The sequence below is a fragment of the Picrophilus oshimae DSM 9789 genome, assembly GCF_900176435.1.
Lineage (GTDB): Archaea > Thermoplasmatota > Thermoplasmata > Thermoplasmatales > Thermoplasmataceae > Picrophilus > Picrophilus oshimae.
This window is the reverse complement of record NZ_FWYE01000001.1, coordinates 401638-516980: the sequence shown is the minus strand read 5'-3', so window position 1 is coordinate 516980 and position 115343 is coordinate 401638. Positions and strand designations below refer to the sequence as shown.

Here is a 115343-nt window from a genome sequence, read left to right as displayed (position 1 = left end):
GCCTTCAGCTGTTCAATAACATCCATGGAAAAGCATTGTTATTAATTATAAATAAATTTATAAATTGAAAAGGTTTTTTATATCTTTAGGTTTGAGCTGTGGCCACCAAAGAATGATGCCTGTGGATTTATGTACTTTTTTATATAGTTTATTGCCTGGTATGCCTGCGCACCGCCTATTGCTATTAGTGGGTTTGCCGGCTCACCCTCGACACTTGCAACGTCTCCGGCAGCATAGATTCCTGGTATGTTTGTCTCCAGTTTACTGTTAACAAGAACGCCTCTCTTGTTTGGGCTTAACTGCAGCGGCAGTGATTTGTATATATTTGCCCTTCCAACATGGCCTATGGCAACAACCAGTGCATCAAGGCCAAGCTCAGATATATCATTTGTCAGCTCATTTTTTATCTTTATGCTCTCAAGCTTTGAGCCACCATCTATTGAGATAACAGAGCTGTTTACTATAAATGTTATCTTTTCATTCTTCCTTGCAAGGTCTATTGTCTTTTCTGCGGCCTTGAAGTTCTCACTATGATGTATTATATAAACGTGCCTTGCCGTGTTTGCAAGCTCTGTTGCGTAATCAAGGGCCGAGTCACCACCGCCGACAACGGCAACTGTTAAATCCCTGAACTTCTCTGTGTCCTTTACTGTGTATGTTAAACCTTTATTGAAAAACCTATCCTCGCCCTCGCAGCCTATCTTCCTTGGCGTGAAATCACCTATGCCCGTGCATAAGAGAACGGCCCTGGCATTGTATTTATATACGCCATTGACCTCTATTTTAAATATGTCATTTTCCTTTATAATGTCCGTGACCTTGCTGTTCAATTCTATTCTATTATTGAATGTTTTTGCCTGCTCGTACATTTGATCCCTTAGCTTTATTGCATTTATCTTCGGTATTCCCTGGACATCATATACAGGCTTCTCCGGATAAAGCTCAGGTATCTGACCACCAACATAATCAAGTGCCTCAAGCGTTATGCTCTTTATATCCCTTAAGCCTGCGAGAAACGTCGCAAAAAGGCCGGTGGGCCCGGCACCTATAATGACAAGATCATAATCTTCCATGCGTATGTATATAAATGATGTTAATAAATATTAATAGGTAAACAATAATTTTATTCCATTAAAAATTGTAAAGGGAGCTCCCATGATACTGGGATGCGCATTCTATTGACTTAAATCTTGCATTCCTGTTTTTTAGATAGTTATAAACGGTTTTGTATGCAAGCTCTGGTGTGTTGTTTTTCTCGCTGAGATGCGTTAAAAGGATGTATGAATTATTATTTGAAAGGTATATTGCCTCGGCGCTCTGCTCGTTTGAAAGGTGCCCGTACCTGCCCTTTATCCTTGCCTTTAAATGCTCCGGATATGGCCCGGAGGCAAGCATCTCCGGATCGTGATTTGCCTCCAGGGCTATTAAATTCGAATTCTTTATTTCGTCTATTAATGAATCGCCAACAAATCCAAGATCTGATACAACAGAGATCTTGATGTTTTTATTCTTTATTATATAGCCTACCGGGTCAACGGCATCGTGGCTTATGCTCACAGCATTTATAAAAAAGTTGCCTATTGCGACCTCGTCGTTTATTTTATATCCATTGATTCCAAGTGATTCAAGGGTTGCGGCCCTTGAATAAACATCGGCGTATTTTGACATGGCCCTGGCATTCCTTGAGTGATCACCGTGCTCATGGGTTATAAAAAGTGATCTGTTTCCAGGTATTGAAAATTTATTTTCTATAATTTTATACCTTTTTAAAGATATGCCAAAATCAATTATTATTGCATCGTATTCGTCCCATATAACTGTTGAATTGCCCCTGCTGCCTGATGCTATGTTCAGAAAGTTTAGCATGCATACATAAGTATTTATTCAATTATATTTTTTGTTGATAATTCTTTTATTTTATAATTAATATTTTTTTAAACTAAAAATATTTATATATTCTTTTTAAATACTGATTTAGGTGAATACATGGCAGATGAACTGTCACTCAATGCCAAAAAGGTATACGATGCAATGAAAAAACTGGGTGCAAATTCAGAAGAAAAATTAAAGACGGCAGATGATATAATGAAGGCTGCCGGTGTTGGCAAGGGTATTGTAACATCAGCACTTCAGGAACTTGCAAACAAGGGATATGTCAAGAGAGTGGCAAGGCAGAAGAGTGCCGGTTACTATACATTGAAATAACTCTTTATTTAATATTTTTTCACCTTTTGGTTAAACAATAATTATATACTGAATTTGTTTATTTATATCTGTGAGGAGTTTAATAATCAACATAGATCGTGATAACGATTTTGGCATGAAGGCCGGTGTTGAGGGACCTGTTATTGGCTATGCTGATTGTTATAATGCGGCATTAAGACTTATATCCACGGATCCTGAGGATTCTGACGGAAACGGGCTGTTCGGAGCCCTAAAACATTACGAGGATTTAAAAAGAAGGGGCGAGGATGTTGAGATAGCACTCATAACAGGCGATGATGATGTTGGTGAAAAATCAGATGAAATAATAGCAGCGCAGATAGATGATGTGCTGTCAAATGATAGGTTTGATGATGTTATACTTGTTTCTGATGGGGCCGAGGATGATTACATAATCCCAATAATAGCCTCAAGAATAAAGATAAGGTATGTAAAACATATTATAGTAAGGCACAACCAGAATATAGAATCCATGTACTATTACATCGTCAGGGCTGTAAAGGATAAAAAGATAGCAAGGAAGTTTACGATTCCAGTAGGCCTTGTCTTTCTTACATACGGCATCTCGGCATTAATATTCACATTATACACAATATATGCCTTCCATTCTTATTATATAGACCCAAGCGCCGCTGCAATAATGCTTGTTACAATAGTTCTTGGATCATATTTTATAGAGCGCGGCCTTGAGATAAGGTCATCAATAAGAAATATATTATCAAGAATGATTACAAACGCAAGGGAAACAAAGATATCTTTTCTTTTCTCTGTAATATCAATATTAATAGTCCTTTCAGGCATTGTTTACAGTTACACCGCAACAATAAAGTATGGCCCGGTCATTGACAAGATCTTTGTTTTTATAGCATACTTTGTATGGTGGGCTTTTGCAGCCTTTTTAATACGTGAGATTGGAATATATATAGAGAATATAATAGTAAACAATGAAAACATTAAGCCATGGTTTGGAATACTCTTCATGCTCTCGCTTACATTTATAATATATGGAATGATAAATTACATGATGTATGCCATGTCATTTATATCGTTTTCATCGGCTGTTATCAGCATATCTTTAATAATAATAGGCATAGTAGTTGCGGTCACATCATCATTTATACACAGATATTACAGATCTGATGCAGATGAGGCTTAAACGCTGGATACCATTATACAGGGAAATAGCAGCCGATCTTAATATAAGAACGTTCAACGATTATTATGCATCAAAGATGCTTCAGAATTATGCATTTACCATGAAAGATATAAAATTCAATGAAAGAACTGCCTATATAATAGGCAACTCCCCGGATATGGAAGATTATTTGCCATCGATATCGTCCGGGATTAAGATCGTTGCAGATTCCGCAATAACCAGGTATTTAATGAGGTGTGGTTATCCTGACATAATCGTAACGGATCTTGACGGAAACATAAATGATATTATAAATGCAAATAAAAATGGTGTTTTAACTTTTATACATGCCCATGGAGATAATATTATTAAGATAAACAGTTATATAAAATACTTCAAAAATTTTATAGGCACAACACAACACATACCAATAAAAAATATATACAATTTTGGCGGTTTTACAGATGGTGACAGGGCCGCATATATTGCAGATTATTTCAATTTCAATGAGATAGTTTTAATAGGCTTTGATTTTAATAGGCCGTATATAAAGGACTATTACACGGTTAATGATATAATAATGAAGAGAAAAAAGCTCCAGTGGGCGTTAAAATTAATTAAAATGCTTGCGGAATCACGTGGAAGTAAATTCACGGAATCAGGCATTATAGAGATATAATTTTATTATCCCTGTATACTATTGCCTTATTATATATATCAATCTTTAGTGTATTTTCTATATCATCTTCAAAGCCCATGAGTTTAAGCCTCCTTGAGCCGCTGCATCTTCTTGTTCTATCTATATAATCATTTACATCATAATAATCATTTAAAAGTGCCTTTCTTAAAAGCTCGGCAAAGATTAGATCCTCGTCGCTGGTGCCGTCAGGCCTGTTTGATACTATTATATCAACATCTTTATCCGTTAAAGCTCTTACAGTTGCAGAGAAATTTATATATGATGATATAAAAATGTCACCAGGGAATTTTAACAGCTTAAAGAGCACCTTAATACCATTTGTTGATGTTAATATCATTATTTTGCCGGATAGATCCAGATTTATTATCTCAGATGGGCTGTTTCCATAATCAAAGCCCGGAATCCTCATGCCGTAGCGTTCACCGCTTATAAATGAATTATTAATCCTTTTTCTCAGTGAAAAGGCATCCTTTATGCTCCTTGCCGGTATTATATAGGAAACGCCATTCATTAATGCTATTGATATTGTTGTTGTTGATCTGTATATATCAATAAGAACCTTTGTGTTCTTTGAGAAGTCCCTGGTCCTTCTACCGTCAACTATATTTATCATTTTGCCATTATTATTAATCAATATAATTTACTTTTCACTAAAAAAGGAAAATATTAAAAATGAGATATAAATTGAGGTTTACAGGTGTAAGTATATGGTAGCAGTCAAAACCATGGTTGAGGGTGGTAAGGCAACAACCGGGCCGCCTCTTGGACCTGCCCTTGGTCCCCTTGGCCTTAATCTTGGCCAGGTGGTTAAGGACATAAATGAAAAAACAAAGAACTTCGCCGGGATGCAGGTTCCTGTTACGGTAAATGTTATAGATCCCGCAACAAAGAAGTATGAGATCATTGTTGGTGTTCCACCAACATCAGCACTTCTTAAAAAGGAGCTTGGCATTGAGAAGGGGGCATCCAAGAAGAAGGAAAAGATAGCTGGCAATGCCACGCTTGAGCAGATAAAGAAGGTTGCAGAATCAAAGAGATCGGCCCTGCTTTCATATAATATGAAGGGTGCCGTTCTTGAGGTTCTTGGAAGCGCAGTATCACTTGGAATAACAGTTGATGGCAGGGATCCAAAGGAAGTACAGAAGATGATAAAGAACGGTGAGATAGAGATATAAGGTGGTCTTCATGGTAAGAAATGAGATAAAGGCAGTTAAAGAGGAATCAAAGAAGAGAAACTTTCTTGAGAGCATAGAGATATCCATAAACCTAAAGGATGTCGATCTAAGCGATCCAAAGAAGAGGATAAATGAGGAGATTGTACTGCCCAGCGGCCGTGGTAAGGATCTTAAGGTTGCATTAATATCAAGCGAGGAGATGAAATTAAAGGCCAAGAATGCAGATTACACATTCTCACCAGAGGATGTTTCAAAGTTTGTTGATGACAAAAAGTCATTCAAGAAGCTTGCAAACAAGGTAGATTTCTTCGTCGCAGAATCAACATTAATGTCAAGCATTGGTAAGAACCTTGGAGTAATACTTGGACCAAGGGGAAAGATACCAAGACCGGTGCCGCCTGGTCAGGACCCCACAGCTCTGATAGAAAACCTTAAAAAGAGCGTGAGGGCTAGAAGCAGGGATAGAAGGACATTCCATGTACCAATAGGAACCAGAGAGATGAGCGATGATGACCTTTACAACAACTTTGTTACGGTATACAAGAGAATTGTATCAAGGCTGGACAAGGGCCCTGGAAACATAGATTCAATATATATAAAAACAACGATGGGGAAGGCCATTAAGGTGGAAACAGGTGATTTAAATGACTGAGCCAGCACAGTGGAAGATAGATTTTGTTAAGAACCTTGAGGATGAGATAAATAGCAGAAAGGTTGCGGCCATAGTAAGCATAAAGGGTCTTAGAAATAATGAGTTTCAGAAGATAAGGAACAGCATAAGGGATAAGGCAAGGATAAAGGTCTCAAGGGCAAGGCTTCTGAGGCTTGCCATAGAAAATACTGGAAAAAACAACATAGTAAAGCTTAAGGATTATGCACATGGCCAGGTTGCACTTATAACCACGGATGAATCGCCAAAAAAGATCTACGACATACTTGAAAAAAGCAAGACGAAGGCGCCGGCAAAGGGTGGCGAGATAGCCGAGGAGGATATAGTAATAGAACCAAAGGAGACAAATTTCCCGCCAGGACCAAAGATAAGCGAGTTCCAGAAGGCCGGCCTGCCGGCAGCAATTGAAAAGGGAAAGATAGTTATAAAAAGCGAGGTAACATTTGTAAAGAAGGGCGATGTCATTACAAGGGAGAAGGCCCTTGTTCTTAAGGATCTTGAGATATATCCAATAACAGCAGGTCTTGACCTAATAGCGGCATACGAGGATGGATTAATATTCAATAAGGATGTGCTATCAATAAGCGATGAAAAGATCATGTCAGATCTTGCATCAGCCTTCCTTGGTGCAAAGTCACTTGCAATTGAGGCAAACTTCATAGTACCGGAGATTGTTCCCGACATGATATCAAAGGCCTATCTGGAGGCACAGTCACTTGCAATTGAGGCAAACTTTGTCGACGAGAAGAACATAGACATATTCATAAGAAAGGCATTTATAAATGCAAGCGCAATCGAAGCATTAATAAATAAAGATTTAAATAATGAAGATATAACGGATAAAAAGGAAGAGAAGGCCGAGGAGAAGGAGACATCCAGTGATGAGGATGCAGCCTCCGGACTTGGCGCATTGTTTGGATGAGGTGATATAATGGAGTATATATATGGAGCCTTACTGTTGCATTCAGCAGGAAAGGAAATAGATGAAAACAATCTGAAAAAGATACTTGAGGATGCTGGTGTTAACGCTGATGAGGCCAGGCTTAAGTCCCTGGTTGAGAGCATGAAGAACATAAACATAGAGGATGTTCTTAAAAACGCGGCTGCCGCACCGGTAGCAGCACCGGCACCTGCAAAGGAAGAGAAGAAAGAGGAGAAGAAGGAAGAGAAAAAGGAAGAGAAGAAAGAGGAAAGCGAAGCCGATGCAATGCAGGGCCTCAGCTCACTCTTCGGATAAATTTTTTTGATGCAATATGGATATTTATTCATATTTTTGGCTTGTGATAAAATACATATTTCCGCTTGCACTTTTAATAATATCAATAGTGTTCTTTAATCCATTGCTGATAATGATATCAATAGTATGGATCGTTGCGGCCATGGCCATTGAAATCACAACAGCAGAGGAAAGGGCAAGACTCGCATAAAAATTTTTAATTTATAAGTTTTAATTCCTTTAACTTTTCATAGACCTCCTTTGCATGGCCGTCAGGCTTGACCTTTTCAAAGACATGGGCAATCTTTCCGTTCTGGTCTATTATGTATGTTACACGTTTTGCCGTTGAAACGCCAAGAACGCCGTATTTTTTTACTATTTCCTTGCTCTTGTCTGATAATAAATCAAAGTTTAGATTCAGCTTTTCATGGAATTTCATATGGGATTCCTGTGAATCAACACTAACGCCTATGACCTTTACCCTGGAATCAAATATGTCCATGTTGTCCCTGAAGTTCTTTGCCTCCACGGTGCATCCCGGCGTGTTATCCTTTGGATAGAAATAAAGTACAACGGGCATGCCACGGAAATCACTTAGTTTAACGGTTTTTCCGTTCTGGTCAACGGTCTCAAAATCAGGTGCGGTATCACCAACTTTTAAAAGCTCCATGAGATTATATAATAATTATGTAATTAAAGATAACGATTCTTTATTATATTATCATTTAAATAATGCAGGTTTTCGGCCGCAATGCCCTTTCTTTCCCTCATTATATTTTCTGCATCGTCTGTTAACCTGCACACCGCTATGAACTGGTTTTTTTTGTTTGCTATGTATGTGATATCGCCCTTTTTCATGCTCATGTCCATTGAAACAATGCCAGGAGAGAAGAGGTTGGCACCGTTTGATATCCTTGAAACAGCGCCATCATCGACGATTGTTATATTTTTATTTGGTTTTATGTTGTTTAAAAGGTACAGCGTTGGTATATCATTGTATATAACAGGCATGTTTGAGTAATAATAAATTGTGCTGTTCTTTAACTGCTCCACCTCAAGATCAGAAAGATTTGATATGTCTATACCAAGCGATTCCATCCTTGCCTTTATATATTTAAAATCCTTTTTTGAAATCATATGCCTTGACATGCTATCACATTATTATATTCTTTAATTCATTTATATTCATTTTATTTCCTGAGATTAGATCATCAATGTACGGCCTTATCCTTTTTCCAAGTATTATCTCATTGTCAGAGAACATGAAGAGCCTGTTTTCACCCATGGATTCTGTAAATGCGCAGTAGATGGCCTTTTTAATGTAATTATCCATGTGCCTCTCACCGTATGATAATGCATGCTCCCTTCCATTTAAACGGTATTCCTTTATAATTGAAATTAGATACGATGAGTTTTCAGACCAGGGTTCAGGAAGCTCTCTATCAATATTTATTGATTCAATGAGCTTTTTCAGCTGTTCAATCTGGCTTTTATAATCGCCATGGAGGTTTTTTATATCATTATCATCTACATTGAACATTGACTTTAGAAGGGAATTTTTATCATATTTAAATAATAACTCGTAGAGCTTGTTCACATTTTTATCCTCGAGGTATATACCATGCCTTGATATTAATTCAATTAATCGATTGTTTTCTATGTTAAGCTCATTGCAAAAATCATTGATGGTATAAATTTTATCCCCTATTGCATAAAGATTATTTGATACAACATACCTTTTTTTGTATTCAATTGCACCTTCTATAAAGTCATTTGTGTTTTTATTGTTTTTTACGTAATCATCTGGATCTATATCTATTTCCTTTAGGAAATCAATATTTATTTCTGCTTTCATATCGTTTGTTAATATATGCTTGAAGAGGTAATAGAATAAATTACCCTTAAAGTCCTGGTATATTATAAACGATGTCCCCATGTATTTTACATGCATCTTTTCCCCGGAGCTGCCTATTATTATATTATTGTCTGATACCTTATAGTTTATACCTTCCTCATCAAGTATATCCATGAATATTGATATATCAGGCCCATCCTTGCATTTTGCTGTAAAGTAATGCCTTGTTGAGAAAACACTTATATTTTTTGACACAACGTCCTTAAATGCCAGAAGCCTGAAAACATCATTGTTATAATTCTGGACGCCTGCAAGTACCGTTTCATCGGTATTCCCCCTCTTGCAGTATGGAACCGAACCATAGTTTGTCTTTATAATACCCATCAGCGGCGCCCTGTTATCATCGCATATCATTTTGCATTCATGAAATGCTGATATGAAATTTGATGACTTTTTGAAATTCCCCTGATTTAAAAGCTTCTGGTATTTTTTTATTGGACATAGAATCGATTTATTATCGCAATCAGGTATCATAACCTGCGGATTATCAAGCAAGCTTTTAAGGTTTGAAAGGAATTTTTCCTCGTTTTCCCTTGAATTCGACTTAAGCCTCATTTTGAATCAAGCGGCCTTATGGATTCAGCCTTAACGGTAACAGGTATTGGCACCATTGATTCTGTGAGCTGTACCGTTACCTCCTCCTTTGAGGCATCTATGCTCATAATCTTTGCACGCTCGCCCTTGAAAGGGCCGCCAACGATCTCCACAAGATCGCCAAGTGACAGACCTGATACTGCAGGCTTTGGCGTAAGATAGTGCTCTATTTCATCCATTGAAACGGTGCCGCTTATAATACCCTTAAAGTTTCTTAAGGTTCTGGCAAGGTACTCAACGCGGTCAACATGCATGGTCTCTATAAATATGTATCCCTTTATCTCGTATGGAGACATAATTGATAGTATCTCATTCCTTGCATTTTTGTTTGATATTAATCTTTCCTTAAGATCTGTTTCAGCCTTGGCAGACAGATCTACGGCCGTATCAAGCTCCTTTCCTATTGTGCACTTTGCTATTACTATAACAGGAACAAGCTCTATTGTATATTTATCATGGAATTTATAGACGCCATCCTCAGATGATAAATCGACATCAAGAATGATTTTGTCGTTTTGATACCCGCCCCTGGGCGTTAATATCCTTAATGATATGTTTCTTTCCTCGTTCTGCGATAAATCATAGTTAATATCTATTTCCTTATTATCTGATGGCGATACCTTATAATCATTATCAATTTCTATAAGCCATTCTATCATGCTGTCTGACTGCTCGAAATCTGTATTTAATCTTAATGTGAACTTCCTTTTTGAATTCCCTATGTTCTTTAATTTTAATGATATCATTACGTTTTGATTGCACCCGGATTTTATGGCATGCTCATCGCTGGTCTTTATCCATTCGTAACTCTCCATTAAATCACCTTAGAAATAAACGCTCATCAATAGATATATAACAAAGCCTATAAACCCAAGGAAAACGATGCCAAAGCCTGCTATTAAAAGAACCTTGGTGTACTCATCCCCATTGGGCTTCTTGGCCATCTTCATGATTCTTGAATATTTTCCCTTACCGATGCCCTGAAATTTCCTCTCTATTTTTTCCTGCTGCGCAATTAATTTATCCTGAATATTATTTTGATTCTTTTCCATTATAGAAGATAAGAGAAACATAAAATAAAATCTTTTCCATAAATAAGCAAAAATAGAAAAATACAGAAAAGGAGATAAGGCAGAGTCGCCTTTCGTAGGAGGTGATCCATCTGCAGGTTCCCCTACAGATACCTTGTTATGACTTAACCCTCCTCACTGACATCAGATTTGAGCTAACCCTCTCGAGCTAACCCTCATCCAACACCAGCTCGGATGGTTTGACAGGCGGTGTGTGCAAGGAGCAGGGGCATATTCACCGCGGGTTGTTGACCCGCGATTACTACGGAATCCAGATTCATGAGGGCGAGTTACAGCCCTCAATCCTAACTACGGACAGGTTTGGCGATTAGCTTCCCCTTTCGAGGTTGCAACGCATTGTCCTGCCCTTTGTAATGCGCGTGTAGCCCGGGAGATTCGGGGCGTACTGACCTGCCGTCGACCCCTCCTTCCTCCAGCTTAGCGCTGGCGGTCTCTCCAAAGTGCTTACCTACCCGCGTAGGTAATTGCAATTGGAGATGGGGGTCTCGCTCGTTATCACACTTAAGTGAACGCCCTACGGTACGAGCTGACGACGGCCATGCACCACCTCTCCTGCTATCGAGTAAACTCGTCAGGTTGACTCTCATCCACAGGTCGCTCCCGGTGAGTTTTCCGGCGTTGAATCCAATTAAACCGCACATTCCTCCCGTTGCGGTGCTCCCCCGCCAATTCCTTTAAGTTTCAGTCTTGCGACCATACTCCCCAAGCGGCCCACTTAACACCTTCGCTCCGGCACTGCCTCCCCTCAACGGAAAGGCAACACCAAGTGGGCAGAGTTTACAGCTAGGACTACCCGGGTATCTAATCCGGTTTGCTCCCCTAGCCTTCGTTCCTCACCGTCGGATCCGTTCTAGTTGAACGCCTTCGCTACCGGTCGTCCTTCCAGGATTACAGGATTTTACCCCTACCCTGAAAGTACGTTCAACCCCACCCGGTCCCAAGCTTTGCAGTCTCTCCAGGAGATCTAACGTTAAGCGCTAGAATTTACCTGGAGATTTACAAAGCCGGCTACGAACGCTTTAGGCTCAGTAAAAGTGACCACCACTTGAGCTGCGGGTGTTACCGCGGCGGCTGGCACCCGTCTTACCCAGCCCTTATTCCTTATGCTTTTTAGGCATAAGAAAAGTCTTGGCTTTTGCCAAGACACTCAAGCTCCCCGTGTCGCGCTTGCGCGCATTGCACAGGTTTCGCGCCTGCTGCGCCCCGTAGGGCCTGGACTAGTGTCTCAGAGTCCATCTCCGGGCTACCCCTCCCAGGGCCCGTACCCGTCTTAGGCTAGGTGGTCCGTTACACCACCTACTACCTGATAGGCCGCAGACTCATCCCCGGGCGCCGGAGCTTTCACCATCCAAACATTCCAGTTCTGAATGGCTATAGGGAATTAGCCTCAGTTTCCCGAGGTTATGCCCTTCCCGAGGGTAGATTATCCGCGTGTTACTGAGCGGTACGCCGGTGCCTTACGGCCCCTTGACTCGCATGGCTTAGTCGGAACTTGATAGCAGTGGCCGCCGGCAGGATCAACCGGAGTTAATCCATGTCGACTTGGTCGACTTTTAAAGAAGAATTGGCAGGCTCTGCCTTACCTATCAGAACCTATCACATGGATAGGAACCTCATCTTTACCAGCCTTGGATTATGAATATCATCCTATGCCATAGAAGGCATGTCTATTCATTCGCTAAGGGCTGGTACCCTTTTTTGTATTATCTTAATTACAATTTTCTATATAATGTTTTTCAATTTTGAAAAATATATATTTTATAAAATTATAATAATTACTTTTTTAATAATTAAATTATTTTTAATTCCCAACCTTATTTTTCATATATTTTTGATATACAAGATACATTGACAGGAATCCTATCATTGAAAATAAAAAACTTAGAACAGAGATGTCAAAATAATCTATGATGTGATCATAAAATAGTGGTACAAGAAAATCAATTAGGCCGAGAAGCATTATAATAAAATATGATTTTTTCCTTTTTATAAAGTAGAGTGATGCCATGGCACCCCATGCCCCATGGGCAAACAGCGATGACAAACGATCCAGGGTATGGTAAAAGAGGTATCTTAAAAGCTGGTAATTCCCAAAATAAAGCAGTGTGTTTTTTAAGGATTCGTATATTATTTTTGATCCCGGTGCATTTGAAGCTATTAAATAGTATGAAATTGAAACTTCTGGCAGTGTGATTCCTGATAAAAATCCAAGGAAGATTGCATTTTCCCAGAAGGCAAGGGAAACACCGAATTCAAGTGGTTTATCTATTTTAAACATTATGGCAAATATGAATGAAAAACCCGCCTCCAAAATGGCTGTCTGAATAACATAGTATAAACCCTGAACATAGTATGGATATAAAATAATATAATTCAATGTAAAATTTTGAATAATTATCTTAAGTGCAATTGCAATAAAATATGAAATTGCCGCAACGCCAAAAATCCTGGCCCTTACCCTTAGCATTATGACCGGAACGATTCCTATAATTATGCTTATTACAGGCCATAGAAAGCCAAGCGGGTTTATATCTGGTGACATTATTATTGAATTAAAATATATTTATAAATTTTTTTATTTCCTTGATTTTTTCATTAAATTTTCAAAGAAATCCTCGCCAAGGCCAGAGAATATATCATTTATAATATTGCCTGAAAGCCAGGCCCCGCCGTCTATTGTAATAACCTCACCATTTATAAATGATGCCATATCAGATATTAGATATGCCGCCAGATTTGATACCTCTGATTTTGTAACAAGCCTTTTTAATGGAGTCTTTTCAACGGCTATTTTTTCAATATCCTCTGATATGCCAAAGTTTCTCCATGTGTTTTCACTGTAGAATAGCCCTGGTGCTATTGCGACTATTCTTATACCCTTTGGACCCCATTCAACTGCCATGGATCTTGTAAGTGCAAGCACACCTGCCTTTGCAGCGGCGGATGCTGCAAGGTAAGGGCTTCCTGTCCATGCATATGATGCCACAATATTAAGTATTGTACCCCTTATATTATTTTTCATGATCATTTTCCCAAAGAGCTGTGAAAAGTAAAATGTTCCATGAAGCACAATATTTACTATGGCATCAAAACCGTTCCTTGATATATCATCCGTTTTTGATATAAAATTTCCGGCAGCGTTGTTTACCAGGGTGTCCGGAATGCCAATTGAATTCTCAATATCGCCCAGGGTCTTTGATATTGATTCATAATCACGTATATCACATTTATAATAATATGAATCTATGTTTAAATCTCTAAGATTCTTTTCAGCGTTTTTCAAATTTTCCTCATTTCTGCTGATAATTATTATTGATGCACCAAGTGATCCAAAAGTTTCCGCCATGGAAAAACCAAGGCCTGTTGCACCGCCTGTTATTATAATCCTTCTGTTTTTTAAGAGATTGTTATTAAACATAATATTTAAAAATAATTTATTATAAAATAGTTCCTATTGTAACCTATGTTTTTAATTTAACCGCCTTTTCAGCACGATTTTCCTGGCCCCTTGATATTGAAAGTATAACAGCTATTACCAGTATTATGAATGACATAATAAGTGCTGATCTGATACCTGTCATGAATTTTCCTGCTATTGTTCCAACGATATTATGAAGGCCAAGAAAAACCTCGAAGGCAACGTACCTTGGAACTGTTATCGATGCTATTGTTATTGCAAGAACATAGCTTATTAATGTTCCTATGTTTGCGAATGTTCTAAGTATTCCAGAGGAAACACCGTAAAATCCCCTGGGCGCATTTGCCATAACGGCACTGTTGTTTGCAGGATAGAATAAGGATGTGCCAAGGCCGCCTACAAGTGATGCTATTATTACAAAGTAAAGCGGGGTTGTCACGCTAAAGCTCATGTATATTAGAACGCCAGCCATCATCATCGATAAACCCAATGTTGCCGGTATTCTTGAACCTATCCTGTCGCTTAGCCTGCCGGCAAATGGTGCTATAACAGAGCCAAGAACATAACCTGGAACCAGAAGTAGCGAGGCATTTAATGGTGATAATCCACGTATTCCCTGTAAATACATTATAACTATAAAAACAACCGATAGATAGCCCATGCTCTGGAAGAATGAGGCAAGTATTGAAAACGAAAATATATGATTTTTGAAGATCTTCATGTTTATTATTGGATATTCTGCCCGCCTCTCAATGAATATAAAAAATATTAAAATGGCTATTCCTGTTATTATTAATAATATGTTAAATTTATCAACGCCGTATCCTGTTATATTTGATGCACCGTATGCTATTAGAACCAGGGATGCAAGCAGTGATAAAAATCCCGGTATATCGCTGTGGGACTCCTGTCTTTTATCGTCCTTTATGTTCATTATGCCAAGGACTGCGGCAATGATGCCTATCGGTACATTTATATAAAATATGTACTGCCAGCCAATATACGTTGTTATCAATCCACCAACCAGAATCCCGAGGGTTGCCCCGGTTGTCCACCCTATTGATGTGTATCCATAGGCCCTTCCACGCTCATTCACAGGGAAAATATCTGCAACTATTGCCCCGCTGTTTGCCTGCATGAGTGCGCCACCAAATGCCTGAACAGCCCTGAAAAATATTAATTCATCTGCAAAAATGGACGTGCCAGCAAGGGCAGAGCCAAGAGTAAAAATTATAAATCCGGAATTGTACATTTTTCCACGGCCCAGCGAGTCACCTATCCTGCCAAGCTGGGTTGTCATAACTGCTATGACAAGCAAATACATTATAATAACCCAGATCGTTGTTGATAGTGATGAGTGAAGGTCTGTTGTTATATCCGGCAATGCAAGTATAACTGCTGTTGTATCAACGCCGGTCATCATCAGACCAAGAACTATGACAAATAGAGCGATACGCCTCATAGATATCACTTAATACAATATTTAATGGTTATTAACCTTTATAATAAAGTTCTTTTACAAATATACAATGGTATTCAATGGATTTAAAGGAAAGGGTGGAAAGATACATAAAAATAGAGGCCGAGGCCCTTGATAAAATAAGGATAGCCGTGCCAGAGACTTCGCATCTTATGGTTGTTGCAAGGGATTTTTTGGACATGATAAGAAATTATTACAATGATGCCCTGTATTTCTATGATAAAAACGATCTTATAAATGCATTTGCGGCATTAAATTATTCATACGGCTGGATTGATGCCGGCATAAGGCTTGGAATATTCTATGGCGGCAGTGATTACAGACTGTTCACGCAATACAAATGACTACTTATCAAGATTCCTTTCGAACTCGCGCATTATCGGCTCAAGGCGGCGTTCCAGGGAGCCTTTTGTCCTTTGATATGATTCCAATGCCTTGCCAAGGTTATTTCCTATTTCATCGTAGTCCTTCATAAATGTATCAAGCCTTGACCTGAAATCCTTTATTTTTAGCATCAAATTATTTATATTCGATGATAGTTCCTTCTCGTTCCAGCCCGCATGAACGGTCATTAAAAGCGATATTAACGTTACCGGTGTTGAAACAATAACATGCCTTGAAAAGGCATTTTCCACCGTTTCTCTGGACCTCTCCATGATAATTGATAGAAGCGATTCAAGTGGAAGGAACATTATTACAAAATCTACGGATCCCTCAAGATTCTGCCAGTACCTTTTAGATTCCAGGGTTCTTACATGGTTATTAAAATCATCTATGTACCTTTTTAAATGATCGAGCTTCAACTTTTCATTTGTTTCATCAACGTAATTTAAATAGGAATTCAATGGCACCTTTGAATCTATTATGATTTTTCTTCCATTTGGCAGGTTTATAACCATATCAGGTCTGTACTCATTGTTTATTGTCACCTGCTCGCTAAAATCGCAGTATGGATTCATGCCTGCTATTTCAACGATTCTTCTCAATGTTATCTCCCCCCACTTGCCACGTATTGACGGGTTTTTTAATGCGTTTGCAAGGGCCCTTGTATCGTGGTCTATCTCGTTTAGATACTTTGAAAGGTTCTCTATACTTGCCTTTAGGCTGCCTGAATCAAGCTTTCTTTCATTTTCAACACGCTCTATGTACTCCCTGTATGATTTTAATGATTCATAAACAGGCTCCATGATATTTTTTATCTCAAGCCTGTTCTTCTCATTTATATTTGATATAACCTCCGTGTTTTTTTCTATCAGCTTCTGTGAATTTTCATCAAGAATTTTTTGATAATAGAGCTCTATATCACTTTTTATGCTCTTTGTTATGGATTTTGAAAGTATTTTTGCAATTAAATAAAATATTAATAGGCCAAGAAAAATGCCAAGGATAAGTCCATAAATAAATCCAAGCATGCCTGATTATAATTATCTAATTTAAAAATTATTTGTTTATTGCATAGTATCTTCTCAGTTTATTTTCATGGTCGTATATGTCCCTGTACTTAATCCTGCCTGACCATAGCATCATTGTAATTATAACGTGCAGCTCAATAATGTCTATGCCTGTGCTTTCAGATATCTCCTTTAATGTAAAATATGAATCCCTGTTCTTTTCAAGAAATGATGTTATTAATGACTCTGCATCACCGCCCCTTGATTTTATATCATCGCTTTTAACCGGCATGGTGTTTAATAAAATAACTATATATTATTCTTCCTTTTTTTATAAATTAGTAGGCTTATTAAAAAACCAGAGACCACCACTGCTATAAATATTAATGCCGTGTACAAAATGCCAATGTATTTTGGAAGTATGTAAAGCAATATTAATCCAATGAAATAGAATAATATGCCTATTAATCTTGTAAAATCAAGGCCGTTTTCATAAATGTTCGATGCCAGCATCAGTATCATGCATGGTGATAGATCGTTATCGTCCTCTATTTCCATGTAAATGGTATCATCATAGCTTATTGTCCCTGCATGTTTTCCATTTTTTAATATCTCTATGCCGGCACCAGGATTATTATCAAAAAATGCCTTAAATAATGAATTTTTATAATTAAATGACATGTCATTATTTATCTCTATTTTTTCATCGTCCTCATATGCCATTAGATTTTTTCCGGATCTTTCAATTGTTATGTCCCTTATGCCATTAATTGAAACGATGCTTTTGCCATGTTTATATCTGTATTTTATTGTTGCAACCATTATATTATCCTCAAAGACCTCATTGCCGTCTATGGTATATCTCACGGTATAATATTAAAATATAAATATTAAAATTATGCTGCTTTTTTGTTTATACCCTCATGAACCTTTACGGCCACGCCGCTTTTATAATAATACATTTCAATTCCAGATACAGCTGCCTTGCCAACGGCATAAAGATCATCATCCTCGCTGACAACGAGCGTTTCATTTCCTGGTATGATTCCGGTATCAAATGATTTAATAAATTTAAAAAAGACGTTGTATCCGTTTGCATTGAATCTCCCGCTCTCATCATCGACAACAACCCTCAGCCCCGGCCATGGCTTCATTGATAAAAGCCTGTATGCACCTTTTATTGATAGTGTGAGATATCCATCGTTCCTCATTGTTGCAATGATGTTATTATCCTCAATTATGTTTCTTATATGCCCTGTTGATTTTGATTTTATTATGTTTGATTTATCAAAGAACCTTTCATTAATATTGAATTGAAACATTGCTATTGTATTAATCTTTTCAGTATCATAATCGCGAAGCCTTTTATCATAATGTTCCCCCTCATAAAATTCAATGTCATTGTTTATTGATTTTAACCTTTTTAAATAGTCTTCCTCAAGTTTTTTATCGTTTAAACCGCTTGATACAAGCTGCTGAACAGGATATGAATCCTCAAGAAAAAGTGGTATGTATATTCCATTCCATGAAACTAAAAGATTAAAATCTGTGCATTCCACAATATTTTTTATTACGTTTTCGTTTTTAACGCCGGGCCTCCAGTACTTTGAACTTATAATCAATGTGTGCCTGCTGTTTGATATATAATTCTCTGTGAATTTCATAATTCTTTTTATAATTGGATGGTTCAATGATGTTTTATCATAGTAAAAGAACGGTGATTTATATGATAAAGGTGAGTAATCAGAGGTATCGTAATTTATCATGGACATAAAGGCCTTGAAAAGCGCCGGATGACTCCTGGCCTTTTCCTCAACATAATTATAAAGTGTGTTTTCATAGATTCTCTCCTTTATCTCGTTAATCTCAATGAATATCGATTTAAGATTATGAAGTGCAAGCATTCTTGTTCTTTTTTCACTTTCCTCATGAAGAAGCTCCTGTGGCGTGTATTTACCATGGATTGGACTCCATTCAGGAAACTCCCTTATATCATTTAACGCCCTTGTGCCCTCACTGTATAAAAGCCTGTTGTCCTTTGCGTATTTTATATATGATGCGGAATCGAAGAGATCAACTCCAAGCATCACCGCAAAGGCAAAGAACATGGGATGGCCGCCTCCAAAGAGGTGCACCGGCCTTGAAAAATCAGATGAAACCTTTGAATTAAATATTATTTTTACAAGGTCGCTGTACCTGTATGACTCAAGAAGTGGAACGACCCCGCCTATGGGCAGATATGATGCATCAGACATTAGATATGCGGACAGCCTCCTTAGATCCGGGTATATTGATCCCTGCACCGGCCCGGCTATAATTTTATCCTCAAAATCTATTTCCTTAAGTCTTTTATACGTTTCAATGACCTTTGACCTGGCGGAATTATAACTTTCATCAGGTTCGGTGAAAACATCAAGTATTGTTATTATATCACTGCCTATGGCCTTCTGGAAATCGACTATTTCCTTATTTGAATACTCTATATCGCCGTACACGTGGCTCTGAAATGTTCCCGAGTCTGTCATTATTGGACCGCTGAATTTTATCAATGAGTGCAGACCATGTCTTAATGCATCCTCATTTAACCTTTGATTTCTCTTTATAATATAGCTGTTCGTTATAACGGCCTGAACACCATATGATCTTAATGTTGATTCATCCAGAAAGTTAAGATTTGGATTGATAACCGGCATAACCGTCGGTGTTTCTATCTCACCATGCGGGGTTTTAAACCTGGCTATCCTTGCAAGATTTTCCCTGAAAAGTATCTCCATGGAGTGCGATTTTTATATAATATATAAAATCATGCAATGTTTATACAATAATACCTGCGCCTGGCATCATTTAAACATATACTAATATATACTAAATCCATTGCCTCAAGCTTTTTTATTGCATAGAGAACAGTCCTCTTGGACAGATTTGTGTTTTCAATAATCTCGCATAGTGTTGTTACCTTTCTTTCTCTTATAAAATCGAAGACCTTTTTTAATGAGCCTTTATATGTGTATTCCTCCATTAATAAATAATATTTATAAAATATAAAACAATTGTTTTAGGTGCATTAAAAAATTTATTGATATAAACCGAGATCCTCCACGGATTTCTTCCTTTCGATTATATCGCGGCCCATGCTCTTTGCAAGGTCATTATAGAATTTTATTACGCTTTCGTCAACTGATGGTCTTATCGTCTTTAATGCGTTTAGGAAGTCATTCTGCGTAACCTCTGTTGCATCTGGATTTGACCTGTATGCCATCATGCCAGCCTCCCTGCATAGGTTTTCTATATCAGCACCGACAAAGCCATCGGTCTTCTTTGCAAGTTCGCGAAGATCGACGTCCGGTGCCAGTGGCATGTTCTTTGTGTGCACCTGAAGTATCTTGTATCTTCCCTCTTCATCCGGTGGTGGTATGTACATTATTTTATCGAAACGACCTGCCCTTAGAAGCGCTGGATCTATTATGTCTGGCCTGTTGGTTGCTGCTATAACGACGACACCGTTTAATACCTCTATGCCGTCAAGGGATGTTAAGAGCTGGTTAACTATTCTTTCTGTTACGCCTGAATCCATGGATGCACCGCGTCTTGGGGCTATTGAATCTATTTCATCAAGGAATACTATAGATGGCGCAACCTGCTTTGCCTTTTTGAATATCTCCCTGACGGCCTTTTCACTCTCTCCGACCCACTTGCTTAGCACCTCAGGCCCCTTTATTGATATGAAATTGGCATTGCTCTCGTTTGCAACAGCCTTTGCAAGGAGCGTCTTGCCCGTTCCAGGGGGTCCATATAATAGAAAGCCCTTTGGTGCACGGATGCCAAGCCTCTTAAAGACATCAGGATTTAATAATGGTAATTCAACAGCCTCCCTTAGCTCAGACTTAACGTTCTCGAGACCACCGATATCGTCCCATTTAACGTTTGGAACCTCCACGGTAACCTCCCTTAGACTGCTGGGCTCTATTGTTTTTAGTGCCTCCATGAAGTCCTGCTCTGTTACAACCATCTTTTCAAGAACCTCTGTTGGTATCGGCTTGTCAAGATCTATTTCCGGGAGATACCTTCTTAATGCGTTCATTGCAGATTCCCTTGTTAATGCTGCAAGATCGGCACCAACAAAGCCATATGTGAGATCTGCTATCTTTTCCAGAAAGTTCTCCTTTTCATCATCGGTCATGCCAAGCGGCATACCCCTGGTGTGTATTGCAAGTATCTCCTTTCTGCCCTTCTTGTCAGGAACGCCTATGGTTATCTCCCTGTCGAACCTGCCAGGCCTCCTGAGGGCCGGATCAACGGCATCTATACGGTTTGTGGCACCTATTACTATGACGTGCCCCCTTTCCTTAAGGCCATCCATCAATGTTAATAACTGCGCAACAACCCTTCTCTCGACCTCACCCTGAACATCCTCTCTTTTGGGTGCTATTGAGTCTATCTCATCGATGAATATTATTGATGGCTCAGACTCCTCTGCCTTCTGGAAGATCTCACGGAGCTTCTGCTCGCTCTGGCCGTAGTATTTGCTCATTATCTCTGGACCGTTTATTGCATAGAAGTTTGCACCGCTCTCGTTTGCAACGGCCTTTGCTATCAATGTTTTGCCTGTTCCAGGAGGCCCGCTGAGAAGGACACCCTTTGGCGGCGTTATTCCAAGCCTTTCAAAGAGCTCTGGATGCTTTAATGGCAGCTCTATGATCTCGCGTATCCTTCCAAGCTGGTCCGAGAGACCACCGATATCCTCGTAGCTTACCCTTGTTACCTCCTCAAGAACCTCTGATGCAGGATCCTCTCTTATTTCTATCTGTGTTGATTCAGATACCTCAACAGGAACCTTGCTTGGTATCGTTTTTACAACCTTGAATAAAAGCCCAGTGTGTCCTGCCAGCGTCAACCCTGGAACGCTAATTGAATCCTGCTCTATCATTGGCCTTCTCATTAATGCCTTTTGAACGAAGTCATCAATGCCCTCACCGAAGCGAAGCCTCTGATCCTTTCTTATTATAGGAGCTAAAACGATCTTCTTTGCCTCCTCAACAAAGACCTTTTTGACCTTGACCTTATCACCAATTGAAGCGCCACAGTTGTTCCTCATTACACTGTCTATTCTTACTATACCCTTATTCTCATCCTCGGGGCGAGCCCTGAAAACCCTGCCCACTGTTGGCCTCACCTTTTCTATTGAGACCACATCGCCTATATCAACATCAAGTGCAAGCCTTGATTCCTCATCGAGACGAACCCTGGCCATACCAGGATCAGTGGCGTTAGCCTCGGCAACCCTGAGTATTATACCATCGGATTGCATGGAAGTATATCGCTTAAAAGGTATTTTAAAATTATTATCAGTATTAGTTGATCTGGTATTTATTATTCATAGTAAGTAAGTTTTTACTGACCGTTATTTGTCAAAATTATAATAATTTCTTAATATTTCATCAATCATTGAATAATTTGATCTGTAATAATTAGATAAAACATAGGATCTGCCATAGCCATCACCTATAAATGTTATTATTTTATTATCAAGCATTATTTTTATATGATGCTCTATTGTACGGTAATTCACGTTCATTTCAAGAGATAATTGATGTATATTTTTTGGCTCATCCTTTATCAATGTTATAATCCTGGATCTCGTTTTGCCTCCTCTTGTGCCAACCAGGAGCCACCAGATGAGCCTTGAGTTATCATCATTTAAATCCATTTAATGTATATTTTTACTTAATATTTATTTATTAACATTAAAATAAATTTATCTTCTTATTTCCCTGCTGGTTTTTACCACTGCGGTTGATTCCTTCTGCTTTTCAACACCAAGCCAGTAGCCAAGTATACCAAATAGTATAACAGGTACTGTAAATGAAACAAGACCGCTGTCACCCCAGTCATGGTAGTTTATGCCCCAGAATAAATAAAAGGCCACGCCAATGAATAAAAGGAGGCCACCCAATATTTTGTAACCATTATATGCTGTAAGATACTTTGCCATGCAATACACTAAATAATTTTAAGTATATATACATTTATTATGATAATGGACAAAAATATATTATAAAATAATTTATTAATGAACCATGTCAGGTCTTTCAAGGAACATCACTGGCATAATGGTTCCCTTTTTGTTGTCTGCATACACTGTTTTTTCAATAGCAATGATAATTACAGATATATCAAGGGCTTTTAATGTTTCCATTACCGATGTGCTTGTAACTGTGCCTGTTGACTTTGTGGGCGGGGCCATAGGTGGTTTGGCCATGGGCTATGTTGCAGATAGAATTGGAAGAAAGCCGGTTATTTTAATTGCCGCGATAATGTTCAGCGTTGGAACGATTCTTGGCTCACTGGCAGGAAACATAATTGAGATATACATAATATGGTTTATAATAGGCTTTGGTGTAAACGCAGATAACGGTATGGCATATCCATTAATAGTTGAAACATTAAGGAGATCATCCGGATCAATAGGTGGAATAACGCAAAGCCTTTATTTTTTAGGTTTTTTGCTTGATTCGGTTACCTATATAATTATCCATTTCTGGAGGTATTATCTTCTAGCAATAGGCATAATAAGTTTAATATTTTCAGTTGGCACTGCAATACTAATAAATGAAAATAAAATGAAAACTGTAAGGAAAGGCCTTACAAGGGATATGGTTCCAAAAACGATATCACTATCACTTGTGACAATAGGTGCATTTATGTTTACGGTTCCGTTACTGTCTGTTGTTCCAACGCTTTTAAATGAGATAAATGTCTCGGATTCATTCGTTACATTATATTCAATTGTTGGATTCTCTGGCTTTGTAATTGCAGGGATCTTATCAGACCGCTTTGGAAGAAAATATACAACATTAATGTTTACAGTACCTGGACTTATATCATCATTAATTCTATACTTTATTACATCATCTTTTTACATCATTATAATAATGATTCCTGTTTATATCTTTTCCGGATTCTTTTCATTCCTTGGCGTCTGGGTTGGTGAGAACTATCCATTTGAGATAAGGGCAAGCGCAACAAACATCGTTTTCTTTGCTGGAAGAATTCTTGGTGGCTTTTCACCTTTTATAGTATCATTAATAGGGCCGCTGCGCATGGGCCTCTCACTGATATGCATAATCTCGGCTTTACTTGCAATAATTGGCGCTGCAACATTAAGGATAAAAAAAAGTGATTCCAGTATTATTTACAGCAGATAAAAATGTGATTTTTATATTCACTTAAAATTATTAAGTAAAACATTTTATTTGTGTATATTTTATTATCGTTTTTGGTTGATTTATATAATTAAATGTTCTCTAATCAAATCCAGGAGGTTAAAATTATTTAATCTGTAAATATTTTAACAGATGTGCCATTTTGATAAACTTTTTTTAATTTATACTTTTTATAAAATTGAAATAAGTCAAACAAAATCAATTATTTATCATGCACACCTAAAAATTTTATAAGATTTAAATAAAAGAATATTATAATATAAAATGAAATCTATATTTCATACTTTAAAAGAAATTACATTTTTTGTTGATAATATAATTGATGCATCAAAATATTATAAAAATATTTTTGGAGAACCTATATTCAAGAGTGATCATTTCATATTATATAATGCAGGTTTTATTAACATAGGTTTTCATCAATCAGATGAAAAATCATTAAAAGCAAATATTGTTCCATATTTTTCTGTAGAAGATATAGATCAGGCCATAAAATATTTATTATCACATAATTTTAAAATATACCGTGAAAAAATAAAAGGTGTTGATAGTGCATATTTATGCCAGTTAATTTCACCATTCAATAATTGTTATAGGCCTAATCCAGGAATAATTATTTTAATGACAATGGCCATCATTACTTTTAGTGCATTTAATGTGCCCTACAAAAGAAAGGTAACAAATCGTGGCAAACCTCTACTGTTCTTTTTTAACGGTAAGATTGGGAAAGCTGGCATCTTTCTTAAATTAATATATACAGTATAATATCATGGGCCCGTAACCAGGGCGTTACCATCACAGGCCTCTGGATCTCCGCTATTATAATTAACGCCAATAATTTCCATGCTTCTGATCTAAATAAGGTTTTATGAGCTTTAATTTGTATATAATATTAAAATCAATATTAATATTTACTCTTTGTTGTGCATGTTCTATCATCTATTACCATAGCCCCCGCCACCTGGCGTTTTTATAATAACCTCATCATTTGCTTTTAATTTAAATGAAAATTTTCCGGGCATTCTCTTTTTTCTTCCGGATGATATTATATAAATAATTCCATTTTTTCCCGGAGAACCACCATGAAGACCCCAGGGTTTAACCTTAAATCTATCAGCAATTACAGATATATATGTTTGATTTTTAACATAAAATGATCTTATTATGCCATCACCGCCATTGTAATGGCCTGAACCACCGCTGCCGCGCCTTAATTTATATGCTGTAAAGAATACCGGATACTCCCTTTCGGCTATCTCAATAGGCGTGTTAAGTGTGTTCGTCATGTTTGAATGTATTCCTGATTCACCATTGGAATTGAATCTGGCACCGTTGCCACCGCCTATTGTTTCATAGTATGACCAGTATTTTCCATTGTTCTCACCGCCAAGCATGATGTTCATCATCGTACCGGAAGATGCTGCCGGAATTTCCTTTAAAAATCTGGACATCGCAAGCAAAACCGTATCGGCAACACGCTGTGTTGTTTCCACATTGCCGCCTGAAACAGGATGTGGTCTCTCAGGATTTAACAGCGATCCTTTAGGAACCATTAGGTCAATTATGGAATAAAAACCATCGTTTGTTGGGATTTCCTGATTAATGGCACTTCTAATTGAGAATGAAACAGAGGAAAACGTTACACCAAGAACAGCATTTAATGGATAATTTACCTGTTTATTGGTTCCAGAGAAGTCTGCTTTAATACCATTTTTATTTATAAAAAGTTTTAATTTTAATTTAATTAAATCATCATTGCCCTCAAGAAAGTCCTCGGATTCGTATTCTCCTGATGGCCATTTTGATATTGCATTCAATGATAGTTCCCTTGAGTGATATATTAATTCATCCCATGAGTTTTTTATATCGTTCTCGTTGTATTTATATAGGATCTCCTTAATCCTTTTTATACCAGTTCTATTTGCGGCCATCTGCGCATTAAGATCACCCAGGGCAGTGTCAGGATCCTTGAAATTGGATATAATGAATTTTATAATATCACCTGAACCCCTCACCGGTGGTATTATCATCCCCTCCTGGTATATGTTTACTGCCCCGGGGTTAAGGCTGCCAAATACCGGGCCACCAACATCGACATTATGCGCCTTGTTTATAACATAGCAAAATAATTTATTTTTATTATACACCGGTGCCATGAATGTAACGTCATTTAGATGCGTTCCCGAGATGTATGGATCGTTTGTAACAAGCATCTCATTATCTTTTAAAATAATATTGTTTTCATTCATGTAATCTATTATGTTCTTTGCACCAATCTTAAATGATCCAAGATGCACAGGTATATGCTCTGCCTGGGCCACTATTCTTCCTTCTTCGTCAAGAACTGCACAGCTATGATCCATTCTCTCCCTTATATTAGGCGAGAGTGCAGACCTTTTAAGGGAAATTCCCATCTCCTCGGCTATAAACTGTGTTGCCTTTCCTATTATTTCCCAGTTCATCTAACCACCACAATTTCATTATTTTTTCCAGTATGGGCATTCCAGTTTTCAGGTATAAACGTGCTTGATCCGTCCTCCTCTATTACGCATGGACCTGGAATGTTTTCACCTTCTATTAGACTGTTTCTTGAATATACTTTAATCCAGACCCATGATCCATTTATATATAATTTCCTGTTAACAAAAAACATTTTGCTGCCCTTTTCAATGTTTATCCTGGGTTTTTCACGCTTTTCTACCGCAAAAACACGTATTGTAACGATGTCAACAGGCCTATCAAGCCTGAATCCAAAGGTTTTATAGTGAAGGTTTTCAAAATCATGTATGATTTTATCCCTGTTTATTTCATTTACAGGAACCGTTAATTCTGAGCCCTGACCATGATACCTGCAATCAGCGTACATTATGAACCCGGGATTCTTGAGTTTAACCATAAGTTTATTTTTTAATGCATCAAAATCATGCTCAAGATCCTCGGGATATGATTTGCGCGCCTCATATCTCATATCAGAGTATGCCAGACCAAGGGCACTGAAAACACCTGGAGCTGGTGGTATAATAACCCTTTTTATGCCAAGTTCCTCTGCAATTCTAACCGCAAACTGCGGTCCAGCACCACCAAAGCCAAATAATGTAAAATCTGATGGGTCAAGACCGCGTTCAACAGTAACAAGCCTTATACCGCGGGCCATCTCAAGTATGGCAAGCCTAACAGCATCCTCGGCAATTTCGTATGGATTTCCAAGCTTTGATAATGCCTTTAATGATAGATCTCTTCTTAGCTTAAAATCGGAACCTGACATTTTATCACCTATTATTCCAAGAACCAGATTTGAATCCGTTATGGTCGGATATCTACCGCCGCGATTATAACATACAGGCCCAGGATCTGAGCCTGCACTCCATGGACCAATGTTTAATCCTCCGGCCGAATCCCTCCATATTACTGTTCCACCGCCTGCAGATACCTCGGAAAGGTCTATAAATGGGAATCTAACAGGATATCCGGAGCCCTTTATTATCCTGCCATGATGGGATAATCCCCCAACCTCGTACTCTGATGTGATTTCAAAGTTGCCGTTGAGAACCGTTCCTGCCTTTGCGGTGGTGCCGCCCATATCAAATGATATAACATTATTTATTCCAATGATTTTAGCAAATTCCGATGCTGCTATAACGCCTGCAGCCGGTCCTGATTCTATGATATTAACCGGTTTTTCAGAGGCCTCGTTGCTAAAAATAAGACCCCCGGCATTTGACATGATTTTAATATCAAAATCACCAAAATCTTTAATTGAAAGCTCCAGATTTCTTACATAATTTGATATTACCGGAGACAGTGCAGCATTAACCACGGTTGTTGACATTCTTTCATACTCACGTGGTTCAGGCGATATTTCGGATGATATTGAAACGTTTTTAAATCTTTTTCCAATAATATTCTTTGTTAATATTTCGTTATCAGGATTTTTATATGAATGCAGATAACAAACCGCAACTGATTCCACATTTTTTTCAAGCATCCTTTCAGCAATATTTTTTATTTCAGATTCTTTTACAGATTCTATTATTTCACCATTTACATCTGTCCTTTCATTAACCTCGTACCTTAAATTTCCCGGAACAAGAACCCTGGGCCTGTGGAAATTTAAATTATAAAGTTCTGGCCTGTTCTGCCTGCCTATCTCAATTATATCCTTAAAGCCATATGTTGTTAACAGTGCAACCTTTGGGAGCTCAAGACCGTACTGGCCAAGCAGTGAGTTTGTGGCTATTGTTGTTGCATGCAGGAATTCATCAATCCTTTTACCATTCAAATATTTTTTAAGGCCGTTTATAACGCCGATCTCCGGATTTTTTGGCGTTGTTGGAACCTTGTAATAACCAACATTTTTATTTTCAATGATGACTATATCTGTGAAGGTTCCACCTATATCCACAGAAACCATTAACATAAAAATGTAAATAGGTATAATTTTATTAATTTTCTTATATGATTATAAGAGATTTTAAATAAATATTTAAGCATGAATTGATTATACATAAAAATAAGCATATAATTTTTGCATAAAGGTTTGATGAAATAATAGAATGGCATTAATGCCTTTTTATTCATGCGCATTCTGCATAAAATGTTTTTATCTTTTGTAAATACATCTTTTATATGCAACTCCGGATGCAGAATCGGTGAGATATTATCATTGATGAAGGATGTAATTGTTTCATGAACAATTAATTTTAAATGTGCATGGCAAAACAGGAAACAGAAATGTAAGGATAATATGAGATTCAATAGCATATTTAAAGGATTATTTAAGATCAAGGGATGACAATGATTATTATTTATTTACTGGAATAAATAAGAACAATTTGCATCAGCCAATGAAATACTATGATGCAAGGAAACTATTATTAAATTTAAAGGAAAGAACCGGAATAGAAAAAAGAATATATCCGCATTTGTTCAGGCATACCAGGGCATCAATACTGGCATCAAAGTTAATTGAGAATGTAAGGTTAAAGGGTCCTGAATTGTTAAATAAATTCAGGAATGAAATAAAATAGGCCTTATAAGAATCAGAAAAAATTTTATGGAGGCAGAAATTACATGCAAATGGATAAAAAATTTAGATTAAGGGGCGGTTATAGATATATCAAAAAAACAGATCAGAGAAGAATTATCTCAGGAAATCAGGTAATGGATAGTATAAGCTTAGAAGATCTTTATAATCTATCTTTGAAAGATAATAACATAATTATAATAGTTAAGGAGGAAAAGAAAAAACCGGTTGCGTTTATGGAGATTATTAAAAATAGCCCTTTTCATGTGGAATTAATTTCCGTTGATCAACGATTTCAAAAAAGGGGACTCGGCACATCCATGCTTCACTTGGCAGAGAAAATTGCATTAAAATACGGTTTTACAGAAATTAGGTTGGATTCAGTTGAAGATAAGGTTGAATTTTATAGAGATCTTGGCTATACAGAATATGGAGAGATGTTTTATGATTATGAATGGGGCAACCTACAGCCAATGAAGAAAAAAATAAAAAATTATAAATACTAATACACAATATAAAAGAGGTAATACCATGGTAGTAAAAAAAATATCAATTTCAATAGATGCGGAAGTGGATAAGGCCCTAAGCATACTTGCTGATGGGGAAATGATGAGTAAATCAAGATTAATAGAAAGCATAATATTGCACGACAAAAATATAAAAATGATTATAAATGCACAGAGGCATGATACCGCTTCCGGAGTTTATGCAGTTCCAGATCATAGGGAACACATTAACAAAGAAAAAGATAAAAAACAAATATTTCAATAAATATTTGATAATATTTTAACCAATTGATATTAATGTTTGTCATAGCCAATGCCTAGTATTTCATATAATGCCTTTTTAACATTTTTATCCTTTGTTTTTGAATCATTGAATATGAAGATAATAATTCTTTTGTTGCAGTTGAAACTATAAATAAATATCTATAGATTATATATAAATATTCGCAGTTAATCAGGCAATAAAATAAAAGATATTAGACTGACCATTGTTAAAACTGTAATGGCCTATTTTAATGGATTTTTTCATATAATGGATTAATAATGTATATTCAAAATATTTTAAAATTGATTGCAAAACCATGATATTAAAGGATTTAATAACAATGACATTAAAAATAATTAAATTGAAATGACTGCTATTAAACACAGGGAAATAAAGGATTTCATATGTTGAAAATTTTAAAATTATTTTAATTAATTTAAAACACAGAAAAACAAAGGCTCTATATTTTAAAATATTAATATAAGTATGGCATTAAAAAACTGATATTTTGACATTTTTGCACATATATGGTCCAAGAGAGAAGTATTAGAGATGTTAGTTCCCATGAAAATTTGAGAACAACATAAATATAATAGTATAAAAAATATTAATACAGAAATTATATAGAGAAATATGATAAATAGCATTAAACTTCGTTCTCCATATACAAGAAATATAAAAAGGTACTTAAACAAAGATTTTGGATCCGATGATGATTATATGAATAATATACAACTGGATGAATATATTAAATTTGGGGAATATGATAAATGATGTTTTTGCCCTTATAAGAAATAGTGAAATAAGTGCCATTATGGCCGTTAAAATATCTACATTTAATGAGGTTGTAAACTCATCCGGTATTGTAATTAATAAATATTGCAGCAGGTATGAAAATGAAAAATGCTTATTTATAGAATATTTTAATAGAAATTCAAAAATCAGCCAAAACAAAAATAAGGGCGATGGGGCAATAATGATGGATATGTTAAAAAATCAGTGCAGAAAAATGAATATTAACATAATTTGTTTGGAAGCTGATGGAAAAAATCCTGTAAAATTAGCACAAAATTATTACATGAAAATAGGCTTTATTACATGTTCTGAGAAATACAATGTAAATGATTGGCCAGGAGAGCTTATTTTTATGGTATGTGACCTTAGGGAGCAGCAATCATGATTATTAAAAATTTAGTTTAAAGTTCATTTTTTATTTCATTATTATTTGTTTTCTTTCTTGAACTATTAAATAAAGAAGGATCAACTGCTGTTGGATTTATATTTTCCTCAAGCTCGGAATATTTTTTTGCCTTATCGATAAATTTATGAAAATCTGAAGAGCCCTTAGAAAATTTTCTATGACCCTGGATACACTAATGTTTTTTTCTTCCGCAGCTATTATTATGGCGCTGTGCAGCTCAGGAGTTATACTTATTGTAATTCTATCATTCATTTTTCATCAGTATGATTATTAGTAATACTCATATTAAATCTTTTTGATAGATTTTATTATTTATATAATGGCTTTACAAAACTCACAGAATTGTAAAGCAATTTTAAATACAGGAATTTTAAAAATAACATGGCCTGGAATTATTAGAATCAATGAATATATAAAATAGATTTACAAATAAATGAAATGTAAAGGAATGGAAATTAAAAATCATGGTCCAGGAATTTATGATAAGGTTAAACAATGCACACAATATAGGTTAAAAATTAATGGTATTTAGGATATGTATTCCATACCATTGCATTTTAATTTTTTTATTTTTCATATTAAAATAAATAGATATGGGGTTACATTATAATTTTTTATTGTAACAGAAAATTATAAAATAAATTATAAAAATCGGTGATTCTTAGAAAATGGAAAATTAAAAACATGCCAAGGAATGCGTTCTTTTCAGCATATAAAATATATGAAAAAATTAAAAAATAATATTTCATTTTTAATAAATAAAAAATTTTAATGATAATTATAAAAATATTGAAATAATCTAATACAAAAATTTAAAAATAAATCCATATTAAAGATTATATAATGATAAACCAGTTAGAATATATTTATCCAGATAATTTTGAAAATGAACTTAAAGAATATTTAAAAGTTTTACCCACAAAAAATGGAGAATTAAACAAAAGGGCATACATGGAAAGCAAGTTAATGGTAAATATAATGGGAATAAAGCCAGAGTTCATAGGTTTTGAGGAAAACCGCAATGATATTTATTATGCAGGAATATTAATGGAAACAAAGGATGAGATAAATAAAGATACAAGAGAAGAGGCATTGAGGGAATTAAAAAGGTATAAAAATGCAAGAGAGAAAAACGGATATACAGTTTCTAAATTAATTATAACAGATGGAAATATATTTGAGGTATATAATAGCAATGAACAAAAAGAATATGATTTTATATTAAACAATGAAATAAAAACTCAAAATGATGAATATACATTAAATAATCTATATACAAAGCTCTATTTATTGTTTAATCCAAAAGATATAAAATTAAATCCAAAGGTTGATATTATAATACCAAGGCTTTTGGATTTACAAAATGAAATACTGAAGAATATTCAAAATAAAAAAATAAAAATTGATAACTTAGAATACACAATTAAATTTGATGAATGGAAAAATTATGTGGCCAAGGTTTTAGGCAACAACAAAGAGATATCATTAGAATTTTATTTAAGGCATGTAATAATATATTATTATTCATTGTTTATAGTTGGCAAAGTTTTAGGTGAAAATAATATAGAAAATATATTAAACGGTTCCGCCTTTGAATCCAAGGGAATAATGAATTTTGTTGAACCTGACAACTTTTTTGATATATTTATAGATAAAAACAATAAATTTTTCTCATATATCAATGAGGAAATAGATTTATATGATTTTTCAAATATAAAAGATGATATTTTCAGGGTTTTGTATGAAAGTGTAATATCTCCAAGTGAGAGGCATAATCTAGGTGAGTTTTATACACCTGAATGGCTTGCAAAAATTTTGGTTGATGAATTGGTTACAAAGGATAATGTAATATTAGATCCTGCATGCGGTTCAGGAACATTTTTAAAATTAAGCATTGAAAGAAAAAAGGATCTTGGTTCGCAAAAAATATCAGATGAGGTAATAGGCTTTGATATAAATCCCCTGGCTGTTGTATTCTCAAAGGCAAATTACATATTATCTCTAGGCAAGAATTACATACATCAAAAATTAAATTTAATAATTCCGGTATTTTTGGCAGATTCACTAATGACATATTACAAGAGAAGTTCTTTAAATGCCGATGTACAAAGTGTTACAATAGATTTTAATCCCATTGCAAATATAAAGGCAGATTTTGATTATTCCTATGTTAATGCAGGTGATGAGCCAATAATACAGCTAAATAAATACATAGAGGATATGAAAGATTTTGTTTATAAAAATTTAAATACAAAAAATATAAATGTACCTGATAAGTTTAAGTATAATTCAGATCTAATTAAAAAATTAATACAATTAGTTAAGAATAAAAAGGATGGCATATGGTTCTATGTTTTAAAAAACATATACACACCATATTATTTTAGAAATAAAATAGATGTTGTATTAGGAAATCCACCATGGCTAACTTATAGAGAAACATCATATGAGAGGCAACATGATCTGGATTCCATTTATGATGATTACAAAATGAAGCACGGATCACAAAATAAGGCCAATGTTGATTATGCAGGTTTCTTTATTGCAAGATCATCCGAATATTTAAAACGGAAAAATAAAAAAATTATTGGAAAAATAGGCTTTGTTATAACCAGATCTATTATGAATGCTTCTCAATATCACGGTTTAAGAACGAAAGCATGGATTAATTCAGCAAACATAAGTGAAATAATAGATATAGATAATTCTATTAATCCGTTTAGAAAGCCTTCTTGTATTGTAGTTTTTGATTTTAATTTAAAAGATAAAAAAGAAATATCAGGTTATTTAATAAAAAATTCTACAAATGAAAAAGTTGATGTTTTTAATAATAATATTAACTATGATATAATAAATAAAAAATATTATATTAATACATCAGAAAACGAATCTGCCATTTCAGATAAACCAATGAATTTTACTAAAAATTCTATTTATAAAAGTATATTCAAAAGAGGCGCAACAATATTCCCAAGACCATATTTCTTTGTTGATATATTAAAGGAAGAGCAATATGCATATTTAATAAAAACAATGGATAAATATAATCCATTAACAGCAGATAAGAGGCATAAAAAGGGAGATTATTCATTTATATGGAATAATTTTTATGCTCTTAAAGATTTGATATACAATATTGTTTTAGGAGAATCGATTGAAAATTTTGGAATTCATTTAAATGAAAAGGCAATATTGCCTTTAATAGATTACACGCTTATTATTGACCAGAATAAAGATACAATACCATACACATATTCAATAAAAAATAACATATACGAAACAAAAAATATGAACACAATACAAAATAATCTATTAAAAAATTATTTAGAAAAATTAAATGAAATAGAAAAAGACTGGGAGAATAATAGAGGAAATAAATTCACAAATAATAAAAACAGCGCTAATTCTATGAGTTTTATAGACTGGTTAAACTATGGTAATAAATTATTATCACAGCACAGTTATAATTACATGGTTGTTTATAATACCAGTGGAACAAAAATAAGGTCTGCTGTTGTAGAAAATAAAGATATAATAGTAGATGTTACCTCATATTATGCATATTTTGATGATAAAAATGAGGCATATTATATATGCGGAATATTAAATTCTAATTATTTAATTAAGCAGCTTAAGAATTCAGGAATCTTATCTGAAAGACACATACATAAAAAGCCATTCCAAATAGATATACCAAAATATGATAAAAATAGTAATATTCATAATAAAGTAGCTGAACTATCCATAGAACTACATCAATTAAAGGAAAAAATTAATAACGAATCCAATAAAGATGAAATAAATAAATTAAAAAAAGAATTTAATGATAAATACAATGAATTAAATGATTATGTGAAAGAATGTTTTAATAATTAAATATAAATTTTATATAATATTTAAATTATATAGCACTATTTTTATATTATAAACTCTAAATCATGATTATATAAATAAAATAATTTTTTAATTTTAGAATGGCTAAGACATTGAACTTTTATAATAATGCCGTGAGCCGGGATTGAACCAGCGACCTCCAGATCTTCAGTCTGGCGCTCTCCCAACTGAGCTATCACGGCCCATTTCCTGTATCGATTATTTTTATTAAAAGCTTTTCTTTTATTTTTCTGAAATACTTTTATAATTATATTATATATACTTACAATGTACGATGACAGCTGTGTTTTCTGCAGGGAGATAATAAAGAAGAGGAACGCGGCTTTTGTTTATGAGGATGATGATGTTGTCGCGTTTATGGATAATGCACCTATAGACAACGGCCACATACTTGTTATACCAAGGGAACATTACCAGGATATATTTTCAATTGATAATGATCTGTACATCAAGATTTATAAAACAGTTAAAAAGCTTGCACCGGTTCTTATATCCTCCCTGAATGCCCAGGGGCTTAATATAAGCCAGAACAACGGCAGGGCGGCAAACCAGGTTGTGATGCATTATCATGTTCATATGATACCAAGATATAATAACAGTAAGCTTAATATGGAAAGACATATAACTGATATAAAAGAGCTGGAAAAAACGGCAGTAAAGATAAGGGCAGGTGTTTTAAATGAAGAGTCTTGAGGAGCTCTACAACAGGGCCATAGAGATGAAGAATAAGGGAATGTCGGATAAGGAGATATCAACAGAGCTTCATTTATCGGTTAATACTGTTACATGGCTCCTTAGCAAGGAGTTTGTAAATGAGAGAAGTGCAAAGGATGTTAAAATAGGCTGGCGCAGTGCCGGTGTTTTTGGATCAAGGATAGGAAGTCTTGCAGAGATAATGATAGATATAGCAGAGGAAGAATCAAACAAGATGAATTTGAACATTGACGCATTTTTGGGAATAACAATCAATGGCATTCCATTTGCAACCCTTGCATCCTACATGACCGGGAAGGAGCTAATAGTATACAGGCCACATCCATCAAGAAAGGAGGGGTTTTTCAGCAGCAACTTCGCCTCTGTTGTAAACAAAAACGTTGTGATAATGGATGATGTTGTTAGCACCGGCGAAACCATGAAGAGAACAATAGAGGATGTAAAGAAATCTGGTGGAAAGCCAGTTCTGTGCATTGTAATAGCATCAAAGCTGAACATCGATGAGATAAATGGCGTGAAGATAAGGGCCATAATGAGAACAGTAATGGTGTGATCATGCACTGGAGTGAATCTTTATTAAAGGATGTTTCAGGGGATCAAAGGATATCAACGGGAATATCACCGTCAGGGCCAATACACATAGGAAACATGAGGGAGATACTCACAGGCGATATAATATATAAGGAGGCATTAAAGCTTGGAATTAGGGCATCTTTTATATATCTCTGCGATGACATGGATCCATTAAGAAAGGTTTATCCGTTCCTTCCAGGGAGCTATGAAAGGTACGTTGGCCATCCATTGAGCATGATACCTGCTCCAGATGGCGATAAAACATATTCAGAATACTTTTTAGAGCCTTTTAAGGAGACAATAGACAAAATAGATGTAAGGCCGGAGATAATAAGCACGACATCGCTTTATAAAAACGGCGTGCTGTCAAGGGCCATAGATATTGCAATGAACAACAGGGAGAAAATAAAAAATATATTAAACAGCATAGGAAATTATAAAATAACCGGTGACTGGTATCCATATGAACCTGTATGCAAATCCTGCGGAAGGATAAACACGACCACTGTAATATCATATAATTATCCATATGCCGAGTATAAATGCAAATGCGGCTATACAGGCAAAGCCGATATAAGAACTGATGATGGAAAGATGCCATGGCGTGTTGAATGGCCTGCAAAATGGTTTTCACTGCATGTTACAATAGAGCCATTTGGAAAGGATCACGGCGCGGCCGGTGGCTCATACGATACTGGAAAGGCCATAGCCAGTGATATTTTTAACATAAATCCACCGCTTCCGTTACTTTATGAAAGGATCTTTTTAAAGGGAAAGGGTGTAATGCATTCATCAACGGGTGTTGTAATACCCGCATCAGAGATGATAAAATTCTCACCGCCAGAGATAATAAGATTTTTAATTGCAAAGAACAATCCTGGCAGGCACATAGACTTTGATCCCGGGCCCGGGCTTTTAAATCTAATAGATGAGTATGAAAAGTACGAAAGGGCCTATTTTGGCCTTGACAGTGTAAAGGATGATGACTACAAAGATGTCTATGAGCTATCAAGATTAAAAATACTAAAAGAGCCAGAAAAAATAACATTCAGGCATATAGTAACGCTTGTGCAGATATATAATAATAACGATGCCCTGTTATCAGCGCTTAAGAGAAGCGGCTACGAGAAGGATTACATAGATGATTATATAATGAATGAGATTGATACTGCAAGGTACTGGCTTGAAAAGTATGCACCTCCTGAGATGAAGTTCTCGCTTACAGATGAAAACATAAATTTAAACGATGATGAAAGAAAGATTGTAAATGAATTCCTGGAGAACATAGATAATATAGAATGGTCACCGGATTCAATACACAATTATGTCTATGACATAATAGGAAGATCAAAAATGAGGCCACAGGATGCATTTGCGGTATTTTATAAAATATTAATAGGCAGGAGCCGCGGGCCAAGGCTTGGGTATTTTATTTATAACCTTGGCAGGGAGTATATAATAAAGAGGTTTTCTTCAATACTGGCCGAGACTTTTTAATTATATATTAAATTTTATAATTTTTTTCACTGCACTCTTAAATACAAGTAATGCATATAAAATCATGACTGGAAATATAAAGATCAATCCGCCACCGCCAAGGCCGATGATGACGCCGGAGAAATCTCTTAAATACAGGGTTAAGCACACAATACTTATCATGAGCGGCAAGGGCGGTGTTGGTAAATCAACGGTTGCTGCAAATCTCGCTGTTGCCCTTGCAGGTAAAAATCTAAATGTTGGCTTATTGGATGCTGATATAAACGGCCCGGATGATCCAAAGATGCTCGGCATAGAGAATGAAAAGGTCTACGGCGATGAAAAGGGAATAATACCTGCTAAAACAAAATACAACGTTGATGTAATTTCGATGGGGTTAATAATACCAAGGGAGACCGCAGTTATATGGCGTGGTTCACTGAGGCACAAGGCCATACAGCAGTTCCTTGAGGATGTCATCTGGGATGGAAAGGACATACTTGTAGTGGATCTGCCGCCTGGAACTGGAGACGAGCCATTGAGCATATGCCAGTTAATACCAAATGCCGATGGAATTGTCATAGTGATAACACCACAGGACGTTGCATTAAACGATGCTGTTAAGGCAATTGACTTTGCATCAAAGGTGAAGATACCTGTTATAGGTCTAATAGAAAACATGAGCGGCTTTATATGCCCGCACTGTGGGAAGGAAACAGATATATTTAAATCCGGCGGTGGAAAAAAGCTTGCAGAGCAGTATAATATAAACTTTTTGGGAAAAATTCCTATAATACCTGAAATTGTTGAGGATTCAGATAAGGGTATACCTGCAGCTGCTGAAAATGAATTTGCAAGGAAATTTTTTGATGATGTTGCAGAAAACATAATAAAGAATCTTAAAAATTAATTTTTTTAAAAATAAAAGGAAACACACCGGATAAGAAATTAGCATGGATTGTGCATTCGGTCTTTTAGTAACCGTGGACTTAATGCCTCGCAAAAGCTCAGCACTTACATCCCGGTCCTATCAAGCTCCTCTTTTAGGAGGGACCTGATAACGATGCCTCTTTTCAGGGGCGACTTCAGGCTTAGATGCTTTCAGCCTTTATTCGCGTATGGCGTAGCTACCCGGCAACTGCCCTGTCGGACAACCGGTAAACCAGAGGCCACGAACCCCCGTTCCTCTCGTACTAAAGGCTCCTTCCCTTCAGGCATCGAGCACTCCCACGGAGAAGCAACCCTACTGTCTCGCGACGTAGTGAACCCATCTCAGGATCCCTTTTAATGGGCGAACAGCCCCACCCTTGGCGTCTTATGCAGCGCCAGGATAGGAACAGACGACATCGAAGTAGCAAACCCTCGGGTCGATGTGTACTCTTGCCGAGGACAACTCAGTTATCCCTGGGGTAACTTCTCTCTTATCACCTGCCCTCATGAAGAGGGAGACAAGGTGGTTCGCTAAGCCCTGCTTTCGCATCAGCGTTCCTTATTGTCTGGAACACTGTCAAGCCAGCTTTTGCCTTTATACTCTACGGAGGATTTCTGACCCTCCTGAGCTGACCTTTGGAGGCCTCTGTTGGATTGTTAGAGGCGTGGCGCCCCACCCAAACTGCCCACCAATAGTTGTCCCTTTTGCAAGGTTAGTGACGCAACTCCCAAAGGGAAGTGTTTCATCGTCGCCTCCATTCCGGCCACAACCGGAACTTCGATGGCTCCTTCCTACCCTACGCATTGAGAATCGCGTCACAGCTACAGGCTGCAGTAAAGCTCCACGGGGACTTCGCTTTCACGTGGGAGAGACTGGATTGTGCACCAGTACATTAATTTCACGGGGCTGAACGCGGGGACAGTGGGACTCTCGTTGAACCTTCATGCAAGCCGCCAATTAAGCGGCTAGGTATTACGCTACCTTGAGAGGGTCATAGTTACCCCCGCCGTTTACTGGCCCTTCTTCTCCTTGAGCGGAGCTTTCAGGTACCAGCACTGGGCAGGTTTCGACCACTATACACATCCTTACGGACTAGCAGTGATCTGTGTTTTTGGTAAACAGTCGGGGTCCCCTTGCCACTGCGACCTATCCTCTCTCTGGATAGGCACTCCTTCTACCTAAGATACGGAGCTATTTGGCCGAGTTCCCTCGCGTCCATTATTCCCAAACGCCTTGGACTTCTCATCCAGGGGCACCTGTGTCGGTTCTTGGTACGATCTGAGGCTTGACCCATGCATGCTTTTCATGGGCTCCAGGAATTAGAGAAATCCCCATAAGGGGACAGATACATCTTCGCAGACTTTACGTCATTACAACTCTCCATCTGCTTATATGCACCAACACACTGACGGGTGTGCTCCTCCTATCCCGAAGCTCACATGCATGGCAGAACACCTCAGGCGCTGGAATATTAACCAGCTTCCCTTTCGACCATTTCCTGTTAGGAATGGCCTTAGGATCGGCTAACCCTCGGCTGACGAACATTGCCAAGGAACCTTTGCCCTTTCGGCGGAGTGGATTCTCACCACTCTTGACTGCTACTTTTACCAGGATCCGCGATACTGTACGGTCCACTCCTCCTCTCGAAGAAGCTTCGTCCCATACAGCACGCCCCCCTACCACATCACCTTGCGGTGGTCCTGGATCTCGGCAACTGGCTTTAGCCTCTTCCATCTTCAAGGCATGTAGCCTCGGTGAGTGAGCTGTTACGCACTCTTTAAAGGATGGCTGCTTCTAAGCCAACCTCCCCACTGTCTTCGGCCGCAAACCTTTTTAGATCGCACTTAGCCAGTATTTAGAGGCCTTAATCCAGGTCTAGGTTGTTCCCTTCACGGGCATAAAGCTTATCCCTATGCCCTAGCACCCCATATCTACGATTCGGACAAGTTCGGAGTTTGATAGGCCGGCGCAGTCTTTCGACTACTAACCGGCCAATCGGTCGCTCTACCTCATCCGAAATCTCCATGGAGGTCTACCTGCGGGTAGTTTCGGGGGGAACCCGCTATTGCCGCTCTAGATTAGCCTTTAACCCCTACACCCAAGTCATCCGAACGATTTGCACATCAGAACCGGTTCGGTCCTCCACCTAGCTTTCGCTAAGCTTCAACCTACTCAGGCGTAGATCGAGCGGCTTCGGGTCTGCCACGGCTGACTAAACGCACTTGGGTACGCTACCCCTCCATTGCTGTGCGGGTAATCGCTTTCGCTACGGCTCCTTCTTTAAGAATTAGCCTTGCCAACCGTCGCAACTCCCTGGCCCGTTCTTCAACACGGACTATAGGACACCGGTCACCTTTCGGTTCACCCCTTTAGTGCCCTATAAAGTTTTCACTGTCTGGTTTCAGGCTCTTTTCACAGCCCTTCCGGGTTGCTTTTCAGTTTTCCCTCACGGTACTTGTTCGCTATCGGACTTGAGATGTATTTAGGGTTGGATGTTCATGCCACCCGTATTCCCACGCGAATAACGACGCATGGTACTCAGGATACTTCCCCTCATGGCCTTTTTATCTTCTTCTACGGGGCTATCACCCTCTATGGCTAAGCTTCCCAGCTTATTCGAATCGATAAAAGAGGCGTTGGGGAAAGTCCATACTCCACATCTCCTTGCCCTTTCGGGTAGGATTCGGTTTGCCCTCTACCGCTTTCGATCGCCTTTACTCACGGTATCTCGATTGATTTCTTTTCCTCCCGGTACTAGGATGTTTCGATTCCCGGGGTGCCCTCTCCTTACGGAGTGAATCAGGAAGTCCCATTCGGAGATCTCTGGATCTAAGGCTCCATGCGCCTCCCCAGAGCATTTCGCAGCTTGGCACGTCCTTCTTCGGCTCTCAAGCCAAACCATCCCCCAGACAGTTTAGCAGTACACAATTCATCTTGCTTTACTTATCCGGTGTCACTGGTCTAAAAAGACCTTCACCTCCCCTATTAATAATCATGTATTAATAGGTTCATTTGTGTGTATACTCGATATAACTAACTTCAATATAAACGTTTTGTTAATAGCTATTTTATTATAAAAATTAAAAAAATACATTGTATTTATTTTAATATTGATATTTTTACATGAAACCCGTAATATCATAGATTTTCAATAAATTTTGTATGTTTTTAACAGGCATATATAAAATTTTATCTTATGATGTAATTACATATTATGAAGGAGGGCATAATCAACAGAAAGGAACAGGGTGATTTTGTATCAACACTTATAAGACAGATGAAATTCCGCCGTGATGATTTTAAGCAGATCAACGGTATTGGTGGATTCACATCATTAATAGATTTTGGAAACTTTGCAATAACTTTAAACAACGATGGCGTTGGAACAAAGACGATAATAGCCGAGGAGGTTGGAAAATACGATACTATAGGAATAGATTGCATAGCAATGAATGTTAACGATGCAATAACCATCGGCTCTGAACCAATAGCAATGGTTGATTATATATCATTAAAAAGGGTTGATAATGAAATTGCAAGGCAGCTTGGCATTGGATTCAACATTGGGGCACAGATGGCTAACATAAATATAGTTGGCGGTGAAACTGCCATAGTACCTGACCTTGTAAACAATATAGATGTCTCCGGCACAAGCCTGGGCATAATAAAAAAGGAGCAGATAGTATCAGGTGATTTTGTCAAGGAGGGAGATTTAATATACGCTCTTAAAAGCAGCGGCCTTCACTCAAATGGGTTTACGACCGTGAGAAGAATACTAAAGGATAATAATGTATCATACGATGAGAATTTTCCAAATGAGAACAAAAAGGTTTATGAGGTGTTACTTGAACCAACAAGGATATACGTAAGGGAGGTGCTTGACATGCTTGGCATAGTCAATATAAAGGGCATGGCAAACATAACCGGAGGCGGAATAAAGAATATAACAAGGATAAAGGATCTTAAATATATTATAGATAATCCAATAAAACCGCAGAACGTATTTAACGTTTTAATGGATCTTGGCAGGCTTGAATACAAACAGATGTACGAGATATTCAACATGGGCATGGGATATATAATAATAATAGATGAGGAGAGCAAGCTTGATCTTGTTAATACTTTAAGGGGGCGTGTGGATTTCAAGGAGATAGGCCATGTTGAGAACGGCTCTGGAATATCAATACCTGAATACGGCGTTGAGCTTTCAGGCTATTATTAATCCTTGAAATCCATTTTAATAACGTTGTTTGAATTCAAATCAAACAATGTTGCTATTGAGGGATTTGGTGAAAAGTTCATCATCTTCTGGTACTCTGTCTGTGACTGCCACGTTGATGAATTAACGTATCTAACTCCATGATAGTTGCCAAGCGAATGCGAATGTATATGGCCTGTTATAAAGATATCTGGTATCTTTTCTATAACATGGTAATCAATCTTTGATGGTATTATTGGTGTTTTTCCACCGTAAACAGGTGCAAGATGCCTCCTCTTAAGTAATTCCTCTATTGCTGAGCCGACACTTGCATAATTTGCCCCTGGAACGAGCTCGATCATATCATTTAATGACATGCCATGATATATTAATACATTCTTTCCATTTATTTCAATGTTAAATGGATTTGGTATCAGATGAACATTTTTATTAAAAAAATCAGAGATCTTCTTTGAAAAAACAGGCTGCGGCTCTGCAAGTCTTACATTGTCATGGTTTCCCGGTGTTAAGAAGATATCTATATCATCTGGCAGTTCGTTTAAATACTCTGCCAGTTTTTCGTACTGTTCAAATGGATTTAATATCTCTATGTCGTTTTCCTGGCCTGGATAAACACCAATTCCATCGACAACATCGCCGCTTAGTATTAGATATTTTAGATACTGTGCTTCATTTCTTGATGATTTTATCCATGATATTAATTTTTGAAAATCATTTTTTCTGAATGTCCTGCTGCCAACGTGTATATCAGATATGGATGCAATGTATACTGGTTCTTTTTTATCCTCATAGATCATCTTTCTTGGTATATCGGGCCTTATTATCTCATCAGCAAACATTACCGTGTCCCCGCCGGTTCTGCTGATGGATCCTATAATACCTATCACCTCATCCTCGAGTATTAATTCATTTGAAAGGCCCTTGCTTTTTAATAAAAAGACATCCATATGATCGTCAAGATCCTCGACAAGAAGTTTTTTATGACCGTTCTTTGTTGTGCTTATATCTGAAACGATACCAACGATCTTTACCTTCCCCTGTGAAACCTTTGCACTTTTTATTGTTAATGTACCACGCATCTCCGATGATTGTATTATCATCTTTCTTATCTTTTCATATCTGTCAACGAACATCTCCCTGAAGTCTTCCACGGAACTGTGAGCCCTTATATCCGGTACATAGACTTCAAAATCGTTTTTTTCAACCTTTGGTGATCTAATAAGCCTTAGAACCTCGGATTCGCTTAGATATCCAGAACTTATAACATCATCAGAGAGCATTTTTGGTATTAATTCACCCATGCTTCTTTCAAGTATTATATTAAGTGCACCAGGCGATACAAGTATTCCATGATCCTGGAAGTATTTTAGTATTGATTCCCTGTCCTGGAAAAGTTCCATGGACTTCCAGTGAGATATAAAATAAGGTTTTATTGGTAAAAAACCTGGTAACATTTTATGATTATATATAAAAAAAAATAATAATTAATTTTATTTATAATGATTGTCTTTAGTTACAATGTTTAAGGAAAAGTTTGAAAAGATAATTGAAGGATATACATTTGATGATGTGCTGCTTTTACCATTAAAGTCAGGTGTTGAGCCAAGGGATGCAGATGTATCAAGCATGTTCTCAAGGCATATAAAAATCAAGGTTCCAATAGTAAGCTCACCAATGGATACGGTTACAGAAAGCGAGATGGCAATAGCCATGGCAAGATACGGTGCACTTGGTGTTCTTCACAGAAATATATCAATAAACGAGCAGCTTGAAATGGTAAAGCGGGTCAAAAAGGAGGAGACAATAATAATAAGAGATGTTATAACAGTTGATGAGAATACACCGGTAAATGTTGCAAGAACCATAATGATGACAAGGAATATAGCCGGACTTCCAGTTGTAACAGCCGGAAAATTGTCAGGAATTCTTACAAAACGCGATCTTGAGTTCTCTGACAACAAGGGCCTTGTAAAGGACATAATGACAAAGGACGTTATCTATGCCGATGAGGATATCTCAATAGATGAGGCAAAATATATATTATACAAAAACAGAATAGAAAAGCTGCCCCTTGTTGATAAAAAGGGAAGATTAACAGGTTTAATAACTGCCAAGGACATAAAAACAAGGGAGAGATTCCCGGATGCCTCCAGGGATAATGATGGAAAATTAATGGTTGGCGCGGCAGTTGGTCCATTTGATATAAACAGGGTCCTTGCACTTCAGGATGCCGGTGTTGATTTTATTGTTATTGATACGGCTCATGCCCATAACATGAACGTTGTTAACTCAATTAGGGAGATGAGGAAAAAAATAAATATAGATATAATAGCAGGAAACATAGCAACGGGAGATGCAGCAAATGATTTGATTGATGCCGGTGTTGATGGCCTTAGGGTTGGCATTGGCCCCGGATCAATATGCACAACAAGGATAGTTGCAGGCATCGGTGTACCACAGTTAACTGCAATATCAAATGTGGCCGATGTTGCTGAGAAAAACGATATACCTGTAATAGCCGACGGTGGAATAAGATACTCCGGTGATATTGTTAAGGCACTTGCTGCAGGCGCGTCAACCGTAATGCTTGGTTCCCTGCTTGCCGGAACCGACGAGAGCCCGGGCATGGAAATGATAATAAATGGAAGGAAGTATAAATCATACAGGGGCATGGGGTCAATAGGCGCCATAAAGGCGGGAAAATCTGACAGGTACGGAAAACTTGAAAACAATAGCTTCATAGCCGAGGGTGTTGAGGGAGCCGTCCCATACCGCGGCAGGGTTTCAGAGATACTGTTTCAGCTTGTCGGTGGGATAAAAACAGGCATGGGCTACGTTGGTGCGGCCAATATAAGGGAACTTCATGAAAAATCGATATTCATAAGGATCAGCGAGAACGGCCTTAGGGAGAGCCACCCGCACGATATAAGAATTATATCTGAACCGCCAAATTATCAGAATTACCAGTAATAAAGAATAAATTTTTTGTTGTAATTTTTAATTTATGGATTTAAATGAAATGATATTAAAGGAGCTCGAAAACGGCCCGGTAAAGGAAGAGTATTTAATATCAAAATTAATAGATAAAAATTACAATTACAATAATTTAAAAAGATCTGATTACATAAAAATAGGTGCCGAGATCATACTGGAGAATAAGATAATCTTTGCCATAGATAATCTTGTAAAAACCGGGAGGATAAAAAGGAAAAAATTGAATATTGATGGAATTGAGGATCTCTATTTATTATTGCCCTGAAGTATCGAGATGTATGCCTCCTCAAGCTGCGATCCTACAACATCGTAGTATATTACATTTCCTATTTTTACAAGATCTGATAGTATTCTTGCCCTGGATGCATCAGAGCCGTCAAAATCTATTATAACAGAGTTTTTATCATACGATGATACATTGTAACCTGCGTTTTTTATCTTATCAATCATCATATCATCAACATTTTCAATAAATCTTGCAATGACCTTCTTTATATTAAATGACGATGATATTTCATCTATGTTTCCTGAGGCTTTTATTGAACCGTTGTTTATAAAAACAACATAATCGCAGGTTTCTGAAACCTCGGATAATAAATGTGAGCTCATAAACACGAGCTTTTCCTTCTTTAATTCTAGAATAACATCACGGAATAGCTTCCTTTCGAATGGATCCAGACCGCTGGTTGGTTCATCGAGGATCAAAATCTCAGGATCAACTATCAGCGTGGATGCAAAGACAACCCTCTGCCTCTGACCCTTTGATAAACCGGATATCTTTGCATTCAAATCAGGAAGTGCAAGTTTTTTTGAGTAATATTCTATCCTGTTTTCTATATCCTTTTTGTTTATGCCGCGTAGCTCGGCAACATAGCTAAGAGACTCACTGACCCTTAGATACGGATATGGCAATGGCGTTTCTATTAATGCACCTATTTTTTTAAGTGCCATCACAGGTTCCTTTGTAACATTTATATTATTTATCATTACTGTTCCGCTATCAGGCCTTATTAAATTTACAAGTATCTTAAGGCTTGTCGTTTTGCCGGCACCGTTTGGACCAAGATAGCCTATTGCACCATTGCCATCATAACTAAATGAGATGTTTTTTAATGCCTGGAAATTGCCAAAACGTTTTGAAACGCTGTTAAATGATATATTATTCATGTTCATCCCTTTACCTCTTTATATTTATATAGTATTATTGCAAGAGCTGTAAAAATTACCAGATACAGTGCAAGTATAATTATCCCCTCATAAAATGATGGTAAAAATGAGTACATTTTTATTCCATGTATTGTTGAAACACTCTTTGTCGAATATTTTGATAAAAGGACAAGGTAAACGATCTCGCCACCAAAGGTTATGAACATGTATGGTGCATAGCCAACAAAGTCTGATACAACGTCCTGTATTATCGGGAAGACTATGATTACCAGGAGTATCGTTATTATCATTCCGGTAAGCGGCGTTTTAAAGAGGGCCGAGAAGAAGGTTGCAAAGGCAACAAAGGCTGCCGAAAACAGTAAAAGAATAAGTATAACAAGGTATGATTTTGATGGAATTGATCCGTATAAATAATATGAGCCGCCGAGACCTATTAAAACATACGATAATAATATAATAAAAGTTGATATAACTGCTGCAGTGTACCTGCCAAGAACGATTATTGATCTTGGAACGGGCTGAACCATTGAATAGTATGCTGACTGCGTTCCCGTATCAATGGATATTAGATCACCACCAAAGAATGCGGCGACTATTGATGTTAAAAATATAATAAAAGAAGATAGGTATCCATATAAAAATGATGAATCAGTCCCTGACTTTAACAGTGAATAATCAAAGTGTATATCAAGTACTGTAAATATTAATGATATGGCTATTGCAATGCCAAGCAGTCCAATAAATCTTCTGGATCTTATGTAAAAGAGAAGCTGATATTTAAGTGATGTTAAATACTGTGAAAATGACATGGAAATAAGATAAAATTGAAGTATTTAAATATTATGTATTAAAATAATATCATAGACAATATAAAAAAAGAATTTTGTGTATACTTTAAATATGTGATTTTAATCTTTATATTATGTACAAAAAAATTGCAGTTGCGGTTGTGCTGCTCTTTATGATTGGACTCGTTTTTGTACCTGTTTCCCACGCATCAACTGTAACTGTCTATGTTAACAAGAACACAAACGATGCAAACGTTACATATTCTTCCTATACATATATAAAGGTAACAAAGAATGGTACATCAAACATGGCAAATTTAACATTTAATTTCCTTGCAAGATATTTCGATTATAACATGACGTATTACATGAACACAACGCAGTTCAACAGGATGTTAATGCATTTAAACATGCATAACGTCACGATAAAGTATTCAAATGTAACAATAATGCAGCAGTTCAAAATGCTTACAGACAAATCATTTATAAAATATTACAACAACAGCATAGCATTCAATGTTACAGGCATAATAAAAAATAATACAATAAATATGTCATGGAGGGGCCTAAATGGCATGAAGCTGCCACACACAATCATGGGCTCAAAAACATTTGGATTCCATTACAACACGGCAAACTACAGTGTATTTGATCAATCACTGGTTAAATGGCACAGATACTTTAATGCAGCAAACAATTACACGGTTTTTACATACAATGCAGGTAAGACCGTGAATACATATATAAACACAACGTTTGTAAATATACACATAGTATCAGACCCATCATATAAATTAATAGTGCCTGGAGATGCAAAGGCGGTAAATGCAAATTCAATAGAGATAATAAACAATCATACAGTTTCATACACAATGTACTATATAATAGCGGCAGTCGCAGTAATAGCTGCAATAGCAGGTCTTGTTTATTATAAGAGAAGATAAATCCATTTTCTTCTTTTTAAAAATAGTTTATTAACACATTATTATTTTCTTTTCATGTATGATGCCATTATTGTTGGTGCTGGCATAACAGGTTTAAGTTCTGCATACCATATAAAAATGCGCAATCCGGATGCAAGGATCCTTGTTATCGACAGATACGGAACCTTTTCCCAGGGAAACACGGGTAGAAGTGCTGCTGGCTTTAGGGATTTCTTTTCATCAAGATTGAATTACATTTTATCAGCCTCATCGATTTCCTTTTATAAACATGTACAGGAGGATCTTAAATACGATCTTGGCATGATATTTAATGGATATCTGTTTTTACTCGATAAGGAATATGATAAGAATGATCTTTTAAAATATAAACATGCAAGGATCATAGAAGATGATATAAGCGATATCTTTAACATGAAGAACGATAACGATCTAATGAATGTTGCAAGCATAAAGACGGCAATATTGTCTGAAAATGCAGGTATAATAGAGCCTGATAAATTATCATCGTTTTATTATAAAAAACTCCTTGAAATGAACGTTGACTTTATGTTCAGGACCGAGGTAAAAAGGTTAATATTATCACCAAGAAGGCCTCTAGATTATGCAGGAGAACCGTTTATATGGCAGGATAAATACATATCAGGTATCGAAACAGACCATGGAATAATAAACGGAGATACCATAATATTATGCTCTGATGTCTGGACGCCTTTAATAACGGACCCGCTTGGCATAGATTCATACATTAAACCTAAGAAGAGGCAGGTATTTCAGATTTCAGGCCCTGAAATAGAAAAGATCATAAGAATGGACAGGTTCACGGATACAAACGTTTTCCCGTTCACAGTCTTTCCGTCAGGTTCTTACATAAGGCCGGTACCGGACAATTCATCCTTCTGGGCCGGTGTTGCAGATAATACCGGAAGACCGTTCAAGCTTGATGATGATCCAAGGGCCGAGATAGACTTTTATAATTATAATATAAAGCCAATATTCGATCTATACTTCCCGGCTACAAGAAGCTCAAAGGTTACAACCATGTGGGCAGGCCACTATGCATACAATACAATAGATTACACACCTTACGTTTTTAGGAACATGAATTTAATTATTGTTTCTGGAACCTCCGGCAGTGGCATAATGAAGGGTGATTCAATAGGAAGGTCTGTTGCGGCAATTTACATGCATGATAAATACGTTGACCTCTCCGAGGGCAGAATCGATATAAATGATTTATCGCCATTGAGAACGCCACAGAGGGAGGAAATTGTGCTTTAATTACCATGAGTAATATATCATTAAATAATAAATTTATTAGATAAGATCATTCTAATTTAATGATTGCAATTAGCTACTCATCATCGGCGAATCTCGGGCCGGGATATGATATACTATCCATGGGGCATGACGCCTTTTACGATGAGGTTGAGGTTCTTGAGGATCATTCAAATGAGATAAAGATTTCCGGTGATGGAATACCGCTTGATTACAAAAAGAATACGGCCGGGCTAAGCGCCTCAATGATATTAAATGATTATGGAATAAAAACCGGTATTAAAATAAACATAAAAAAGGGCATACCTGCAGGTTTAGGCCTTGGCAGCAGTGGTGCGTCTGCAGCTGCCGCTGTAAGGGCAATAAACAAACTTTTTAACCTTGGCATGAGCCATGATGAGATGGTTCACTATTCAATGCACGGTGAAATAGCCGCATGCGGGTCGGCACACCCTGACAATGTTTCCTCTGGAATATACGGCGGGATCACACTTGTGCAGTCAAAGAACCCTGTAAAAATAAAAAAATTAAAGATAAATTTGAATTTTTCAATACTTTTGGTCATACCGGAGTTCTTCATGGAAAACAAAACAATGTATGCAAGATCCCTTGTTCCATCAAAAATAACGATGGATGAGCATATAGAATCAACACAGAGGCTATCATCATTGATCTCAGGATTGATCACCGGGGACAGGGATCTTGTATCATATGGAATGAATGATAACATCGTTGAAAGGGCAAGAATAAGAATGTTTCCCTACTATTATGATCTAAAAAGAAGGGTAATTGAAAACAATGCAATATCGGCATGCATCAGCGGTGCTGGACCAACCGTGCTTATACTTTATGATGACAAATCAGATTACAATGGCATTTTAAGATCGGTGGATGATGTTATGAGATCATATAATATAAAATATATTTTAAAAAAATCAAGGATTATGGAGGCATACAATGATTGAAACAGATATTAATGATATTTATGGAAGGCCCCTGGTATTTCCAATATACCAGACTGGATCTTATGAGATTCCAGGCGGTGAAAAATTTAGATACTCAAGGGAGTACAACCCAACGGTTGAGAATTTAAATAATGTAATAAAAAGACTTGAACATGGTGATCTTGCAAATTCCTTCTCTTCAGGCATGGGCGCAATAACAACAACGCTTTTATCAATCTTAAGGCCTGGTGATGAGGCCGTGACGCATATAGATACGTTTGCAAGGAGCTATCATTTCTTCTCTGAATTCTTGAGATCCTTTGGAATAAAAACAAGAATATCAAGACCTGGAACTGAAAATATACTTGAGGAGATAAACAAGAGAACAAAGCTTGTTTTCATAGAAACGCTGAGCAATCCAGTACTAAGGGTATATGATATAGACGAGATCTCAAAGGCATGTTCAGAGAACGGTGCACTGCTAATATGCGATTCCACCTTCGCAACGCCCTATAATTTAAAAACGCTTGATCACGGTGCAGATGTTGTTATACACAGTGCATCAAAATTTTTATCTGGTCATAATGACGTAATCGCAGGTGTTGCTGCGGGATCATATGATTTAATAAAAAGGATAGATGATACCAGGCGCAGTCTTGGAACATCAATGGATCCAAATACAGCGTTCCTTGTGGAGCGCGGTATTAAAACACTGGATTTAAGAATGGAGAAAATTAATGAAAACGCAATGAAGATAGCAAGGTTTCTAAATGAATCTCCCAGGGTATCGGATGTAATATATCCAGGGCTTGAAAGCCACCCGGATCATGGAATAGCATCAAGATTGCTGAGAGGTTACTCCGGCGTTATTTTATTTAAATTAAAAAAGGATTTTAATGATTTTATAGATAAATTATCAAATATAAAGGCTGCGAACACCCTTGGTGGTTTAAATACAATTGTTTCAAATCCATATACGATGTCACACAGATCACTGAACAATGATGAGCTAAAGATTCTTGGTATAGATAAGGATTATGTAAGGTTATCTGCCGGTATAGAAAATCCAGAAAATATAATAGAGGAACTAAACACGGCCATATCATAGTTCCTCTATAATGATCTTCTCTGGAAAATTGCCGCTTATACCATCAAGATCAAGATCGTTAACGAACCTTGAAAGCTCATTCATTGATGTTGACATAACAACAATGCTTGTTCCTGTATCAGATGTGAAATAAACGTTTTTGTAGTTATTTAATGATGATCTTAATTTTCTTATAATGTCTAAATAATGCTTTTCATATATAATATATCCAGAGGATATTAAAAGCGCCTGCAGCCTGTACATATCCTTCATGGAGTATTCAAGCATCATCCTTGTATTGAATTTGTTTTCAATGATGTCTATTATATCAAAAAATTTTGATTTGACCCATGCATTATAAAAAATTGATGAGGATGCATAATCATGTGCATTTAATGTCTCTATTCTTGATCTCATTGGTATGGCATAGAAATGGAATAAATCGTCTTTTCTTATTTCGAAGCCAATTGAAGATAAATCGTCTATTCCAGGATATGAAAGCCACATTGAAAGGTTTCCTGCCGCAGATCTGGTACCGGAGCCAGAGACATGCCTGGCCAGGTATGATACAAAACCCCTGTCTTTTGCAGCATCCATGCCAAAGACTGCTGCGGCAACGGCCCTGGCGGTTGCCGATGCCACGGCTGCCGATTCTCCAAGGCCTTTGGCATCCCTGTATCTTCTATTTATCCTGATGTTAAACTCAAATGCTGCATCTATTCTATATTTTTTCCTGAGAAATGACAGGGCCTTTTCAGCCCTTTTGTAATACTTTTCATTGTTTTTCCCGTTGAATATAATCTTATCATTACCAGATCTCAGTACCTTGCAGGTAACATCACATGATGAAAAGTTCGTTGTGAACGATATCGATGGAAAGTTGGCTATGTTATTGTCTTTATCATAGTATCCAAGGAATTTATAAAGACCTGTTATTGGGTATCCATTTGCGTGGAACGTTTTATTGTATTTAATATCAGGTGAATAATCACCTGATTTATTATAAATGCCGAGTTCAAGAAGCATATTTCTTATTTTTTCACCATAAACATTAAGATCATTCAATTAAATCACCAAGCATTTCCATGGTTTCATCAAAGTTTATGTTATCAATTTTTTTTACATTGTAATCGCCGCATTTTTTTATCGAGTAATCTTCCATAATTTTGTAAACAGGCAGCTGTTCTGCAAGCCTTTCACCTGGATCGTTTTTATGTGTATACATGGTTCTGCTTAAAAGACGGCTTCTGTGAATCTCAATATCCGATATATAAATATAGAAGACCTTTATTTTATTAAAAAGATCATTATCAAAAAGGCCCGGATCAAAGTATAATGATTCAATGACCATTGATTCACCGTTTCTTAATGCCCTTGATATGATTTTATTATAACCATTGTACATTAAACGTGCCTGATAAAGATATCCTTTGATTACATTTTCATTGGACATCGGGCCAAAGAACCTCCAGGCATCATAAACACTTACATTCATTATCTCATCATTTAAATATGATCTTAAAAACTCCCTTAGATAATCACCGGAAAGCACAATGTCTATATTTTTTTTCCTTGCAATATATGCCGAAAGACTGGTCTTACCAACACCCGGTATGCCACCAATGAATACTATCATTGATTGCGTATCGTTTTAAATTTAATTATTTTTTCATTAATTCTTTTTTATTTAATATTTCACTAAATTTTTAAATATCATTTTAACATATTATAAGCATGGCAGAGACATGGGAAGTAAAGGAAAAACTAAAACCGAGGGGACTTGACGGCATATCCGACCAGCAAATAGACTACCATTTTGATTTCCATTATAAGGGCTATGTGACAAAGCTCAACGAGATCTGGTCAAAGCTGCCGGATGTTGATTTAAGCAAGGCAAACCAGAACTACAGCGATCTAAGGGAGATGAAGCTTGAGGAAACATTCAACTATGATGGCTCAATGCTTCATGAGTATTACTTTGAGTCGCTAACAAAGGATCATACAGAGATACCGGCAAGTGTAAAGGAGCAGATAGAGAAGGACTTTGGCAGCTATGAAAAGTTCGTTGCACTTTTCAAGGCAACAGGTACGGCCTTCAGGGGCTGGGCACACCTGATATTCGATTTAAACTATGGAAAGCTGAGAATAGTGGGTGCAGACATACACAGTGCAGGTGCAATATGGAATGCAATAATGATATTGCCACTGGACGTCTATGAGCATGCATATTACACAGATTACGGTGCAAAGAGGGCACCATACCTTGACGCCTTCATGAAGAACGTAAACTGGAAGGTTGTTGAGAAGAGGCTTGAGAAGGCAAAGAAATTATACGAGGTTTTCAAGGAATAAGTTTTTTTATATTTATTTTATTCATGTAAATGATATCCAGCGATTACATTAAAGATAAAATACTTGAGATAGAAAACATTCAAGGAAATCTCATAAGATCAAGGATCTCAGAGTTTAAAAGGCTTAAAAAGAGCGATAAGTACACACTGTTTAAGGAGCTGTCATTCTGCATACTTACCGCAAATACATCTGCCGAGCTTGGATTAAAATGCCAGGCATACATTAATGATGGATTTTACAGGCTTGATTACAACGATTTAAGGGAAGAATTAATAAAAGTTCATTACCGGTTTTACAATAAAAGGGCATCCTATATTATCGGTGCAAGGGATATTATAGACGATCTTGAATATATAGTTAACATGGACGATCATTTTAGGGCCCGGGAGATATTAATAGAAAGGGTCAAGGGCATAGGCTACAAGGAGGCGTCACACTTCCTGAGAAATGTTGGCATCTTTGATTTTGCAATACTCGATAAGCATATAATTAAATTCATGAAGAACAATTATTATATAAAATATGAGAATAACAGCAGCAGAAGGAGATACCTGGAAAATGAGATTGTATTTAATGAGCTTGCAAAAAAATTTAATATGGAGCCCGGGGTTTTTGATCTTTACATATGGTACATTGAAACCGGAAAGATATTAAAGTGATTTAATGAGGGTAATAGCAACATATGAATACACAAAACAGTTTATAAAGCATGATGGTTCTCTTGAAAACAGGATACTTGGCAAGTGCCTTGATGACGTTGTTTCAGGCATGGTTTATTATTCCGGTTATATTAAAAGAGATATATCATTAAAGGCAATCAAAAAGTTCATAGTTGAATTCAAAAGTGAGGCAAAATCAAACGAATTAAAAATAGAGAACATGGATTTTTACATAAATACTGCATGGAGGTTCATACACGCATTCAAAGGCAGCGAGATATATAAAAACAGGTTCATGAAGGAAAAAACCAGGCTTATAGTTATAAACGGCGATGCCGGTGTCTATGCACAGCCTGATTTCATAGATTATAATAACAAAACATTCTATGAGATGAAGAGCTTTTCAGTCAGGCCCGCGCCTTTATATGTAATAAAACAGGTAAGGATTTTCCAGCTTGCCTATCCTGATTTTAAATCCTATATTATAGGAATACCAAGGGATAAAAAATATATAAGAATACAAAGGGTAAGGGTAAATGAATCCTCAGAAAGAACAAAAAAGAGCCTTTTAAGATCTTTGTATAATTACGCCATGGAAAACGGCAGGGACATAGATTATAAGGATGCAATATTCAAAAGGCACTTTACAAGCTATTCGGTTTGAGCCTTTTTACATTGTTTTCCGTTGTATAATATGCATTGATTCCATTTTTTCTTAGAATTGATGCTGCATAGGCGCTGTTAAGGCCCTTCCTGCAGTAGAACACATAGGTTTTATCCTTATCAAAATTCATGTTTTTTAGATTTTTTACATCGATGTTTAATGATCCGTTCAGATGCCATTTTATATAATCGCTGGCAGGCCTTAGATCCATGACAACCGCATCATCAGGTATGTCCCTGATAAAGCTTAATTTCATTGCATTTATATAATTATTTATCTCACTGTATTTTAATACCAGCGAGGTTTTCATTAAATCAATATTATAATATCTCATCTCATTATTTAATTCATCCACGGAGACCCTCACACCCGGCCTTTTTGAAACAATGGAGCAGAACTCACCAAGGTGGTTATACTCGAAGATCTCCAGCTCCCTGGATTTTGATACAATTTCATCCTTGTCAAAGCCTATTAATGGCCTTAGTATTGGATGGTCAATTCCATGTGATAATGACCTTAGATTTTCAAGCGTCTGTGAAGAGACCTGTCCTATGGACTCACCTGTTACCATTGCATTGTAATTCTTTAATGAGCATAGATTGTCCGCATAAAGATATAAAAGCTTTTTAAATATTAAATTCCCGTATTTTTGATTTCTCTCCATTATTCTCGATGCAAGCTCTGTTCCATCTATTATGTATATTAAAGGATCGTAGCCATAACTGTATTTATCAAATAATCTCCTTGCAGATAAGAGCATGTTGTATGTATCCTCTGGATGTGCAAATGAGCAGAACAGCAGGTCGCATGGTGATCCGCGCTTCATAACCATGTAAGTTGCCAGTGGTGAATCGTTTCCACCGGAGAACAGCGATAATGCGGATCCCTCGGAGCGCAGCGGCAGCCCACCGGTCCCTGGAATTATTCTATCAAAAACATAGAATTTATCGTCCCTTATCTCTATGTAAATGGGAACCTCCGGATTCTCGAGATCCACACCGTTTGAATTTTTATATAATGCATCGCCTACTATTCTCTCAACGTCCTTTGATGTGAATTTATGATTTCCAGCACGCTTTGCAAAGATGCCGAATGTTTTTTTATATACCTTTTCATTGTAAAGCCTGTATACGATGTTTTTTATATCATCGATTGAAGAGAATTTAAACATTAATGCGCTTGAAAATGATTTTATGCCAAAGATCCTCTTTAATAAATCTGAAATGTCATTATCTGACATGACATATATCCTGCCCCTTGTTCTTATTACATCGGCATTGATGTTTAACGATTCAAGGGCCGCCTTTATATTGTATGATAGTATACCCTCCATCTTTCTTCTGGCCCTTTCCCCCTTTATGCCGATCTCAGAATATCTTACAATGTACATTGTATGAATATTACCAATGAATATATTATCTTTTTAAAATTACCATATATTAATTATGTTAATGTAAATCAACTTTTATTATTATATAATAATAAGCAATAACGTAGCATGATAAATATAGTTGGCATAGGCGGTAGCCTTAGAAAGAACTCATATAACAGGTATTTAATGCTTGAGGCTGCAAAATTAATGCCCGATGGCTCCAAACTAAAGATTCTTGACATCTCCGGACTGCCATTTTACAACCAGGATATTGAAAACAACTACCCTGAGAACGTTAAGAATTTTAAAAACGAGATAAAAAATTCTGATGGAATACTCTTTGTAACGCCAGAGTACAATTATTCGGTTCCTGGATATCTAAAAAATGCAATAGATCTTGCATCAAGGCCATACGGTGATAATTCCTTCAATGGAAAGCCTGCGGCAATAATGAGCGCATCGATAGGTATGCTTGGTGGTTCCAGGGCACAGTACCATCTAAGGCAGAGTTTTGTATTTTTAAATATAATTCCAATAAATACACCTGAGGTCTTTGTTACAATGGCATCCCAGAAATTTGACGAGAATGGGAACCTAAGGGATGAGGATGCAAAGAAATTTATGAGACAGCTTCTAGAGAACCTTGTTAATACTGCAAGGAAATTAAAAAATGATTAATTTATTTGTATGTTCCAGAGACAACCCATGATGGCTCGTTTTTATTGAATTCCTCCATGCCATCATAAATTAATTTTTCCATTAATTTTTCATCTGCTGTTATGCCAAGCCCAGGCTTCCCTGAAAGTTTGAAATGCCCGTTTTCTATCCTGTATCCTGAGAAAAGATTTCTCTTCCAGTCAGGCCATGAGTCCTCAAAGCTTTCCTGTATTAAAAAATTGGTCAGTGTGTAATCAACGTTTAACGTTGCGGCAGTCTGAACCGGTCCAAAGGCATTATGAAATGCCATGAGGCCTCCAAAGGATTCAACTATTGCAGAGATCTTCTTTGCCTCAAGTATTCCCTTTGAATTTGTTAGATCTGCCTGTACTATGTCGACCATGCCCTGTGATATGTACCTTGCAAAATCCTCCTTGTTTAAAAGCCTCTCACCAAGTGCAACCGGTGTATTTACATACCTTTTAAAATCAAAGAGGCCCAGCTCCATCTCAGGATGTATTGGCTCCTCTATAAATAACGGATTAAACTCATCAAGTGCCTGGCCAACCTTTATTGCATACTTTGTTGAGAACCTTCCATGGCATTCTATTAAAAGATCTATATTTTCACCAAGCTCTGACCTCATTGCCGAGACTATATCAACGGCCTTTTTTATACCATCGTTGCCTATCCTGTCAAAGTTGTTTCTAAACGGATCGAACTTAAATGCAGTATATCCCTTTTTTATGTATTCCTTTGCCCTTGAAACAAAGTCATCAGGTTCCAAACAGTCAGAGTACCAGCCATTGGCATAGGCCCTGAGCTCAGAATTGTATTCACCACCAAGCAGATTATACACGGGCGTACCAAGATCCTTGCCTATTAAATCCCATGAGGCTATTTCAAATGCACTTAGGGCTGATGTTGCCTCCATGGATCTTGATAGGTAAAATGAATGCTTATAAAACTCGCGCATGTTCTTTTCTATATTAAAATAGTTCTGATCCTTAAAGACACGCTCAACCTCGCGCATGCTTTCCTTAACAGGAAGCGTCATGAACGTTGTTGGTGCCTCTCCATAACCAACGTTACCATTGGACGATGTCAGCTTAACTATCAGGATTGTTGAGCTCCATGGAGATGATTTTTCCCCGGGAGATCCAAGCTCGTATATATCTACGCTTTTTATTGTCTCCATGGAGTAAGATATAATATAAAAATATTAATATTATGATGGTTACCTTTCATTGTCCTTTTCTGTGTATTTTCTGTTTGCAGCGAATGGCCTGAATGGTTTTCCGTTGCCAAAATAGAACTTTGAGAAGAATTCAACGTATATAAGCCTGGCCCCCTGTATTCCAGGCTCGAACACAGATATTATTAAATTAAATATCTGGCCTATTGCAAGTATTATAACACCAAGTATTATAAAATAGAAGGGCATGCTAAGCGTTGAAACAAAGACCCTGTTTATAACCAGTGCAAGGACAACAGTGGCAAGAAGAATTCCCACAAGCCTTGTATATGATAGTATATGGCTTATTATGGATGGTATCTCCATTAGGCTCTGCCTGCCCTCGAAGATTAATATAAGTATAAAGCCAAGGACGATCATTATATAGCCTATTAAAGATGATAAAACATCAGGGCTTAGCGAGATCCTGTGCAGCAAATTAAGGCCTATATCTGCTATGCCAAGCGCGAGAAGTATCCAGCCGAACTTTGCAACGGCCTCCCTTCTCTTGTTTATATAAACGTTGTTTATTATTCCAAGTATAAAACCAAAGATCACCATCGCAAGGCCTATGTATCCTGATATTAAAAGAAGCTTTCCTATGTAAACAATTGGAAATGGTCTTGGATTGGCAACAAACGGTCTTGGGTATATTGTAAATCCAAAGAACTCGTTGAATATTATTCCAACTATTATACCTATTATTGATCCGGGTATTAATGCCTTTGCAAGCGTTTTTAGCGAGTTTTTACTCATTATTGTAAGGACAAACCTTGATAAAAACTTCGGTATATGGCTCCTTTGAACTGGATGATCTACTCTGTGTATTATAAAAAGTGATATTAGTAATATAACAAGGCTGTAGCCGGCATCACCAACCATTAAACCAAAGAATACTGGAAAGACTATTGCAAAGATTATTGTAGGATCTATCTCATACTCCCTTGGCAGGGAGTAAAACCTCACAAAGAACTCAAAGATCTTTAGTCTTTTTGTGTTCTTTAACAGCGTCGGCGGCTCCTCGTCCGTTTCAATTCTTTTTATGTAAATTTCGTTGTTTGAGTCCCTGCTTAAAACCTCATTTATGGTTTTTTCCATGGCCACTGGTATCCAGCCTGTTATTGCAAAAGCGGAATCACTTGACGCGAGCTCTGATTCTACATCGTATTCGTTTGCATATATTTCAAGCTCCTCTGATACCTGTGCTATTGTTTCATACCATTTATCTGATATCTCATTTAATCTTTTATTTAAATCGTTTAGTTTATTATTTACATTTAAAAGCTCATTTTTCCATGATGCAAGAACGTCGCCAATCTTACCTGAACCCTCAGGAACAGGCATTATAATGTAATTCTGCGGCAGCCTTGATATTAAATTATCATATGCGTTTTTTTCAACGATTATTAAATAAAAATTGTTTAATTTTATCTTTGATACGCATCTATTACAGTCGCCAATAAATGGCAGCGCTGGCTCCTCAATTACAACACTTTTAACGTGATCGTTATTAAATATTGAAAGATCATAATCAAGGTTATGCATTATTTCAAGCGGTTTAATATTATTCTCAAGATCCCTTTTTAATGCTATTAATTTATCCTCATTATCCTTTATTTCATTTAGATCGTTTTCTATTTTTATACTTTCTATTTTTGATATTAAATCATCTATGCCTTTGAACCTGGCCCTGCTCCTTATCTCCCTTTTTGGAAGCATTGATAGATATCCCCGGAATTTCTGTAAATAATTGTATACATCCTTGTACATGCTATTTTCATACCTTTTATTGAATACCGATGAGATCTTCTCACCGCTGTCCTCCACCTGCATTGCACCAAGCTCGTGCAGATCCCTTACTATAACATCGCGGTATTTATTTAACGATATTATAATTATCTTCTCCATTTTTTCAGGCTTTAACATTGAATCACTCTTTTAAATATTCAATAACCCTGTTTATAACAAACTCACGTATTTCATCCTCTGAGAGCTTTAATTTCATCAGATCTGCCTCTGCCTTGGCCTTGTTTATTAACTCAACGTACCTCTTTTCCTCCTCGGCCCTGGCCTCCATGATTGCAGCATTGTACATGTTTAATGATTCCTCCTCTGTACTCTTTGCCTTCTCCTCGTACTCCGATTTTATTTCCTTAATCTCGTTTTCCTTTTCCTTTATAATGTTCTCGATCTCCTTTTTTATGCTCTCTTCCTTATCTTTTATAACCTTCAATTCATCAAGCTCAGTCATAGAAAAACCTCCATAAATATGAATAGAATAAGTCCTATGGATAACGATACATTAACAGCGAATATTATTATTTTAATCAGCCTGAACTTATCAACGCTGCGGTTCATCGAGCACGTGCTCCTTTACGAACTTCAGGGAGGAGAAGCTCTCCCTCTCAAGCTCATCAAGATGATCCTTAATAAACTTTAGGTTTGACTCCATTCTTGGTATCATAATATTCTCTATTGCGTTTGACCTCCTGTTCGTTTTGTCTATTTCATATAAAAGCTTGCGCATGGCAACCTCTTTTTGTGATATTTCCATTAACTCATTGAATACCCTTTCAAAGAGCTTTATTGAATCATAAACGGATACCGGAACTGAAGATACAAGATAATCCTCTGTTAGTCCTGTTTTTCCATATTTTGTATCGAGCTCTGGTATCTTTACACCCATGATGTTGCGCATGTTCATTGATATATCCGGATTCGATGATAGATATGATAGCCTCTCTATTTCCATCTGCCCCTCGATGATCTCTGCCATCTTTATTTCATTTATGGCAGCCGCTATATCATTTCTAAGGGCCTCCCTCTTGCCCTTTATTTCATTTGCGATCTTCATGAATTCCATGACAAGGGCCTGCCTCTTCATCTTTAGAAGATCGAGGCCCCTCCTTGCCACCTTTATTCTCTTCTTTGTGTTTATTAATTCAATTCTTGTTGCCTTAACATTATTTGCCATTGTTCCACTTCCCATATTTTGGTATATGGGCGGATTTAACCTTCTTCATCTCATCCACAGGCAGTACAGATAGAAGATCCCAGCCAAGGTTTAATGTGTCCTCTATGCTCCTTTCAATGTTGCCCTGGTTTACATATTTGTTCTCAAAATCCTCTGCAAACTTAAGATATAATTTGTCTGTTTCTGTTAATGATTCCTCACCAACGATCTCACTCATTGACCTTGCATCCTTTCCCTTTGCATATGATGCATATAGCTGATCTGCCAGACCCCTGTGATCCTCCCTTGTATGATCCGAACCAATACCCTGGTTCATTAACCTTGACAGTGATAAAAGGACGTCCACCTCTGGGTATATGTTTCTTTTGTTTAGATCTCTAGACAGTGTTATCTGGCCCTCGGTTATATAGCCTGTTAGATCCGGAACCGGATTTGTTATATCGTCACCGGGCATTGTGAGTATTGGTATCTGTGTTATCGAACCATTTCTGCCGCGGATCTTGCCGGCGCGCTCGTATATTGTGCTTAGATCCGTGTACATGTAGCCAGGATACCCGCGGCGGCCCGGTATTTCATTCCTTGCAGATGAGATCTCACGCAATGCCTCGCAGTAGTTTGTCATGTCCGTTAGTATAACCAGCATATTCATTTCCTTTTCATATGCAAGGTACTCAGCTGTTGTTAGCGCTATCCTTGGCAGGACAATTCTGTCCATTGATGGGTCTGATGCAAGATTTAAAAATATTACTGAATTTGAAAGGGAACCTGAGCTCTGGAATTCATTTATAAAATAATTTGCCTCCTCGCTTGTAATGCCTATTGCACCAAAGACAACACCGAAGTTCTCGGTCCCCTTCAATGTTTTTGCCTGCCTGGCTATCTGCGCTGCAAGCCTGTTGTGTGATAAACCTGCACCTGAGAAGATCGGAAGCTTCTGTCCCATAACAAGCGTGTTCATACCGTCTATTGTTGATATTCCGGTTTGAACGAACTCGCTTGGTTCCTCTCTTGAATATGGATTTATTGCACTGCCGTTTATATCAAGTTTGTCCTTTGAATATATCTTTGGACCGTTATCTATTGGCTCACCAAAACCATTGAAGATTCTCCCAAGCATATCGTCTGATACAGGCAGCCTGAATGTTGAGCCTGTAAATTTCACACTTGCATTTGATGTGCTTATACCCGTTGTTGATCCATATATCTGAACTATTGAAAGGCCGTTTCTTGTCTCAAGAACCTGGCCACGGCGTTTCTCACCGTTATCAAGAATAATATCAACGATCTCATTATACGATGTGTCCTTTACATCCTCAACAAAAAGTAACGGACCACTGATCTGTGAAACTGATCTGTATAAAACATCACGCATTTACACCACCGACCTCAATCATGCTGTTATACTCATCATTTATCTCCTTTATGATATTTTTATAGAAAGCCGGAAAGTCCTGTTCTGATACCTCCTTCATCCTTGAAATCTTTGATCTTGCGGGTATTGACGTTATCTGGCTTATCTTCATTCCATGATTCAATGCGTTCATCTGCATTTCATAAACTGTTTTTATAATCTTTAACATCATGTACTGCTTCTTTATTGAGCAGTAGGTATCTATATCATCAAAGGCGTTTTGCTGGAGAAAATCCTCCCTTATCATCTTTGCTATGTCAAGAACGTTCTTCTCCTTCTCAGGCAGTGCATCATAGCCCACGAGCTGAACGATTTCCTGGAGCTCTGACTCCTTCTCAAGCAGATCCATCATTGTTTTATATATCTCTGGCCAGTCAGGTCCAACATTTTCTATATACCATTTTGATAGATTGTTTGTATACAATGAATATGATGTTAACCAGTTTATTGATGGGAAGTGCCTCCTTGATGCCAGTGATGCATCCAGGGCCCAGAATACACGTGTTACCCTTAAAGTGTTCTGAACAACCGGATCAGATAGGTCACCGCCTGGAGGTGATACAGCACCGATAAGCGTAACAGAGCCTGTTCTCTGATCCTCCGCAATAATCTGGGCATTTCCAGATCTTTCATAGAATTCAGAGATCCTCCTGCCAAGGTATGCAGGATAACCTTCCTCTCCTGGCATCTCCTCAAGCCTGCCGGATATTTCACGCAGTGCCTCGGCCCACCTGCTGGTTGAGTCTGCCATTAATGCCACGTTGTATCCCATATCACGGTAGTACTCGGCTATTGTAACGCCAGTGTATATGCTTGCCTCCCTTGCCGCAACAGGCATGTTTGATGTGTTTGCTATAAGAACTGTTCTCTGCATTATTGGCTTTCCTGTCTTTGGGTCCATAAGCTCAGGGAATGTGCTTAGTATCTCTGTCATTTCGTTTCCGCGCTCTCCGCAGCCGACATAAACAACAATATCGCTGTCTGACCACTTTGATAGCTGGTGCTGTATTACAGTGTTGTGCAATAGTATTGCGCCGTAGCCGCCGACAAAGTTGCTTCCAAAGTCCGGTGTGGTTACATCGTAAACATCGAATGGCCCTGGCAATATTTCTATTGATTCAATCTCATCAGGATATAGATCAAAATCATCATCTGCATTATTTGATATTAACAATGTTTCATTATTATCTATTAATTCATTTTCCATTGAATTAAGAATTTTCATGTTTTCTGCTTTTATTTCGATTAAATTTTTCCTTATTGAATGGATTATTCCAAGACCTGTTAGCATGTATGATATCTTTAAAATGTTTTGCTCATTATCATGTAATTTAATAACATCATCGTGATATAACTTACCATAAAGATATCCATTTATAAATGAGGTGGCGCATGTCCTTGACCTCATTATCTCTGATGGTATACCACTGGAGATCATCCTGGCTATAAAATCCTTGAGACCATCGTTCTTTATTAAAACCCTGCCATTTTTGTATTCAATGTTAATTGTCTTTAATTTAAAAATGTTCATTGCAAGATTTATAAATCTGTCCTTTATGGATGCATCAATTAAAATGCCATCCTCTATGCTGCCGTATGATGCGTACAAACCGAGAAGTTCTGATTCATCGCCGGATAGATAATTTTCATCCTTATTATTGAATCTTTTTATTGATGCTATGAAATCGCCTGTGTTTAGATATCTTGCCTCGGTTTCAATGATTTTATCATCAACAAATCTGAATAGTTTATGCACTGGTGTTACCTTAACCTCCCTGCCAGATGCCGTTCTTATTTTAATTATTGAATCGCTCTTGCCCTTGTATATATAATTCGAGGTGCTTTCGTTTACATGGCCGTTGTAAAATGAATAAAGCCTGAGGGGCTCATCAAGCCTGATAAGTGTTTCGTTTTCATTTTTATATTCCACAGTTCCACTTGATTTATTGTATATATCCTCTATGCTCATTACAGTTCCATCTGCCAGAAGCACTGGCGTATCACCTGTAACACACTTTCCTGATCCAAAAGGCCCTGGAACTGCAACGGTACCTCCCTTTGCAACCGGGAAGAATGCATCTATAACCCTTTGACCTGTTATTAATGGAATCTCAGGCGGAAACTTATGGAAAACACGCCTGGCTTCCCTTACAGGCCAGATCTGCTTCAATTTTATTTCATAATCACCGTTCCTGGTTTCTATGATTGCAACGGTATCTGAAACCTTAAATTTACCAGATTTTATTGATTTAACGGTACCCTCAACACCATATGGAACCATGATTTTATTCTTTATTATCTCTGTTTCATCAACCTCGCCTATGATAAAATTCGATTTTACCTGCTGCCCCTCATTGACAAGTGGTTTAAAGTCCCAGAGCTTTTCCTCGTTCAGTGGCGGTATGTTTACACCCTTTGCAATAAAATCACCGGTTTTTGCCCTTATAACGTCCAGGGGCCTTTGAATGCCGTCGTAAATTGAGGATAAAAGACCGGGGCCAAGCTCAACTGATAATGGTTTCCCTGTTGAGTAAACCTTTTCACCCGGCCTTAACCCGCTTGTGTCCTCATAAACCTGTATTGTCGCCTTGTTGCCTGAAATTCTAATAATCTCGCCAATAAGGCCCAGCTCGCCAACCCTGACGACATCAAACATCTGGGCATTTTCAATATCCTGTGCAATAACAACCGGACCTGAAACGCTGTATATTGATCCTGACATGCTTAATCACCTATATCGATACCTAAAATCCTTTTTGCAAGCTCAAAAACGGATTCCTCCTCGGAGATGCCTGGCATTGGCACGAATATAACCAGAGGATCTATTGAGCTCTTTAAGATATTTAATTCATTCTCATTAAAATATCTTTCCGTTGACTGCGATAAAAATATATACTTGTATTTTTTAGCGTTAAAAATCCTCAAAACCTCATTTTTATCCTTAAATTCGAAGGCATCGCCTATGCCTATTAATTTAAAACCTGTTATTAGCTCCCTTTCACCAATAACACATATATTGTTCATATTAAAAGACCCTTTATGGTATTCTTATCAAGATTGTAAACCTTTCCAGAAACTATCGTTCTTAAATTCTCGCGCTCACGGTCTGCTGTTAAAAGATATGCCATTATGAATGCACCGAATGTATCAACAAGCATCTTTTCTATGTAGCTATTTATAATATTCCTCTTTAATATAAGCTCATACTGTGACAGCGTTCCGTTTGATTCGTATGCCCTCACGCCGGCCTCTATGTCATATTTATTAAAGGCATCCATGATTTCCTTAATGTTTTTGCTCCTTAATAGATCCATTAAATAATTGCTGTTGAAATTTCCGAGGTCTATTATTGACGATGATATCCTGCTGAATTCCATGTTTGATCTGGCAGCCTTTAATATTATCATTATGTTTCTTGCATCTATTATTTCCCTTATGTAATTTATAATATTTCCCTCGTCACCATTGAAGAATCTGGCACTCTCGATTAGGTTTTTATAATAATTATAATCAAGGGCGTATAATATCTGTGATATATCTCCTGTCTTTTTATAATTTTCAATGTACTTTAAAAGGTAATTGTAACCATAGTTAACAAGGTAATTTATTACCGCCTCAACGTCGCTCTTTGACATTATTGCCTTGAAATCCTCGTTCTTAAGGTTGCCTGCAAAGATGCCAAATGGTATATCCCTAAAGCTTATTAAGAACTCATCCGTGTATTTAACATCGTATTTCATGTACTTTGCAGATAATATAATTTTTATGTTTTCAACGTCCCATTTGGCTGCGTATGATCTTATAAAGGTTTTTATTCCTGGAGGCACGGCAAAAAGGGCATTATTATAGTGCCTCATGGTTCTTCTGTTTATTGCCGAAATCAGCATCGTTTCCATGTCCTTTATATTTGATGATCTTTCTATATCCTCCCTGTACGATGTTAAATAAAGCCTGTTCTTTATCTCGTTTATATCAAGATCTATTAGTGATTCTATAAAGTCCCTGCCCAGGAACTCCGAGTAATTTACCTTTAATCTTCCATATGAACCAGAGTAGACTGTATTCATTGTCACTCCTCTATGTTTTCATAGAAGTATGATGCAAGATCATCCTTTATGTTTTCAAAAATTGAGTTTAATCTAAAATCAAGCATGCGCTTTTTATCCTTTGAATAGGCAATGATTCCACCGTTGATTTTATGATCTGCCTTTGCATTGTTTATCTTCTTTGCATCGGACTCGCTGGCAAAAATTTCACAGTCCTCACCGAGTGTTTTTATTGCCGTTGAGACCATTGAGTTCAGTATTGAATCGTATCTCTTTGATTTTGTGATGTTCATTAAATGGTAATATGATATATCAAGTGCGTCCTTAACGATCTCGCGCCTCTTTTCCATCTTTATGCTCTTTGAATCTATCTTTATCTTGTCCTCCTGAACCTTTTTTAGTGTCTTTATATCGGCTTCCTTTTTCTTTTCATAGTATTCTTTTATGCTCTGAATCCTTGAATCGCAGGATTTTTTTAACTCCTCGATCCTTTTGCTGTATTCATCGTTTATTTTCGATATCTGTTCTTCTCTGGATTTATCGATATCCTTAATAATATCTGCAAGGGACATCATATCACGTGGAGTAATAATATTATTCCAAGTATGAAACCTATGATCCAGAGCGTTTCAGGAATGACGAAGAAGAACAAAACCTGACCGAACTTCTCGGGCTTTTCTGCTATTATGCCCATACCGGCAGCACCAATGCCCTGCTGGGCCATGCCGGTACCAATAAGTCCACCGGCTATCGCAATTGATGCTGCAACCGCCAATAAAGCATCAGCACTTGTAATAACCATAATAATCAAGACCCAATCATATGTAATTATTTAAAATTGTCTATTTTATTGATCTCCGGCCACTTCCTCTATTTCAACTTTGCTGCTGTTGATTCTGCTTAAACCGGATACATCATCGAGTATCAATGTTACCTCTTCCTCCGGACCATTCAATATTCCGTCTATTCTCTGGTGTAAATAGTTTATCTCCTCGCCGTCACCCATAAGATCCAGATGATCCTTTATCCTGTATATTATACCTTCAACAGTGGTTATGTATCCGGTTGTGTTGCTTGCGTGTGTTATCTCTGCATCTATCTCGGGTATGATTATATCAGCCTTTGATGATCTGTAAACGATTGTTTTTAGATCCTCCCTGTTTCTTATTTTTAATTTCAATCTTTTATGGCCCTTTGGCTCTTCAAGCGTGTTTGTATATGAATTGTGATAACCGCATGACTTGCAAAAGTATGTTTCTATTATAATGTTACCCTCGTATGGTATGTTTACCTGGCTGCCGGTATAATATAGATTTTTACCGCAAACAGGACATATTACCTCCGTTATCTCGTCCATAAAATCACAGACATTTATTTATATACAGGTTAATAAGGTTTTTGTAAAAATATATTTATAATCATATATAAAGTATAATTAATGCAAATAAAATTATTTATAAACTTCAAGCCAGGACCTTAATGGCTCCAGTGTTATATACCTTGCATGTTTTAGCTCATCGATGTTCCTTGATGATGTTAACATCATTGTTATTTTTAGATCGTTTATTATCATCTCCATCTGCCTTTTTACATCATCAAATGATGTGTTTGCGTCCTTTAAGAGCTCCCTGGCAAAACCACCAAGTGTTGCACCAAACATGATTGCCTTTGCTAGATCCAGGCCATTTCTAAGACCGCCGCTGCCTATAACAGGCTCCCCAAGGCTGCAGTATTTTATTGATGCCGGCGACGGTATGCCCCAGTTCCAGAAGGCCTTGCCAGTATGCATCTTTATCTCATCATTTGCCTTCTGTGCCCTGTAATATTCTATTGCAGCAAACGAGGTCCCACCAAGACCGCCAACGTCTATTGCCTTCACACCGGCATCAAGGAGGTTCAGGGCATCCTCCTTTGAAAAGCCGCTGCCGGTCTCCTTTGCTATAACATTGTACGATCCGGCTATATCCTTTAGTCTTTTAATTACACCCTTTGAGTTTCTATCACCCTCGGGCTGTACCATCTCCTGCAGAAAATTGAAATGCACTATAAGAAAATCAGCGTTTATCAAATTATAAATGTATTCTATGTCATTATCTGATAAGGAGTCAGAGTCCTGCCTAACAAGCTGCGGTGCGCCTATATTTGCAAATTTTGCCGGAATCTTGTAATCGTTTATAACAGAGAATGTGTCTGCCGTATTTTTGTTTTTAATGGCAACACGCATGCTGCCAACGCCCATACCTATCTTAAAGTGCTCGGCCGTCATTGCAAGATTTTTATTTATTATTTTTGCAGTTTCGGTTCCGCCGGTCATTGATGATATTAAAATAGGGTAATTAAACTGCTTTCCAAGAAACTTTACACCTGTGTCTATATCATTAAAATCAACCTCTGGAATTGCCCTATGAACTATCCTTATATCATCCCAGAAGTTATGTTCTGATACAACATTTTCATTCTCCGCTATTTTTATATGCTCCTCCTTTCTATTCTCTATCATTCTATCACCGAACCTATAAAATCATCATTATTTAAATCGTAAATTCTCTCTGGATAATTTCCGTTGATTAAATATACCTTTACACCAAGCCTGGCTATCCTCTTCATTACATCAAGCTTTGATTTCATGCCTCCTGTAACGTCATTGTATTTGCTTTCAAAGTTTAATTCAATATCAGGATTTCTTAAAAGCCTTGCGTCCTTATATATCTCAGGGTTTTTATCGAATATGCCATCAACGTTGCTCATGAATACCACGGTATCCGGTTTATATATAAATGAGAGATCATATACTATATTATCCCCTGAGTATATACCAATGGTTCCATTTTTTACGTATATATCGCCAAAGCTTACAGGCGTTATCCCTGCCTTTATGTATTCAATGAATGATGTATAATCAATTCTTCCGTTTCTTGATATCGCGGGTATTGGTATTGATATATTAAAAATACCGTTTTCATTCAATATCCTTGAAACCTTAACATTTAGTTCAAGCATATCGTTATGTACAACGTTCATTCCTGATAAAGTTTTTACAGATATTTTGCCAGGCAGCCCGTATTCCTTTGCCTTTATATGGCCAAAGGAACCACCACCGTGAACAATTATTATATCATTGAAATCGCTTAGAACCTTTGATATCTTTTTAACCGCGCCGGATCTGAATTTTCTGTAATATGATTTATCTGTTATAACGCTGCCGCCAAGCTTTACTATGATCATTTTATAGTATATAATGAAATAAAATAATTATTTTTGCAATTTCATTTTATTTCTTTTTATTCAATATAAACTTTGTTTCTGGTTTCTTTTTAAGTATGATTCCGGCAATTGCTGTTATAAAACCTATAATGCCAAGTATTATGCCGGCGCCTGATAGATAAACTGCAATGCTTAATAATGAAACCTCTGATTGACTTGAAATGGAATATCCAATCACGGGCCTTGAACTTGAGAACTCAACGAACACATAGCGGCCTCCTGGTTTTAGATTATCATAATAAAATGCATCAGGACTCGATTTTTCAGGAATTATTGTGTAATTATGAATGTTTTTTTGTGTTACGTTGTTTATATAAGAGTTGCATATCAATCCAGAGTCATTGTTTACGCCTGTGATTACAACGACGTCCCCGCTGTGATAGGTAAAGCAAGCTGTTGTATACTCATCATTATTAATATGAATTACCGTTGTATAGGTAGGCGCCCTTTCAACGGTTTCAAAGCCGGCTATAAAAAGGGCTATACCCAGCATGAGAATTATTAGACCAACGATTGCGATCTTTTTTCGCATAATAAAAAATTGAAAAGAATTATTTAAAATTTCCATTTAATTTATATAAAATTTATTATGTTTCTATTTTTAGTATTTGATATATAATATTTTGATGATAACTTTAAATATAATAAATTTAGGAATGATAATATTTAAGTTATAAAAACTTTATTAATAATACACATGATTTAACAATTTATTAATTTGAATTTTCCTGCAAAAAATAAAAGATAATGTGAATATAAATTATAAAAAATATAAAATATGATAAAAATGAAAATGTGTTGATATATAAAATTAAATTATTTCGGAAAAAACAAAATTTATATATAATATAATAATAACAATTTTTGATAGCTATGTTAAACCAAAACATGACCGAGGTCGATTTGAAGGGCCTTGAGGGTCAGACAAAAATAATGACGCCAACTCTTTATACCTGGTTTTTGAGATTTGCGGTTGGCTATGACTATTTTGATGGTGGTCTAAGAAAGGCTGTGCTTGCACCACAGAAGCTTGCAGTAGGCACATCAACGTTTGTTCTTAACAAACTTGTATCTTTCCTACCACATGCCGGATTCTTCAAGGGATTTTTGCTGTTTGCACTGGAGCACCCTGGATTTGCAGCACCATTTATAACGTTCTTCTCCTTTGTTGAATTAATTGCAGGCATACTTTTAATACTCGGGCTACTAACAAGGCTTGCAGCCTTTGGCGGTGCAATGATGGCAATAGGCTTCCAGCCTGCATTCTGGCTTGGCGCAACATGTGAGGATGAATGGCAGATTGGCATACTGTTATTCGCAGGATCAATAACATTAATGATGGTGGGTGCCGGCAGGGCAATGGGGCTTGACTACTTTTTATACAAAAAGTTTGGAGACCGCGGAATAGCAAATGTGCCGATACTTAATCTTATAAAGCTCTGGTGATAAAAATGAAATCCCAAAAAAATAAGTACTGGCAGACGTCGAAAAATAAGATACTTGTAGTTACATTAATATTCGCAATAATAGTCGTTTTATTCACTGTTGTAACAGGCCAGATAGCATATGGCAATGCCGTGGGAAAACTGTTCAATGATTCAAAGGTTCCAAAAACAGAATTTGTTGGCATGCCAATGGCATATAATTCAAATGGAAACTCATACCTTGTGTTCAATGTTACTGACGTTGATGGTCCAAACCAGGCTGCGGTAACAGAGATAATACTATCAAATAGCACATCAACAATTATATTAACGTCTCAGAATATAGACAAGGATGTGTACAAAATCGTCGATGCGCCATATCACTATCACGACGATGTAAAGGTAAGCCCATACAATGGAATCTTTATACCGCTGGGTGATGAGGCAGAAATATACATGAACCTGTCAACATCAATGCACATGGAACTGCATGGAACCTATACTGTTAAATTAATAACACCAACACAGAAGGCAGCACCTGCAAGTGCAACTGTAACGTTTTAAATTTTTTTATTTTTGATTATTTATAGCATTCTTTATAATATTTATTGAATCTGGATTTTCAAGACCTGTTATATCCCCTGATACATCACCATGCATTACGATTTCCTTTAAAAGACGCCTCATGATCTTTCCAGACCTTGTTTTAGGCATCTCCGGTATCATTATGATCTTTTCAGGCATTGCGAATCTGCCTATTGATGATTCTATTGCCGATGATATTTTATTCTTTATTTCGTTATCTGTGTTTTTTGATGTAAAAAACACGTACGGAACCGTGCCTTTTATTTCATGGTCTATTCCAATAACTGCAGCCTCTGAAATATCAGGAACAGACATAATTGAGTTTTCCATCTCCATTGTAGATATCCTGTGGCCTGATACATTTATTACATCGTCCGTGCGTCCTATAACCCAGATGTGCCCAAATTTATCCTTTATCGCAGAATCATATGTACAGTAAAAATTTGGGAAAACTGAAAAATATTGATTTATATATTTATTATGATCGTTCCAGATTGACCTTGCCAGTGATGGAAACGGCTTTGTTATAACCAGGGTCCCGGCTTCACCTGTTTTAACCTCTTTACCTGTATCATCAATTATTTTAAATGCATGTCCTGGCAACGGCAGGCCTGCAGATCCAGGTCTCATGTATGTTGCACCAACAATAGATGATGTCCATGCACTGCCCGTTTCTGTCTGGCCGTATGTATTATTAATATCTGCTCCAAATGTATCGTGTGCCCAGTACCATGTCTTTGTATCCAGCGGCTCGCCCACAAGAGATATTAAATCCAGTTTTATATTATATTTAGATGCGGTCTCATTACCATACCTTGCAAGCATTCTAAGGAACGTTGGTGCCGTAAAAAGCTTGTTTATTTTATATTTTTCAAGCGTATTGTAAAAATTATCTATGCCTGGAAAATCAAGAGCACCCTCGTAGGCCACAACTGTTGCGCCGTGAGCCAGACCTCCAACAAGTTCGAATATTGGAAATGTTAGCCAGCCTATATCGGCCGTGCACCAGTAAACATCAGATTTGTTTAAATCAAGTGCATATTTTACATTATGGTATGCACCAACCATAAAACCGATTCCTGAGTGAACTATTCCCTTTGGTCTTGATGTTGTACCAGATGTGTATATTACAAATCCAGGTTCGTTTGCCTCTATATGTACCGGATCAATTAGATCGTTTGTTTCTTTTAATACATCTTCAAAAGATACCTCGTTTTTGTTTAAACTTGTATCAACAAAACGCTTTACAATAATTACCTTTTGAATTGATTTTACATTATTTATTATTGAATCTAATTTTTCCTTTATATTAATGACCTTTCCACGCCTGACTGTTTTATCTGCTGTTATAATGACCTTTGGCATTGTTTCATAGAGCCTATCAAGCAATGCTTTTGTTGAAAAACCGGAGAATATTATATTATATATTGCCCCTATTCTATAGCAGGCATGAACAGCTATAAATGATTCTATCCTGTTTGGCATGAAAATTGCAACAACATCTCCCTTTTTTATGCCAATGCTGCGAAGATAGCTGGCGAACTTTGATGTGTATATCATTAATGACCTGTAATCCATCTTTCTTTCAAGACCGTCTTCGCTTAACCATATTATGGCCGTTTTATCGGGGTTTTTCAATGCATGCCTATCTATGCAGTTAAAGCATACGTTGGAGTAACCGTTTAAAAAGAATTTAAAATCAGGGAAATCGCCGTGCATATTAATATCCCATTTTTTAAACCAGTAAAGCTCTGAAGCAACCCCAGCCCAGTAATCTCCAATGTTTTCAATGGATTTTTTATAAAATTGATAATAATCATCATTGCTTTTTATTTTTATATTATCGTCTGATCTAAATTTTGGGCTAATATAATTATCGCTATCTATAATATCATGGACTGAGAGAACCTCCTTCATAAAAAAAATAAACAGTAAAAATATATAAATATTTTTATCTATACATTAATTATATAATAATTCACTTTTAAATATGGTATCAGTTATATTTATCCACCTTGAATTTGATATATAATGGCTTCTTTGCAGATCAGAATTTATCTTTTATAATATATTTATATTATGTGCTTAAATTAAATATGGAAAAGATGGTTAATTCAATTAATTAAAAAATCTATTTTTAATTATAACATTCAATCAAAAACTGAAATCGCTATTTATATAAAAATTTTTTAATAAAAAATGTTTCTGTTCATTTTTCTTATCTTTCAAATTTTACTTAAAAATATTTACCATTCGATTTATATTTTCTATAAGAGAAGGCAAGAATAACCAGAATTGTATAGATAGGTATAAACATTAGAATATCAATCCCTGTGTTAAGAAGATATTTATAATTACCAGCGTTGAAATAGTATAACAAAATATATGAAGTAAAGCTTACAGCTCCATACGCTAAAAGGCAGTATATACCTGTTCTCAGGATAATCCTCTCATTTTTCATAATGATTTATTTCCTCCCGTATTTCTCCTTTGTATTTTCCAATATTTTGTCCATTTTATTCTGAAATTTGCCACTTCTAACTTCCCTGTACTGAATTACAAGAAAAACCATGAAAAATAGGAAAAATAGCGGTATTACAATGAAGGCAAGAATGTGCGAGTGCAGTATAAATACCGCAATCAATCCAAATATTAGTAGTGCAACGAAAACAATGAATAAACCAATTTTTACTAAATTAACATCCTCACCGAGCCTGTTTTTCAAGTTCTATCGCCTCAACCTTCTGTTATTCCATATATCATTGATCCTTTTATATAACCTTTGCTGCAATGAAGACACCAATAATTATAAAAAATATCCCAAGTACATAAGGAAAAATGAAGGATAAACTGAAGCAGGGTGCTCCAGGTAATGAATAATAGCCCATAATGATATTATTTATTATCATGAACATAAAGATTTCAACAGATCTTGTTTATAGGATGAAATTTAAACATTTTAACCTCCGTTTTGAGTGCTCTCATCGAATTGAAATACTTTTACACTGTTTATTTTCTTGGCTATAATATGATAAGTAAATTAATGGCTACTATTTTCTCAATAAGCGTGGAGATAATCCATTTCTGGAAATATTATGAATATTGCCTGGTAATCGAAGCTCCATAAATAGATTATTTTATGAAAAAACTTATTTATTTTAGGAGATAAATTCTATATTTTTCTAAATAGTGCAAGGAAGAACAAATAAGAAAGAACTAAAAATGAAAATACGAATGTAAATATTTAAATGGACCGATCGGGATTTGAACCCGAGCCCTCCTGCTTGCAAAGCAGGCGATCTACCGCTGATCTATCGGCCCTTTTACCATAATTGATATTACATTAATAAATTTTTATGATGTTTCCACTGGAAGTGCAAAATTTGAAGGGTGTATTTCCAGTGGAAATGCAGAAAAATAAAGAATGAGAATGGAAAAAAATTAAAATATACATACATGGAAAATATACTATAATAAAAAGGGGAGAGAGGGGTATATTTCTACTGGAAGTGGAAAATTGATGCCATGGTAATTTTTGCAGTGTTTCATTTTTTATAATTAATGATAAATAATATTATTATATTATATATTTTTTTAGTAAAATTTAAATTAAAAATTTTACGGCTTACACCTTTCGCATAAATAAAATAAAAATAAAAAAATAAAAATTTTTTATACATAAAATATAGACAATAAAATAAAAATTAAGAAAAAACATCATTTTAGCATTTTTGGCCTTGAAACCTCAGCATCAAAAAGTTTCTCCCTTATTTTTATCTTTACGGTAGTTTTTATTTTTATATCCTTTTTTATATATCCAAGTCCAATACCCCTATTCAATGATGGTGAGTAACTTCCACTGGAAATAATCCCAACAACCTCATTGTTATATATAATATCACAGTTCTGTCTTGGTATGTTTCTCCCGTTCAATATAAAACCCCTAAATATTTCATTGTATTCATTCCTGTTTTTTATAAGGGCCTCTTTTCCTATAAAATCATGGTTATAATTAATTATAAATGATATGGAAGCCTCATATGGTGTTCTATCCTCATTAAAGTCCTGACCTGATAAAAGCATGCCCTTCTCCATTCGCAATGTATCCCTGGATCCAAGGCCACATGGTTTACCATAGTAATCTTTAATCTTTTTTATTAGATCCTCCCATAGGATAGTTGCATCTTTATTTGGTACTATTATTTCAACTCCTATTTCTCCTGTGTATCCTGTACCTGAAACGATTATTGAATTATCCTCTGATACATCATTGTAACTCTCTGTATTATGATAATTGAATTTAAACTCACCAGGGTATTTTATTTTCATCTCATCCAATATTTTCAATGAATCAGGACCCTGAATTGCTATATGCGATATATTATATGAATAATTTTTAATCTCAACGTTATAATCGTTTTTATTTGAATTCACCCAGTTATATATTCTATCTATGTTTGCAGCATTTGGTATAAAAAAGAACCTTTTTTCAGACAATCTATATATTATTGTATCATCAATGATTCTTCCATCCTTATTAAGAAAGGCAGTGTACATACACTGTCCATTTTTCATATCCGATACCTTTCCAGGAAATATGTAATCACAGAAGGCAGCAGCATCATCACCTTTTATAACTATATCGCCCATATGTGATACATCAAAGATGCCAACATGATTTCTTACTGCAAGATGCTCATCTATAATGCCTGTGTATTCAAGAGGCATTTCCCATCCATGAAAGTCTATCATCTTTGCATTCAACTTTATATGCTCATCATAAAGAGCAGTCCGGTTACCATTTTTCGTTTCCACTCGAAATACACCCCTCTCTCCCCTTTTTAAAGGAGGTTATTATCCATGTATATAAATTTTAAAAAATTTTCAAAACAAAAGAGTATTTTCATATGTTTCCACTGGAAATACACCCTGGAGCATCAGTTTCCCATGACCTTCCTTAGGAAGTACTCGTGAACTCTTAAATCACCGGTAAGCTCTGGATGGAAGGTCATTGCAATTGCATTTTCATTCTCAACGATCACCGGTTTACCATTGTATTCTCCAAGGACTGATGTTTTCCCCGGATCATCTATAACCGGGGCCCTGATAAAAACGGCATTGAACGTTCCGATATTTTTTATATTTACAGCATCAATAAAGGAATCTATCTGCCTTCCATAGGCGTTTCTCTGTATTTTTATATCCATTATGCCAGTTCCATGAACCCTTGGGTCTCCGGTATCCTTTGATAAGATTATCGCACCGGCACACGTTCCCATTATCTTCATGCCATTTCTAACGTTCTCGTTTATTATATTTATGTATCTGGATAAAAACCTTGTTATCGTTGTGCTCTCACCGCCAGGTATTATTATACCATCCATTTCGTTTATTTCCTCTGGTGATCTTATTATATATGCTTCAACCTTATATTTGTTTTTTAATGATCTTATCGCTGTGTAATGCTCGTAAACATCCCCCTGAATTCCAAGAACACCGATTTTCATCGTTGAAGATATACTTAATTTATATTAAAAGTATTTTAAAACAATATATTGATGTTTTATATTAATATTGCATACATTTTCATGGATCTTGGCATGTATGGATACATAACAAAAACTGAAAAGTTAAACGGGACGATAAAGAACAATCCAGAAGATTTCATCGTTGAGGAGATCCCGTTTGATATAAAAAAGGATGATAACGGAAAATATTTAATTATAAAGGCAAGGTTATATGATTGGGACACAAATCGCTTTGTTATGTATCTTGCAAGGCACATGAACATAAGCAGAAAGAGAATAACATATGCAGGCACAAAGGATAAAAGGGCCGTAACAACACAGTACTTTTGTATAAACACTGACAGGATGTTTTCAGGCTCCATTAACGGCATTGAGATAATAGAACAGTTTAGATCAAATGATATAATAAAGCTTGGTGATCTTTACGGAAACAGATTTTTAATAAAGGTTGATTATCCTGGTGATTTGGAAAACGATTCATCTGAAACTTTAAAGGAGATCAATGAAAAAGGTGGATTTCCAAATTTTTTTGGTGTTCAGCGTTTTGGATCAATGAGGTCAAACACACATTACATAGGAAAAATGATAATAAAGGGTGAGTATGAAAAGGCCGCGGACAAATATCTCTATGATGATAACTTTGACACCGAGGAATACAGAATAAACTATGGTAAAAACATGGATGCAAAAAACTCATTAAAGGAATACCCTGGAAATTTAACGTTTGAAAGAAGCATACTTGGGGCAATAGCATCAGGGAATAAATCCAGTGCATTTAATGCGCTGCCAAAGAACCTTTCAATAATGTTTGTGCACGCATTTCAATCATATCTTTTTAATAAAATGCTATCTGAAAGGATGAAGCATGTAAAAGATTTAAAAACTGTGATTGAGGGTGATTTATTATATAATATAGATGATTATTTCAATCCTGATAAAAAAAGGCTAATCGAGGCAAACAGATACAACCTTGAAATGCTGAACAATCTATCATCCATGGACAAAATAAGGCCTGTAATACCGCTGCCAGGATTTGATACAAGGATGCCAGACGGTCTGCAAAGAGATATTATGCTAAAGGTTCTTGAAGATGAGAATGTATCATTACAGGATTTTAAAATACCCGGTGAATATTCATATATGAGCTCATCAGGCGATTACCGGATAATTTCAGCAAAACCCATTAATTTAAAATTTCCAGAAAAAAATAAATTGGATTTTATTCTTGGCAGGGGCATATACGCAACATCATTCTTAAGGGAAATAATTAAATAAGGCCGACCTTTTGCAGATCCTTTTTTACCTTTATTACAGCCTGCTCTATCTCGTTCTCCTCCTTTGCACCGGTGCATACAACCTTGCCGGAACCAAACAATAAAAGCACAACCTTTGGCTCCTCAACCCTGTATACAAGCCCTGGGAACTGCTCAGGCTCGTACTCAACATTTTCAAGTCCAAGGGACATTGCTATATCGGTTAAATTCAGATTTGATTCTAAATCGTAGACTGCAACGATGTTCTGCACTATTATATCTGGATTGTCATAAACCTCTATATCAGCCTTTTTTAATTTATCTATTATTATGTCTATTGTCTTTTTAACATCGTCAAGGTTCTTTGCCCCTGTGCAGTTGACCTTGCCACTTCTAAAAATCAAAACCGCGGTCTTTGGCTCCTGAAGCCTGTATATAAGCCCGGGGAACTGCTCAGGCTCGTACTCTGAACCCTCCAAGGCAAGTGCGATCTTGCTAAGGTCCAGGTGCTCTGCCAGTGAAGTTGAGGCAACAATGTTCTCTATTGTTATCTTCTCCATCTCGCTCATTGTCATCCTAAACTTTATATTTAAAGGGTATATAAACATTTTAATTTTATACAAAAAAAATTTATAAAAATATTTAAATCAGAACATGTTTAACTGCTCCTTTGCCTCATCGCTCATCATGCTTGGGTTCCATGGTGGATCCCAGACAAGCTCTATATCAGCAGCCTCGACACCTGGAAGATTTTCAACCTCCTTCTGGGCCTGTGTTAATATCCATGGTGTCACAGGGCATGTCGGGGCCGTCATCGTCATCTTTATGTAAACGCGGTTTCCGTCTATTTTTATATCATAGACAAGTCCAAGGTTAACAACATCCATACCTATCTCTGGATCGGAAACGCCCTTTAATACCTCAAGTATCTCTTCCTTTGTAACCATAATATTAACATACATATTAATTATTTAAACATTCTCAAATGTAAATTGACGGGTTAATCCTTGGTGCAAAGGCCATCTCAATTGAATCATAAATAAGATCAAAGCGCCTTATTTTATTAAATGTGATCTCACCAATTATTCCGTTCTTTTTTCCTATATTCTCTATTCCGGTGTATTTTTCATAGGGTGAACTCACTCCGGATTTTATATAATCTACAATTTTATATGGTATTTCAAAACCCCTGCTGTAGCCAGTGGTTATCCTTCCATATCTATCGATAACCGCGCAGAAATGAACATCATAGTATCTGTCATTTATTTTATTATAATAAAGACCGGATTCAACACCTACTGAATAATCATTATCCTTTAATCCTGAAAGTGCCCTCTTAACAGCAAATCTTTCAGTATCACTGCCAAATGGTTGCTCGGCCTCCAGTTTGTAATCACTGTTTCTTGTTACCCTGAAATTTTTCATGTGATTGCTCAAAAAGACCTTAAGCGCACGCTCCTTGACATCATTTCCTGTGGATATCGATATTTTTATTGTTTTTTTTCTTTTTCCTGTTTTTGTTATCTCATTATTAAGTATTCTTGTTGAACTAACAGGAAATAAATCCTCGGCAAGAACAAATGGTACTCTTACAATATTTATTGGCATAAGCCCAAGCTCTGCACGCCTCTCATTGATCTTTAATGCATTTAAATAGGTCTCAGGCGAAACAACTATTCTTGCAGGTTCATTTACCTCAAGCGTGCTTCCATATGGACTATCAATTGGCCTTATTATAAATCTTTCAGTGTACTTTGAAATAAATCTTTCCAGCTCCATCTTTCTTTTTTCATATGGTATTTTATAGCTCTTGTTTTTCCTTGTGTAATCATCGCTTGTAAGACCTATTATAAGATCGTCTTTAAATGATATTGCAGTCCTTAAAAGCCTCTTATGACCTATATGAATACAGTTAAATGTTCCACCAACGAGCGTTATCATTAAATCATAATGTTGAATACTTATTAATAAATTTATAAATAGAATTATAAATAGAATTTATGCCTCGGCTATCACCTGGCCAAGCCTCTTTATACCATCCTTTATATCATCATCATCTGCGTAGGTGAAATTCAGCCTCATTGTATTTAATTCCGGGTTTTTATGATAAAACGCAGAGCCTGGAACATAAGCAACCTTTTTCTCTATGGCCTTTTCAAGGAGTTTCTCTGAATCCACGTTCTTTTTTATCCTTAGCCAGAGGAACATGCCACCATCTGGTTTTGACCACTCGGCATTGTCAACATGCTCGTCCAGTGCCTCAAGCATAACATTTCTCTTTCTTTTATATAATTCTATGGTTTTTGGTATCTGCTCGTATATTATACCGTTTTTAAGGTATTCATAGGCTATGTACTGTGAGAAAGAATCGCCTGCAAGATCAAGTGCCTGTTTTAAAAGGTTTAACTTCGATGCAACGTCCTCACTTGCTATTACATATCCGGTTCTCAACCCGGGCGCCATGACCTTTGAGAACGTTCCAAGGTATATAACATCATCATCAAGGCTTTTCAGTGTTGGTACCTTGCTTCCAGAGTATCTTAAATCGCCATATGGATTATCCTCTATTACAGGTATCTCGTATTTTTTTGATATCTCTATTAAATGTTTTCTTCTGTCCAGCGGCATTGTATAACCTGCAGGATTCTGAAATGTTGGTATTGTATATATAAACCTGGGCTTTTTACCATCTTTTATCATTGATTTTATCTTTTCCTCGAGGTTCTCAACAATCATTCCGTTTTCGTCCATTCCTATTGATTCTGAATCCACGGCATTGGCATTTAAAGATGATATCATACCAACGTATGTCGGTGCTTCAAGTATTACCTTATCGCCTGGATTTGCAAAGATCTTTGAAAGAGCGTACAGTGCCTGCTGTGATCCTGTTGTTATAAATATGTTCTCAGGGCCACATTTTATATTCTCATCCTTTAATATGAATTTAACAAGCTCATCCCTTAAAAGTTTGAGGCCGTCTGTTGTACCGTACTGCAATGCACTCTTTCCATAATTTTTTAAAACATCATTTGTGATCTCCATTATCTTATCTATTGGAAAGGTCTCCGGGTTTGGCATTCCGCCGCCAAATGAGATCATTCCAGGCTGCTGTATGTATTTTAACAGATTCCTTATTGCGGATGATTTCATATAATTTAAATTGTCCGAGAATTCGTATTTCATGAATAGATAACTTTGAAATGTATATAAATATTAAGAAAAAATACTAATTTTTAAAAACTTTTTCATGGAGCCTTCTTACGAAGTCGTTGACATCCATAAGTATGCCGTAGTCAGAATATTTAAATATATTGGCATCAATGCTGTTGTTAACCGCTATTATCTTACCTGCGTATCTTAATCCAACAACATGGTTATCCGAACCGGAGATGCCCAGTGCTATATATATTCCAGGGGATATCGACCTGCCTGTTAGTCCTATCTGAACCTGCCTTGGCATTAAATTTATGTCAACAACCTTCCTGGTTGCACCAACGCCGGCATTGATTTTATCTGCAATTTCAAGAACCTTTGGTATCATATCCTTATCAAGTCCACGGCCTATGCCAAATATAATATCCCTATCAAGATTTATATATGATTCGCTTATTGTCCTTGACTCAAGCAATTCAAAACTGTTCATCTTTTTGTACTCGATGATTTTTACCTCTGGATTTCCGTAATAGTTGTTAATGAACATGCCTGGCCTTATTGTTGCCATTGCGGGCTCTGTTCTGGATTCTATCTCTGCTATTATGCCGCCGCCGAAGGATGGCTTGTACTGTACAAGTTTTTTACCATTGAATTTTATATCTATGCAATCCGCCGTGAGCCCAAGAGAAAGCCTTGCTGCTATGTTTGCCGCTATATCCCTGCCGTTAAGATTCGATGGTATAAGAACATACAATGGATTCATTTTTTTTATATAGTCTGTAGCATAATCTATGAATCCATAGGTATCTGATTTTAAATAGATATACTCATGGCATGGAATGCCTTTTAATCTCTCCGGCTCTATGTTTCCTATAAAAACTATCCTGGAATTTCCAATGGATGCCATCTTTGATGCTATTTCCATTGATGTTTCAGGATCATCAACTGCCAGGCCAAGTGAGATTGAATCACCAGGTGGTTTTAACATTTTTTTCTCAATAGATTCGTGCCTTCCATGGAAATTATTTATTAATGACAAAAACTCATCAAAACCAATGAATTTATTATTCCTTTTTATAGATGATTGAAACGTGTTTGTTACAACGGTCAGTGAATCAGATCCAGAGATGTTTTTTATGTCATCTGCCGTTATGACCTTTATTCTGTTTTCAACATTTATGTTTCCTGCCTGCCTCGCCTTGTTTATCTTCTCACTTACTGATATTACCAGCGGCATCCTTATCCTGTACCTTGATATGCCGTAGTCCTCATCCCTGTTAACATAAACATCATCGTTTTCTATATCTATCCTTGATACCGATGATATAAAATTGTAACCTGCCATGTATGCCGTCTCAGGTGGAACCTGGGAAGTCTCGCCATCAAGGGAATACTTGCCCATTAATACAATATCAGGCCGGAGCATCTTTATAAACTCTGAAAGCACCTTTGAGGTAACCCAGGTATCAGCACCACCGAACTTTCTATCTGATATTAAATATCCAGAGTTAACACCCATCCTTATTGCCTCCTCAAGAACTGTTATTGCCTGTGGCGGGCCCATCGTTGCAACGGCAGTGTCAAGGTTATATCTTTCAGATAACCTTATTGATTCCTCAACGGCCTTCTTGTCAAAGGAATTCATCAATAATTTAACGTTGTCCCTTACTATTCTCCTTGTTTTCTCATCAAATTTTATCTCATTAACATCAGGAACCTGCTTTATTAAGACCAGTATCATGGTATATCGACCATTACCCTTCCATTCTTCAATATTACCTTATACATCCTTAAATTATTGATATTTTCATCATCGCCCTCAGGTCCGCTTCTTACATTTCCTGATGATATCTCAAATGAAGCAAAATGGTTTGGGCAGACTATGCAACCATCCTCTATAAAACCCTCGGAAAGATCGTACTTTTCGTGTGTGCAGTACGGCTCGTATGCATATACACTGGAACCATCCCTGTATAAAAGAACCTCTATATCATTTAACGAAACCTTTTTTAATTTCCCGTCCTCAAGATCATTTAAATCAATTAAATCATAAATCATAAAAAAACAATACTAATTTAGTTATAATATTTTCCATAAAAATTTATGAATTTATATTATTAATAAAATCATCAACATCTATCTCGGCCTGCTCCTGGGTTCTTAGGTTCTTTATAGTCATCTTTTTTGATGATAATTCCCTATCACCAATGATTATTAAAAAGTCGCATTTAATGCTCTCGGCGTATTTTATTATCGTTTGCATCTTTCTTTTATTCACCTCTGATATTGCAATGTTGCCTGATCCTCTTATTTTGTTTAATATCTCTATATGGGCTTCTGGACTCGATGAGATATTAACAACGTAATATCTCTTTCTTTTATCTTTATAATTCCAGAGGTTGTTCCTTTTTAATAAAAGCTCTATTACAGCATCGCCTATTGCAAAGCCAACAGCAGGTATGCTCTCATTTATAAAAAGGTTCGATAAATTGTCATACCTGCCACCACCAAGTATGGCCCTGAGCTCTCCTGAAATGTCAAAGGCCTCGAAGACTATGCCGGTATAATATGAAAGGCCACGTACAACAGACAAATCTATGTTCAATTTACTCTTTGTATATTTCGAGGTAAGCGCAAAGGTATCCTTTAACCTTTTTACCCTTTCCATAACATCATTTGCATAGCCATTTAATAATCTTTCAACATCATTTATATCAATCTTGTCTTTAAGCAGAGATATTAGTTTTTCTGATGCATCATCATCAAGATCTTTTAGCAGCCTTTTCTTGAAGTCGGTTAAATCCATCTTTTTAAATCTGTCTATAACTGGAAATAAATCAACAGGATTCTTTGAGCCAAGATCCCTGAGAATCAGCTCCATTAAATACCTATCATTTACGTTTATTTCATACTGTCCGGAGAGGCCAAGGTTATCAAGTATCGTTGCCGCCAGACCTATTATCTCGGCATCAGCCTCTGGTGAATCTGCACCAAACATGTCTGCATTGAACTGTATATGCTCCCTGTATCTGCCCTCCTGGGGCTCCTCGTAGCGCCAGACCTTTGGTATTGAGAACCATCTTGCCGGCATTTTAATATCCTTTCTTGATGTGAGCATTCTCATAGTTGATGGTGTTGCCTCTGGAATCATTGTAACCTCCCTGCCGCCCTTATCTGTAAATGAAAACGTCTGCTCAACAAGTTCCGTTCCTGATTTAAGCCTGTAAAGATCCATGGATTCCAGCGATGGAAAGTCTATCATTTTATATCCAAAGGATATTGCAGTATCCATCATCTTTTTAATGAAATCATAGCGTATTTCCATATCATCCGGATAGTGATCCCTGAAGCCCTTCAATCGCTCTATCTTCATAAAAAATCACTGTTCTGTTACAACAGAAAAGATCTTTTTTTCCATATCAGGATCAATCTCATCAATGCGGTGTGCATAATGAAAATGCGTTCTTATCCTTGGTAAAAGATCCTCCTTAACACTGGCATGATGTTCAAACGAGCAGTCCCATCCAAGATCACGGCATTTAAAATAGTACATGATAGCTGATCTTTATTTAATATAAAAGTATTTCATGAAAATGTCTTATAAATAATTTAAACAATACCTATTTATAAAATAGATAAATAAGCAAATATTTTAGGTGATCATATGATAAAACGCTCCAGGGCAATATCCTATCTTGTAATAACCTTAATTAGCGTAATTGTATTATTCGTCCTGCTCCTGGTCCTTCAATTTGTATTTCATAACCAGATAGCAGATGAATATCATCTGGTTTTCTATGGAATATTAATAGCTATTGCCGGAGTATTAATAACAAACTTCTCTGCGGATATTTTATCAAGGACAACAAGGAATCTTGCAGGGCAATCAACCGCCGGTACAATGAATTTTACAATAAAATTAATCGGATATATAATAACAGCAGTTATTTTCTTCTCAATTTTAAAGATTGATATAGGCGCCGCACTTGCAGCCGGTGGCTTTGCAGGCCTTGTTCTTGGTCTTGCATCACAGGATGTCCTTTCAAACATATTTGGTGGTATAGCCGTTGTTGGATCAAGGCCCTTTAAGGTTGGCGACAGGATAACAGTATCAACATGGCAGTACGGTCTTGATGCACCAGCATACCCGCCGAAGTTCTATTCAAACGATTTTTTAATTCCTGGTTATACAGGCGTTGTTACAAACATCTCATTAATGTACACATCCATGCTTACAGATGACAACGTTCCTTTGAAGATACCAAACAGCATAATGATACAGTCCGCAATCTTTGTCCATGGTGTCAATGATTCCAGGCTTGTAAGAACAAAATTCGAGGTTTCAAAGGACATAGATCCAGACATTTTTATACCAAGGGCCTATGATGCATTGAAATCACTGGATTTTATAAAGGGAAGGCTGCAGGTAAGAATCTATGAAACAACATTTACCAGCTATGTAATCGTTGTTGAGGCGCTCTGCAAGGGTGCATATGAGGAGCCGCCAAGAAGCGAGATACTTAAAATACTAATAAAACTCTCAAAAAGCATGCCAAAATCTTAGGTTACTCTTGCAAAGATTTATATTTGTTATAGGATTTTAGCACCAAATGGATACAGCCTTTATATTAATAAGCATAATCCCTGGCAAGGAGTACGAGGTTTACCAAAAGATATCATCATTAAACGGGATAATCGAGGTCCATCCGCTGCTTGGCGAGTACGATATGATAGCCAAGCTAACAGTTAACGGTGACATAGGGAAATACATTATTGATAATATAAGGACGATAGCAGGCGTTATAGACACAAAAACGCTTATGGAGATAAAACTATAAGGGTGTAAACATGTTTCACTGGAACTGGATTGTTTTTGTTTTGGTTTTGCTTGCACTGTTTGCCCTTTCCATGATTATACTTGGAATACTAACATCCTACTTTGGAACCGGCAGGAGCCGTGCCGTTGGCATAATTCTGCTGGTTATAGGCATAATCTTTGGCCTATTCGTAATCTTCGGATCATACGATGTATTCCGTGTCAGCTTTGTTTACTCTGTGCTTGAGCCAACGGTCTTCTATTTGATTGCATCAATAATAGGAATATTAATAGCGCTTCTAATCTTCCTTGGTGCAATCATGAAGACATAAAATAAATATATTATCCATTTATTACTTTTTATGTTGGATCCGGAGAAATTTATAAAAGATTCGGTTTCATTCATAGAAAAAAACGTTAAAAGGGGCATACTTGCATGCTCTGGCGGCCAGGATAGTACACTTCTGGCTGTAATATCATCCATGGCGAAGACCGATATATTAACAGTTTTCATAGACACAGGTTTATTAAGGAACAATGATATTAAAAGAATAAAGGAAATATTCTCAAGTTATAACGTCAACGGAAGGATACTGGACAGATCATCGCTTTTTATATCAAGGTTAAGAAATGTAACAGACCCTGAGGAAAAGAGAAAGATCATTGGAAGGACCTTTATTGAGGTTTTTGAGGAGGAGGCAAAAAACTATGGTGCGGAATCACTGCTCCAGGGAACGATAGCACCGGACTGGATAGAGAGCGGTGGCGGATCCAGGGATACCATCAAGAGCCACCATAATGTTGGCGGTCTTCCTGAAAAGATGAATTTAAGGCTTGTTGAACCTTTGAGGGATCTCTACAAGGACGAGGTACGCGAGGTATCCAGGTACCTGGGCCTGCCTGAGGTACAGCCATTTCCGGGGCCAGGACTTGCAATACGCATCATAGGCGAGGTTACAGAGGAAAAGCTTAACATACTAAGGAGGGCAACGGACATTGTTGAATACGAATCATCAAAACTAAATGATAAACCATGGCAGTACTTTCCAGTTCTTTTACCTGTAAGAACAACCGGAATCCACGGGGATCAGAGAACCTATGGGCTTACCATTGCGATCAGGTTCATAGACACAATTGATGGCATGTCAGGCACATTCTCAAGGCCTGACTGGTCAGTTCTTGAGAACATATCAAACAGGATAACAGATGAAATACCAGAGATAAACCGTGTTGTTTATGATATAACAAGCAAACCGCCTGCAACTATAGAATGGGAATAAGAAATAAAACAATTATATAATAATAAATAATTACATAAAAAGGTTAAAAGTGATATTATGATGGAAGAGGAGCTGTTAATACCAGAGGATGAATACCAGAAATCAGGTATTCATATAGGCACACAGATAAAATCAAAGGATATGGATCCATACATATTCAAGATAAGAAACGATGGACTTTACATACTTGATATAAGAAAGACAAACCACGCACTAATCATTGCCGGCAAGATGCTTGCAAGGTACAGGCCTGAGCAGATACTGGCCGTTGCACAGAGGCAGTACGCATTCAGGCCGGTATCGAAGTTCTCAGAGGTCGTTGGCTCGAAATCAATAATTGGCAGGTTTATACCAGGCACGCTTACAAATCCGGCACTGCCAAATTACTCGGAGGCAAAGATTATACTTGTTACGGATCCACTGGCTGATACCCAGGCAATGAAGGAGGCAATAAAGGTTGGCATACCAATAATTGCAATGTGCGATGCAAACAACAAAACAGACTTTGTAGATCTTATAATACCAACAAACAATAAAGGCAGGAGATCACTCGCAGTTATCTACTGGCTTCTTGCACGCGAGATTTTAAAGAACCGTGGCGATATAAAATCATACGATGAGTTTAAGCAGACAATAGACGACTTTGAGGTCCAGATTTAAAGGATTGTTTTTATATCCTTAATTCTCTCTATTTTTATATAAACCGGATCATTATCAATTATACCTGATATTATAAGCCTTTTTCTTACATTGGATGCCAGGCGAACGGCCCTTGCTATTACATACCAGAGATCGTGATCCATGTAATTAACAAGGTAATCTGAATGCTCATTCATGGAATTTTTATATATTCTGAAATTTGAGCCATACTTAAATCCGCTCTTGACTATAAATCCCCTTTTTATTAAGTCTTTGTATATTACATCAACATTGCTTTTTACATCATTATTCAAAAATCTTATTTCATAGTCATTTAACAGCCTTTTTCCATGGAAATCTATTCCAAACCATTCAGGGCAGTTCATGCCAAAGTACGCACCGGAGGAAACATCAATGGATGCTGCTGAAAAATCATCTTTTCTAGAGCCTTTTATATCAATTCTCTCCATGCTGTAATATACAGATTCGTATTCCTCATCAACGGTTATGTATATATTAGAATCATCGCTGTATAGATCCTTAAATGATAGTAAAATGTCATCTGGCATGAATCTTACCTTTTTATACCTTGAATTCCTGCTTTTCCTGCACATAAAGCAATCATTGAGAATTTTAACGTAAAGGCCGGAGCCGATCAAATTTTCATATGCCATGTAGAATTTAATGTTTCCATTAAAAAATTCATCATCTATGCTTATCTTATTCTTTAAATAAAGGTAAAATGCCTCATATTTATTTAATAAATAGACATTTCCTATAACATGTCCGGTTCTGTATTTATTTATTAAATACGATGGGCTCTTTCCGTTTTTTATATCAAAATGAAAACCATCCTCTATGATGTAATCCATTGCTGCATTATTATTTATTAATATTTATATATTCATTCTTTCTATTGTATTGTTTACAATCCTTTCTATAACAGGTTCTATATCATATTTAAGACTTGTTATATAATAGCCTGAAACCATATTATTTAACTTTTCAAGCTCCCTGTCATAAAACTCTGCCCTGTATTTTTCATCATCCCCAAGGGCTATTATATAAACGTTCTTTCCATTTAAACTCTTTATAATTCTTATTGACTCATCAAGCGTGCTTTTATCCGTTATGTTTGCTGCAACAATGATGAATGCTGCGGTTTTTGCAATGGAATCATTGATCTCACCAGGATCTATATCATTAAGCATTAGATCTATATTATAAACATCGCTGCTGTTGTTTATCCTTATCCTTTTTCTAAGTATTTTTGACGTTGCCGGTACATCTGAATTGTATGCAATCTTTGACATAAGGTACCTCCTATCGCCGGCACCTGTTAATATCACCTTCCAGATGAATTTGTGCATCATTTACTGCTTTATTAAGTTCAATTATAAAAGATTTTTTTGTGATATCAAAGGGAAGACCACATTATTATTTATATAATATAAATCTCTATGAATTTTATATTTGTTGTTAATTAAATTCTAAAAACACCGTCCAGAACAAAACAAAATTCAATGAATATAAACTTACCATTCATTTAAAGATATTTATTTATATGTGAACCTTTTGGTTTTATGGCCGCATACCGGGCAGGTTTCTATGTAATCGTTGTATACCCTGCGGCAGCCTGTGCAGCGATACCTCCATTTCAATTTTTTATCTATCGTTTTTAAATCTGCGCCCTCGTATTTTATGTGCATGTGCCTTGCCACGTTCTGTATTGCATAATCATCGCTTATTATAATCCCGTGAATCTCGTAGGCCATTGCTATGACCTCTATATCAACATTGCTTAGAACATGCAAATCGCCTGTTTCATTTGCGGCCTTTATAACAGCATTAATTGAATCAATCCCCGGCATTTTAATATTTAAAGGCACGGAGTCAAGTATAATCTTCAACTTACCCTTTTTAATCTCTGAGATTACGCCAGGCGTGAATATATAATTATCATCGGCAATGCTTATCCTTCTTGAAAGTATTGCAGATGTATCAATAACAAACATGATTTTAAATATGGCAATTTAATATAAATACAATTCAATCATTAAAGCTTAATAATGAAATTAAAATTAAATATAAATGAGGTATTCAAGACAGGAGATCATAAAATTTATTGGTAAAAACGGCCAGGAAAAAATAAGAAAAACCAGGGCCCTTGTAATAGGTGCCGGTGGAACCGGATCATATACAATTATGAGTCTTGCAATGCTTGGCTTTGGCAGAATACACGTGATCGATGACGATAAAATAGAGATCACAAATTTAAACAGGCAGGCCCTTTACAATGAAGACGATCTTGGAAGCTACAAGGCAGAAACCATATTTAAAAGAATAAAAAAGATAAACAGCTTGGTAAACATATCATATGAAACATCAAGATTCGATTCATCAAATTATGAAATTGTAAGGGATTTTGATATTGTTTTTGACTGCACTGATAATATAACAACAAGAATGATTATAAATGATGCATGTGATAAATTTCGAATCCCATGGGTTTTCATGGCGGTTTCTGAATTTTACGGTCAGGTGAAATTAATAAATCCGGGAATTACTGCATGCTTTGCATGCTATAACAGGGATCCTGGCGAGATACCAAACTGCGATGTTACAGGCATTGTTGCAACAACAGCATCAATTGTTTCATCCCTTGCCGTGAACACTGCCGTTAAGTTCATCCTTGGAAATACCGATGAAGATCTTTTATTAATAGACTCATTAAACATGTCAATTGAAAAAATAAAAATAAACAAAAATGAAAAATGCAGATCATGCTCACTGCATGATTATAAATACCTTGGCAGATACTATTCAAATTTAAAGGGCATTATACCCTAAACTATCTTTATTGATTCTGTTATAATTACTGCCATGAATATAAAAGATAGAGACCTGTATATGTACTTTTCATCTATCCTGTGTGCAAACACTGAAAAATAGTAACCGGAGATCAGCGCTATTCCACCTATTATTATAGAGTATAAAAAATCTATATGCCCTATTCTTATGTATCCACCAACACCGCTCAATGCGGAGAAAAGCATTGCCAGTGTTGCAGTTCCAACCATCTTCTGTGCCGATATGTTAAAAAGCAGCATTGTTATAAAAACAAACATGACCCCGCCGCTTGTGCCTATTGTTCCGGTTAATATGCCTATTGGAATGCTTAAAAGCATGGCCACTGGCAGGGCCTTTTTCCTTTCTATGTTTCTTTTTGCTATATTCGTCTTTTTAAACGAGCGCTTCATGCTGTAATATGACATGTACCCGGTCATGAATATAAATGCCAGCTCCAGTGGAAATGCATCTATCATTGATGCTATGTATGTTCCTATCTGGGCCCCTATTACGGCACCAACACCCATAAAGAGACCTGTGTAAATATCAAGAGTTTTGTCCTTGAAATAAACGTATATTACTATGGTTGTTGTTATCACATCAACCAGAAGGCTTGAGCCAACGGCAGTTTTAAATCCAAGCCCCATTATTGAAAGGGCAGGAACAACTATTAAAACGCCACTGCTTCCGGTTATCCCTGTAAGTGCCCCAACGCCTATGCCTATAAGTGCTATGATTATGTATAGATAAATCATTTATTCAATATCCATAAACAGGATTTATAATTTCATTTTTGCATCAAAAATTAAATACCATATTTTAGGGTTTTTAACAGTTTTTTAATACTAATTATTATTATATAAATTATGAAAATACTTGTTGTTGGTATAAACGGTTTTGGAATGAGACATCTAAGCGCGATTAAAAACATGGACATATATGTAATGGAAAGAAAGGAAAACGTCATAGCTGAGGCAAAATCCAGGTATGATATAAAAAGGGTTTTTAACGATTACAATGAGGCATTGAACTCTGATGCAGACATAGTGGATCTTGTGGTTCCACATAACCTTCACAGGGATCTTGCCATAAAGGCCATGGAGCATAAAAAACACGTGCTTGTGGAAAAGCCAATAGCAACAACGCTTGATGACGGCAAAGCCATGATTGATGTCTCGAGAAAGAACAGGGTGAAATTCATGGTTGCAGAACAGTACTTCTTTGATCCATATGCCACCGAGGCCAGGAGGCTAATACAAAACAATGCCATTGGTGATGTAAAAACCGTGATCGTCAGGGATCAAAGGTTCTTTGATCATGGTGGCTGGAGATTAAACAGGGAATCCATGGGTGGTGGTGCATTGATAGACGGCGGCATACATTTTATAGATACGCTTTTAAATTTCGCCGGTGATTATTCGGACGTGCGCTCAATTATAAACCATGGTGGCACTGATCTTGAGGGCGAGGATAATATAAATGCGCTCTTTAAATTCAAAAATGGTGCAGCCGGCCTTTTCTTTTACTCATGGGCATACAGGTTTTCGCCCAGATTGCCCGCCTTTGAGATTATAGGCGAAAATGGCTCCATGTACGAGGATTCATCCAGTAAAATATCATGGGATTCCGGAATAAGAACAGCCTACGGTGGATTAATAATGAACGGTAAAAAGGTTGATGTAAGGCCATATGATATATTTGAAAAGGAGATATCATCATTTGCAGAGAGCATTGAAAATGATAATGACGTACCATTCAGTCCGGAGCTGGAGCTAAGGGATCTTAAGGCCGTTCTGGACATATATAAAAATGCAAATTTTTAATATATTAATTTTTCCCGTTTTTCCAGGTCTTAATAAAAAAATATATCAAAAAGTATATAAATATGTTTTGAAAAATGAATACTAAATTAAATAATATGCATATTGAATAAAAGAAAAAAACGAACTATATAAATAATTTTATAATTGAAAACATATTAATATAGACATGAAATTCAAAAACCATGTCATTTAATAACAGTTCAAGGTTCATACCGGTCTTTGCATATTCAATATCAACATTCTTTTTGATGAATTTTGCATTCTTTATTCCGGAACTTGTGAAAACATATCATTTCAGCTATATTGAATCATTTATACTTCTTGGCTCGCCGTTTATTGGCAGGGCTTTCACGCCATTTCTTTACTCAAATTTCTCCAAAATTGGCGTTCACAGGCTGGCCATGCTATCAATATCCATTATGTCTTTATTCTCCATATTTGAGGCGTTTACACATGCCTTTTCAATTTTGCTTATATTCAGGCTGCTGACAGGCATATTCTTTGGCCTTGCAACCTCTGCCGCCGTTGAGGTATCTGCAGTCTCAGGCAATAAAATATTAATGGGATTGACCATGGGCGGCTGGGCCATTGGCTGGACACTGGCAGCCGTGCTTTACACCATCCTTGGCTCGGTATTTTATATATCACTTGCGGGCTCGGTTTTCCTTCCATCGGTGTTTTTCTCAAAGAAGTTAAATGTTATATCACCACACGTGAAAAAATATAAAATGGATTTTTCTATAAAGGCCTTTCTGGTCTTCTTTCTTGGCTTTACACCTGCATACATACTTGAAATTGTGCCGACATATCTGCCTGATTCAAGCATTGAATCAATAATAGCATACAGCATTGCCGTCCCGGTCTATGTAATGATACCATTTATGATAAATCGCTTCGGCATAAGGAACGTTGCATATGTATCAATATCAATGGCGGCACTATCTGGAATACTATTATTTTCAACATATAATATATACATTGCAATTCTTTTCACGGCCGTTGGACTTGGAATAAACTCAATATTGCCCGTTGTTTCAAGATCCCTTAACATAGATCCAAAGAAGATAGGCCCAAGCATGAACTTCTCATCAATTATAGGTTTTATGATACCTGTTTTAATAACAATTGGCAATGTATCATTGAACTCCTCATTAATGCTTGGCCTTGCACTGGTTATTTTAATTCTGTTTATAGGCACAAACGGCTTTAAAATCTCATATTCAAAAAATACAATTACAAGACACCATCATAATTAAATTTATTTACCATGAAATTCTATTGAACTGTGGATGATATAGACAAATATCTAAAAAATATTTTCAGTGCATTGCCGACCGAGGAACTTTACATAGAGGCATTTAGGGAGGTGTTAAAGGATCTAATCAAGGAATACATAAAAAAGAGGATAAACAGCAACGATGAGATAAAAAAGGAGATATCAAGCGTTTTAAAGGAATACATGGAGGCAAAGCTCAAGGAATACGATTCCGTTGCCAAGATGACAAAGCTGACCGCAAAGATCGGATTGATAAGTGCGCCATCAGACGTTAAGGAACAGGCCATAAACGATTTTATAAACACGTTTCAAAAGGAGATAGAGGATATAATAAAGAAAACACTTTAAATTAATATTTAAAATTATTGTAACTGCTACTGCATGATTTAGCTTAAATTCACGTTTATATTATTCTCAATTATGAAAATAGCTTGTGTTGTTGATGAGGAAAACGTCCTTGCACCGCTCCAGTTTGGAAGCACGATATTTCTTATAGACAGTGAGACAAAACAGATAGAGGAATACGAGAACCCTGGCTTTGGATCAATGCACGGTGGCAGGGAGATGGCAATGGCCGCAATTCTATCATTAAAGCCGGATATATTTATTGTAACACCAAACTCACTCTGCCCTGGATCATACTCAATGAGCCTTGGCAATGTAAAATATGCAGTTATGGATGAGGTTAACATCAGTGATGTTATAAAAAACATAGATAAAATAGAGAAAAGCGCTGTTTCAGAGCTTGAACCAATAATGTACAGGGAATGAATGTAAAAGATCTATACGATAATAAAGCGTCTGGAACGGCAGTTGCCTTCAAAATTATTGATTTTTTTAGTCATAATGATATAGATGAAAATATTATTAAAGATCTAAAAAAATACTATTTTGGCATAGGCTTAATAAATTACGTTTGCGATAGCATTATTTCCGGCAGGAAAAAGAATTTAAAGGAAGGCATAGAAAAACACGATAAAATGGCCATAGAGCATGCAAAACCATTGTTTAATGATTCTGTTATAGGCACAATAAGTTTTTCATCACAGGTATTAAAGGCATTTATTTCAAACAGGGAAAAAATAAAAAGGGTATATATTCTTGAAAGCATGCCTGAGCGCGAAGGCATTGATTTCGCATCGCTGCTTGTTAAAAATGGCATCGATGTGGTTTTACTCCATGATGCATCAATATATGAATTATCATTAAATGTTGATTTCTGCATTGTTGGCTCTGATACAGTTGCATACAATGGCGGATTAATACATAAAAACGGAACATATCCAATGGCCCTTTCAATGAAATATTTTAAAAAGCCATTTTATTCCATTACAATAAGCGAAAAGATAAACAGAAATTTTCTCGAATCATCATATAAAAATATAAAAAATCATGACTGGAATATAGACATTCCATACATAAACAGATTTTTTGATTACACACCACCGGATCTCATTGATTATTATATAAATGAGAATGGTTTTGTAAAACCTTCTGATGTAAATATTTAGGTTACATTTTAGATAATCACAAAATATTTTTAATAAAAATGTATTTATCATGTGAGGGTGAGCAGATTTGGTTAAGTTAGAATCACTTGATTACAAGCCAAAACCAATAGACCAGAACTTCCTCAGCGATGAGGAGCATTACCCGGTCACTGGTGAGCACAACGGCCACAAGGTAAGGGCCGGTGGAGTGCAGAGGATGGATGCGGAGGGAAAGCCATACCCAACAAAGAACGGCATACACGGCTCAATAGTCGCAGTTGACTGGGAGGCATGCATAGCTGATGGTGGCTGCATGGATGTATGCCCTGTTTCATTATTTGAGTGGGCACTCAATCCGGGCAACTCAGGTACAGGCAACGACAAAAAGATATCACCGGATGATAAGGAAAACTACGACAAGTACAGGACTGACAAGTGCGATCCTGTCAGGGAAAATGAATGTATATTCTGCATGGCATGTGAGAGCGTTTGCCCGACACTTGCAATAAAGATAAATCCGTCCTAAATTTTTAAATTATTTTTATTTTCCGGCAAGGGCCTCATAGGCTTTTATTGCATCATCCCTCCTGACGATTATTATTGTCTCGTTTGAGCATGATATTAGCTGAAGCACGTTTATATCAAAGGCAAAGAGCTTTTCATTGATCTTCATGACAAAGCCCGGGGTATTCACTATCTCCATGGATGAAAATATGTGTATTGCACTAACATCCCTTTCAAGTGAAACTGACGGTTTGAACTTTAGATTCTCATTTTTTGTCTCATCTATTATATAAACTATTGAATCTGTTAGATACGTTGCGGATATAAAATTTATGCCGTCTATCTTTGAATTTGTTGTAACCACCGTGATTTTGTCCTGGAGTGTTATCTTGCTGTTCTTCAAAAGAATATCTATTTTTGATGTATAATCCTGGTTCTTCTTTTGATTTAGCAACTTATTTAAAGAGGATCTGACAGAGATCTCGTTATAGTTAAGCTCCCTTGAGATCCTTCTGGACAGCTTGCTCATGTTAAGTATATCGTATTTCATTGCATTTATTATCTCGGGATGCATCTTTATGTAATCATTTACGGCCTTCTCGACATTACCCCTTATAACCATGTTACTGAAATTACATATTTAATATAAATTTTTACATTTTAACTGATTATTTTAAATAATTAAAATCAAAAATGATAAGAATAATGAAAAAAATAATATATAAACAGATTTTTGTCCATCATGGAAAAGGCATTATTATTATACTCTGGTGGACTGGATACATCCGTTATGGTCAGGTGGATAAAAGAAAAAATGAACATGGACGTTGTAACATTAACACTTGACATAGGTAACTCTGATCTTGAAGAAATAAAAGAGAAGGCCTTAAAGCTGGGGGCCATTGATGCAATAACGCTTGATGTTAAAAAGGAATTCGCTGATAACTATATATCAAGGGAGATACATGCCAACGGCCTTTACGGTGAATACCCGCTATCAACAGCACTTGCAAGGCCGCTTATGGCCGAGAAGGCCGTCTCGGTTGCCAATGAAAACGATATAAAGTTCATAGCCCATGGTTCCACTGGAAAGGGAAATGACCAGGTAAGGTTTGAGGTCTCAATAAACGCACTTGATAATAACATAAAGGTGATTGCGCCTGTAAGGGAATGGAATATGACCAGGGCAGATGAACTTGAATATGCAAAAATGAATAATATATATGTAAAATCTGATGGCAAATACTCCGTTGATGAAAATATATGGGGTAGGTCAATAGAGGGATCATCCATAGAAAATATTAACGAACCCGTTAATGATGATGCCTTTGAATGGGTAACACCGCCCCAATACTGCGGTTCAGGCGAACCGGTTTCAATTGAATTCTATAAAGGGCTGCCATCATCATTAAATGGTAAAAGCATGGATCTTTTGAGCATAATAAAAAATCTTAACATTATTGCAGGCAGGAACGGTATAGGTATAATAAACATGATAGAATCGAGGCTCATAGGTCTCAAGAGCCACGAGGTCTATGAATGCCCTGCCGCATCTGTTATATTAAAAGCACACAAATATCTTGAGAATTTAATACTAAACAAAAACGAACTTTCTGTGAAGAATTACATAGATAATTTCTGGTCAAACATGGTTTACAATGGATTATGGTTTGATCCGTCAATGGAGCACATGAACCAATTCGAGAAAAGCTCAAATCAGTACATAACCGGAAGCGTAAATTTAAGACTTTACAAGGGAAACATGATCCTGGAAGGCATTGAGAGCCCGTACTCTCTATACGATTATAACACAATAAACTATGAGACCGGTGTATTTGATCAGGGCTCATCAAAGGGCTTTATAGATATATACAAAAATGAAACCGTAAGGTCAAACAGGGTTAAAAAGGCATTAACGGTGATACATTGAAGATCTGGTCTGGAAGTGCAGGAGAGGAGCTTGAAAACAAATTCTATGATAATATAATAAGGGATGACATCGATGCGGATAAAAATATGATAAAATACGAGATAATAAACATGCTTGCCTACAACGTTGCAATGAAGGCCCCATGCAGTGTTATAAAGGCCCTTCTGGATATATATAAAAACGGCATTGAGCTTAAATTGGATCTTGAGGATGTCCACGGCAACATAGAGGATTTTATAATAAGAAGGACCGGCTTTAAAAACTTCAGGATGTTCCTTTCAAGAAACGAGCAGGTGCACAGTGATTTAAACCTCTTTATAATTGATAAAATCATTGAAATTGAGAAAATCCTTTATGAAATAATAAAGGTCATTCCAGGCTTTAATGGAAGGATTCCTGGCTATACACATTACAGGCAGGCAATGCCAATGTCAGTAAACACATATATAAATTACATAAAAAGCATATTTTACCATCATTTTAATAATCTGGACAGTTTCCTAATGGATTTAAGGGAGATGCCACTTGGCTATGGCTCTGGCTACGGCTCATTCTCGCCGGTCGATTTCAATCAGGTCTCAAATCTATTAAACATGGAAAAGAACATTAAAAATCCGGTTTACTCATCATTAAGGTACATAAAAAATATTGAAAATATTGTTTATTTAATCTCCAGTCTTGCAGTTGACATTTCAAGGATATGCCAGGATATAATAATATACTCTGAGAATGATATTATAACAATACCTCCAGAATACACAACGGGCAGTTCACTAATGCCAAACAAGATAAACCCGGATTATCTTGAGCTGTTTCAGGGTATTTCTGCTGAATCCATATCAATGCTTTCATTTATTATGCAATCTGAATTAAATAAAACAACCGGATACCACAGGGATTTTCAGATCGTAAAGGATAGAACAATATCCTTTATTAATAACTTTGAAAGGATCATGCTTGGACTGAAGGATCTATTATATAATATTAAATTCAATGAAAAGAACATAAAAAATGATGTTTATGCAACATACAATGCATGGCTTGCGTTTAAAAACGGCATGGACTGGAAGTCAGCGTATTCGTATGCAGGAAACAAAATAAAAAATGGTGAGGTTCTCGATGAGTACCAGCCCGGGGATTTAACAGATTACATAGACGTTAATGAATTAAATAAAAGGTTGAACCATAACATAAAAATTTTTATAGAGCCAAGGGAGAAACTTATAGCTTATGCCGAGAACCTCTGCAAAAATATATAAAACAATTAAATATTTACTCATATCATGCTTGATATAAATGAAATGGAAAATAAATGGAAAGATTACTGGTTCAATAACGATGTTTTTAAATTCAGACCCGGTAACAAAATATTTATAATAGATACACCACCACCAACAGTATCTGGAAAAATGCACATGGGACATGCATATTCATATCCACACCAGGATTTTATGGCCAGGTACATGAGAATGAAGGGCTTTAGCGTATATTACCCATGGGGCTTTGATGATAATGGTCTGCCTACGGAGAGGTACGTTGAAAAGGAGAGGCATGTAACAATAAGGAACACACCACTTGATGAGTATATAAAGATATGCAGGGAGGCAAGCAGGGATGCTGAAAAAATACTGTTAAAAAACTGGTACGATCTTGGCCTGAGCTGCGATTTTAAGAATTATATTGAGACATCATCAGATTTTTCCACAAGGATATCACAGGAGCTTTTTATAGACCTTGTGCTAAATAACAGGGCATATCGCGCCGAGGCTCCGGTTATAAGGTGCCCGACATGCAATACTGCAATATCGCAGATAGACATGAAGGATACAGAGATAGACACGGATCTTGTTTACATAAACTTTTCTGGCATTGAGATAGCAACAACCAGGCCCGAGCTACTGGGTGCATGTGTTGCTTTGGTTGTGAATCCAAACGATCCAAGGTATAAAAAAATAATAAACAGTGAGGTGGTTGTGCCATTATACAATTACACTGTAAGGATCATCTCAGACGATTCCATAGACATGAACTTTGGAACAGGTGCCGAGATGCTGTGTACCTTTGGTGATCAGCATGACCTTGAGCTATGGAGAAAATACAATCCCGGGACAAGGATAATAATAAAGAACGATTTAATTGATGATGGAATTATAATAAAAGGCCTTTCTGTAAAAGAGGCAAGAAAGGAGATAATAAAAAAATTAAAGGAAAATAACTATTTAATAAAAACAGAAAGGATAAAGCATTCAGTGAATACACACGAAAGATGCGGAACGCCAGTTGAAATAATAATAAGCAAGCAGTGGTACATAAAGGATCTTGATATAAAGGATGAGCTATTAGAGCTTGGAAATAGGATAGAATGGATACCTGATTACATGAAAACAAGGTATCAAAACTGGGTTTCAGGTCTTAAATGGGACTGGTGCATATCAAGGCAGAGATACTATGGAATACCATTTCCTGTATGGTACTGCAAGGACTGCGGTGGCATAGTACTGGCTGATAAATCAGAGCTTCCAGTGGATCCAAGGCTCTCAGGTACCAATAAAAGGTGCAGCTGCGGCTCGGGCAATCTCGAGCCTGAAACAGACGTTATGGATACATGGGCAACATCATCAATAAGCGTGACATTATATTTAATGCATATAAACAGCATGAATCTTTATCCTGCCGATGTAAGGTTCCAGGGGCACGATATAATAACCTCATGGGCATTTACAACGATACTTAGATCATACCTGCATTACAGGGATGTTCCATGGAAGAAGATCTTCATAAGTGGTAATGTTTACGATCCATATGGCGAAAAGATGAGCAAGAGCAAGGGAAATATAATAGAGCCGTCAACGATAATAGAAAAGTACGGTGCGGATGCCCTGAGGTTCTGGGCATCAACAACCATGCCAGGAGAGAACATAAAGATAAGGGAGCAGGATCTGGTCCGTGGAAGAAAAACTGTTATAAAATTATACAACTCTGCAAGGCTTGTTTTAATGTTATCGGATAATATTAAGGGCAGCATGGATAATATAATAAGCCAGGTAAATAGATGGATACTAACAAAGTTTGAAAAAACATTAAAAAACGTTACAGAACTAATGGACGGCTATTACTTCTCAAGGGCCAGATCTGAACTTGATAACTTCTTCTGGAATATATTCTGTGACAACTACCTTGAAATCATAAAAAGCGAGATAAAAAGGTATCCTGAGGAAACGGCCGCGGTCTCAAGGTTTCTTATGGAGAATATAATAAAGATGTATTCACCAATAATGCCATTCATAACAGAGGAATTATACCACGAATTCAATAAGGATTCGCTAAGCGTTTCACTTGAAAAATACCCTGAATACAATGAGGATTACATCTTTGACGGTGCCGAGGACTTTGATTATATAATAGATATAATAAATAAAATCAGGGCCATTAAAAGCAACATGAAGATGTCCATGGCGGCACCGATATCAATATCATTAAAGGGCAATGAAAAGATCATAAATGATTCAGCAGAAATAATAAAATCGGTCATGCATGTGGAAAATCTAAAAATATCAAACAGTGATAATATAGAAATTGAGGTTCAGTAAACCTCAAGATATCTATTTATCTCCCAGTCGGTAACGTATGTTGTATAATCCTCCCATTCCATCCTTTTTAATTTTATGTAATTTTCAAAGATATGCTCTCCAAGTATCTCCTTTATTGTCTCGCTTCTCTCCATCTCCTTTATTGCCTCCCCAAGTGATCCGGGCATGGTTTCTATGCCAAGCTCCGCCCTCTCATTTAATGGCATTTCAAAGACATTCCTCTCAACTGGATCTGGTATCTCTGCCTTATTTTCTATACCATCAAGCCCCATGCCAAGCATAACGGCAAACTGCAGGTAGTGGTTTCCTGTTGAATCAGGAAATCTTAACTCTATCCTCTTTGCCTTTCCTGACGGTGCCGGAACCCTTACAAGTGCGCTCCTGTTCCTGTTTGCCCAGCATATGTAAACAGGTGCCTCATATCCAGGAACAAGCCTTTTATATGAATTCACAAGAGGCGCAAGTATAGGCGACGCACCCTTTATGTTCTTTAAAATTCCTGCTATGTACGAAAGTGCATATTTGCTCAGTCCATACCTGTTGTTCTCATCGTAGAAAGCGTTGTTATCGCCATTGAATATGCTTTGATGTACATGCATGCCGGAACCGTTGATACCCTTTATGGGTTTTGGCATAAATGTTGCGTAATAGCCGTGCTTTGCGGCAACATCCTTGACTATGCTCTTTATTACTATTAATCTATCAGCCATTGTTATTGCATCAGCATACTTTACATCTATCTCGTGCTGGCCTGGTGCAACCTCATGATGTGATGCCTCAGGGTAATAATCTATATCCTCAAGCCTCTTTACTATCTCCTCCTTCAAAAGTATCGATGAATCTGTGTTTTTATCAAAGTAAACACCCTGGTCAGATGGAATAACAGTCGGCCTGTTTTTATCATCTCTTTTAAAGATGAAATACTCTATTTCAGGGCCTATGTAAAAATGCTTATTCTCCTTTTTTAATCTATCAATCTGTCTCTCAAGTACGTATCTTGGGTCTCCATCAAACCTTGTTCCATCTGGATTAAATATCTTTGATATGAATCTTGCAGTTTTTCCAAGGGAATTCTGTGATATTATTGTATACGTTGAAAGGTCAGGCATTGCCTTCATATCGGAATTTTCTATTGGTTTAAATCCAGGTATTGAACTGCCATCAAAAGTTATGCCATCATATAAAACATCCTCAAACCTATTCTTTGGGACAGTCAGGGATTTTAAATGACCTGTAATGTCAGTGAACTGGATCTGCAAAAAGTCAATTTTGTCTGCCTTTAATCTCTCAAGGTAAAAACCCTCATCTTCCTGCATAGCAACGTATACATAGATTGGATATATATTTTTATATAAAATTTATAAATTTTTGCCTTAGTACTTAAATATATTCATATCATAATGAAGAATTATGTTTTTTATAAATTAGAATTTATGTTTATCGATAAAAATCAATAAAAATATCAAATCATAATGGTAAAAATTTTATTCAGGTAATACAAAGATAAAAATTAATAAAATAATAATGAATTCATATTGGTATGAATCCAAGAGAGATAAGGCGCATGATGGCGCAGATGGGTATAAAATCGACTGAAATGAGCGATGTAAAACAGGTCATATTCAAGGGAAAGGATAAGGATTACATAATCGACAATGCATCTGTAACAATGATAGAGGCACAGGGCCAGAAAACGTTCCAGGTTCTTGGCAATCTCAGGGAGGTAAAAAAGGAGGTTGAACAGTACAGCGAGGATGATATAAAGCTTGTTATGGAGCAGGCAAAGGTCACAAGGGAAAAGGCAATAGAGGCATTGAAGGCTGCAAACGGTGAGCCTGCACAGGCCATATTAAATTTAACCTCATGATAGATTATAAAAAAATACTTGGCGATTACACCCCTGATTATGAGGAGAGCCTTCGTTTAAAGTGCATAGAGAATGGTATAATCAAAAAATTAAATGATATAATATCATCAAGGAATATAGATGCAGAGCCCGTTTCCGTTGGTTCGTATTCAAAGGGAACAAACCTAAAAAACAGCGATCTTGATATATTTATAGTCTTTTCAAAAAAATACCCAAAAAATGAGATGGAATCAATTGGGCTTTCCCTTGGCCATTACATTCTTGAAAACGGCGTCGAGAAATATGCCGAGCATCCATATGTTTCAGGTTACATTGAAAATGTAAAGATTGATATAGTTCCAGCATATAAAATAGAACCTGGACAGAGAATAGTGAGCACTGTTGACAGGACACCACTGCACACAAAGTACGTTATAGAAAACACGGATGAAAATCTGAGAAATGATATAAGATTATTAAAAATATTCATGAAGGCAAACAACGTTTACGGTTCAGAGGTCTCAAAGGCAGGTTTTTCAGGTTATCTTTGCGAGATTTTGGTTATAAACCTTAAATCCTTTGATGCCGTGATAAAATATTTCTCAAAACTTAAGGGAAGGTTAATAATACCTGAAAATTCCTGGAAAAAATTCCAGGAGCCGGTTGTTATCGTTGATCCTGTCGATCCAACAAGGAATGCCGGGGCTGCTGTAAGCCTGGAAAACCTTTCAAGGATGAAGATTGCATCAAAACTCTTTTTATTGAATAAAAACGAATCGTTTTTTTATCCAAGGGAGATAAGTCCAAGGTACCATAAAAGGGGCACATGCATTTACATAATAACATTGAAAAGGCCAGATATAATAGATGATATTATATATCCGCAGGTCTTTAGATTTGAAAGACAGATATTTAACATAGCGGACCGTTATGGTTTCATGCCTGTTTCATCAGAAATAAATGTTGATAATAACATAGAGATACTTATAGAGTTACAGCGTGATGTGTTACCTGATGTATCAAAGCATGCCGGCCCGCCCGTTGACAGTGATGAATCGATAAACTTTATAAACGTCTGGAAGGACAGGGCCCTGCGCGGGCCATATATAGAAAGGGATAGATTATATGTCGATTCCGAAACAAGGATAAAAAGCTTTTACGATGCATTGAATCTTGAATTAGAAAAAATGGATATAGGAAAAAACCTAAACAAATTAAAGGATGGGATAAAAATAATAAAATACAATAATTCACATTTTAATGTTGTAAAAAAATTCTTTTCAAAAGATATCTTCCATTAAATGATCATTCTAACATCAACAGCGTATGCCCCGGTTTCGTTTACAATCAATGGATTTATATCGAGCTGGCTGATATTCAGATCAACAATCATCCTTGAAACGTTTGAAATTGCCCTTATTATGCTGTTCTTATCGTAGTTTCTCTTCCTTGCAGTTATAATTTTTGATATATTACTCTCGTTCAAAAGGTACTCCGCCTCCTCCTCGGAAACAGGTGAAAGAGCATACGCAAGCCTTTTCAAAACCTCAACGTATATTCCTCCTATGCCTGCAACAACAGTATGGCCGAATACAGGATCCTTTATACCGCCTATAAAGATCTCGGCCCCGTTTAATTGCTCCTCTATTAAAACTCTTTTGTAATTAAGCCTGTTAAAGACGTCCTTAACCATGTCCCTTTCAACGTTTAAATAAACGCCGTTCATCTCGGTTTTATGCAATGGTTCATCTCCAGAGATCTTCATGACAACCGGATAGCCTATGTCGTCCGCAACCTTCTGTGCCGTTTCAGCATCCATGGCTATGCCATACCTCGGTGTTTTTATTCCATATAATTCCATGATCTTTAAAGCCTCGAAGTCCCTTATGTATGACTTTCCTGAAACGATCTTCCAGGCCTCAGATACGGGCTGTGGTATTCTTATCTTCCTGACAGGCTCCATTCTATCGGTCATGTACTTTATTGCCTTAACGGCATCCTCTGGGAATTTAAATGCAGGTATGTATGCTGATTCTAAAATCCTGGAGGCCGCATCCTCATCCAGACCCATTGTAACACCGACAAGGCTCTTGCCGCGGTATCTTATCATGGCCCTGGCAACATCAGTGCAGCTTACCATGGGCAGTGATTGAACTATAACAAGTTTTGTGCAGTCAAGATCCTTTGTAAGCTCTATTGCACCTTTGTATCTCTCAGAGTCCGCATCACCTGACAGATCAAGAGGATTCCTTGGCACACTCTGATCAGGAAGCACCTTCTTTAAATTTTCCTTTATTCTGTCAGGTATCTCGATCTCGTTTAAATTATATGATTCTATTGCATCGCTTGTCAAAACACCATGACCGCCCGAGTTTGTTATTACAAGTATGTCCCTTGAAACACTCTCGCTTGATGAAACAAGTTTTGCTATGTTAAGCATATCCTCAAGCGATTCAACAAAGATACCGCCGCATGCCCTTACAGCGGCCTTAAAAATATCGACAGAGCCTGCAACACTGCCGGTATGTGTTTTTATTGCAGCAGTTCCTGATTTACCGGTACCGCCCTTCAAGAATATCAGCGGCTTCTTCTTTGTAACCTCCGGAACGGTATTTAAAAATGCATCGCCATCTGATACCCCTTCAAGGTATGAAAAAATGGCCTTTGTTTCAACATCATTGGCCAGAAATTCAAAGATGTCAGATTCCTTTATATCTGTCTGGTTTCCAAGGCTTACAAAGTAGCTTATTCCGGTTCTTGTTTTCTGGGCCCAGTTGAGCATGTAAACACCAAGACCACCGCTCTGCGCAACAAGTGCGGCACCGCCTTTTATATTGTCTGAAAATGCGAACGTTCCGTTAAATGATGGTGTTATTATGCCTATTGTGTTTGGCCCAAGGAACCTGAGGCCAGATCCTGATGCCATTGATTTTATCTTTTCCTCAAGCTCTGCACCATGCTGATCCGTTTCCTTAAAACCGGAGGTTATGATTATTGCCGCACCGGTCCCTGAATCTATTGCATCCTGAATAACATCAGGAACAGAATCCCTTGGTACGGCCACTATTGCAAGGTCAACAGTTTCATTTATATCCTTAAGGCTTTTGTATGATTTATAGCCCTCAACGTTGTCTGATTTATTGTTTACAGGATATATTTTACCCGAGAACGTTGATATGATATTTCTTAATATAATATTTCCTATCTTTTCCTTGTTTGTTGATGCGCCAACCACGGCTATGCTTTTTGGTTTAAATAATTTATCAAGCATTTTTTAATATATTTTATAAAAATTTAAATTTTTTTATGTTGGTTAAACTTCGTGAACATAATTATAAGATTACAGGACTTGGCATCTTATTGTATTATTAAGATTGCTGGCTTAATGTATAAAAAAATTTAAAATATGAATTTGGAATAAAGTAATAAAGCTCCGTGGTGTAGTGGACAAGCATTTCGGACTTTGGATCCGACGACGGCAGTTCGAATCTGCCCGGAGCTATATGATTAGAATAAAAGGATCAGAAAATAAAACAATAGAAATGGATCATGAGCTCACAATAAATGACATTATAAAACAATATAAAATAGATGCAGAAAGATATGCAATTATACTTAATGGAAGCCCTGCAACAGAGGATGAAAACGTAAGACCAGAAGATGATTTATTGTTTTTAGAGGTATTTTCAGGTGGATAAAAAAATATTTTTATTTTTTATTTCCTGCATTGCAGTTAAAATCTGAAAAGCATGTTTTGCCGAGGCTTTTGAGTATGGAAAAGACTATTCCAAGTCCCCTCTGTGTATCCTCGTCCTTCATTGCATGCAGCGTTCCCATCATGCCACCAACAGGTGTAACGGTCTCGGTTTTTATTGCATTCTCAATGGCCTTTATGAAGTTTACATAGTGCGGTGCAACGCTTAGATCCAGGGTTCCAAGGGCATTAAGTATTGTTTTATAGTTCATTAAAAAGTTCATTGTAAAATCATTTGATAGTAGTCCCATCAATGTTCCAAGGGCCTCATCGTCGTTTAATATACCCATGACAGGATCAAGCATTCCCTTGTTTTGCAATGTTCCAAGCATTTCAAGGAGATTCGACAGTGCATTTACATTCTTCTTTTCTGATATAATGGAAAGCATGGATAGCAGTGAGTCCTTCTTTGTGAACAGCATTAAGACCTCATCGCTTGTTAGAATGCCCATTATCATTTTTAGGGTTTCCTCGTCGTCAAGGATTCCAGATATTACATCAAGGAATCCCATCTTGTCCAGCTTCTTCACTACTTCCATCAGCCTGTTGATGCTGTTCATTGTGTCAGGCGTCAACAGCTTCTCTATTGCCTCGTCCTCTGTCATCATTTCACATCACCAGCTTGCGAGATATTTGTCAAGTGCCATATCTCCATTCGTCCACATAAAGTATTTGGTAAACAACTCCTTCTTCATGTGGTTTGTTGGTGATGGTACCGCCAGGCCTTTTGTGCCACCGTAGAACGTTGTGTCATTTACTGCTATTGCAAATCCTTCAAGCGGGTTGTCTGCTATGCAAACGACCTCTGGATGGTATTCATCTATCTTTGTTGGAACGCCAAGTCTGTTTGCAAGATCCTGCATGGCTATTCTTGATGTCTGTACTGCAAGATATCCAAGTTTTGGAACCGTCATCTGGTTTGCATCTCCGCATGCGTATATGTTATCGTACTTTATTGACCTCATGTGTGCATCTGTTGGTATGAATCCGCCATCATCAAAGAGATCCGGTGTTGAATTTGTAACAGCATCGTTGTGTTCGTATGGCGGTAATATAATTGCTATATCTGCCTTTATGGTCTTTCCGTCCTCGCTTACTATTTCGTCCTTTCTTACCTCTGCAAGCTTGAAATTCCAGACCATGTCGAAACCCTGGCTTGAATAAAGCGATTTAACAACGCCCCTTGATTCCTTTGATATATCTGTTAGTATCTCCTCTCCTGGTGAGAATATTGTTATATGGGTCTTGTCCAGTATGCCCCTCTTTTTAAGGTATGCAGGAATCATTAATGACATTTCAAATACAGGCCCCTCGCAGGCTGAATCTGCCGGTGCGGCCCAGTTCTTTGGATACGTTCCCCTGGGTGTTAACGTTCCCTGGTAGAATATACCAGAACCTATTGCAATGTTTCCGCCCTGGAATTTCTCGAGTTTCTCATGAAGTGCTGTTGCATAGTCAGGCTCACAGACACTGTTTCCGTACTCATGCCAGCCCTTTATGTGCTCTATGCCAAGCTTTGCACCAAATCCAACAACAAGGTAGTCATAATCCTCTGTTTGCTTGTGCCCTGATGGATCATCGTACTCTACCCTGTTCTTCTTTGCATCTATCTTTGTAACAGTTCCCTGTTTGAACTTTATACCCTTTGCAGGCAATGCAGTTCCAAGATCAACCAAAAGATCCTCTGCCTTGAAAACTCCTATTGATACGTGTGGCATTCCGGGTCTGAATGCCGCATATGGTGTATTGTTTATCAGTGTTACATCAATTTTGTCTCCAAGAAGCCTCTTTGCCGTGTACGCTGCTGTTAATCCAGCAAACCTTCCACCTAATACAAGTAGCTTTGTCATTGTTTATATCTATGCATTAATTGTATATTAAATTTTTCATGTTTTTTGATTTTTTTATTACTATATCAATCAAGGTGCAATTAATATGAGGATTATTCACAAAAAATTCATAAATTCTATAACTTTTTACATTTGATATTAAAATATAAAGTTATTTAATACCTTAATCTTTAATTTTATTTATGTTTTATTTCATATACTGTAATATATCGATTAATAAAAGAATAAAAACAAAAATTTAATATTCTCTATATTTAAAGATTTTTGTTGTATGTATTTATTTCAAAGTTTTAAATAATTAAAATTTTTTTCATAATATATTAAATACAATTATTTATTCAACATCTGTTATAATTAATTACAAATTAATGAATTTTCAATTTATAGATCAATACATATGATATAATTATTACTATATATGACACAATTATTATCATTTTAGATTAATTTATCTATTTTTATTGCATATATTCTTATGGTACTTTACGCAGAGGATATAATGCATAGGGACAACAGGGTATACGATCCGGATACTGACTGCCTCACCGCATCAAAAATAATGTCAGATGAGCGCCACGGCTATATAATAATAGGAAAAAATGGAAAGCCAGAGGGCATAATAACCGAATGGGATCTGATAAACAAGGTGCTTGCAAGGAACATAAATCCAGAAGGCATAAAATTAAAGGAGATAATGAGCACAAATCTAATCTCGGTCTCATCCAAGACGCCAATGGACAAGATAGCAGACATCATGGCAATCAACGGCATAAGGCGTTTACTGGTTATAGAAAATGGCAAATTCCTTGGGGTGATCACATCACGTGATATACTGAGGTTCTTCCATGATTATGTTAAGGATGTTGTCGATATTGCATCAAAATTTGGCATAAGATAAACAACATTTATTTAATGTTTATAATAACATAATCATGAAAGGAAAAAAGATATTAATAACTGGTGGTGCGGGCTTTATAGGATCAAACATGGTTGAAAGGCTTGTAAATGACAATGATGTAACGGTAATAGATTTTACAGACAATATTAAATACATAAAGGATTTCCTTCATAATAAGAACTTCCATTTTATTAATAATGATCTTCTAAAATATGAAATTAAGGATAAATTTGATATTATAATACACCTTGCCGCAAACTCGGATGTAAGATCCGGATCAAATGATCCGATGCTGGATTTCAATGAAAACGTTGTTTTAACCCAAAATTTACTTGAATACATGAGAAGATACGATGTTAATGAAATGATCTTTTCATCATCATCAACGGTTTATGGTGAGGCATCAATAATGCCAACACCAGAAAGCTACGGACCATGCATGCCAATATCATCATACGGCTCATCAAAGCTTGCCAATGAGGCTTTTATATCAGCATATTCGCATTACTATGGTATTAAGGCCTCAATGTTTAGATTTGCAAACGTTGTTGGTAAAAATTCAACACATGGCGTTATCCATGATTTTATAATGAAATTAAAAAACAATCCAAACGAGCTTGAAATACTTGGAGACGGAACGCAGAGGAAATCATACATACACGTTTCAGACTGCATAAATGCAATGCTGCTAATACATGAAAGGATTCAAAAAACTGATGTAATTAATCTTGGAAACCATGGAACAACATCTGTAAAAACCATAGCAGATTATGTTACATCCGCAATGAATCTTGAAAACGTTAGATATAATTACACCGGGGGATACAACGGCCGTGGATGGAAGGGTGATATAAAGTATGCAGAGCTATCCATAGAAAAGATGGAGTCATTAGGCTATAGGAACAAATATGACAGCGATCAAAGCGTTAGACTGGCAGTCTCTGAAATATTAAAACAGTATTAAAACTTTAAATTTATATTTATAATACCTTGCCAATGAGTGAAAGAATACTTGTAAACTGTGCATTGCCCTATGCAAATGGCCCACTCCATCTTGGTCATATTGCTGGTGCATATCTGGCAGCAGATATCTTTGTAAGGTTTAATAGATTAAATGGTAACGAGGTTTTATTTGTTTCAGGCAGTGATGAGTATGGAACCCCGATAACAATAACGGCCGAGAAGAATAAAACATCGCCCCAGAATGTGGCTGATATTTACCACAGAGAACATGAGCAAACCTTTAAAAATCTTGATATAGTATTTGACATATTTACAAGGACAACAGATCCTGAGCATGTAAAGGACGTTGATGAATTCTTCATTAATCTTTTAAACAAAAATTATCTTGAAAAGAGATACATGGTATCTCCATACTGCAAATCAACAGGGAAGTTTATGCCAGATCGCTACATACATGGCACATGCCCATACTGCGGTTTTAACGATGCACGTGGCGATCAGTGCGATGAATGCGGAAGAACACTGGATCCAATAGAGCTTATAAATCCAAGGTGTACATCATCCAATGAGGAGCCACTGTTTATTGCAACAGAACACTTCTTTTTAAGGCTTGATCTGCTATCAGATGAGCTCCTGAATTATTTAAATACAAGGGAGAACTGGAAGCCAAACGTAATAAACTTCACAAGATCAATAATAAATGAGGGGTTAAGGCCCAGGCCAATAACAAGGGATATCGACTGGGGAGTTCCGATACCATTAAATGGCTTTGAAGGCAAAAGGATCTATGTCTGGTTTGAGGCTCTTATAGGATACATAACAGGTGCAAGGGTTTACTCAAAGAATATAAAAGATGATGATTACTGGAAAAAATTCTGGCTTGATAAAAATGTTAAATCTTATTATTTCATAGGCAAGGATAATATCCCGTTTCATACAATTATATGGCCTGCGATGCTCATTGCGCATGGAGATTATAATCTACCATACAACGTGCCTGCAAATGAATATTTAAGATTCGAGGGTGCCCAGTTTTCAAAAAGCCGTGGTATTGGATACACAGTTAACGAGGCCCTTTCATTGGTAAACAAGAATTATTTAAGATACTATATGGCCTCGATAATGCCTGAAACCGGGGATTCAAGCTTTTCATTAAACGAGCTTGTCAGCAGGGTAAACAGCGAACTCATAGATAAATATGGCAATTTTATATACAGGGTTCTGGGTTTTATATCAAACAGGAAGATAAATATAAAAAAATGCGAACCGGATTCAATTATAAACGAATTCAAAAGATTTTTTGATGAATATTCTGAATCAATAAAAAACATAAAAATAAAGAACGGGCTTCAGATCTGGCTTGAGGCAGTCACGCTTGCAAATAACTATTTCAACAGCGAGGCCCCATGGAATATAAATGACCCTGAGAGATTAAATCAGGTGCTTTTTACATCGCTTAAAATCTCTATGTATTTAACGGCAATGCTCTATCCATATGTGCCATCCGCCTCATCTGAAATCCTTTCATCACTTGGTTTTAAAACTGTTAATTATAAATTTGATGATATGTTGGGTTTTGATGATTTCAGACCTTTGAAGGGAGAACCGCCATTTAAGAAGCTGGAAATTGCTGACAAAAAGATAAACATAGATCTCATGGCCGGTACCGTAAAATATGTAAATGACCATCCAAATGCGGATAATCTATACGTTTTGGGCGTTCATGCTGACAGGGATATTACCATTGTTTCGAATATAAAAAAGTATTTAACACCGGAGAATCTCCAGGGCAGGAGAATCCTTTTAATAAGGAATGTAAAACCTGCAACGATACGCGGCATAAAATCAGAGGCAATTATAATAGCAGTACAGCATGGTGAAAGAATAATCATTCCAGAGGTGAATGCAGATGACGGTTCCAGGATGAAAATAGATGGCTTTGACTTCAATGGTGATATAATATCAATGGATGAAATCAAAAGGTACAAATTCATTGTTGATAAAAACGAGCTGGTTCTTGAATACAATAACTCAAGATTTATTATAACAGAAAACGGAAAACCATTAAAAATAAATGCACCGGATGGTTCAAGTATCGTGCTTTAATCTATAAGAAAATTTTATTAACAACCTTTTAATATAGGTTTGTTTGCATGATTTTTATGATATTGACGAAATTTGAAAAGGCGAGGATTATTGGAGCAAGGGCCCTGCAGATTGCAATGGGCGCACCGGTGATTATAGATATTTCCCCGGATATCATAGATCCAATAGATATAGCAATGATAGAATTTGAAAATAATGTTATACCAATAACAATAAAAAGAAATCAATAATTTTTTTCATGCTTTTGCTGTAAAGCATACAAAAGATTAAATCATATTTTACATTAGTTAAATATGTTTACCAGGCGTGGTGATGCCGGAGAGACAGACACCGGTTTAAGGGTAAGAATAGGAAAGGATTCCCCACTTGTTGAGTTTCAGGGTACACTGGATGAATTAAATTCATTCATAGGTCTTGCCATTGTAACATCAAAATGGGATGATATAAAGAATGATCTTGACCTTATACAGAACGATATCTTTTTGATTGGCGAGGATGTAACGGCCATGGGCACACACAGGACAATATCAGAGGATCGTGTTAAATGGCTTGAATCAAGGGTTTTTGATTATCGCAGGGAAATAGGCAAGATAAAACTTTTTGTAATACCAGGCGGAAGCCAGGAGGCAGCAACGCTCCATGTTGCAAGATCAGTCGCAAGGCGTTCCGAGCGTATTGCAGTTTATCTATCAAAGCAGACACAGGTGAATAAATACATATTAATATACCTGAACAGGCTTTCATCGCTGCTTTTCATGCATGCCCTGGTTTCAAATAAAAGGCTTGGTATAGATGAAAGAATCTGGGACATAAGGCGTGAATCATGAGATCAGGCCCTCATATTCTATTTTATTGAATTTACCATATATTTTTTCAATCTCCTTTATTATTAAATCAATGGCATCATCTCTCTTAATATC

Annotated in this window: 122 protein-coding genes, 3 tRNA genes and 2 rRNA genes (2 of these 127 only partly in view); 58 read left to right on the top strand and 69 right to left on the bottom strand. The window is 36.6% G+C overall.

Annotation, left to right across the window (positions count from 1 at the left end; genetic code table 11):
• The 3 genes in view from dph2 to B8780_RS02815 are tightly spaced (at most 58 nt apart) and all read right to left on the bottom strand, a layout consistent with a single transcriptional unit that may run on beyond the window.
• Window positions 1–26: the 5' end (the start) of a diphthamide biosynthesis enzyme Dph2 gene (dph2, locus tag B8780_RS02825; RefSeq protein WP_011177231.1), read on the bottom strand. The gene continues 943 nt to the left of window position 1, outside the view; only the first 26 of its 969 coding nucleotides appear in the window; the start codon lies at window positions 24–26; its stop codon lies off the left edge, out of view.
• A 51-nt stretch (window positions 27–77) separates the two neighbouring features.
• The gene (locus B8780_RS02820; protein ID WP_011177232.1) at window positions 78–1073 is read right to left on the bottom strand and encodes an NAD(P)/FAD-dependent oxidoreductase; all 996 of its coding nucleotides are present in this window, start codon (window positions 1071–1073) and stop codon (window positions 78–80) included.
• 58 nt (window positions 1074–1131) lie between these two features.
• Window positions 1132–1866 carry an MBL fold metallo-hydrolase gene (locus B8780_RS02815; RefSeq protein ID WP_084272576.1) on the bottom strand — a complete coding sequence of 245 codons (735 nt, stop codon included), beginning with the start codon at window positions 1864–1866 and terminating at the stop codon, window positions 1132–1134.
• Window positions 1867–1986: 120 nt separating this feature from the next.
• Between B8780_RS02815 and B8780_RS02810 the strand changes: the two genes are divergently transcribed.
• The 3 genes from B8780_RS02810 to B8780_RS02800 all read left to right on the top strand — a co-directional run bounded on the left by B8780_RS02810 (window position 1987) and on the right by B8780_RS02800 (window position 4037).
• Window positions 1987–2205, top strand: a complete 219-nt coding sequence (locus B8780_RS02810) for a transcriptional regulator (protein ID WP_011177234.1) — start codon at window positions 1987–1989, stop codon at window positions 2203–2205.
• Window positions 2206–2275: 70 nt separating this feature from the next.
• Complete coding sequence (locus tag B8780_RS02805) at window positions 2276–3379, top strand: DUF373 family protein (RefSeq protein WP_084272575.1); 1104 nt, start codon at window positions 2276–2278, stop codon at window positions 3377–3379.
• A complete protein-coding gene (locus tag B8780_RS02800) occupies window positions 3363–4037 on the top strand; it encodes a 6-hydroxymethylpterin diphosphokinase MptE-like protein (RefSeq protein WP_084272574.1) in 675 nt (224 codons plus the stop codon). The genes B8780_RS02805 and B8780_RS02800 overlap by 17 nt, the downstream gene beginning before the upstream one ends.
• Here B8780_RS02800 and B8780_RS02795 read toward each other — a convergent pair.
• Window positions 4024–4671 (bottom strand): 2-phosphosulfolactate phosphatase family protein, encoded by a 648-nt coding sequence (locus B8780_RS02795; RefSeq protein ID WP_011177237.1) that lies wholly within the window; start codon window positions 4669–4671, stop codon window positions 4024–4026. The two genes, B8780_RS02800 and B8780_RS02795, sit on opposite strands and share 14 nt — an antisense overlap.
• Window positions 4672–4765: 94 nt before the next feature.
• On the opposite strand from B8780_RS02795, the gene B8780_RS02790 reads away from it, so the two are divergent.
• Genes B8780_RS02790 through B8780_RS08070 form a run of 5 tightly spaced genes read left to right on the top strand, consistent with a single transcriptional unit; the run spans window position 4766 to window position 7330 of the window.
• Window positions 4766–5233, top strand: a complete 468-nt coding sequence (locus tag B8780_RS02790) for a 50S ribosomal protein L11 (RefSeq protein ID WP_011177238.1) — start codon at window positions 4766–4768, stop codon at window positions 5231–5233.
• 10 nt (window positions 5234–5243) lie between these two features.
• Complete coding sequence (locus B8780_RS02785) at window positions 5244–5885, top strand: 50S ribosomal protein L1 (RefSeq protein ID WP_011177239.1); 642 nt, start codon at window positions 5244–5246, stop codon at window positions 5883–5885.
• Entirely contained in the window at window positions 5878–6825 is a 948-nt protein-coding gene (locus B8780_RS02780; protein ID WP_084272573.1) for a 50S ribosomal protein L10, read from the top strand. The genes B8780_RS02785 and B8780_RS02780 overlap by 8 nt, the downstream gene beginning before the upstream one ends.
• Before the next feature lie 9 nt (window positions 6826–6834).
• Entirely contained in the window at window positions 6835–7140 is a 306-nt protein-coding gene (gene rpl12p, locus B8780_RS02775) for a 50S ribosomal protein P1 (protein ID WP_011177241.1), read from the top strand.
• A 43-nt stretch (window positions 7141–7183) separates the two neighbouring features.
• Window positions 7184–7330: a hypothetical protein gene (locus B8780_RS08070; protein WP_153274200.1), complete on the top strand. Its 147-nt coding sequence runs from the start codon at window positions 7184–7186 to the stop codon at window positions 7328–7330.
• Between the two features lie 6 nt (window positions 7331–7336).
• Here the strand turns inward: B8780_RS08070 and bcp are convergent, their stop codons facing one another.
• From bcp to B8780_RS02730, 9 genes are all read right to left on the bottom strand, one after another.
• The gene (bcp, locus tag B8780_RS02770) at window positions 7337–7789 is read right to left on the bottom strand and encodes a thioredoxin-dependent thiol peroxidase (RefSeq protein WP_011177243.1); all 453 of its coding nucleotides are present in this window, start codon (window positions 7787–7789) and stop codon (window positions 7337–7339) included.
• A gap of 23 nt (window positions 7790–7812) precedes the next feature.
• The gene (locus B8780_RS02765; RefSeq protein WP_084272572.1) at window positions 7813–8268 is read right to left on the bottom strand and encodes a DUF1947 domain-containing protein; all 456 of its coding nucleotides are present in this window, start codon (window positions 8266–8268) and stop codon (window positions 7813–7815) included.
• 4 nt (window positions 8269–8272) lie between these two features.
• Entirely contained in the window at window positions 8273–9589 is a 1317-nt protein-coding gene (locus B8780_RS02760; protein ID WP_084272571.1) for a hypothetical protein, read from the bottom strand.
• The gene (locus B8780_RS02755; protein WP_084272570.1) at window positions 9586–10443 is read right to left on the bottom strand and encodes a transcription elongation factor Spt5; all 858 of its coding nucleotides are present in this window, start codon (window positions 10441–10443) and stop codon (window positions 9586–9588) included. The genes B8780_RS02760 and B8780_RS02755 overlap by 4 nt, the downstream gene beginning before the upstream one ends.
• Window positions 10444–10452: 9 nt before the next feature.
• Complete coding sequence (locus tag B8780_RS02750) at window positions 10453–10701, bottom strand: protein translocase SEC61 complex subunit gamma (protein ID WP_011177247.1); 249 nt, start codon at window positions 10699–10701, stop codon at window positions 10453–10455.
• Window positions 10702–10776: 75 nt separating this feature from the next.
• A 16S ribosomal RNA gene (locus B8780_RS02745) occupies window positions 10777–12247 on the bottom strand.
• 273 nt (window positions 12248–12520) lie between these two features.
• Entirely contained in the window at window positions 12521–13261 is a 741-nt protein-coding gene (locus B8780_RS02740) for a hypothetical protein (protein WP_084272569.1), read from the bottom strand.
• Between the two features lie 33 nt (window positions 13262–13294).
• On the bottom strand, window positions 13295–14137 hold the full coding sequence (locus B8780_RS02735) for an SDR family oxidoreductase (protein WP_084272568.1): 843 nt from the start codon (window positions 14135–14137) through the stop codon (window positions 13295–13297).
• A gap of 43 nt (window positions 14138–14180) precedes the next feature.
• Complete coding sequence (locus tag B8780_RS02730; protein ID WP_084272685.1) at window positions 14181–15605, bottom strand: MFS transporter; 1425 nt, start codon at window positions 15603–15605, stop codon at window positions 14181–14183.
• 71 nt (window positions 15606–15676) lie between these two features.
• On the opposite strand from B8780_RS02730, the gene B8780_RS02725 reads away from it, so the two are divergent.
• A complete protein-coding gene (locus B8780_RS02725; RefSeq protein WP_011177251.1) occupies window positions 15677–15961 on the top strand; it encodes a DUF357 domain-containing protein in 285 nt (94 codons plus the stop codon).
• Here B8780_RS02725 and B8780_RS02720 read toward each other — a convergent pair whose 3' ends face one another.
• From B8780_RS02720 to B8780_RS02685, 8 genes are all read right to left on the bottom strand, one after another.
• Window positions 15962–17029 carry a DNA recombination protein RmuC gene (locus B8780_RS02720; protein WP_011177252.1) on the bottom strand — a complete coding sequence of 356 codons (1068 nt, stop codon included), beginning with the start codon at window positions 17027–17029 and terminating at the stop codon, window positions 15962–15964.
• Between the two features lie 28 nt (window positions 17030–17057).
• On the bottom strand, window positions 17058–17300 hold the full coding sequence (locus B8780_RS02715; protein ID WP_084272567.1) for a hypothetical protein: 243 nt from the start codon (window positions 17298–17300) through the stop codon (window positions 17058–17060).
• 17 nt (window positions 17301–17317) lie between these two features.
• Complete coding sequence (locus tag B8780_RS02710) at window positions 17318–17875, bottom strand: vitamin K epoxide reductase family protein (RefSeq protein ID WP_084272566.1); 558 nt, start codon at window positions 17873–17875, stop codon at window positions 17318–17320.
• A gap of 29 nt (window positions 17876–17904) precedes the next feature.
• Entirely contained in the window at window positions 17905–19782 is a 1878-nt protein-coding gene (gene tgtA, locus B8780_RS02705) for a tRNA guanosine(15) transglycosylase TgtA (RefSeq protein ID WP_084272565.1), read from the bottom strand.
• A gap of 29 nt (window positions 19783–19811) precedes the next feature.
• Window positions 19812–20027, bottom strand: a complete 216-nt coding sequence (locus tag B8780_RS02700) for a helix-turn-helix domain-containing protein (RefSeq protein WP_011177256.1) — start codon at window positions 20025–20027, stop codon at window positions 19812–19814.
• Window positions 20028–20081: 54 nt separating this feature from the next.
• On the bottom strand, window positions 20082–22316 hold the full coding sequence (vat, locus tag B8780_RS02695) for a VCP-like ATPase (protein ID WP_011177257.1): 2235 nt from the start codon (window positions 22314–22316) through the stop codon (window positions 20082–20084).
• 93 nt (window positions 22317–22409) lie between these two features.
• Window positions 22410–22715 (bottom strand): ArsR/SmtB family transcription factor, encoded by a 306-nt coding sequence (locus tag B8780_RS02690; protein WP_084272564.1) that lies wholly within the window; start codon window positions 22713–22715, stop codon window positions 22410–22412.
• A gap of 48 nt (window positions 22716–22763) precedes the next feature.
• The gene (locus B8780_RS02685) at window positions 22764–23000 is read right to left on the bottom strand and encodes a hypothetical protein (protein WP_011177259.1); all 237 of its coding nucleotides are present in this window, start codon (window positions 22998–23000) and stop codon (window positions 22764–22766) included.
• An 85-nt stretch (window positions 23001–23085) separates the two neighbouring features.
• Here B8780_RS02685 and B8780_RS02680 point away from each other — a divergent pair, with 85 nt between their 5' ends.
• Both B8780_RS02680 and B8780_RS02675 read left to right on the top strand, forming a co-directional pair.
• A complete protein-coding gene (locus B8780_RS02680; protein WP_084272563.1) occupies window positions 23086–24213 on the top strand; it encodes an MFS transporter in 1128 nt (375 codons plus the stop codon).
• A gap of 282 nt (window positions 24214–24495) precedes the next feature.
• The gene (locus B8780_RS02675) at window positions 24496–24996 is read left to right on the top strand and encodes a VOC family protein (protein WP_084272562.1); all 501 of its coding nucleotides are present in this window, start codon (window positions 24496–24498) and stop codon (window positions 24994–24996) included.
• Between the two features lie 170 nt (window positions 24997–25166).
• On the opposite strand, the gene B8780_RS02670 is transcribed toward B8780_RS02675, so the two are convergent.
• Both B8780_RS02670 and B8780_RS02665 read right to left on the bottom strand, forming a co-directional pair.
• Window positions 25167–26693 (bottom strand): hydantoinase B/oxoprolinase family protein, encoded by a 1527-nt coding sequence (locus B8780_RS02670; protein WP_084272561.1) that lies wholly within the window; start codon window positions 26691–26693, stop codon window positions 25167–25169.
• Window positions 26690–28648 (bottom strand): hydantoinase/oxoprolinase family protein, encoded by a 1959-nt coding sequence (locus tag B8780_RS02665; RefSeq protein ID WP_084272560.1) that lies wholly within the window; start codon window positions 28646–28648, stop codon window positions 26690–26692. Before B8780_RS02665 ends, B8780_RS02670 begins: the two co-directional genes overlap by 4 nt.
• Before the next feature lie 337 nt (window positions 28649–28985).
• On the opposite strand from B8780_RS02665, the gene B8780_RS08260 reads away from it, so the two are divergent.
• The 4 genes from B8780_RS08260 (at window position 28986) to B8780_RS02645 (ending at window position 31205) form a co-directional block, all read left to right on the top strand.
• Entirely contained in the window at window positions 28986–29258 is a 273-nt protein-coding gene (locus B8780_RS08260; RefSeq protein WP_330831682.1) for a tyrosine-type recombinase/integrase, read from the top strand.
• Window positions 29259–29307: 49 nt separating this feature from the next.
• Window positions 29308–29760 carry a GNAT family N-acetyltransferase gene (locus tag B8780_RS02655; RefSeq protein WP_161939668.1) on the top strand — a complete coding sequence of 151 codons (453 nt, stop codon included), beginning with the start codon at window positions 29308–29310 and terminating at the stop codon, window positions 29758–29760.
• 25 nt (window positions 29761–29785) lie between these two features.
• A complete protein-coding gene (locus B8780_RS02650; protein ID WP_084272558.1) occupies window positions 29786–30025 on the top strand; it encodes a hypothetical protein in 240 nt (79 codons plus the stop codon).
• 763 nt (window positions 30026–30788) lie between these two features.
• Window positions 30789–31205 (top strand): hypothetical protein, encoded by a 417-nt coding sequence (locus tag B8780_RS02645; protein WP_084272557.1) that lies wholly within the window; start codon window positions 30789–30791, stop codon window positions 31203–31205.
• Window positions 31206–31301: 96 nt separating this feature from the next.
• On the opposite strand, the gene B8780_RS08065 is transcribed toward B8780_RS02645, so the two are convergent.
• Window positions 31302–31478 carry a DUF6364 family protein gene (locus tag B8780_RS08065; RefSeq protein WP_153274199.1) on the bottom strand — a complete coding sequence of 59 codons (177 nt, stop codon included), beginning with the start codon at window positions 31476–31478 and terminating at the stop codon, window positions 31302–31304.
• A 591-nt stretch (window positions 31479–32069) separates the two neighbouring features.
• Between B8780_RS08065 and B8780_RS02640 the strand changes: the two genes are divergently transcribed.
• Window positions 32070–35102: an N-6 DNA methylase gene (locus B8780_RS02640; protein WP_084272556.1), complete on the top strand. Its 3033-nt coding sequence runs from the start codon at window positions 32070–32072 to the stop codon at window positions 35100–35102.
• A gap of 127 nt (window positions 35103–35229) precedes the next feature.
• Here the strand turns inward: B8780_RS02640 and B8780_RS02635 are convergent.
• Window positions 35230–35302 (bottom strand) — tRNA-Phe (locus B8780_RS02635).
• Between the two features lie 85 nt (window positions 35303–35387).
• Here B8780_RS02635 and B8780_RS02630 point away from each other — a divergent pair.
• The 4 genes from B8780_RS02630 (at window position 35388) to B8780_RS02615 (ending at window position 38793) form a co-directional block, all read left to right on the top strand.
• Window positions 35388–35813: an HIT family protein gene (locus B8780_RS02630; RefSeq protein WP_011177265.1), complete on the top strand. Its 426-nt coding sequence runs from the start codon at window positions 35388–35390 to the stop codon at window positions 35811–35813.
• Complete coding sequence (locus B8780_RS02625; RefSeq protein WP_011177266.1) at window positions 35800–36387, top strand: orotate phosphoribosyltransferase-like protein; 588 nt, start codon at window positions 35800–35802, stop codon at window positions 36385–36387. The genes B8780_RS02630 and B8780_RS02625 overlap by 14 nt, the downstream gene beginning before the upstream one ends.
• 2 nt (window positions 36388–36389) lie before the next feature.
• Window positions 36390–37904, top strand: coding sequence for a lysine--tRNA ligase (lysS, locus tag B8780_RS02620; protein ID WP_084272555.1), 1515 nt, complete (start codon window positions 36390–36392; stop codon window positions 37902–37904).
• A 64-nt stretch (window positions 37905–37968) separates the two neighbouring features.
• Entirely contained in the window at window positions 37969–38793 is an 825-nt protein-coding gene (locus B8780_RS02615; protein WP_084272554.1) for an Mrp/NBP35 family ATP-binding protein, read from the top strand.
• A gap of 44 nt (window positions 38794–38837) precedes the next feature.
• Here the strand turns inward: B8780_RS02615 and B8780_RS02610 are convergent.
• Window positions 38838–41746: ribosomal RNA gene (locus tag B8780_RS02610) — 23S ribosomal RNA — on the bottom strand.
• A gap of 282 nt (window positions 41747–42028) precedes the next feature.
• Between B8780_RS02610 and purM the strand changes: the two genes are divergently transcribed.
• Window positions 42029–43036 carry a phosphoribosylformylglycinamidine cyclo-ligase gene (purM, locus tag B8780_RS02605; RefSeq protein WP_084272553.1) on the top strand — a complete coding sequence of 336 codons (1008 nt, stop codon included), beginning with the start codon at window positions 42029–42031 and terminating at the stop codon, window positions 43034–43036.
• Here purM and B8780_RS02600 read toward each other — a convergent pair.
• Entirely contained in the window at window positions 43033–44433 is a 1401-nt protein-coding gene (locus B8780_RS02600; protein WP_084272552.1) for a DNA-directed DNA polymerase II small subunit, read from the bottom strand. The two genes, purM and B8780_RS02600, sit on opposite strands and share 4 nt — an antisense overlap.
• Window positions 44434–44551: 118 nt before the next feature.
• On the opposite strand from B8780_RS02600, the gene guaB reads away from it, so the two are divergent.
• Together guaB and B8780_RS02590 are read left to right on the top strand one after the other, a co-directional pair.
• A complete protein-coding gene (gene guaB, locus B8780_RS02595) occupies window positions 44552–46003 on the top strand; it encodes an IMP dehydrogenase (protein WP_084272551.1) in 1452 nt (483 codons plus the stop codon).
• Window positions 46004–46037: 34 nt separating this feature from the next.
• Window positions 46038–46292, top strand: coding sequence for a hypothetical protein (locus B8780_RS02590; protein ID WP_084272550.1), 255 nt, complete (start codon window positions 46038–46040; stop codon window positions 46290–46292).
• Here B8780_RS02590 and B8780_RS02585 read toward each other — a convergent pair.
• Window positions 46274–47200 (bottom strand): ABC transporter ATP-binding protein, encoded by a 927-nt coding sequence (locus B8780_RS02585; RefSeq protein ID WP_084272549.1) that lies wholly within the window; start codon window positions 47198–47200, stop codon window positions 46274–46276. The two genes, B8780_RS02590 and B8780_RS02585, sit on opposite strands and share 19 nt — an antisense overlap.
• Window positions 47197–48003, bottom strand: coding sequence for an ABC transporter permease (locus tag B8780_RS02580; protein WP_084272548.1), 807 nt, complete (start codon window positions 48001–48003; stop codon window positions 47197–47199). The genes B8780_RS02585 and B8780_RS02580 overlap by 4 nt, the downstream gene beginning before the upstream one ends.
• A gap of 113 nt (window positions 48004–48116) precedes the next feature.
• Here B8780_RS02580 and B8780_RS02575 point away from each other — a divergent pair, with 113 nt between their 5' ends.
• From B8780_RS02575 to B8780_RS02560, 4 genes are read left to right on the top strand one after another with little or no spacing between them, the layout of a single operon-like run.
• Entirely contained in the window at window positions 48117–48926 is an 810-nt protein-coding gene (locus B8780_RS02575) for a hypothetical protein (protein WP_084272547.1), read from the top strand.
• Between the two features lie 54 nt (window positions 48927–48980).
• Window positions 48981–50204 carry an NAD(P)/FAD-dependent oxidoreductase gene (locus B8780_RS02570; RefSeq protein WP_084272546.1) on the top strand — a complete coding sequence of 408 codons (1224 nt, stop codon included), beginning with the start codon at window positions 48981–48983 and terminating at the stop codon, window positions 50202–50204.
• 59 nt (window positions 50205–50263) lie between these two features.
• Entirely contained in the window at window positions 50264–51166 is a 903-nt protein-coding gene (locus B8780_RS02565; RefSeq protein WP_084272545.1) for a homoserine kinase, read from the top strand.
• Complete coding sequence (locus B8780_RS02560) at window positions 51159–52253, top strand: aminotransferase class I/II-fold pyridoxal phosphate-dependent enzyme (protein ID WP_084272544.1); 1095 nt, start codon at window positions 51159–51161, stop codon at window positions 52251–52253. The genes B8780_RS02565 and B8780_RS02560 overlap by 8 nt, the downstream gene beginning before the upstream one ends.
• Here B8780_RS02560 and B8780_RS02555 read toward each other — a convergent pair.
• Both B8780_RS02555 and B8780_RS02550 read right to left on the bottom strand, forming a co-directional pair.
• Window positions 52248–53297 (bottom strand): mevalonate 3,5-bisphosphate decarboxylase, encoded by a 1050-nt coding sequence (locus tag B8780_RS02555; protein WP_084272543.1) that lies wholly within the window; start codon window positions 53295–53297, stop codon window positions 52248–52250. The genes B8780_RS02560 and B8780_RS02555 overlap by 6 nt on opposite strands.
• Window positions 53290–53868 carry a mevalonate-3-phosphate 5-kinase gene (locus tag B8780_RS02550; RefSeq protein ID WP_084272542.1) on the bottom strand — a complete coding sequence of 193 codons (579 nt, stop codon included), beginning with the start codon at window positions 53866–53868 and terminating at the stop codon, window positions 53290–53292. The genes B8780_RS02555 and B8780_RS02550 overlap by 8 nt, the downstream gene beginning before the upstream one ends.
• A 98-nt stretch (window positions 53869–53966) precedes the next feature.
• Between B8780_RS02550 and B8780_RS02545 the strand changes: the two genes are divergently transcribed.
• Genes B8780_RS02545 through B8780_RS02535 form a run of 3 tightly spaced genes read left to right on the top strand, consistent with a single transcriptional unit; the run spans window position 53967 to window position 55907 of the window.
• The gene (locus B8780_RS02545; protein WP_011177281.1) at window positions 53967–54584 is read left to right on the top strand and encodes a superoxide dismutase; all 618 of its coding nucleotides are present in this window, start codon (window positions 53967–53969) and stop codon (window positions 54582–54584) included.
• 29 nt (window positions 54585–54613) lie between these two features.
• Window positions 54614–55243 carry an N-glycosylase/DNA lyase gene (locus B8780_RS02540; protein WP_084272541.1) on the top strand — a complete coding sequence of 210 codons (630 nt, stop codon included), beginning with the start codon at window positions 54614–54616 and terminating at the stop codon, window positions 55241–55243.
• A 4-nt stretch (window positions 55244–55247) separates the two neighbouring features.
• Entirely contained in the window at window positions 55248–55907 is a 660-nt protein-coding gene (locus tag B8780_RS02535; RefSeq protein ID WP_084272540.1) for a hypothetical protein, read from the top strand.
• Here B8780_RS02535 and B8780_RS02530 read toward each other — a convergent pair.
• Window positions 55888–57297 carry a THUMP domain-containing protein gene (locus B8780_RS02530; RefSeq protein WP_084272539.1) on the bottom strand — a complete coding sequence of 470 codons (1410 nt, stop codon included), beginning with the start codon at window positions 57295–57297 and terminating at the stop codon, window positions 55888–55890. The two genes, B8780_RS02535 and B8780_RS02530, sit on opposite strands and share 20 nt — an antisense overlap.
• A 108-nt stretch (window positions 57298–57405) precedes the next feature.
• Here B8780_RS02530 and B8780_RS02525 point away from each other — a divergent pair, with 108 nt between their 5' ends.
• A complete protein-coding gene (locus tag B8780_RS02525) occupies window positions 57406–57957 on the top strand; it encodes an NADPH-dependent FMN reductase (protein ID WP_084272538.1) in 552 nt (183 codons plus the stop codon).
• Window position 57958: 1 nt separating this feature from the next.
• Here the strand turns inward: B8780_RS02525 and B8780_RS02520 are convergent, their stop codons facing one another.
• The 14 genes from B8780_RS02520 to B8780_RS02455 all read right to left on the bottom strand — a co-directional run bounded on the left by B8780_RS02520 (window position 57959) and on the right by B8780_RS02455 (window position 71397).
• Window positions 57959–59134, bottom strand: a complete 1176-nt coding sequence (locus B8780_RS02520; RefSeq protein ID WP_084272537.1) for a mandelate racemase/muconate lactonizing enzyme family protein — start codon at window positions 59132–59134, stop codon at window positions 57959–57961.
• Window positions 59135–59173: 39 nt separating this feature from the next.
• The gene (locus B8780_RS02515; RefSeq protein ID WP_084272536.1) at window positions 59174–61096 is read right to left on the bottom strand and encodes a V-type ATP synthase subunit I; all 1923 of its coding nucleotides are present in this window, start codon (window positions 61094–61096) and stop codon (window positions 59174–59176) included.
• 4 nt (window positions 61097–61100) lie between these two features.
• Window positions 61101–61421, bottom strand: a complete 321-nt coding sequence (locus B8780_RS02510) for a hypothetical protein (protein WP_084272535.1) — start codon at window positions 61419–61421, stop codon at window positions 61101–61103.
• Window positions 61422–61511: 90 nt separating this feature from the next.
• On the bottom strand, window positions 61512–62144 hold the full coding sequence (locus B8780_RS02505; RefSeq protein WP_236719358.1) for a V-type ATP synthase subunit D: 633 nt from the start codon (window positions 62142–62144) through the stop codon (window positions 61512–61514).
• The gene (locus tag B8780_RS02500; RefSeq protein ID WP_084272533.1) at window positions 62134–63516 is read right to left on the bottom strand and encodes a V-type ATP synthase subunit B; all 1383 of its coding nucleotides are present in this window, start codon (window positions 63514–63516) and stop codon (window positions 62134–62136) included. The genes B8780_RS02505 and B8780_RS02500 overlap by 11 nt, the downstream gene beginning before the upstream one ends.
• Window positions 63509–66277: a V-type ATP synthase subunit A gene (locus B8780_RS02495; protein ID WP_084272532.1), complete on the bottom strand. Its 2769-nt coding sequence runs from the start codon at window positions 66275–66277 to the stop codon at window positions 63509–63511. Before B8780_RS02495 ends, B8780_RS02500 begins: the two co-directional genes overlap by 8 nt.
• A gap of 2 nt (window positions 66278–66279) precedes the next feature.
• Window positions 66280–66579 (bottom strand): V-type ATP synthase subunit F, encoded by a 300-nt coding sequence (locus B8780_RS02490; RefSeq protein WP_084272531.1) that lies wholly within the window; start codon window positions 66577–66579, stop codon window positions 66280–66282.
• The gene (locus B8780_RS02485; RefSeq protein ID WP_084272530.1) at window positions 66576–67622 is read right to left on the bottom strand and encodes a V-type ATP synthase subunit C; all 1047 of its coding nucleotides are present in this window, start codon (window positions 67620–67622) and stop codon (window positions 66576–66578) included. The genes B8780_RS02490 and B8780_RS02485 overlap by 4 nt, the downstream gene beginning before the upstream one ends.
• A gap of 2 nt (window positions 67623–67624) precedes the next feature.
• On the bottom strand, window positions 67625–68173 hold the full coding sequence (locus B8780_RS02480; RefSeq protein ID WP_011177294.1) for a V-type ATP synthase subunit E: 549 nt from the start codon (window positions 68171–68173) through the stop codon (window positions 67625–67627).
• A complete protein-coding gene (locus B8780_RS02475; protein ID WP_011177295.1) occupies window positions 68173–68403 on the bottom strand; it encodes an ATPase in 231 nt (76 codons plus the stop codon). The genes B8780_RS02480 and B8780_RS02475 overlap by 1 nt, the downstream gene beginning before the upstream one ends.
• Before the next feature lie 45 nt (window positions 68404–68448).
• Complete coding sequence (locus B8780_RS02470) at window positions 68449–68958, bottom strand: ZPR1 zinc finger domain-containing protein (RefSeq protein WP_011177296.1); 510 nt, start codon at window positions 68956–68958, stop codon at window positions 68449–68451.
• Window positions 68959–69051: 93 nt separating this feature from the next.
• The gene (fni, locus tag B8780_RS02465; RefSeq protein WP_084272529.1) at window positions 69052–70101 is read right to left on the bottom strand and encodes a type 2 isopentenyl-diphosphate Delta-isomerase; all 1050 of its coding nucleotides are present in this window, start codon (window positions 70099–70101) and stop codon (window positions 69052–69054) included.
• Window positions 70098–70826: an isopentenyl phosphate kinase gene (locus B8780_RS02460; RefSeq protein WP_084272528.1), complete on the bottom strand. Its 729-nt coding sequence runs from the start codon at window positions 70824–70826 to the stop codon at window positions 70098–70100. Before B8780_RS02460 ends, fni begins: the two co-directional genes overlap by 4 nt.
• A 46-nt stretch (window positions 70827–70872) precedes the next feature.
• Window positions 70873–71397, bottom strand: coding sequence for a hypothetical protein (locus B8780_RS02455; RefSeq protein ID WP_236719357.1), 525 nt, complete (start codon window positions 71395–71397; stop codon window positions 70873–70875).
• A gap of 341 nt (window positions 71398–71738) precedes the next feature.
• Between B8780_RS02455 and doxD the strand changes: the two genes are divergently transcribed.
• Together doxD and B8780_RS02445 are read left to right on the top strand one after the other, a co-directional pair.
• On the top strand, window positions 71739–72311 hold the full coding sequence (gene doxD, locus B8780_RS02450; RefSeq protein WP_084272526.1) for a thiosulfate:quinone oxidoreductase large subunit: 573 nt from the start codon (window positions 71739–71741) through the stop codon (window positions 72309–72311).
• 5 nt (window positions 72312–72316) lie between these two features.
• The gene (locus tag B8780_RS02445; RefSeq protein WP_011177301.1) at window positions 72317–72853 is read left to right on the top strand and encodes a TQO small subunit DoxA domain-containing protein; all 537 of its coding nucleotides are present in this window, start codon (window positions 72317–72319) and stop codon (window positions 72851–72853) included.
• A 6-nt stretch (window positions 72854–72859) separates the two neighbouring features.
• Here the strand turns inward: B8780_RS02445 and B8780_RS02440 are convergent, their stop codons facing one another.
• From B8780_RS02440 to pdxT, 5 genes are all read right to left on the bottom strand, one after another.
• On the bottom strand, window positions 72860–74791 hold the full coding sequence (locus B8780_RS02440) for an acetate--CoA ligase (RefSeq protein WP_084272524.1): 1932 nt from the start codon (window positions 74789–74791) through the stop codon (window positions 72860–72862).
• A gap of 550 nt (window positions 74792–75341) precedes the next feature.
• Window positions 75342–75599, bottom strand: coding sequence for a hypothetical protein (locus B8780_RS02435; RefSeq protein ID WP_084272523.1), 258 nt, complete (start codon window positions 75597–75599; stop codon window positions 75342–75344).
• 524 nt (window positions 75600–76123) lie between these two features.
• Window positions 76124–76195, bottom strand: a tRNA-Ala gene (locus tag B8780_RS02430).
• Between the two features lie 396 nt (window positions 76196–76591).
• Window positions 76592–77689 (bottom strand): glycine cleavage system aminomethyltransferase GcvT, encoded by a 1098-nt coding sequence (gcvT, locus tag B8780_RS02425; protein WP_084272522.1) that lies wholly within the window; start codon window positions 77687–77689, stop codon window positions 76592–76594.
• 122 nt (window positions 77690–77811) lie between these two features.
• Window positions 77812–78381, bottom strand: coding sequence for a pyridoxal 5'-phosphate synthase glutaminase subunit PdxT (gene pdxT, locus B8780_RS02420; RefSeq protein ID WP_084272521.1), 570 nt, complete (start codon window positions 78379–78381; stop codon window positions 77812–77814).
• A gap of 81 nt (window positions 78382–78462) precedes the next feature.
• Here pdxT and truD point away from each other — a divergent pair, with 81 nt between their 5' ends.
• Window positions 78463–79677, top strand: coding sequence for a tRNA pseudouridine(13) synthase TruD (gene truD / locus B8780_RS02415; protein WP_236719356.1), 1215 nt, complete (start codon window positions 78463–78465; stop codon window positions 79675–79677).
• On the opposite strand, the gene B8780_RS02410 is transcribed toward truD, so the two are convergent.
• From B8780_RS02410 to B8780_RS02375, 8 genes are all read right to left on the bottom strand, one after another.
• The gene (locus tag B8780_RS02410; RefSeq protein ID WP_011177307.1) at window positions 79670–80224 is read right to left on the bottom strand and encodes a TATA-box-binding protein; all 555 of its coding nucleotides are present in this window, start codon (window positions 80222–80224) and stop codon (window positions 79670–79672) included. The genes truD and B8780_RS02410 overlap by 8 nt on opposite strands.
• A 78-nt stretch (window positions 80225–80302) precedes the next feature.
• Entirely contained in the window at window positions 80303–80602 is a 300-nt protein-coding gene (locus B8780_RS02405) for a metal-sulfur cluster assembly factor (RefSeq protein ID WP_048059446.1), read from the bottom strand.
• A 34-nt stretch (window positions 80603–80636) separates the two neighbouring features.
• Window positions 80637–81596 (bottom strand): bifunctional pantetheine-phosphate adenylyltransferase/NTP phosphatase, encoded by a 960-nt coding sequence (locus tag B8780_RS02400; protein WP_084272519.1) that lies wholly within the window; start codon window positions 81594–81596, stop codon window positions 80637–80639.
• Between the two features lie 57 nt (window positions 81597–81653).
• Complete coding sequence (locus B8780_RS02395; protein WP_084272518.1) at window positions 81654–82838, bottom strand: aminotransferase-like domain-containing protein; 1185 nt, start codon at window positions 82836–82838, stop codon at window positions 81654–81656.
• 43 nt (window positions 82839–82881) lie between these two features.
• The gene (locus B8780_RS02390; protein WP_084272517.1) at window positions 82882–84549 is read right to left on the bottom strand and encodes an FAD-binding protein; all 1668 of its coding nucleotides are present in this window, start codon (window positions 84547–84549) and stop codon (window positions 82882–82884) included.
• On the bottom strand, window positions 84546–84866 hold the full coding sequence (locus B8780_RS02385) for a Rieske (2Fe-2S) protein (RefSeq protein ID WP_084272516.1): 321 nt from the start codon (window positions 84864–84866) through the stop codon (window positions 84546–84548). Before B8780_RS02385 ends, B8780_RS02390 begins: the two co-directional genes overlap by 4 nt.
• Before the next feature lie 43 nt (window positions 84867–84909).
• On the bottom strand, window positions 84910–86181 hold the full coding sequence (gene hisS / locus B8780_RS02380) for a histidine--tRNA ligase (protein ID WP_084272515.1): 1272 nt from the start codon (window positions 86179–86181) through the stop codon (window positions 84910–84912).
• 6 nt (window positions 86182–86187) lie between these two features.
• Window positions 86188–86361, bottom strand: coding sequence for a DUF1059 domain-containing protein (locus B8780_RS02375; RefSeq protein ID WP_083750381.1), 174 nt, complete (start codon window positions 86359–86361; stop codon window positions 86188–86190).
• Between the two features lie 111 nt (window positions 86362–86472).
• On the opposite strand from B8780_RS02375, the gene B8780_RS02370 reads away from it, so the two are divergent.
• Genes B8780_RS02370 through rpsB form a run of 5 tightly spaced genes read left to right on the top strand, consistent with a single transcriptional unit; the run spans window position 86473 to window position 89564 of the window.
• Window positions 86473–87372: a mechanosensitive ion channel family protein gene (locus B8780_RS02370; protein ID WP_084272514.1), complete on the top strand. Its 900-nt coding sequence runs from the start codon at window positions 86473–86475 to the stop codon at window positions 87370–87372.
• Between the two features lie 46 nt (window positions 87373–87418).
• A complete protein-coding gene (locus B8780_RS02365; RefSeq protein WP_084272513.1) occupies window positions 87419–87646 on the top strand; it encodes an Lrp/AsnC ligand binding domain-containing protein in 228 nt (75 codons plus the stop codon).
• A 10-nt stretch (window positions 87647–87656) separates the two neighbouring features.
• A complete protein-coding gene (locus tag B8780_RS02360; protein ID WP_011177316.1) occupies window positions 87657–87956 on the top strand; it encodes a hypothetical protein in 300 nt (99 codons plus the stop codon).
• Window positions 87957–87989: 33 nt separating this feature from the next.
• Window positions 87990–88904, top strand: coding sequence for a glutamine-hydrolyzing GMP synthase (gene guaA / locus B8780_RS02355; RefSeq protein WP_083750401.1), 915 nt, complete (start codon window positions 87990–87992; stop codon window positions 88902–88904).
• A gap of 60 nt (window positions 88905–88964) precedes the next feature.
• Entirely contained in the window at window positions 88965–89564 is a 600-nt protein-coding gene (gene rpsB / locus B8780_RS02350) for a 30S ribosomal protein S2 (protein ID WP_192805733.1), read from the top strand.
• Here the strand turns inward: rpsB and endA are convergent.
• From endA to B8780_RS02335, 3 genes are all read right to left on the bottom strand, one after another.
• A complete protein-coding gene (gene endA / locus B8780_RS02345; RefSeq protein ID WP_011177319.1) occupies window positions 89561–90415 on the bottom strand; it encodes a tRNA-intron lyase in 855 nt (284 codons plus the stop codon). The genes rpsB and endA overlap by 4 nt on opposite strands.
• A 24-nt stretch (window positions 90416–90439) precedes the next feature.
• Window positions 90440–90916 (bottom strand): hypothetical protein, encoded by a 477-nt coding sequence (locus B8780_RS02340; protein ID WP_084272512.1) that lies wholly within the window; start codon window positions 90914–90916, stop codon window positions 90440–90442.
• Window positions 90917–91099: 183 nt separating this feature from the next.
• Complete coding sequence (locus tag B8780_RS02335) at window positions 91100–91558, bottom strand: type II toxin-antitoxin system VapC family toxin (protein WP_011177321.1); 459 nt, start codon at window positions 91556–91558, stop codon at window positions 91100–91102.
• A 76-nt stretch (window positions 91559–91634) separates the two neighbouring features.
• On the opposite strand from B8780_RS02335, the gene B8780_RS02330 reads away from it, so the two are divergent.
• Complete coding sequence (locus tag B8780_RS02330) at window positions 91635–92393, top strand: HesA/MoeB/ThiF family protein (RefSeq protein WP_084272511.1); 759 nt, start codon at window positions 91635–91637, stop codon at window positions 92391–92393.
• Here B8780_RS02330 and B8780_RS02325 read toward each other — a convergent pair.
• Window positions 92390–93148 carry a sulfite exporter TauE/SafE family protein gene (locus B8780_RS02325; RefSeq protein ID WP_011177323.1) on the bottom strand — a complete coding sequence of 253 codons (759 nt, stop codon included), beginning with the start codon at window positions 93146–93148 and terminating at the stop codon, window positions 92390–92392. The genes B8780_RS02330 and B8780_RS02325 overlap by 4 nt on opposite strands.
• 111 nt (window positions 93149–93259) lie before the next feature.
• Between B8780_RS02325 and B8780_RS02320 the strand changes: the two genes are divergently transcribed.
• The 6 genes from B8780_RS02320 (at window position 93260) to zfx (ending at window position 97508) form a co-directional block, all read left to right on the top strand.
• The gene (locus tag B8780_RS02320; RefSeq protein WP_084272510.1) at window positions 93260–94216 is read left to right on the top strand and encodes a Gfo/Idh/MocA family protein; all 957 of its coding nucleotides are present in this window, start codon (window positions 93260–93262) and stop codon (window positions 94214–94216) included.
• Between the two features lie 182 nt (window positions 94217–94398).
• Window positions 94399–95472 (top strand): MFS transporter, encoded by a 1074-nt coding sequence (locus B8780_RS02315; protein ID WP_084272509.1) that lies wholly within the window; start codon window positions 94399–94401, stop codon window positions 95470–95472.
• Between the two features lie 29 nt (window positions 95473–95501).
• Entirely contained in the window at window positions 95502–95840 is a 339-nt protein-coding gene (locus tag B8780_RS02310; protein WP_011177326.1) for a hypothetical protein, read from the top strand.
• 72 nt (window positions 95841–95912) lie between these two features.
• On the top strand, window positions 95913–96263 hold the full coding sequence (locus B8780_RS02305; RefSeq protein ID WP_011177327.1) for a hypothetical protein: 351 nt from the start codon (window positions 95913–95915) through the stop codon (window positions 96261–96263).
• Window positions 96260–97003 carry a translation initiation factor eIF-2B alpha/beta/delta subunit family protein gene (locus B8780_RS02300; RefSeq protein WP_084272508.1) on the top strand — a complete coding sequence of 248 codons (744 nt, stop codon included), beginning with the start codon at window positions 96260–96262 and terminating at the stop codon, window positions 97001–97003. The genes B8780_RS02305 and B8780_RS02300 overlap by 4 nt, the downstream gene beginning before the upstream one ends.
• A 67-nt stretch (window positions 97004–97070) precedes the next feature.
• A complete protein-coding gene (gene zfx, locus B8780_RS02295) occupies window positions 97071–97508 on the top strand; it encodes a zinc-containing ferredoxin (protein WP_011177329.1) in 438 nt (145 codons plus the stop codon).
• A 15-nt stretch (window positions 97509–97523) separates the two neighbouring features.
• Here zfx and B8780_RS02290 read toward each other — a convergent pair whose 3' ends face one another.
• Window positions 97524–98108 (bottom strand): ACT domain-containing protein, encoded by a 585-nt coding sequence (locus B8780_RS02290; protein WP_011177330.1) that lies wholly within the window; start codon window positions 98106–98108, stop codon window positions 97524–97526.
• A gap of 120 nt (window positions 98109–98228) precedes the next feature.
• Between B8780_RS02290 and B8780_RS02285 the strand changes: the two genes are divergently transcribed.
• The 3 genes from B8780_RS02285 to B8780_RS02275 are packed head-to-tail and all read left to right on the top strand — an operon-like array spanning window position 98229 to window position 103006.
• The gene (locus B8780_RS02285) at window positions 98229–99416 is read left to right on the top strand and encodes an argininosuccinate synthase (RefSeq protein ID WP_084272507.1); all 1188 of its coding nucleotides are present in this window, start codon (window positions 98229–98231) and stop codon (window positions 99414–99416) included.
• Window positions 99413–100675: a lyase family protein gene (locus tag B8780_RS02280; RefSeq protein WP_011177332.1), complete on the top strand. Its 1263-nt coding sequence runs from the start codon at window positions 99413–99415 to the stop codon at window positions 100673–100675. Before B8780_RS02285 ends, B8780_RS02280 begins: the two co-directional genes overlap by 4 nt.
• Window positions 100676–100699: 24 nt before the next feature.
• Window positions 100700–103006 (top strand): valine--tRNA ligase, encoded by a 2307-nt coding sequence (locus B8780_RS02275; protein WP_084272506.1) that lies wholly within the window; start codon window positions 100700–100702, stop codon window positions 103004–103006.
• Here the strand turns inward: B8780_RS02275 and glnA are convergent.
• Window positions 103000–104322, bottom strand: a complete 1323-nt coding sequence (gene glnA / locus B8780_RS02270; protein WP_011177334.1) for a type I glutamate--ammonia ligase — start codon at window positions 104320–104322, stop codon at window positions 103000–103002. The genes B8780_RS02275 and glnA overlap by 7 nt on opposite strands.
• A 224-nt stretch (window positions 104323–104546) precedes the next feature.
• On the opposite strand from glnA, the gene B8780_RS02265 reads away from it, so the two are divergent.
• Both B8780_RS02265 and cca read left to right on the top strand, forming a co-directional pair.
• Entirely contained in the window at window positions 104547–104873 is a 327-nt protein-coding gene (locus B8780_RS02265; RefSeq protein WP_011177335.1) for a nascent polypeptide-associated complex protein, read from the top strand.
• The gene (gene cca, locus B8780_RS02260) at window positions 104870–106153 is read left to right on the top strand and encodes a CCA tRNA nucleotidyltransferase (RefSeq protein ID WP_084272505.1); all 1284 of its coding nucleotides are present in this window, start codon (window positions 104870–104872) and stop codon (window positions 106151–106153) included. Before B8780_RS02265 ends, cca begins: the two co-directional genes overlap by 4 nt.
• Here the strand turns inward: cca and B8780_RS02255 are convergent.
• Window positions 106150–108123 (bottom strand): acetate--CoA ligase family protein, encoded by a 1974-nt coding sequence (locus B8780_RS02255; protein ID WP_084272504.1) that lies wholly within the window; start codon window positions 108121–108123, stop codon window positions 106150–106152. The genes cca and B8780_RS02255 overlap by 4 nt on opposite strands.
• A 158-nt stretch (window positions 108124–108281) precedes the next feature.
• Between B8780_RS02255 and B8780_RS02250 the strand changes: the two genes are divergently transcribed.
• Window positions 108282–108354 (top strand) — tRNA-Gln (locus tag B8780_RS02250).
• A 1-nt stretch (window position 108355) separates the two neighbouring features.
• The gene (locus B8780_RS02245; protein WP_011177338.1) at window positions 108356–108550 is read left to right on the top strand and encodes a MoaD/ThiS family protein; all 195 of its coding nucleotides are present in this window, start codon (window positions 108356–108358) and stop codon (window positions 108548–108550) included.
• 10 nt (window positions 108551–108560) lie between these two features.
• Here B8780_RS02245 and B8780_RS02240 read toward each other — a convergent pair whose 3' ends face one another.
• Entirely contained in the window at window positions 108561–109214 is a 654-nt protein-coding gene (locus tag B8780_RS02240) for a helical membrane plugin domain-containing protein (RefSeq protein WP_084272503.1), read from the bottom strand.
• 6 nt (window positions 109215–109220) lie between these two features.
• Complete coding sequence (locus tag B8780_RS02235; protein WP_084272502.1) at window positions 109221–110456, bottom strand: NAD(P)/FAD-dependent oxidoreductase; 1236 nt, start codon at window positions 110454–110456, stop codon at window positions 109221–109223.
• A gap of 475 nt (window positions 110457–110931) precedes the next feature.
• Between B8780_RS02235 and B8780_RS02230 the strand changes: the two genes are divergently transcribed.
• From B8780_RS02230 to B8780_RS02210, 5 genes are all read left to right on the top strand, one after another.
• Complete coding sequence (locus tag B8780_RS02230; RefSeq protein ID WP_084272501.1) at window positions 110932–111354, top strand: CBS domain-containing protein; 423 nt, start codon at window positions 110932–110934, stop codon at window positions 111352–111354.
• A 34-nt stretch (window positions 111355–111388) separates the two neighbouring features.
• On the top strand, window positions 111389–112318 hold the full coding sequence (locus B8780_RS02225) for an NAD-dependent epimerase/dehydratase family protein (protein WP_084272500.1): 930 nt from the start codon (window positions 111389–111391) through the stop codon (window positions 112316–112318).
• Window positions 112319–112350: 32 nt separating this feature from the next.
• On the top strand, window positions 112351–114423 hold the full coding sequence (metG, locus tag B8780_RS02220) for a methionine--tRNA ligase (RefSeq protein WP_084272499.1): 2073 nt from the start codon (window positions 112351–112353) through the stop codon (window positions 114421–114423).
• Between the two features lie 56 nt (window positions 114424–114479).
• A complete protein-coding gene (locus B8780_RS02215; protein ID WP_048059447.1) occupies window positions 114480–114653 on the top strand; it encodes a DNA-directed RNA polymerase subunit K in 174 nt (57 codons plus the stop codon).
• A 63-nt stretch (window positions 114654–114716) separates the two neighbouring features.
• Window positions 114717–115250 carry a cob(I)yrinic acid a,c-diamide adenosyltransferase gene (locus B8780_RS02210; protein ID WP_084272498.1) on the top strand — a complete coding sequence of 178 codons (534 nt, stop codon included), beginning with the start codon at window positions 114717–114719 and terminating at the stop codon, window positions 115248–115250.
• On the opposite strand, the gene lipB is transcribed toward B8780_RS02210, so the two are convergent.
• Window positions 115245–115343 carry the 3' portion of a lipoyl(octanoyl) transferase LipB gene (lipB, locus tag B8780_RS02205; RefSeq protein WP_236719355.1) on the bottom strand. 546 nt of this gene lie beyond the right edge of the window, so only the last 99 of its 645 coding nucleotides appear in the window; its start codon lies off the right edge, out of view — the gene reads right to left on this strand; the stop codon is at window positions 115245–115247. The genes B8780_RS02210 and lipB overlap by 6 nt on opposite strands.

Bases quoted from the DNA above. Each gene is read 5' to 3' on its own strand.
- B8780_RS02820 (WP_011177232.1), bottom strand. From the start codon at position 1,073: ATGGAAGATTATGATCTTGTCATTATAGGTGCCGGGCCCACCGGCCTT.
- B8780_RS02815 (WP_084272576.1), bottom strand. From the start codon at position 1,866: ATGCTAAACTTTCTGAACATAGCATCAGGCAGCAGGGGCAATTCAACA.
- B8780_RS02810 (WP_011177234.1), top strand. From the start codon at position 1,987: ATGGCAGATGAACTGTCACTCAATGCCAAAAAGGTATACGATGCAATG.
- B8780_RS02800 (WP_084272574.1), top strand. From the start codon at position 3,363: ATGCAGATGAGGCTTAAACGCTGGATACCATTATACAGGGAAATAGCA.
- B8780_RS02795 (WP_011177237.1), bottom strand. From the start codon at position 4,671: ATGATAAATATAGTTGACGGTAGAAGGACCAGGGACTTCTCAAAGAAC.
- B8780_RS02790 (WP_011177238.1), top strand. From the start codon at position 4,766: ATGGTAGCAGTCAAAACCATGGTTGAGGGTGGTAAGGCAACAACCGGG.
- B8780_RS02785 (WP_011177239.1), top strand. From the start codon at position 5,244: ATGGTAAGAAATGAGATAAAGGCAGTTAAAGAGGAATCAAAGAAGAGA.
- B8780_RS02780 (WP_084272573.1), top strand. From the start codon at position 5,878: ATGACTGAGCCAGCACAGTGGAAGATAGATTTTGTTAAGAACCTTGAG.
- rpl12p (WP_011177241.1), top strand. From the start codon at position 6,835: ATGGAGTATATATATGGAGCCTTACTGTTGCATTCAGCAGGAAAGGAA.
- bcp (WP_011177243.1), bottom strand. From the start codon at position 7,789: ATGGAGCTTTTAAAAGTTGGTGATACCGCACCTGATTTTGAGACCGTT.
- B8780_RS02765 (WP_084272572.1), bottom strand. From the start codon at position 8,268: ATGTCAAGGCATATGATTTCAAAAAAGGATTTTAAATATATAAAGGCA.
- B8780_RS02760 (WP_084272571.1), bottom strand. From the start codon at position 9,589: ATGAGGCTTAAGTCGAATTCAAGGGAAAACGAGGAAAAATTCCTTTCA.
- B8780_RS02755 (WP_084272570.1), bottom strand. From the start codon at position 10,443: ATGGAGAGTTACGAATGGATAAAGACCAGCGATGAGCATGCCATAAAA.
- B8780_RS02750 (WP_011177247.1), bottom strand. From the start codon at position 10,701: ATGTTTCTCTTATCTTCTATAATGGAAAAGAATCAAAATAATATTCAG.
- B8780_RS02740 (WP_084272569.1), bottom strand. From the start codon at position 13,261: ATGTCACCAGATATAAACCCGCTTGGCTTTCTATGGCCTGTAATAAGC.
- B8780_RS02735 (WP_084272568.1), bottom strand. From the start codon at position 14,137: ATGTTTAATAACAATCTCTTAAAAAACAGAAGGATTATAATAACAGGC.
- B8780_RS02725 (WP_011177251.1), top strand. From the start codon at position 15,677: ATGGATTTAAAGGAAAGGGTGGAAAGATACATAAAAATAGAGGCCGAG.
- B8780_RS02720 (WP_011177252.1), bottom strand. From the start codon at position 17,029: ATGCTTGGATTTATTTATGGACTTATCCTTGGCATTTTTCTTGGCCTA.
- B8780_RS02715 (WP_084272567.1), bottom strand. From the start codon at position 17,300: ATGCCGGTTAAAAGCGATGATATAAAATCAAGGGGCGGTGATGCAGAG.
- tgtA (WP_084272565.1), bottom strand. From the start codon at position 19,782: ATGGAGATACTTTTCAGGGAAAATCTTGCAAGGATAGCCAGGTTTAAA.
- B8780_RS02700 (WP_011177256.1), bottom strand. From the start codon at position 20,027: ATGGAGGAATACACATATAAAGGCTCATTAAAAAAGGTCTTCGATTTT.
- vat (WP_011177257.1), bottom strand. From the start codon at position 22,316: ATGCAATCCGATGGTATAATACTCAGGGTTGCCGAGGCTAACGCCACT.
- B8780_RS02690 (WP_084272564.1), bottom strand. From the start codon at position 22,715: ATGGATTTAAATGATGATAACTCAAGGCTCATCTGGTGGCTCCTGGTT.
- B8780_RS02685 (WP_011177259.1), bottom strand. From the start codon at position 23,000: ATGGCAAAGTATCTTACAGCATATAATGGTTACAAAATATTGGGTGGC.
- B8780_RS02680 (WP_084272563.1), top strand. From the start codon at position 23,086: ATGTCAGGTCTTTCAAGGAACATCACTGGCATAATGGTTCCCTTTTTG.
- B8780_RS02675 (WP_084272562.1), top strand. From the start codon at position 24,496: ATGAAATCTATATTTCATACTTTAAAAGAAATTACATTTTTTGTTGAT.
- B8780_RS02670 (WP_084272561.1), bottom strand. From the start codon at position 26,693: ATGAACTGGGAAATAATAGGAAAGGCAACACAGTTTATAGCCGAGGAG.
- B8780_RS02665 (WP_084272560.1), bottom strand. From the start codon at position 28,648: ATGTTAATGGTTTCTGTGGATATAGGTGGAACCTTCACAGATATAGTC.
- B8780_RS02655 (WP_161939668.1), top strand. From the start codon at position 29,308: ATGGATAAAAAATTTAGATTAAGGGGCGGTTATAGATATATCAAAAAA.
- B8780_RS02650 (WP_084272558.1), top strand. From the start codon at position 29,786: ATGGTAGTAAAAAAAATATCAATTTCAATAGATGCGGAAGTGGATAAG.
- B8780_RS02645 (WP_084272557.1), top strand. From the start codon at position 30,789: ATGATAAATGATGTTTTTGCCCTTATAAGAAATAGTGAAATAAGTGCC.
- B8780_RS08065 (WP_153274199.1), bottom strand. From the start codon at position 31,478: ATGAATGATAGAATTACAATAAGTATAACTCCTGAGCTGCACAGCGCC.
- B8780_RS02640 (WP_084272556.1), top strand. From the start codon at position 32,070: ATGATAAACCAGTTAGAATATATTTATCCAGATAATTTTGAAAATGAA.
- B8780_RS02630 (WP_011177265.1), top strand. From the start codon at position 35,388: ATGTACGATGACAGCTGTGTTTTCTGCAGGGAGATAATAAAGAAGAGG.
- B8780_RS02625 (WP_011177266.1), top strand. From the start codon at position 35,800: ATGAAGAGTCTTGAGGAGCTCTACAACAGGGCCATAGAGATGAAGAAT.
- lysS (WP_084272555.1), top strand. From the start codon at position 36,390: ATGCACTGGAGTGAATCTTTATTAAAGGATGTTTCAGGGGATCAAAGG.
- B8780_RS02615 (WP_084272554.1), top strand. From the start codon at position 37,969: ATGACTGGAAATATAAAGATCAATCCGCCACCGCCAAGGCCGATGATG.
- purM (WP_084272553.1), top strand. From the start codon at position 42,029: ATGAAGGAGGGCATAATCAACAGAAAGGAACAGGGTGATTTTGTATCA.
- B8780_RS02600 (WP_084272552.1), bottom strand. From the start codon at position 44,433: ATGGAACTTTTCCAGGACAGGGAATCAATACTAAAATACTTCCAGGAT.
- guaB (WP_084272551.1), top strand. From the start codon at position 44,552: ATGTTTAAGGAAAAGTTTGAAAAGATAATTGAAGGATATACATTTGAT.
- B8780_RS02590 (WP_084272550.1), top strand. From the start codon at position 46,038: ATGGATTTAAATGAAATGATATTAAAGGAGCTCGAAAACGGCCCGGTA.
- B8780_RS02585 (WP_084272549.1), bottom strand. From the start codon at position 47,200: ATGAACATGAATAATATATCATTTAACAGCGTTTCAAAACGTTTTGGC.
- B8780_RS02580 (WP_084272548.1), bottom strand. From the start codon at position 48,003: ATGTCATTTTCACAGTATTTAACATCACTTAAATATCAGCTTCTCTTT.
- B8780_RS02575 (WP_084272547.1), top strand. From the start codon at position 48,117: ATGTACAAAAAAATTGCAGTTGCGGTTGTGCTGCTCTTTATGATTGGA.
- B8780_RS02570 (WP_084272546.1), top strand. From the start codon at position 48,981: ATGTATGATGCCATTATTGTTGGTGCTGGCATAACAGGTTTAAGTTCT.
- B8780_RS02565 (WP_084272545.1), top strand. From the start codon at position 50,264: ATGATTGCAATTAGCTACTCATCATCGGCGAATCTCGGGCCGGGATAT.
- B8780_RS02560 (WP_084272544.1), top strand. From the start codon at position 51,159: ATGATTGAAACAGATATTAATGATATTTATGGAAGGCCCCTGGTATTT.
- B8780_RS02550 (WP_084272542.1), bottom strand. From the start codon at position 53,868: ATGATAGTATTCATTGGTGGCATACCGGGTGTTGGTAAGACCAGTCTT.
- B8780_RS02545 (WP_011177281.1), top strand. From the start codon at position 53,967: ATGGCAGAGACATGGGAAGTAAAGGAAAAACTAAAACCGAGGGGACTT.
- B8780_RS02540 (WP_084272541.1), top strand. From the start codon at position 54,614: ATGATATCCAGCGATTACATTAAAGATAAAATACTTGAGATAGAAAAC.
- B8780_RS02535 (WP_084272540.1), top strand. From the start codon at position 55,248: ATGAGGGTAATAGCAACATATGAATACACAAAACAGTTTATAAAGCAT.
- B8780_RS02530 (WP_084272539.1), bottom strand. From the start codon at position 57,297: ATGTACATTGTAAGATATTCTGAGATCGGCATAAAGGGGGAAAGGGCC.
- B8780_RS02525 (WP_084272538.1), top strand. From the start codon at position 57,406: ATGATAAATATAGTTGGCATAGGCGGTAGCCTTAGAAAGAACTCATAT.
- B8780_RS02520 (WP_084272537.1), bottom strand. From the start codon at position 59,134: ATGGAGACAATAAAAAGCGTAGATATATACGAGCTTGGATCTCCCGGG.
- B8780_RS02515 (WP_084272536.1), bottom strand. From the start codon at position 61,096: ATGTTAAAGCCTGAAAAAATGGAGAAGATAATTATAATATCGTTAAAT.
- B8780_RS02510 (WP_084272535.1), bottom strand. From the start codon at position 61,421: ATGACTGAGCTTGATGAATTGAAGGTTATAAAAGATAAGGAAGAGAGC.
- B8780_RS02505 (WP_236719358.1), bottom strand. From the start codon at position 62,144: ATGGCAAATAATGTTAAGGCAACAAGAATTGAATTAATAAACACAAAG.
- B8780_RS02500 (WP_084272533.1), bottom strand. From the start codon at position 63,516: ATGCGTGATGTTTTATACAGATCAGTTTCACAGATCAGTGGTCCGTTA.
- B8780_RS02495 (WP_084272532.1), bottom strand. From the start codon at position 66,277: ATGTCAGGATCAATATACAGCGTTTCAGGTCCGGTTGTTATTGCACAG.
- B8780_RS02490 (WP_084272531.1), bottom strand. From the start codon at position 66,579: ATGAACAATATATGTGTTATTGGTGAAAGGGAGCTAATAACAGGTTTT.
- B8780_RS02485 (WP_084272530.1), bottom strand. From the start codon at position 67,622: ATGAATACAGTCTACTCTGGTTCATATGGAAGATTAAAGGTAAATTAC.
- B8780_RS02480 (WP_011177294.1), bottom strand. From the start codon at position 68,173: ATGTCCCTTGCAGATATTATTAAGGATATCGATAAATCCAGAGAAGAA.
- B8780_RS02475 (WP_011177295.1), bottom strand. From the start codon at position 68,403: ATGGTTATTACAAGTGCTGATGCTTTATTGGCGGTTGCAGCATCAATT.
- B8780_RS02470 (WP_011177296.1), bottom strand. From the start codon at position 68,958: ATGGACGAGATAACGGAGGTAATATGTCCTGTTTGCGGTAAAAATCTA.
- fni (WP_084272529.1), bottom strand. From the start codon at position 70,101: ATGATAGAGAATAGAAAGGAGGAGCATATAAAAATAGCGGAGAATGAA.
- B8780_RS02460 (WP_084272528.1), bottom strand. From the start codon at position 70,826: ATGATCATAGTAAAGCTTGGCGGCAGCGTTATAACAGATAAATCATAT.
- B8780_RS02455 (WP_236719357.1), bottom strand. From the start codon at position 71,397: ATGCGAAAAAAGATCGCAATCGTTGGTCTAATAATTCTCATGCTGGGT.
- doxD (WP_084272526.1), top strand. From the start codon at position 71,739: ATGTTAAACCAAAACATGACCGAGGTCGATTTGAAGGGCCTTGAGGGT.
- B8780_RS02445 (WP_011177301.1), top strand. From the start codon at position 72,317: ATGAAATCCCAAAAAAATAAGTACTGGCAGACGTCGAAAAATAAGATA.
- B8780_RS02440 (WP_084272524.1), bottom strand. From the start codon at position 74,791: ATGAAGGAGGTTCTCTCAGTCCATGATATTATAGATAGCGATAATTAT.
- pdxT (WP_084272521.1), bottom strand. From the start codon at position 78,381: ATGAAAATCGGTGTTCTTGGAATTCAGGGGGATGTTTACGAGCATTAC.
- truD (WP_236719356.1), top strand. From the start codon at position 78,463: ATGGATCTTGGCATGTATGGATACATAACAAAAACTGAAAAGTTAAAC.
- B8780_RS02410 (WP_011177307.1), bottom strand. From the start codon at position 80,224: ATGAGCGAGATGGAGAAGATAACAATAGAGAACATTGTTGCCTCAACT.
- B8780_RS02405 (WP_048059446.1), bottom strand. From the start codon at position 80,602: ATGGTTACAAAGGAAGAGATACTTGAGGTATTAAAGGGCGTTTCCGAT.
- B8780_RS02400 (WP_084272519.1), bottom strand. From the start codon at position 81,596: ATGATAACGCTCGTTGGTGGAACATTTAACTGTATTCATATAGGTCAT.
- B8780_RS02395 (WP_084272518.1), bottom strand. From the start codon at position 82,838: ATGAAATACGAATTCTCGGACAATTTAAATTATATGAAATCATCCGCA.
- B8780_RS02390 (WP_084272517.1), bottom strand. From the start codon at position 84,549: ATGATACTGGTCTTAATAAAGCAGGTTCCTGATGTTAATGAGATAAAA.
- B8780_RS02385 (WP_084272516.1), bottom strand. From the start codon at position 84,866: ATGATTTATGATTTAATTGATTTAAATGATCTTGAGGACGGGAAATTA.
- hisS (WP_084272515.1), bottom strand. From the start codon at position 86,181: ATGAAGATAGAGCGATTGAAGGGCTTCAGGGATCACTATCCGGATGAT.
- B8780_RS02375 (WP_083750381.1), bottom strand. From the start codon at position 86,361: ATGTACTATTTTAAATGCCGTGATCTTGGATGGGACTGCTCGTTTGAA.
- B8780_RS02370 (WP_084272514.1), top strand. From the start codon at position 86,473: ATGATAAAACGCTCCAGGGCAATATCCTATCTTGTAATAACCTTAATT.
- B8780_RS02365 (WP_084272513.1), top strand. From the start codon at position 87,419: ATGGATACAGCCTTTATATTAATAAGCATAATCCCTGGCAAGGAGTAC.
- B8780_RS02360 (WP_011177316.1), top strand. From the start codon at position 87,657: ATGTTTCACTGGAACTGGATTGTTTTTGTTTTGGTTTTGCTTGCACTG.
- rpsB (WP_192805733.1), top strand. From the start codon at position 88,965: ATGGAAGAGGAGCTGTTAATACCAGAGGATGAATACCAGAAATCAGGT.
- endA (WP_011177319.1), bottom strand. From the start codon at position 90,415: ATGGATTACATCATAGAGGATGGTTTTCATTTTGATATAAAAAACGGA.
- B8780_RS02340 (WP_084272512.1), bottom strand. From the start codon at position 90,916: ATGATGCACAAATTCATCTGGAAGGTGATATTAACAGGTGCCGGCGAT.
- B8780_RS02335 (WP_011177321.1), bottom strand. From the start codon at position 91,558: ATGTTTGTTATTGATACATCTGCAATACTTTCAAGAAGGATAAGCATT.
- B8780_RS02330 (WP_084272511.1), top strand. From the start codon at position 91,635: ATGAGGTATTCAAGACAGGAGATCATAAAATTTATTGGTAAAAACGGC.
- B8780_RS02325 (WP_011177323.1), bottom strand. From the start codon at position 93,148: ATGATTTATCTATACATAATCATAGCACTTATAGGCATAGGCGTTGGG.
- B8780_RS02320 (WP_084272510.1), top strand. From the start codon at position 93,260: ATGAAAATACTTGTTGTTGGTATAAACGGTTTTGGAATGAGACATCTA.
- B8780_RS02315 (WP_084272509.1), top strand. From the start codon at position 94,399: ATGTCATTTAATAACAGTTCAAGGTTCATACCGGTCTTTGCATATTCA.
- B8780_RS02305 (WP_011177327.1), top strand. From the start codon at position 95,913: ATGAAAATAGCTTGTGTTGTTGATGAGGAAAACGTCCTTGCACCGCTC.
- B8780_RS02300 (WP_084272508.1), top strand. From the start codon at position 96,260: ATGAATGTAAAAGATCTATACGATAATAAAGCGTCTGGAACGGCAGTT.
- B8780_RS02290 (WP_011177330.1), bottom strand. From the start codon at position 98,108: ATGGTTATAAGGGGTAATGTCGAGAAGGCCGTAAATGATTACATAAAG.
- B8780_RS02285 (WP_084272507.1), top strand. From the start codon at position 98,229: ATGGAAAAGGCATTATTATTATACTCTGGTGGACTGGATACATCCGTT.
- B8780_RS02275 (WP_084272506.1), top strand. From the start codon at position 100,700: ATGCTTGATATAAATGAAATGGAAAATAAATGGAAAGATTACTGGTTC.
- glnA (WP_011177334.1), bottom strand. From the start codon at position 104,322: ATGCAGGAAGATGAGGGTTTTTACCTTGAGAGATTAAAGGCAGACAAA.
- B8780_RS02265 (WP_011177335.1), top strand. From the start codon at position 104,547: ATGAATCCAAGAGAGATAAGGCGCATGATGGCGCAGATGGGTATAAAA.
- cca (WP_084272505.1), top strand. From the start codon at position 104,870: ATGATAGATTATAAAAAAATACTTGGCGATTACACCCCTGATTATGAG.
- B8780_RS02255 (WP_084272504.1), bottom strand. From the start codon at position 108,123: ATGCTTGATAAATTATTTAAACCAAAAAGCATAGCCGTGGTTGGCGCA.
- B8780_RS02245 (WP_011177338.1), top strand. From the start codon at position 108,356: ATGATTAGAATAAAAGGATCAGAAAATAAAACAATAGAAATGGATCAT.
- B8780_RS02240 (WP_084272503.1), bottom strand. From the start codon at position 109,214: ATGATGACAGAGGACGAGGCAATAGAGAAGCTGTTGACGCCTGACACA.
- B8780_RS02235 (WP_084272502.1), bottom strand. From the start codon at position 110,456: ATGACAAAGCTACTTGTATTAGGTGGAAGGTTTGCTGGATTAACAGCA.
- B8780_RS02230 (WP_084272501.1), top strand. From the start codon at position 110,932: ATGGTACTTTACGCAGAGGATATAATGCATAGGGACAACAGGGTATAC.
- B8780_RS02225 (WP_084272500.1), top strand. From the start codon at position 111,389: ATGAAAGGAAAAAAGATATTAATAACTGGTGGTGCGGGCTTTATAGGA.
- metG (WP_084272499.1), top strand. From the start codon at position 112,351: ATGAGTGAAAGAATACTTGTAAACTGTGCATTGCCCTATGCAAATGGC.
- B8780_RS02215 (WP_048059447.1), top strand. From the start codon at position 114,480: ATGATATTGACGAAATTTGAAAAGGCGAGGATTATTGGAGCAAGGGCC.
- B8780_RS02210 (WP_084272498.1), top strand. From the start codon at position 114,717: ATGTTTACCAGGCGTGGTGATGCCGGAGAGACAGACACCGGTTTAAGG.